Here is a 115,343-nt window from a genome sequence, read left to right as displayed (position 1 = left end):
TTTTGAATATCAACTGGACTTAGTTCAAGTGAACCCAAATAAACGCCGAGCTGTTGGTAGTGTTGAATTAAGGTTAATTAAAGATACAGAAGTTCTGGTTGTACCATTAGAAGATGCCAATTTTAATTTCGATGATTTTGAACGGTTGACTGGGCGCTGGACCATGCCTAAAGGTTTCACACCTCAGTTTATTGAAGTTCGTTTATCTGGTTCACCTACACCAGTGATTAAACGCTTTAGTTGGCAACGTGGTCAACCTGTTGATGTGAGTTCTGCTTTTGTATCAGAAATTTCTCAAGCTGAAGCAAATGCTCAATAAAATTTAGTAAGAACTGGATATGCGAAGATATAAACGTCAAATGAATTTAAGTGAAGTGAAAAATGCCTTTCATCAATCTGGATATGTCGATTGGCACTTAAATCCACGTTTAAGTGACTCGCAAGAGGATCATGATGGCGAAGTCATTGTTCAGACCGCACCACCTGAATTAAAAAAACCGCCACTATACGCTGTTGTTTTACTGAATGATGATTACACACCAATGGATTTTGTTATTGAGGTATTACAAAGTTATTTTGGAATGAATCTTGATCAAGCAAGTCAGGTGATGTTGACGGTTCATTATGAAGGCAAAGGTACTGCAGGCATTTACCCACGTGATATTGCAGAAACAAAAGCGAATCAAGTGAATAACTTTGCCCGATCTCAAGGCCATCCATTATTGTGTCAGATCGAACCTGAGCGAGGATAAAAACAAAGCGAAGCTTTGTTCCGAGCGCAAGACGAGCAACTATGTTGCGAGTAACAGCGTTAAGATGAAGAATCGATTAGACGAACAACCATGCTGGGAGTGAAGACGTTAAGAAAAGCAACGCACTTGCGTAATTTCATTCCACAGGTGCGAGACCTTGCATCATGGTTGGTTTATATGTAGTGAGTAATAGTGCTAAGAAAGCAAAGCTATCTTTTTTGTTGTGATTTAAGTGCTAAATCAACATATATTGTTTTGTGCTAAAAATATGAATCAATATACTGACTATCTTTATATTCAACCTATACATGATTTGTTAGGCTTTAACTAAGATCATAGCATATTAAAATTTTTCATAAGTTTAATACGGTTTCATAAATAAAGAACAGATTTGCTGTATTTTTGAGCGATTAGACGAGTCTTATTCTCTTTGTAATCGAAATTTTACAACAATACTTTGTTTTGAATCTTGACCAAGATACTCAAGTAATGCTAACTGTAGATTATGAAGTAAAGTGTTGTTGTAAAGGTATACTAGATAACGCTTTATAGCCTCAGACAAACCAAGTTAATACCAGCTTTATTCTAATATTATCTTTTAGATAAAGCACAAAATATAAGGGGGTTACATGCTCAGTCGTCAATTAGAAGTATCGTTACGTTTGGCTGTTAGCATGGCTCGTCAAAAGAGACATGAGTTTCTGACAGTTGAACACTTGTTGCTTGCTTTACTTGATAATGATTCAGCAGTCAATGCGTTAAAGGCATGCGGTGCTGATATCGTTACCTTGCGTAAAGAATTAGAGGAATATGTAGAGCAACATACCCCAAAACTTGGTGATAATAGTGAACAAGCACCTCATCCAACAGAGAGCTTTGATCGAATTTTACAACGTGCAATTTTCCATGTTCAATCGAGTGGTGGTGACCGTACGGTTGAAGGTGCAGATGTTCTAGTTGCAATGTATTCAGAACGAGATTCGTTCGCGGTTTATTTACTTAAACGTCATCAAATTAACCGTTTAACTTTGACACAATATTTATCTCATGGCACTCGTAAAGATGAGATTCAAGTTGAAGAAGAAGTTGAAGATATTGAAGGTGAAAGTGCAGCTTCAGCAAATGCTGGGCCACTTGAGCAATACACGCTTAACTTAAATATCGAAGCACAAAAGGGCAAAACTGATCCTTTAATTGGACGTGAAAAAGAAATTGAGCGTGCAGCACAAATTTTATGTCGACGTCGTAAAAATAATCCGTTGCTTGTCGGTGATCCGGGTGTAGGTAAAACCTCGATTGCGGAAGGCTTGGCGTGGTTGATTGTTAACGGCAAGGCACCGAAACCACTTTCGAATGCTGAAGTCTATAGTTTAGACATTGGTGCTCTGGTTGCAGGGACTAAATATCGTGGCGACTTTGAGAAGCGTTTAAAACAATTGTTGAATGCTTTGAAGAAGAATCCAAATGCGATCTTATTCATTGATGAAATTCATATGATTATTGGTGCAGGCTCAAGTATGGGTAGCACTATGGATGCATCGAACTTGATTAAACCTGCTTTGGCGAATGGTAGCTTACGTTGCATTGGTTCAACGACATTCCAAGAATATCGTCAAGTGTTTGAGAAAGACCATGCTTTATCACGTCGTTTCCAGAAAATTGATGTGAATGAACCAAGTATTGGTGAAACGATTGAAATTTTACGTGGCTTGAAAAGCAAGTTCGAAGATTTCCATCATGTTGAATACGATGATAAGGCTCTCGTCGCTGCTGTTGAGTTATCAGCTAAATTTATCAATGATCGTTTTTTACCAGATAAGGCGATTGATGTGATTGATGAGGCTGGTGCACAACGCCGTTTGAAAGCTGAAGTCGATGGTACAGCCATCTCTGTTGAAAATATCGAGGACATCGTTTCTAAGATTGCGCGTATTCCACCGAAAACAGTGTCTAAAGATGACAAGTCTGTACTTGAGAATCTAGAGCGTGATCTTAAACGTGTTGTATTTGGTCAAGATGAAGCGATTACAGCACTTGCATCAGCGATCAAATTATCTCGTGCAGGCTTGAAAGCACCAGATAAACCAGTGGGAAGTTTTGTCTTTGCAGGTCCAACAGGTGTGGGTAAAACCGAGGTTACGAAACAACTGGCGAAATTACTCGGTGTCGAGTTGGTTCGTTTTGATATGTCTGAATATATGGAGCGCCATGCGGTTTCTCGCTTGATTGGTGCACCTCCAGGCTATGTTGGATATGATCAAGGCGGTTTGTTAACAGATGCGATTCATAAAAATCCGCATTGTGTACTGTTGCTTGATGAAATTGAAAAAGCACATCCAGATGTATTCAACTTGTTGTTACAAGTCATGGATCATGGTGCTTTAACAGATAACAATGGCCGTAAGTCTGATTTTAGAAATGTGATCATTGTTCTTACGACCAATATCGGTGCAGAAAGTATTGTTCGCGCGAGTATTGGTTTCACTGAGCAAGATCACAGCGCAGATAACCAAGATGCAATGAAACGTGCATTCTCGCCTGAATTCCGTAACCGTTTGGATGGTGTGATTCAATTTAAAGCACTTCCAACCACAATTATCGATTCAGTTGTAGATAAATTCTTGACTGAGTTGCAAGCGCAACTTGATGAGAAACAAGTGGTACTTGATGTTGATCAAAGCGCTCGTGATTGGTTGTCAGCTAATGGTTATGACCGCCTGATGGGTGCTCGTCCAATGCAACGCCTGATTCAAGAGCATTTGAAAAAGCCGCTTGCAGAGATGATTTTATTTGGTGAGCTTGCAGAGCATGGCGGTAACGTTGCTGTTTCTGTAAAAACAGAAAATGGCAAAGACGTGGGTCTAAAATTGGAAGTATTCGAAGATCATATTAACCCGAGTGCTGAACCTGCTTAATGTTTGAACTTTCTTTCTCGATAACCCAAGTACTTAAAGTATTTGGGTTATTTTTCGTCACAGCAATTGCTGAAATCTTAGGTTGTTATTTTCCTTATTTAATTTTGAATCAAGGAAAGTCGCATTGGTTATGGGTTCCTACGGCTTTAAGCTTAGCAGTCTTTGTTTGGTTACTGACTTTGCATCCTGCGGCAACAGGTCGTATTTATGCAGCCTATGGTGGGATTTATATTTTTACTGCCCTGATCTGGTTGCGTTATGTTGATCAAGTGATGCTGACACGGTGGGACATTCTAGGTGGTTTTGTGGTTTTGTGTGGGGCGGGCTTAATTATTTTGCAGCCGCAAGGTGTGGTTCGTTAAACGGAAATCAGCATGGTGCGCATCGTTACCATGCTGATCTATAGCAACGAAAGCTTAACTTAATAAATAACTTTTATTGATTCCGCATTCTTTAACAAAATTTTCATCATGCGACACCAATATCACAGCGCCATGAAAAGAATCAATGGCTTGGGCGAGTAACTCACGCGATTCAATATCGAGATGGTTTTCTGGTTCATCCAAAAGTAAGAGCTCAACAGTCTGTTGTTTCAAGGCAAGTAAAGCAACTTTTAAACGTTCGCCACCACTTAAATTGCTTAAAGAGCTCAGCGCCTTATCTCTACGGATTTGTAGGTTTCCTAAACGTGTACGTGCTTGTTGCTCATTCAGATTTGGATCAATAGCACATAAATATTCAACAGCAGATATATTTTCATCGAGTAATGAAAGATTCTGATCCAGATAAATAGAACTTACTTTGCAATAAATTTCTCCTGCAAGCGGAGAAATTAAACCTTGAATGGTTTTCAGTAAAGTGGATTTACCTGTACCATTTGCACCGCTTAAATGTAATTTATCTCCCGCAGTCATCGCTAGATCAATAGGTTTAGTTTCGACATAAGCAAGTTTTAATTGCTGGCAACGTAGGATTTCTCCTGATTTACCAATGGTATGAGTAAACTCAAAAGATTGGGTTTTATGATGTTCAAGTTGGGTTTGCTTCTGCTGTAATTCATCTTTTGCATCTGAAAGTTGTTTAATCTGTTGTTTGCGTAGGTGAGAAAGAGATTGCTCGGACTGTTCTTTCTTAGCATCTAATAAGATGGGTGCTTGAGAGCCAGAAGCCCTTATTCTTTCACCTACTTTTTTACGCTTTTGCGCTTTCATTTGGCTTTGATGTTGCTGCTCCTTGAGTTGTTTCAGCTCACGTTTCTCTTGCGATACAGCGTGTGATAACGCTTCGACTTGTGCTTGATACTGTTGTTGATACAGTGCGTAGTTATTACCGTAATAATACATGCCAAACTGATTGAGCATAAAAATACCTTGTACATGCGCTAAAAGCTGTCGGTCATGGCTAATAATGAGCCCACCAGTAGGATGTTGAGCCATTTGATCGATTAACCATTGTCGTCCTTGGGCATCCAGATGATTGCTGGGTTCATCCAAAAGCAGATAATGATCTTTCAATAGGAATAAACGACAAAGGGCAAGTTTGGTTTTTTGACCCTCACTCAAATTTTGAGTTGGGGTATCTAGTGCTGTAGGTAAACCTGCACTTTCTAAAAGTTGCTGCCATTCTGTTGGTAAGTGCCAAAGATGTTCGACTAGATCGTAATCCGTAAATGATGCGATTCCTTGTTGAATACGTTGAAAGCATAGATATAAATCGCCAATATCGAGGGCTTGAGCAATGGTATTGGCTTGGACTCGCTGGAGTTGAGCCAGATGTTGATGTGGGCATTGCCAAGAGATTTGGCCTGAATAGGGCAGTTGTGATGCTGTTTGTTCTTGCAAAAGAGACATCAATAGCGATTTCCCTTGACCATTACGTCCGATCAGTCCTGTAAACTGATGTAAAGGAAGTTGGAAATTCAGATGGTCAAACAATTTCTGCTGGGCTAATTCGAGTGATAAGTGTGAAACAATACATGCCTGTTGAGTCATAAGAAACCTCATAAACAGGATATGCAAAATAGCAAGATCGAGATAAATTTTAGAATGACAATCGCTAAACGATAGATAAGTCTATTTTGCACATCAAAAAGAAAAAAGAACTTTGATGATGGAAATAGAACTTACTTCATTGGCGTAATCTCAATTGGTTTATTTTTCAACTATTCTATGGATGAAAACACGAAAGGTCAAATTTTACTATTTTGAAGTTTTGATTAAAAAAGATAAAAAGTGCTTGTCAAATGCTGAAATAGTGCGTAATTTAAGGGTTAGGAACAGTTTTTTAGATATTTGAAATAAACATGTTAAAGCATACTGTAAACACAAACGCATACTTTTATTTTTGGCAATATATGTAGTTGCCTGATGCGTTTCGGGCAGCAAAAAAGGGTTGCCCAACCAGTTAATACCTGATCGGCAACACCGATCAGGTTTTTTTATGCTTTAACAATCATGATTTTAGGAGAAATACCATGCATACATTCAATTATTCATATTTTAGCAAGATTTTTTGGTTTTACTTTGCAAAAAAATCAACATCACTTAGATCACACTTGCTCAAATAAATGATAGGACTGCGAAGAAGGTCAGTCCAAAGGAATTGAAAAATGAATGCTTTAAATACTGCTTTGACACAACCACAAACACATACAAAAGAATCAATGCTTAGCTTGCCATCACAACTCAAAGCACAGTATCCCTTGTCTGCAACTTTGACGCAGCAAATTTCAAAACATCGTCAAACGATTCAGAATATTTTATCTGGACATGATCATCGCTTAATGGTGATTACGGGTCCTTGCTCGATTCATGATCCTATCGCAGTGCTCGAATATGCTGATCGCCTCCAACAACTACAAGAACAAGTAAAAGATCAAATATTCTTGGTGATGCGTGCATATATTGAAAAACCACGTACTACTGTGGGCTGGAAAGGTTTCTTATATGATCCAAATTTAGATGGATCATCAGATTTACAACTCGGTCTAGAAAAGTCTCGCGCGCTATATTTACAACTCATCGAAAAAGGCTTGCCGATTGCCAGCGAAATTTTAAGCCCAATGGCAACAGGTTACTTTGAAGATTTACTGGCTTGGGGTGCAATAGGTGCGCGTACCAGTGAATCACAAATCCATCGTGAAATTTCTAGCCATATGCCGTACAGTATTGGCTTCAAAAATGGTACAGATGGTTCAATCCAAATTGCTTTGGATGCGATTCAGTCTGCACTGCATGGTCATCAATTCTTAGGTATGACCCAACAAGGCTTACCTGCAATTTTGCATAGCAATGGAAATCCTTTACCACATTTGATTTTACGTGGTTCAAATCATGGAACTAATTATGATTTGGCTTCGATCCAAGCTATGCACTTTAAACATAAGCATATGCCTGCGTTAGTAATTGATTGTAGTCATGGGAATAGCGGTAAAGATCCATTACAGCAGCCGAATGTTTTAAAGCAAATCATTGCAGAACGTACTGAGTCGAAAGTTCGTGGTGTGATGATTGAAAGTCATTTGGTTGATGGCAATCAAAAAATTTCTTGCGATATGACATATGGGCAATCAGTAACCGATGGTTGTTTAGGTTGGGATAAAACGGCGCAAGTGTTGTTGGATGTTGCTGAGCAGATGCGAAAGTAAAATTTATTTAAAAAAGCCAATCAGTGATGATTGGCTTTTTGCTATTCAGGCTTAACTATTCTACAGATTATAGATTAAGAAATTGGCTAATCTCTTGGGTAAATTTTCTTGGCTCAGTAATTAGAGGCGTATGTCCAGAACGTTCGAAATAAACAGTTTTTGCATTTGCTAAACTGTTGGCTACTATAGTTTGTCCTGTTTCTGAGTACAATGAAGATTCACGACCGATGAAGAAGGTAGTCGGGCAAGTGATATGGCTAATTGCTTCTCGATAATCTTCGTCATGATTTAAATAATTTTCAACATACCAAAGTAAGTAATCAAGACGTTGAATAGGCAATAAGTATTTTTGTAATAATGGACGATTTAAAGCAATTTTAAAAATTTTAGGACTATATGTATTGCTGCTTTGTAGCTCAATAAACGCTCCCCATAAACTGACTAGCTTAAAGCGTATTTCTTTGGGTAAATCTTCCAGTATTACAGCGTCTTTGTATTCCAATAATAAAGTCTGAATATCAAGGAGTAAGTTTTTAAATTGCGAATGTTTCTGACCAAATAACCCATATTGCCAAGTTTCATCGACCGAAATCTTGGGTGTTTGGTCGATATGTAAATAGGCTTTGAGCTTTGACCCTAAATCGCCATGTTTCATACCATGCATTGCAGTTGTTGCCCCCATGGAATAACCCATCAGGATAAATTGGTCTAATTTTAATTGTTTAATAAGTGCATCTATATCATTCCAATGACTCGAAATGGCGTCAGTATTTGGTATAGCACAATCTTTTGAACCACCAAAACCACGCCAATCTGGAATAATAAATTCGTATTTTTTGCGACTCGCAAATAAAAAAGGAAGCCATTGCCAACTTTGCATACCTAGTCCTGAGAGTACGAGTACAGGTTCACCTTCACCCACACGACGTACAAATAATTTTTCTTGGTCAGGCATGGTATAAAACGGCATTATTTTTCTCCAATTTCGTTTGTTTGTTCGAACTTTTTAAGCTGAGGAATCATTTGTTCTAACCATCTTATCCATTCGATTTCTTTAATGATACCGAGTTCCAGAATCATTTTATGAATAAATAAGACACGATTAGTAGGTTCATTATTCTTAAAGTCTTTATCATGGATTGTTTGATAAAGACTAAGTTTTTCTTTATGAAGCTCTAGATGCCGTTCAAGTTCAGGCAAAATATTATTGCCGCCAAGCTGTGCTTCTGCTCTTAATCTGACCATGAGGTCATCACGGAGTTGAGCAGGTTCGCTCTGTTGTTCAATCCATGAAGCCAGTTGTATTCTTCCAAGTTGTTCAACTTGATAAGTTTTTTTACGGCTATTGGCAGCTTGTTCTTCTAATGTAGAAATCCATCCTTTTTTCAGCATTCCATTGAGTTCGCGGTAAATTTGCTGATGAGTCGCGTTCCAAAAGAAGCCCATTGAACGGTCAAAACGACGAGCTAAATCAAAACCTGTACTTGGTTTCTCTAATAAGCTTGTCAATAAAACATGGGCAAGTGACATGATGATCCGTAATAAAAAATGACTCATCAGAATTATGCAATATGTTGCATAAAAATCAAATCTTGTTTATAACTTTATGCAACAAGTTGCATTAGCAAGCAGATTGCTAGCCAAAGGAGAAAACATGTCAGCTTATCCACATTTATTACAACCACTTGACTTGGGGTTTACCACATTAAAGAACCGTGTGCTTATGGGCTCTATGCATATTGGTTTAGAGGAAGCACCTCAAGGCTATGAACGTATGGCTGCATTTTATGCAGAACGTGCCAAAGGTGGTGTAAGTCTGATTGTAACTGGCGGTGTTTCTCCAAATGATGATGGTGTTGTATTTGCGCATGGTACAAAATTAGATACAGTCGAAGAAGCTGAAAAGCATAAAGTTGTTACTCAAGCTGTACATGAGGCTGGTGGAAAGATCGCAATGCAAATTTTGCATACAGGGCGTTATTCTTATCAAGCAAATAATGTTGCGCCATCAGCGATTCAAGCACCTATTAATCCGATTAAACCAAAAGCCCTCAGTTCAGCAGAAGTTCAGCAAACGATTGATGATTTTGCAAACTGTGCCAAGCTTGCACAATATGCAGGTTACGATGGCGTTGAAATCATGGGTTCAGAAGGTTACTTGATTAATGAATTCATTGCTGCTCGTACTAACCACCGTGATGATGAATGGGGCGGTAGTTATGAAAATCGTATCCGCTTTCCTATTGAAATCGTTAAACGTACTCGTGACTTAGTTGGCGAAAACTTTATTATTATTTATCGTTTATCGATGCTTGATTTAGTCGAAGGTGGTTCAAGTTTAGAAGAAGTTGTACAACTTGCTAAAGAAATTGAAAAAGCAGGTGCAACAATTATCAATACAGGGATTGGTTGGCACGAAGCACGTATTCCAACGATTGCAACGAAAGTACCACGTGCTGCATTTACATGGGTAACTGAAAAGCTAAAAGGCTCAGTTTCAATTCCTTTAATCACATCGAACCGTATCAATACACCTGAAATGGCTGAACATGTACTGGCTTCAGGTCATGCAGATATGATTTCGATGGCTCGCCCAATGTTGGCTGATGCCGATTTTGTATTGAAAGCGAGTGAAGGTCGTAGTGATGAAATTAATACGTGTATTGGTTGTAACCAAGCATGTTTAGATCATATTTTCTCAATGAAGATTGCAACATGCTTAGTCAATCCACGTGCATGTTATGAAACTGAGCTGATTTTTAAAGAAACAAATGCAATAAAAAATATTGCAGTAATTGGCGCAGGTCCAGCGGGTCTAAGTTTTGCAATGTATGCAGCGAGTCGTGGCCATAAAGTTAAAGTGTTTGATTCAAATAATCAGATTGGTGGTCAGTTTAATATCGCTAAGACTATTCCCGGTAAAGAAGAATTTTACGAAACTTTACGCTATTTCAAACGTCAGATTGAGTTACAGCCGAATATTGAGCTGGTACTCAATCATACAGTGACTTATGAAGAACTCAGCCAAGCTAATTATGATGAGATTGTTGTTGCAACAGGGGTAACACCGCGTCAATTACAATTTGAAGGTATTGATCATCCAAAAGTATTGAGCTACATCCAAGTATTAAAAGAGCGTGTTCCAGTCGGTAAGCGTGTTGCGATTATTGGTGCTGGTGGTATTGGCTTTGATACAGCGGAGTATTTAAGCCATGAAGGTGATAGTGGTAGTTTGAATCCTGAAAAATTCTATGCGGAGTGGGGTATTGATACGAGCTATGCCCATGTAGGTGGTTTAAAGCAACCTGAGCTAGAGAAATCTGAACGTGAGATTTACTTATTACAACGTAAAACAGCAGCTGTTGGTGCTGGATTAGGTAAAACGACTGGTTGGATTCATCGTACAGGCTTAAAACATCGCGATGTGAAAATGATTGCTGGTGCAAGTTACGACAAAGTGGATGATCAAGGTTTACATATTACCGTAAATGGTCAGACCACAGTTTTAGACGTTGATAATGTTGTGATTTGTGCTGGTCAAGAATCATATACAGCAATGTTCGATCAACTTAAAGCAGATGGTAAGAATGTTCACTTGATTGGTGGTGCGAAGGAAGCTGGTGAATTAGACGCTAAACGTGCGATTCGTCAAGGTGCTGAGTTAGCAGCAGTTCTATAAGTAAAAGATGAGACATTCTCTATGTTAAGAGAATGTCTCAAACTTCATTAGCTAAAATATAAGGAAATTACAATGACAATCGAAATAACCAAGCAAGCGCTAGAAAAATGGCATCAGATGATCAAAACAGGTGACCTTTCAAATTTAAATGATTTATTAGCTGACGATGTGGTATTTCGTTCACCTGTTGCTTTTAAGCCTTATGAAGGAAAACATGTAGTTTTCTTCATTTTAACGAATGTGATTCAGGTGTTTGAAAACTTTACTTATCACCGTGAGTTCTACACTGAAGATGGTGAAAATGTCGTGTTGGAGTTCAGTGCTAATGTAAGTGGAAAATCGCTTAAAGGTATTGATATGGTTCGTTTTAATGCGCAGGGGAAAATCATTGATTTTGAAGTGATGATTCGTCCAATGAGTGGTTTGGCAGCTTTAGCAGAAAAGATGGGTGCACGATTCGCACAATATCAGCCAAACGCATCTCAGTAAAATAGCCTAAGTAATATTGAGATCATTAATATGTGGTTAAAACTTTCAACTTTTGCATTATTACCTGTAATTGTAATACAGGGTGTGAATGTTCGTAAAAACACACCACGACTTTTAGAAGCGAGTGGTGATCGTGATGGTCTTATTGGACAAGGACAGCCACTCTCTTTACTAATTTTAGGCGATTCAGCAGCAGCTGGGGTTGGTGTTGAGACCCAGCAAGATGCTTTATCTGGTGCGATTATTTCAGAATTAAAAAAGGAATATTTGTTGCACTGGAAATTGCATGCAAAAACTGGTGATACAACAAAACAAGTTTATCAAGCGATCCAGCAATTAGAACCCAAAAAATATGATGTAGTCGTCACTTCAGTTGGTGTTAATGATGTGACTAAATTAATTTCTGCTAAAACTTGGATAAAACAACAAAAACAATTATTTACTCAAATACAAAATCATTTTCAGCCAAAATTGATTATTGTGTCTGGAGTCCCGCCAATGCAGCATTTTCCTGCATTACCCAATCCATTAGCATGGTTATTTGGGCAATATGCAGAACAAATGAATCAAACATTAAAACAGTGGTTAGCGCCACAGCCACAATTTAGATTTATTGAATACGATATTAAAAATTTTCAGGCGATGAATTTATCTATGGCAAGTGATGGCTTTCATCCAAGTAAAGAAATCTATGCTATGTGGGGGCAACAGGTCGCGACATTGGTGCGACAAACATTTACTCGTGGTTAGATAGAGGTTTTTATTGAATATGGGTATATCTGCTTTAGATAAAATTAAAGTTTTAGGCTCTGAGCTGCTTGATTCTGTACTTGGTGCCGAGCAACCCAAAATGTACTATGACCCGAAAGGGAAAATAAAAGACGTTTTGGAAAAATTACCTCAGTTAAAGAAAAAGTATCGCCCAACACCTTGGCTTAGTAATACTCATGTACATCTTTTATATTTTGATATCATTAGAAAAAAAACAATTAAGCTTGAATACGACCGCATTGACCAACTCATCATGCAAGATGGTGGCGTTACTGCAGTTGCGTGGTATGGTTATAATCTTCCGGCCGAAACGCCTACAATCGTAATTATGCATACGATTACAGGTACGCCAGAAAGTATGCGTGAACTTGTTAAAGACTTACATGCATATACGGGTTGGCGAATTGCACTTTGTTTACGCCGTGGACATGCAGGTTTACCTATGCCAGTACCTCGTATTTCTCTTTTTGGTTTGACTGACGATTTACGAGAGCAACTGAACCATATTCAAACTCTTTTCCCAAAATCAGATTTGTATGCAGTAGGTTCGTCAGCAGGAACAGGACTTTTAGTGCGTTATCTTGGCGAGCAAGGCCTCGACACACCATTTAAAGCAGCTTTTGCAATGTGTCCTGGCTATAACACTGAAATTGGCTTTAAAAATGTACATCCTTTTTATAGTAAAATGATGACTAAAAAATTATTCAAATACTTTATTTACCCTTATGAAAATACATGGAATCAGGTTGCTTCACTAAAAAAGGTATTAGCAACAACAAACTTAGAAGCCTTTGAGAAAGAATATTTCGAAATGGCAGGTTTTGAAGATTATCAAAGTTACTGTAAAGCAATTAATCCAATTTATGTATTGGAGAATATTAAAATTCCATTGATGGTGCTGAATGCAGAAGATGATCCTGTTTGTTCAATTAAAAATTTAGAGCCTTATAAAGAGGCTATTCAGCAAATGGAAAATATTGCTGTAGTTACAACAAAGAAAGGAAGCCACTGTGGTTTTTACGAAAGTTTAGAAGTGAAATCGTGGGCATCACGACTGATGGCAGACTTTTTTAAACACTACTCCTAATTTCTAGGCTATAAAAAAACCACGAGTCGCTTTACAACGACTCATGGCTTTTTTGAGAAGTTAAATAAATTAATTATTTAATGCAGGTGTTGCTGCTGCAATCGCTGCCGCAACTGCATCGTCTTCAGTTTGTGCTGGAGCGGGTTTGACTACTTTAGGTTGTTCAACTTTCGCTGGTTTCTGTTCAGTTTGCGCAGGTTTTGGTTGTTCAGCTTGTGCCGTTGTTGTCTCTTCTGCTGTTTGAGCTGGGCGAGTTTCACGACGAATTTCTGTAGTTGTATTTGGCGTTTCTTCTCTACTCATCTCAATCACTGGAGCTGGCGTTGCTGGTTTATCTACGCTTTCCAAAGGCTGAAATTCTTGGTTTTGTTGTGGTTGAGATGCTGCTTGAGTCGTTTGTGCTTCAGAAGTTTGTTCTGATTGTTCTTCATTTTTTGGCTCTTCTTTTTTGACACAAGCAGTAAGTAATAGACCAGTTGCAAGCGCAGCACAAATTAAAAGTTTTTTATTCGCCATTGTTAAAGCTACATATTGAATGAAAGATGCCAGTGATTATACCAGTAAAATTAAATGAAAAAATCCCTAGGATTTATTGAGTTTGTTGATATTTTATAAATGCTTGCATCAGCATATCTGTTGAAACTGCAACATGTTCAAAATCTTCGAGTGAATTTATTTCACATCCAAAGTTGTTTTTATAAATTAAACGTAATTTATGGATGAAATATCCACAAATCCCATAAATTTTTATCGAAAATGCTGATAGAATAGTCAGTTGTTTATAGTTCTTTGAATTGATGCGGTTTGACTTTGCTTTATAGGGGCAGAGTACAGTAAAATTGCCCAACATTGTAGGCCGATTTCGGCTCGATTGTACGAGAAACTCAATGACCCATTTTATTTTTGTCACTGGTGGTGTGGTTTCATCACTAGGTAAAGGTATTTCTGCTGCTTCTGTTGCTGCACTTTTGGAAGCTCGTGGCTTGAAAGTCACTATGGTAAAAATGGATCCATACATTAATGTAGATCCAGGTACCATGAGCCCATTTCAGCACGGTGAAGTTTTCGTCACAGAGGATGGTGCTGAAACTGACTTAGATTTGGGATATTACGAACGTTTCTTACTTCGTGCGAAAATGACCAAACTGAATAACTTTACCAGCGGTCGTGTCTATCAAGACGTTTTGAATAAAGAACGTCGTGGTGATTACTTAGGTGGTACGGTTCAAGTTATTCCACATATTACAGATAATATTAAAGAACGTGTACTTCGCGCAGGTGAAGGTTACGACGTTGCGATCGTTGAGATTGGTGGTACAGTTGGTGATATCGAATCACTTCCTTTTATGGAATCAGTACGCCAGTTGATGGTAGAGCTTGGTCATAAACGTACCATGTTGATGCACTTGACGTTATTGCCATATATCAAATCTGCTGCTGAACTTAAAACTAAGCCAACCCAACATTCAGTTAAAGAACTTCTTTCGATCGGTATTCAGCCAGATATCTTAATCTGCCGTACTGAATATGATGTTGACGTTGATACTAAACGTAAAATTGCATTGTTCACCAATGTTGAAGCGCGTGCCGTTGTCGTCTGTAAAGATGCAAAAACAATTTATCAAATTCCACGTACATTTTACGAACAAAATGTTGACGATTTAATTTGTGAACGTTTTGGTTACAGCGATCTTCCAGAAGCAAATCTTGAAGATTGGGATAATGTGGTAGAAGCATTATTGAACCCTGAATACACGGTTCGTGTTGCGATGGTTGGTAAATATGTTGAATTACCAGATGCTTATAAATCTGTAAATGAAGCACTTTTACATGCAGGTATTCAAAATCGTGTTAAAGTTCAGATTGACTACGTCAATGCTGAAGACCTTGAACAGCAAGATATGAGTATTTTGAGCACTGCTGATGCGATTTTAGTACCAGGTGGTTTCGGTGAGCGTGGTACTGAAGGCAAAATGAAAGCCATTCAATATGCACGTGAAAACAAGATTCCATTCCTTGGTATTTGTCTAGGTATGCAGTTGGCTGTAATTGAGTATGCACGCAATGTTGCAGGTATGCCTGAAGCGAGTTCAACTGAATTCAATCGCTCAACTAAGTATCCACTCATTGGTTTAATCACTGAATGGTTAGATGAACGTGGTGAATTACAACAACGCAGTCTTGAGTCAGATCTTGGCGGTACGATGCGTTTGGGTGCACAAAAGTCTGAATTGGTTGAGGGCACGAAAACACGTGCAGTCTATGGTAAAGCTGAAATTACAGAGCGTCACCGTCATCGCTATGAAATGAATGATCGTTTCATTCCTACACTTGAACAAGCGGGCATGAAAATTTCAGGTTATTCATCAGTACAACATTTAGTTGAAACTGTAGAAATTCCTGAACATCCTTGGTTTATTGCTGTACAATTCCACCCAGAATTTACAAGCTCGCCACGTGATGGTCATCCATTATTTGCTGGTTTCATTGAAGCTGCAAAAAAACAGCATCAAAAGTAAGTACTAAGTTTTAAATAAACTGGGAAAGTTTGAATGTCACAATTAAAACCACAAGAAGTTGTACGTTTAGGCGATATACAAATGGCAAATCATTTGCCATTTGTATTATTTGGCGGAATGAACGTATTAGAGTCAAAAGATTTAGCATTTGAAATTGCTGAAACTTATGTTGATATTTGCAAACGCTTAGATATTCCTTATGTATTTAAGGCAAGCTTTGATAAAGCAAACCGTTCAAGCCTGAACTCTTATCGAGGACCAGGTTTGGAAAAAGGGATTGAATGGCTTGCAGACATTAAAAAACATTTTAATGTGCCAATTATTACGGACGTTCATGAACCTTACCAAGCAGCGCCTGTTGCTGAAGTTGCGGACATTATCCAACTCCCAGCTTTCTTAAGTCGCCAGACGGATCTTGTTGAAGCAATGGCAAAAACTCAAGCCATTATCAATATCAAAAAAGCACAATTCTTAGCACCACACGAAATGCGCCATATTTTGCATAAATGTTTGGAAGCTGGAAACGATAAACTCATTCTTTGTGAACGTGGTTCAGCATTTGGCTATAACAACTTAGTTGTAGATATGCTTGGCTTCGACATCATGAAAGAAATGAACGTACCCGTATTCTTTGATGTAACGCATGCATTGCAAACGCCTGGTGGACGTGCTGACTCTGCTGGTGGTCGCCGTGCTCAAATCACGACTTTAGCGCGTGCAGGTATGGCAACAGGTTTAGCGGGTCTGTTCTTGGAAGCACATCCAGAACCTGAAATCGCAAAATGTGATGGACCGTGTGCTTTGCGTTTATCTCAGCTTGAGCCATTCTTGGCGCAATTAAAAGAATTGGATACTTTAGTTAAAGGATTCAAAAAGTTAGATACCCATTGATGTAATTGTTTACATCTTATTTTCATTCAACAGAGGAATTGTTCATGAGCCAAATCGTTGACATCCGCGCACGTGAAATTTTGGACTCTCGTGGTAACCCAACCATCGAAGCAGACGTTATTTTAGAATCTGGGGTTGTGGGTCGTGCATGTGCACCATCTGGTGCTTCGACTGGTTCTCGTGAAGCTTTAGAACTTCGTGATGGCGACAAAGCACGCTATTTAGGTAAAGGTGTTAAAAATGCGGTTAATAACGTAAACACTTTAATCCGTGATGCTTTAGTGGGTAAATCAGTATTTGAACAAAAAGACATCGATAACACGATGATCGAGCTTGATGGTACTGAAAACAAAGAAAAATTAGGTGCTAACGCAACTCTAGCTGTTTCTTTGGCTGCTGCTCGCGCTGCTGCTACTGAAAAGAAAATTCCTCTTTTCCAATACATCGCAGACTTGCGTGGTCAAACAACTTTGAGCATGCCTGTGCCAATGATGAACATCATTAATGGTGGTTCACATGCAGACAATAACGTTGATATTCAAGAGTTCATGATTGAGCCAGTTGGTTTCACTTCATTCTCTGAAGCATTACGTGCAGGTGCTGAAATCTTCCATTCTCTAAAATCAGTTTTAAACAAAAAAGGTTTAAACACTGCTGTAGGTGATGAAGGTGGTTTTGCTCCGAACTTGCGTTCAAATGAAGAAGCTATCACTGTTATTCTTGAAGCGATTGGTCAAACGGGTTACAAAGCGGGTTCTGACATTATGTTAGCACTTGACTGTGCATCTTCAGAATTTTACAAAAATGGTCAATATATTCTTGCAGGTGAAGGTAATAAAGCATTCACAAGCAACCAGTTCTCTGATTATTTAGCTGGTCTTGTAAACCAATATCCAATCATTTCAATTGAAGATGGTCTTGATGAGTCTGACTGGGAAGGTTGGAGTTACTTAACATCAATCCTTGGTGACAAAATCCAATTGGTTGGCGACGATTTATTCGTAACTAATCCTAAAATTTTACAACGTGGTATTAATGAGAAAGTCGGTAACTCGATTCTAATCAAATACAACCAGATTGGTACATTGACTGAAACTTTAGATGCAATCTATCTTGCGAAAGCGAATGGTTATAGCACTGTAATCTCACACCGTTCAGGTGAAACTGAAGATTCAACAATTGCTGACTTGGCAGTAGGTACAGCAGCTGGTCAAATCAAGACGGGTTCACTATGCCGTTCTGACCGTGTAGCGAAATATAACCAATTACTTCGTATTGAAGAATTAACGAAAGCAGTTTACCGCGGTAAAGCTGAATTCAAAGGTCTAAACTAAGGTCATTTATCTATGTTGAACACTTCTGATCATCGTTCTTTACAAAAGAGAGAAACTCTGCAAATTCATAATCATATAGAATTTACAGATAATCTTCTTTTAAGAAGGATGTAGGAGTTTTTCATGATAGAAATGTTTCGATCGACCTCGAGTAAATTGATTCTAGTGCTTGTCATCGCTTTGGTGACAAGTTTACAGTATCAATTCTGGCTAGGTGAGGGAGGGTATTTTCCTCATCAAGCCTTGACTCAACAGATTAAACAACAAGCAGAAGTAAATACGGAGCTTAAAGAGCGCAATCGTATTTTAGCAGCCGAAGTTTTCGACTTAAAAAATGGAACGGAAGCGATTGAAGAACATGCACGTTTGGATTTAGGTTTGGTTAAACCTAATGAAACTTTTGTGCAGATGAGCACAATTAGTACGCATTATAAACCGATTTATATTGATCCAAATGCAAAAATAGATGCAGCAACAAATGAAAACCCAGACTAAGCTGTGGGCGGTTGTTCCAGCCGCAGGTTCAGGCAGTCGTTTTTCAAAAACTGAATTAAAACAATATCAATATATTCAAAATCGCACTGTGCTTGAGCATACAGTTAATCGATTAAATGCACTAGATTTAGCTGGTTGTGTACTTGCAATCGGTGAGAATGATAATTTTGCTAGAACACTTTCTTTTGATCATAAAGAGAAATTACATTTTTGTTTAGGTGGAGTCGAACGAGTAAATTCTGTGCTCAATGCATTAATTTACTTATCTGATATCGCGGATGAAAATGATTGGGTATTGGTGCATGATGCAGCCCGTCCTTGCGTTACGCGCGCTAATTTAGAGCAATTGGTTAATTCTGCAATAAAACATAATCAAAGTGCAATTTTGGCTATTCCAGTACGTGATACTTTAAAACAAGTGCGTGTTGAACATCAGATTGAAAAAACTGTAAGTCGCGAGCTGTTGTGGCAAGCACAGACGCCACAGATCGCAAAATTAAAAATATTAAAAAATGCGCTTGAAACAGCATTGATAGATCATATGACGATTACTGATGAAGCAAGTGCATTAGAATACGCTGATTTTCCTGTACAAGTAGTACAAGGTCGTTCAGACAATATTAAAATTACTTATCCTGATGATTTAGAACTTGCACAGTTAATTCTTCAATCACAGATTTGTCTTTAATTTTAGATTTAAATAGCCTAAGTAAATTTTATTTTATACTTTTACATCATTCTGAATGACAATAAAATGATGATTTGTTAGATTAAAAAAACATAATTTATAATTGGTTAACAAATGAAAAAATTATTAATCTTAAGTCTTTTTGCTTTTTCTTTAGTAGGATGTGCATCTACACCATCAGAAACTTCAAACACTGTACAGGAAACGATACGTTATTCATCAAGTCCTTGTTTTGGTGCTTGTCCAATTTATTCGGTAGAAATCTCACCTTCTGGAACAGTGAATTTCAATGGTAAGCAATATACTAAAGTGACGGGTACTCAGACGTTAACAATAGATCCTTCGGTATATAAAAAATTACAACAGGAGTTGAAAACTTATCGTCCAGAAACAGGTGCAAACGTTAAAACAACTGGCTGCCAGCAAACAGCAACTGATCAACCGAGTGCATATTTTGTTTGGATTCGACCAGATGGAACAACAACGAAATTAAGTCACTATACTGGTTGTATTTCACCAGCAAATATAGAATTAAATAAACTGATTGATAAGCTTCCTAAATTGATTGGTATCGAAGATTTAGTACGCTAATGTCTACGAGGCTAAAATAGAAAATTTTGTTATTTATCTTAGCTCAAGTATAAGCAGAACCATGCGGAGAAGTCTTAAATGACAGCTTTTACAATCATGAAAATGAGTATGCAAGAAGAAGATTATCCTCCAAGTCTTGCTGTAGAAGCATTCCGCAATGCGTTCAAGCAAGCCAGTCTTCGACTGTGGTATTGTGAAAAATCATCTTTTCTTGGAACCATCGTTGAGATGGTGAAATTGGTATCATTAAAAATATATCAATACCTTATAAGACCCAAGAAAAACAAGCCTTTGTATGTTTTAATGCGACAAATATGGTGAAAAATCAGCATTTTTCTGAAATTTAAAAAGCAGAAAATTACGCAAGCTAAATTATATTGTAAATGATTTTTCTATTTGATTTGTTAAGTGAGCATTGGCTGAATTTGAATGGAAATTCTGTAACAATAAAGCGCTTTAATTATTATACTTAATAATATAATATAAAAATATATAATGTTTTTGCGGATCAATTATGTCTAGCATTATTTCTGCTTTAATCGGTGGTGGAATTTTAGGGCTTGCAGTCGTTGGCTATTTATATGTGAATGGTCGCATTACAGGTATTAGTGGATTACTGTCTCAATTATTACAACCCAAGCTATTGGTTCGAAGCTCGGCTATGTGGTTCTTATTGGGGTTACTGATCACGCCATTTATATACCAGATCTTTGTAACACCAGACATTGTTATTAAATCATCTCCAATTGGATTGATTATTGCTGGTTTATTGGTTGGTTTTGGTACTCGTTTGGGTTCAGGTTGTACAAGTGGGCATGGGATCTGCGGGATCAGCCGCCTATCTATACGCTCCATGATTGCTACAGTTACATTCATGTTAGCTGGAATAATAACTGTATATGTTATTCGTCATATCTTTGGAGCTGCGCTATGAAGAATGCACTTGCTTTTGTATTTGGTAGCTTGTTTGCGCTAGGCTTGCTGGTTTCAGGAATGTCTAATCCTGAAAAAGTTTTAGGTTTTCTTGATATTTTTGGACAATGGGATATAAGTTTAATGTTCGTCATGATGGGTGCAATCATTGTGGCAATTATTCCATTCCAAAAAGCGATTCGAAATCCGAAAACGATCTTTGGTGAGGAAATATCATTACCAATGAATACCCATATTGATAAAAAGTTAATTCTTGGTTCGAGTCTTTTTGGAGTGGGTTGGGGAATTGCTGGTATTTGCCCAGCACCAGCCATTACATTGATCGGATTAGGTTATTCTCAAGCTTGGTATTTTATTGGTGCAATGCTGTTAGGTATGTTTGTACATCGTTTGTGGGCCGAACGATAGGCATCAAGCGATTGGGATCGTATCATCAATTAAGTCACATGAAATAGATGTGGCTTGATTATATAAAATCAATATTTAATAAAATGTTAGTTAAATAAAGAGCTGTAGAATTAAGGTTAGATTAGAATAAAAACGTATTCCTGAATGTGCATTACAAAAACTATTTTGTCTTTTTAAGAATAGTCTTTGTCTTAAATTGGAAATTCACCATCTAAAGAATATTGAATCATAGTACCAACCAAAGATAAATTTGTGAGGTTGCTATATGAATGCTATTCATCAGATCGAAACTAATGTTCCAAAGTTTAAAGATAAAAAAAGAAAGTTATGGATGTTAGGTCTCGTTATTCCAAATATTGCAAATGCTGCGATGTTAGGCTATCAATTTGGGCCGAAGCGTACCAAGAAGTTTTTTGCAGCCGCAGGGCCAATTGCACTTCATGGTCTGATTCCACTTATTGATAAATTTCTAGGTGAAGACTCAGAGAACCCTCCTGAAGAGGCAATAGCTGAATTAGAAGCAGACTCTTATTATGCAAAAATTGTGAATCTTTATATCCCATTACAATATACTGCAAATATTTATGGCAACTATATTGCCAGTCGGGATTCGACACCACTCTCTGATCGTATTCTGATTGGAACAACACTGGGTTTAGTGAATGGCGTCGCAATTAATACCGCACATGAGTTAAGTCATAAATCTGGAAAGTTACAACACTATTTATCGCATTTGTGTTTAGCACCCACAGGTTACAATCACTTTCGCATTGAACATCCTTATGGGCATCATTTGCGTGTTGCAACACCAGAAGACCCAGCTTCATCACAATTTGGTGAGTCTTTTTGGAAGTTTTGGCCGAGAACAGTCAGTGGTAGTTTTAAATCGGCAATTGAAATTGAAACCAGACGGTTAGAGAGAAAGGGCCTATCTTTTTGGTCAATATACAATGAGCTGCTACAGGGCTGGGCAATGTCTGCCGCTTATCATGGGTTAATGCTCAAAGCGTTTGGCAAAAATATTATTCCGACCCAAATCACGCAATCACTTTATGGAATTACGCTATTTGAAGCGGTTAACTATATGGAGCATTATGGGTTAAAACGACAAAAGCTAGAAAATGGTCGTTATGAGAGAACCATGCCTGTCCATAGTTGGAACAATAACAGCTTATTCAGCAATATTTTGTTGTATCAATTACAGCGTCATTCAGATCACCATGCTTATCCAACACGTAGTTATCAAGCATTACGTCATTATGAAAATGTACCGCAATTGCCAGCAGGATACACAAGCTTATTTTTACAAGTGTTTATACCCTCATATTGGTTTAGTATTATGGATAAGCAGGTGATTAATTATTACCAAGGGGATATTGATAAGATTAATGTCTATGAGCCAGCGAAAGAAACTGTTCTGCAAAAATATAATCAATATTTTCAAGCTCAAGCAACTGAGGCGCTCTAAACATGAAAAAATATCAATGTATCGTATGTGGATGGATTTATGATCAATCTCTAGGTCTGCCAGAAGATGGCATCAATGCAGGCACTGCGTGGGAAGATATTCCTGAGAGTTGGACATGTCCAGACTGCGGGGTATCTAAAGCAGATTTTGAGATGGTTGAAATCTAAAGTAGAAAGAAGCGGCAAGAACAAAACCTTGCCGTTGATCTATAAAGAAATTACAAAAATGAATAATCAAATCCCATATATCCCAGCAAGATATTATTTCAAGATACTTGATATATTAGAATCGAGAAATATTACGACTGAAGAAATATTATCTGAAATAAATATTGATCTAAAAAAATACCTAAGCTCACCTGACATGAAAATGAACCAAGAACAGGTTGAAAAATTCATTTCATTTTGTCTAAAGTTTCCACGTAATTATGATTTAGCATTTGAATTAGGACATTCTTTAAAAGTGAGTTCGCATAGCTTAGTTGGCTATGCGATTCTAACTAGTGAAAACTTAGAGCAAGCACTGATTTATATTTCTAAATATTTTTCTTTGATTATCCCTAGTTTTAAACTTTCATATTTTTATCATACCGATCAATCAATGGAATTGATTTGTGAGCCTGTGATTCAAATAGATACTTTATCTCTAAACTTCCATCTTGAGGCGATTGCGGTCGCTTTGCATTGTACGATTCATGAGTTGGTTGAGAATAGGTTATTGCCATATCATATTTTTATGTCAATCAATGAGCCGTTACATGGCTATCGGTATGCACATCTAAGCAAAGTGAAATTTCACTTTAATACTTTGAAAAAACCAAGCCTTAGAGTGCAATTGAGTGAAAAACTGATTAAACAAAAGCTACGTCTAGCTGATGAAGGAACACGTAAAGCGATTGAACTAAAGTGTCAGGAACAAATATATGAGATTAAGAACAATATTGATTTGGTGGTTTGGCTCAAACAACTATTTTTAAACTCTTCTGAAATTCCGAGTCTAGAAGACTGTGCAAAATTATTGAATATTTCGAGTAAAACATTGCAACGGAATTTAAAAGAGAAGGAGACCTCATATCAGGAATTAAAAAACACGGTCATTATTGATAAAGCTAAACAGATGTTGATTTCTTCTAATAAAAGTATGATTGAAATAGCTGAGGAGTTGGGTTATGCATCTGCTTCTAATTTTTCTCGCTCATTTAAGTTTTTTGTTGGTATTGCACCAACGATTTATCAAAAAAATATCAAAACTTATAACTGAGAAGTCTATTTAAATTTTTCTATAAGGCTGTTTTTAAATGGTGCAATTTATATTGCACCATGTCTATATTGAAAATATCTGAGAAAAGAATACTCTTAATTTTTAGGTGGTATAAACGACATTGCACGTTCTGCTAAGGCGGTAATGGTTAAACTTGGGTTCACACCTAAATTTGCGCCTAGCATTGCACCATCAATGATGTACATATTTTTATAATTAAACACGCGATTTTGTGCATCGATCACACCTTCTTCAGCCGAAGTTGCCATAGCGCAGCCACCCATGCAATGTGCGGTAAAGGGAATATTAAATAGTATTTCAGTTTTGGTTGTCATAGGATGCCCATTAAACATTTTGGCAACTTTTTCAGTAAAGGCATTTGCCTGCGGAATATAAACAGGTAAGGGCTGACCGTGTGAAGACAATGTTTTGCTAAAAGGCCACCACCAGTTTCTTTTTAATCTCATTTGAATTGATGCATCAACCGTTTGCATGACTAAAAAAATAAGTGTCTGTTTTGCAAAACCAAAAGGATTATTCATTTTCAAGAAGATTAGCGGATGGCAGATCAATGCCCATAACCATAACAAAATGCGTGAAAAACCTGGTTTTCCACCGACGAGGTGAGTTGTAAGCAAACCCATTCCATCTGAACCTTGTTGATAGCGAGTTGCTTCGATATGAGTATTATGATCAAGATAAATGCTTGAACCGATTGCTACACCTTGACTCATATCGACATGCTGATCAAAGAAACGAACGCCTAAAATGGACTCAGCATTGGTTCTGACTTGCGTACCTAATTGCTTGGAAATGTTGGGTAAAGTTTTATTATCTTTGAGACGTAGCAACAATTCTTGTGTTCCAAGAGATGAAGCTGAAAAAATGACGTTTTTAACCTGCCAAACTCGCTTATTTCGATGTCCCCATTGAGTTGAATTAATCGTGGTCACAGTATAGCCATCACTTCCATCGACTTTATTGTTTAGAGGGCGAATATCAATGACCTTTGTTTCAGCAAAAACTTTCGCGCCTTGTTTTTCAGCAAAATATAAATAGTTTTTATCTAGGGTATTTTTAGCATTATGTTTACAGCCCGTCATACAACCGCCACAAGCAGTACAGGTTGCGCGATCTGGACCTTTTCCATCGAAATAAGGATCGGGATAGGTTTTACCGCCTTGTTCACCTTGAGGGGGGAAGAAGGTTGCAACTCGTGTTGGTCTAAAGGTATGCCCAACACCAACAGCATCTCCCATTTTCTTGAGCATATGATCAGCAGGTCCAAATATTTTATTGTCCGTTACCCCCAACATTCTTTCTGCTTCAGCAAAATATTGAGGCATATCTTCTTTTAAGTGTGGGATTTTCCCCCAAGTACCTTCACTCCATACACTATCAGGAGGAACTAATAATGTATTGGCATAGGTGATAGAGCCACCGCCGACAGCATTGCCACAGATAATTGCAACATGCCTAAAAATATGTAAATTAAAAAATCCAAAGAAATTTATAGCAGGGCGCCAGATCCATTTTGGGGTATTCCAATTGGTTTTAGGAAAATCTTTCGCTTCCCAGCGTTTTCCCATTTCCATCACTGCGACGGAATATCCTTTTTCTGAAAGTCGATGTGCTGAGACACTTCCTCCAAATCCTGAACCAATAATGAGATAGTCAAAGTCATAATCATCTTTAATCATTTGGAAAAACTCCTACATTTCAGCGATTTATAATCTATCTGTGAGTTTGAATAATGACCATTTTTAAAGACTTTTTTGAAAAATGGAGTCTTATTAAAAGTGAGATAGATGAATAAGCTGAAAATTTCCATTGAATGGTTTTAAAAGTTCATCCTGATTTATTATTTTGTTGTTTGCATAGCAGAAAAAGACAATCAATATTCATAAATCGACATAAAATATTTTAGTGAAATTCAAATAGCCTAAGCAAATTTGAGTAATTTTAAAAGAATTAAAAGCAACGAAAGAAAAACAAAAAATTCTACAATAAGAACAAGCTAAGCTAAAACTACATTTCATTTTAGAACTTGTTGAAAATAAGAATATTCAATGACCATCATTTAGCAATTAAAGTTAATATATTCTTTATCTTAATTTAAATAATATTAAATAAATATTTGAAATATATTGCTTATTTTTTTATTTTGTATAAGTCTTAATAAACGATTTTTTATTAATAAAAAATACTGAGGACTATTAAATTGGGATATTTAACTAAAGCATTAATTAAACAAGATATCGCAGGGGATTTAAAGGAAGAATGTAATGCACATTTGGATACTTTGATTGCTCTCGCAGATGCAAAAGCTGAATACTATGCCGAAAAGATAAAAAGTGATTTACTTTCAGCCGGTTATGGAAGTGATAAATCGTTTCCTATACATTGCATACAATCATTTACTTATCACACCAAGGCTTATAAGGCTGAAGATGAAAACTCTATTAGTAATGTCATCAAATACTCAATCAAGGGATTTGTTCATGAAAGTAAGACAGAAACGGTAACTACTATACTGTCGGAATATGTAAAAACCTTGTTTGGCTCATCGGGTCAAGCAGAACATAAAATTCAAAGATATTTTGTAATTTTGGAAGGCGTTTCAATTATTCGATTAGATTTTGTTGGTTGGTCTCGTGTAGTGAGCCAATCTTTAATAAAAACTAAATGCGAAAAGATAGGTACGTTTGTTCTCTATAGATCTATAGTTGATATGAGTAAAGTTTCGATAAATGACTTCATTTCTGTTTATCAAGAAACAATTAGGGCTGAGAATGAAGGTATTAGCACTAGAGAGATAATCCAAAAATGCCAAGAGTTGTACTATCTCTTTAAAACTTCAAACATACCTAGAAGTTTGTATGAGTCTGAGGTAGTTCCATCAAATGATGAAAATGAATCGTTAGAAACAACCAAAGGTTATGAAGATACTGAGGTTTTTAGGAAAAACCTAACATTACTCTAAATATGATCCTTACGATAGCATGGTAATCATTAAGTTGTGGAACAGATTACAGCACATTAAATTAATCTAAAGTTTATCAAAAGTTAAAATTTACAAAGATAAAATGCTTTATTTATTAGATAAAGCTATGATAGGTTAAATGTATCGAAACTATGATCAAGTTGAATTTAATGAATAGTTTGTTAAATAAAACAAATACGACCACCACAACCTCAAAAAAGGCTGTGTAGGATTTTTTATTAATTTGACTTAACTTAATAAGATAACCAAACCCAGTCAATAATGGCTGGGTTAATTTTTTCTCGGCTGATTATTGCATTTTTAAGAGAAAGAAAATGGATAAACAAAGTTTTAAATCAAAATCGGCTTTACTCGTAATTGATATGCAAAATGGGCTATTTAAGGGAAATGTGAATCCGCACACCGCTAAACTCATCCTTTCAAACATCAATAGGCTTATTGAACATCAGCGCTTAAATGAAATGCCTATTATATTTATTCGCCATGTTGGCGAGAGAGGTACAAGGTACACCTTTAGATCCAGAATGCATGAATACTCAATTAATTGATGATTTACAATTTGATCCAATTAAAGATTTAGTCATTGAGAAGAAGTACCCAAGTTGTTTTAAAAATACTTTTTTAAAAGAATTATTAGACAAACTGTTTGTTGATGAAGTCTTAATTACAGGAATGAAAACAGAGTATTGTATTGACACAACTGTTAGAATAGCCTCTGAGTATGGCTATAAAGTCGTTTTAGCCTCTGATGCACACATTACATTTGATTCAGCGATTTTAAATGCTGGGGAAATGATCAGCTATCATAACCAAATATTAAATAATGTGTTTGCTAAGGTGCAAACTTCAGAGGAATACATAACTTTAATTTGAACAAAAAATTAAATTGGGAAGCCCAGCCAATACAGTAGTTATTGGCGGTGCTTTTTACTTTGACCTATCAAAACTCAATCAAAGAAAAGATATTGAGAATATTTTGCGGAAATTTTGTGAAGATTGTTTTTTTGAGCATAAAAAGAGCTAAGCAAGAAACTTGAAAATTCTATAAAATAATGAAAAATTTGTACTCAATTTTAAAATTGGTTCTGTATATAAATGACTGATATAGAAATAGAAACTCACCCATTACAACCATTTTTACCACATAATGCCAAACTACTGATGTTAGGTAGTTTTCCACCACCTCAGAATCGATGGAAAATGGATTTTTACTATCCAAACTACCAAAATGATATGTGGCGTATATTTGGGCTCATTTTTTTCGAAGATAAAGATCACTTCTTGGATTTACCAAATAAGCGTTTTAAAGAACAACAAATTCGTGATTTTCTCACAGAGATTGGAGTAGCAATATTTGATACTGCTTATCAAGTGAAACGACTGCAAGGCAATGCTTCTGATAAATTTTTAGAAATTGTTACGGCAACTGATTTATCACAATTGCTTGGGCAAATTCCGATGTGTCATACGATTATGACCACAGGAGATAAAGCAACTGATACTTTGATGCAGCATTTTCCTGAACAAATAAACAAACCAATGATTGGGCAATCAGTAGAAGTGAATTATGCCAATTGTGAGCTGAATTTGTACCGCTTACCATCATCCTCACGAGCATATCCGTTGGCATTAGATAAAAAAGCGGATGCTTATAAACAATTTTTTCAAACTATTGGGTTGCTTTAAATATATAAAAAATAGGGGAATTACATGAATGATGTATCTAGTCCAATTGATTTAAGAAACTACGAAGATGCTTTGGAATGGCAAGAAACGGCGAATATAAAACGCCCATGGCGAAAAGATTTTTTTGATTATTATGTAGAGTTGATGAAAACTAATCGTTCTGATCCATGTCATATATTGGAATTAGGTTCTGGTCCAGGTTTTCTAGCTCAACATTTGTTGTCGCAATTAGATCATATCGAATATACGGCGTTTGATTTTTCTGAAGTGATGCATCAGCTCGCACAAGAAAAATTGAATAGCTCAGAACAATCACGAACAAAATATTTTGTTGGAAACTTTAAAGAACCTAATTGGCAAAATCCTTTAGATCGAAAATATGATTTTATTATCATCCATCAAGCTCTACATGAACTTCGACATAAACAATATGCAGCTAATTTTCATAAGATCATCAGAACGTTGTTGAATCCTAATGGCATCTATCTAGTTTGTGATCATTTGTGCGCGCCCCATGCAATGCAAAATAATCAACTCTATATGAATAAACAAGAGCACTTGGATGCGTTTAGTCAGGCATCTTTTCAAGAGATCAAGATGCCATTGGAAATAGAAGGGCTATGTTTATTCGAAATGAGTTTGAGTTAAATTAAATGCTCCATCATTTTTGGATATTTAATCCAGCGAAAGTCATTAATTTTGATGTCACGAACATGTGTAAACTCAGACCAGATAAGTTGACTTCCTTTTGTCCACTGTAATGGTTGAATACGGCGATCTATAGAAAATAGTTCTTCTCTATTTGCAGGGCGTAGGTCTCCGATCTCTACATATAAGCGTACACCAGGATAATCTGTGAAGCTACCTTGAATGAGTGAGCTTAACCAAAACCACTTACTGCTATTGATTGCTTGAATACATGCTTTTGAGTTTTGACCTAAATTAGTACTTAATTTTTCTGTGAAAGTATCAAAAAAGTAACCTGTTTGATCCGTATTTAAAAAAACTGTGCCGATAGGTGTAATTGAGGGCTGACCAAATTGATCGACTGTTGCAATCGAGGAATGTAGGGAAGCCTTTTGTGCTGCTTTGAATACTTGTTGGATGTTTTTCCAATCTTTTTCTGAAATCATCGTTTTATCCTTGTTATTGTTTATTCATATAATAATTAGCATATATAGACTTAAATAAAATAGTTTTTAGTTGTGAATAACTTGTCAATTTAGTCAATCAGAATAGATTGATCAATATATTACATCATCCATTCAATTGGAAAATAGGAAACAAACTTGGTACTGAATCTTTGAAAATTAGTACTTTCAGGATCACGGTAATGTTTTACGATTTCGCCATTTTGTTTATGTTCATACCAAACGATATTGCCATTTGAGTCAAGTTTAAGTTGATAAGCAACTTGAAGTAAGTGTTGATCAAGTAATGCAGTAATTTGATTTTGTAGTTGATCAGATTCAACCACTAAACCGACTTCAGTGTTTAAATAAGCTGATCTTGGATCAAAATTAAATGAACCAATAAAAACCTTACCATCTACATCAAAAAACTTGGCATGTAAACTCGAACGATTTTTACCTTTTACGGGGATCACACTACCTGTTGCGATTTCGTACCATGTTCGCTTTGTTCGTTCAATATTGGGTTTAAATTCGTAAAGCTGAACTCCATTTTGCAAGAGTGGTTTACGATATTTACTATAAAACGAATGAACGACAGCAACGTCATTTGCAACTAAACTATTTGTTAGTACACGAACTTTAATCCCATTGTTCGAAAGTTGGCTTAAATATTCTGTTCCACGTTGTGTCGGAACAAAATAAGCAGAAACCAGTTCCATATGCTGTTCGGGCTTACCTAAGATTTTGAGCATTTGAAATGAAATCAATTCTTGATCCTTTGCCTGACCTAAAATCTTATTGGGATGATCGGCAACAAAATGTGCCTTAGCCCATTGAATAGGATAATGTTGAAGGCGTTCTTTTAAAAAGTCTTGTGCAGATTCAAGTTTATTTTCTGTCCAAGTATTGCTCTGATCAAGTTGTTCAAATTTTTGTCTAAGTTGCTCAAGCTGTTCAGGTTGCCCAATACCGATCAATTGTGTGGTTGAATAACTTAAATCATTATCCCAAAATTCTTTAAAGCTTTGTTCTGCATGATCAACCGCGCTGCCATAGAATAAAATATCCATATCACTAAATTGAAAATAGTTACTGGCTTCAAAATACTCACTACTGATATTGCGTCCACCTGTAATGGCAATTGCATCATCGGCGATCAGCAGTTTATTGTGCATACGATGATTAATTTTGTTTAATCGGAATAGATAATCTATGACTCTAAGATGTCTAAATTTATAAGGATTAAAAATTCTAATTTCAAAGTTTGGATGCTGTGAGAGTGCTCTCAAAGTTTTATCTAGTTTGATGCCATTCTGATCATCAATGAGTAATCGAATTTTTACGCCTCTGTCGGCAGCATTCAGTAACTCATGCAACATGAGATTGCCAATCGCATCATCTTTCCAAATATAATATTGTAAATCAATCTGATATTTAGCATTTCGAATCAAGTGGATACGAGAAGCAATGCTGAGAAAAGCATCATCAAGCGCTAAAAAGGCAGTCAAACCCTGTTTAATATTGAGATCAGCTTGAGGATCATTCATCCACTTTGTTTTCACTGGCAAAGCATCGCTCCGTTTAGGATTTTGATTAGGCGGCAAAGCACAGGCACTTAAACTCAATACCATAACAATCGATATCGTTTTAAGGTAGTATAGATTCTTTATCATTTTTATCGTGAAATGTTGTCTACTTATGTAAAGATAGCACTACATCTACTTGAAGATGTTGAATATCAGCATAAAATCAGTTAACTGTTACACAAACATAAAACATGACTATAAGGATGAAGGTATGAAATCTCGTGCAGCCGTTGCTTTTGCCGCAGGTGAACCATTACAGATTGTAGAGCTTGATGTTGAACCACCAAAAGCTGGTGAAGTCCTGATTAAAATTACCCATACAGGTGTATGCCATACCGACGCATTTACTTTATCTGGTGATGATCCCGAAGGTGTTTTTCCAGCAGTTCTCGGACATGAAGGAGCTGGTATCGTAGTTCAAGTAGGTGAAGGTGTTACGAGTGTTGCCGTGGGTGATCATGTCATTCCACTTTATACCGCAGAGTGTAAAGAATGTTTATTTTGTAAATCAGGTAAAACCAATTTATGTGTTGCGGTTCGTGCAACTCAGGGTAAAGGCGTAATGCCAGATGGTACAACGCGCTTCTCTTATAATGGTCAACCAGTTTATCATTATATGGGTTGTTCAACTTTTAGTGAATATACCGTTGTTGCTGAAGTATCTTTAGCAAAAATCAATCCCGAAGCAAATCCTGAACAAGTCTGTTTGCTTGGTTGTGGTGTAACGACTGGTATTGGTGCAGTACATAACACTGCTAAAGTTCAAGAAGGCGATAGTGTTGCGGTATTTGGTTTGGGGGGGATTGGTCTTGCCGTTGTGCAAGGCGCACGCCAAGCTAAAGCTGGACGTATTATTGTGGTTGATACCAATCCTGAAAAATTTGAATTGGCAAAACAATTTGGTGCAACTGACTTTTTAAATCCAAAAGATTATGAGCAACCGATTCAGCAAGTAATTGTTGAAATGACAGGTTGGGGTGTTGATCATTCTTTTGAATGCATTGGAAATACTAATGTCATGCGCTCTGCACTAGAATGCGCACATCGCGGTTGGGGACAATCAGTGATTATTGGCGTTGCTGGTGCAGGACAGGAAATTTCAACTCGCCCATTCCAATTGGTGACAGGTCGTAAATGGATGGGAACTGCTTTTGGTGGGGTAAAAGGGCGTTCTCAATTACCAAAAATGGTTGAAGATGCAATGAACGGTGAAATCCAACTTGCGCCATTTGTGACCCATACCATGCCGTTAGAAGAAATTAATGACGCTTTTGATCTAATGCACGAAGGTAAGTCGATTCGTACAGTGATTCATTTTTAATTGTGAATGTTTCGATTTGATGATGTGTAGCGCATCATCAAATCTTTGAGTATAAGTTGATGTCCAAACCACGTTTAAAATTACATGTCCGAATCTTAGCTGAGGAGCAAATTGCTTTTGGTCCGGGTAAAGCTGAATTACTCGAAGCAATTCAACGTACAGGCTCAATTTCTCAAGCTGCAAAATCGATGAATATGAGTTATCGTCGTGCTTGGCAACTTGTAGATACCATGAATCAATGTTTTCATTCACAGCTTGTTGAAACACAAACTGGTGGTACGCACGGTGGCGGTGCATTAGTAACAGAGCTAGGGCAAATGGTATTAAAAAAATATAGAGCAATGGAACAACAAGCTATTCAAACTTTAGAATCAGAGTTTGAGGCGTTATCGAGCTATCTAAAAATAAAACAATAAATTATAAGAATAATTGATTAAATATGAATTTGAGCAACTTTTGATAAACAAAAAATGCTATTTGCTAAATCATGGAGCATTTGCATTAAAACAAAGCCTTTTAAGCACCAAGATGAAAATTAGAAAAAACAGTATATCTATAAAATAATATAAACATCTGATTTAAATATATAAAATAAATTGGCATGGATTCTGCATTTTAAAATTCAAACTTGTATACAAGATGGGATTCATAAAATGCATGAAATAAAAACTTTAGGTTGGACAATTTCAGAGTGGCAAACAGCTTATTCGAAAAATGAAATCCAACTCAATACTTTAAAAGATTTAGTTGCATTAATTGATCCTCAAGACAATGCATGGATTTCAATTGCGACGGTAGAACAGATTGAACAACAAATTCAAGTTCTCAATGAATTAAGCAAAGAAGCTGAAAGTTTAGAAAAACAATTTCCACTCTACGGTGTTCCATTTGCTGTAAAAGATAATATTGATGTTGCAGGGTTTGTAACTACTGCAGCTTGTAAAGCTTTAACGACAGTTGCAGTACAAGATGCTGAAACAGTACGTTTATTGAAGCAAGCGGGTGCAATCGTAATTGGCAAAACTAATCTTGATCAGTTTGCAACAGGTTTAGTGGGAACTCGCTCTCCATATGGTGCTGTTGCAAATACTTTTAATTCTGAATATATCAGCGGTGGATCAAGTTCCGGTTCAGCAAGCGTGGTTGCGCGTGGATTTGTCCCATTTGCATTAGGTACAGACACCGCAGGTTCAGGACGTGTGCCCGCAGCGTTTAACAATATTGTGGGGCTCAAACCAACCAAAGGGCGGTTTTCAAATCGTGGTTTATTGCCTGCATGTAAAAGTCTAGATTGTATTTCGATCTTTGCTTTAACCGTTGCAGATGCAGACTTGGTTGCAAATATTTTAGAAGCATATGATCCGTTGGATAGTTATTCACGTAAGCATCCAAAGAATGTTCCAGCGCATTTCTCTAGCAAATTAAAATTTGCCATTCCAGAAAAACTAAATTTCTTTGGTGATGAGCAATCAGAAAAAGTTTTTCAGCAAAATGTCCAACTACTTGAATCATTAAATGCTGAAATTACTAAAATTGATTTTGCAGATTTCGAGCAACTGGCAGCGCAACTATATCAAGGTTCATGGGTGGCAGAGCGTACCGCAGCCATTGAAGATTTACTTAAAAGCAATACTGAAGATTTTGATCCAACGGTATTCGAAATTATTAAAAACGGCGAAAAATATTTAGCGGTGGATGCTTACAATGCAGAATATTTAAAACAAGATTTAGCTCGAAAAATCCAACAAAGATTGGCTGATTTTGATGCCTTAATTGTTCCAACTGCACCTACAATTTATACCATTGAGCAGCTTGAACAAAATCCGATTGAATATAATGCTCGTTTGGGAACATATACAAATTTTACCAATTTAGCCGATCTCAGTGCGCTTGCTTTGCCAGCAGGGTTTAGAGCTGACCATTTACCATTTGGTATCACTTTAATTGCGCCAGCTTGGCACGATGCAGCATTAGTTCATTTTGGTAAAGCTTGGCAAAACTACCTTGCACTGAAATTGGGGGCATTGGATAAAAAGCTACCTTTAAGTTCTGCTGTGCCTATTTCGCAACATCATATTCGCGTTGCAGTCGTTGGTGCTCATCTAACTGGTATGCCGTTGAATTTTCAGCTTACCACACGTGATGCCGTGCATATCGAAACCACCAAAACCTCTAAAAATTATGCACTTTATGCATTGAACGGTACTGTTCCGCCGAAACCTGGTTTAGCACGGCAGCAAGATGGACAATGCATCATTGTAGAACTTTGGGATGTTCCAACCGCTCGATTTGGAGAGTTTGTTGCAGAGATTCCGACACCTTTAGGGATGGGCAATGTCGAGTTAGAAGATGGTCGCTGGGTGAAAGGTTTTATCTGTGAGCCTTATGGCATAGATGATGCAGAGAATATTAGTCATTTTAGTGGATGGAGAGCCTATATCCAGCATCGTAACAGCCAAGCAGCAAACACAGCGAATTAATTTGGGGAAATCATCATGTTTAAAACTGTACTTATTGCAAACCGTGGTGAAATTGCTGTTCGAGCGATTCGCACACTTAAAAAATTAGGTGTAACCAGTGTTGCTGTGTATTCGGATAGTGATCGTTATGCGCAACATGTTGAAGATGCTGATATTGCAATTGCATTCGATGGTTTAAAGCCAGCCGATACTTATTTGAGTATTGAAAAATTAATTCAGGCGGCCAAACAAACTGGCGCGGAGGCAATCTTTCCGGGATATGGCTTTCTTTCTGAAAGTGCTGATTTTGCTCGTGCTTGTGAAGAAAATAATATTGCCTTTATGGGGCCAACAGCAGAGCAAATTCTGGAATTTGGTTTAAAGCATCGTGCTCGTGAATTAGCCGCAGATGCCAATGTGCCGATGACTCCGGGAACAGGATTGCTGGATAGTCTAGAAGAAGCCCTTACGGAGGCAGATCGTATTGGTTATCCAATTATGCTGAAAAGTACCGCTGGCGGTGGTGGTATTGGTTTGACGCGTTGTGATACGCCACAAGCCTTGACCGATGCTTACGAAAGTGTAAAACGTTTGGGAGAACAGTTTTTCAAAGATGCAGGCGTATTTATTGAATGCTTTATTGATAAAGCGCGTCATGTTGAAGTACAAATTTTTGGTGATGGAAAAGGACAAGTCGTTGCCTTTGGTGAGCGTGATTGCTCTTTGCAACGTCGTAACCAAAAGGTGGTAGAGGAAACTCCAGCGGCAAACTTACCCGAGGCGACACGAAAAAAACTACATCAGGCAGCGGTCGAGTTAGGTCAATCTGTTAATTATCGAAGTGCGGGAACAGTTGAATTTATTTACGATGCCAATCGAGATGAGTTTTATTTTCTTGAAGTGAATACGCGTTTACAGGTTGAACATCCAGTCACTGAAATGGTGACAGGTCTAGACTTAATTGAATGTATGCTCAAAGTGGCTGCTGGTGACGAACTTGATTGGACATATCTCAGCAATATGCAGCCTAAAGGCGCAGCGATTGAGGTTCGTATTTATGCCGAAGACCCTGTGAAAAATTTCCAACCAAGTCCCGGTGTGCTGACAGAGGTTGCATTTCCAGAAGGTACACGTGTTGATACTTGGGTGAAAACGGGCACAGAGATTTCTCAATACTTCGACCCGATGATTGCTAAAATTATTGTACATGCTGATGATCGTGCTAGTGCTATTGAAAAATTAAAGAACGTGTTGGCTGAAACACGCTTGAACGGTATCAACACAAACTTAGATTACGCACGTGCCATTGTTTCAGATCAGCGCTTTGAATCTATGCAAATTTGGACAAGAATGTTGGATGATTTCAACTACACGCCAAACGTGATTGAAGTGCTTCAAGCAGGGACTTTAAGTTCAATTCAAGATTATCCGGGTCGTACAGGTTACTGGGATATTGGTGTACCGCCATCAGGTCCAATGGATGATTATGCATTTCAGCTTGCCAATCGTATTGTTGGAAATGATGTTAAAGCCGCAGGTTTTGAGTTTACCTTAGTTGGGCCGACTTTAAAGTTCCATACAGATACGATTATTGCTTTGGCGGGTGCAAGCTGTACTGCGTTGTTAGATGATCAGGAAATTGATTTTTGGAAACCTGTTGAAGTTAAAGCAGGACAAATTCTAAAAATCGGTCAAGTTCAATCAGGTTGCCGTACATATTTAGCAGTACGAAATGGTTTGGATGTTCCTGTTTATTTGGGCAGTCGTTCTACCTTTGCACTTGGTAATTTTGGTGGTCATGCAGGTCGTACCTTACGTGTCGGCGACATGATTAAAATGGTTGATCCAGCATTTGCGAGCGCAGAATTGCCACTTGCACATGACGAACCTCAAGCGTTGTCGGCTGAATTGATTCCTGAATATAATAGTGAATGGAATATTGCAGTGTTATATGGCCCGCACGGCGCACCAGATTTCTTTAAACCTGAATATGTAGAAGAGTTTTTTGCATCAGAGTGGACAGTTCACTTTAACTCAAATCGTTTAGGCGTGCGTTTATCAGGACCAACGCCAAGCTGGGCAAGAGAAAATGGTGGTGAGGCAGGTTTACATCCATCCAATGTACATGACTGTGAGTATGCGATCGGTGCAATTAACTTCACAGGCGATTTCCCTGTGATTCTGGCAAAAGATGGTCCAAGTTTAGGCGGTTTCGTTTGTCCTGTGACGATTGCCAAAGCAGAACTTTGGAAAGTGGGACAACTTAAAGCCGATGATAAAATTCGCTTTTATCCTATTAGTGTTGAACAAGCCAATGAACTTGAACGTCAGCAAATTGAAAATATCCAAAACTTCGCGGAAGCAAGTAAAGTTGTAGAAACGATCGAGCCAATACAAGAGGTTGTCAGTACGATTTTGGCACAACGTGAACCAACTGAATTGTCGCCAAAAACAGTGTATCGCCAAGCAGGTGATAGTTATATCCTCTTAGAATACGGCGAAAATGTTTTAGATTTAGCTTTACGTTTACGAGTGCATCAGCTGATTCAAATGATTCGTGATACAAAAATTGCAGGCGTATTGGAACTGTCACCGGGTGTTCGTTCACTACAGATTAAATACGATGGTTTAGTAATTCCACAATCACAATTGATTGATCAATTACTTCAACTCGAAGAAGAGATGGGCGATTTGAGCCAATTAAAAATCCCATCTCGTATCGTACATTTGCCGATGGCATTTGAAGACAGTGCCACTTTAGGCGCAGTTGAACGCTATCAAGAAAGTGTTTGCTCTAAAGCTCCGTGGCTACCAAATAACGTTGACTTTATCCAACGCATTAATGGTTTGGCAGATCGAAATGAAGTTAAAGATATTATTTTTGATGCAAACTATTTAATTCTTGGCTTGGGTGATGTGTATTTAACTGCACCTTGTGCTGTGCCAATTGATCCACGCCATCGTTTACTCAGTTCTAAATATAATCCAGCTCGTACCTTTACCGCTGAAGGAACTGTTGGAATTGGTGGTATGTACATGTGTATCTACGGCATGGATTCACCGGGCGGCTATCAATTAATTGGGCGTACACTACCAATTTGGAATAAGTTTAAGAAAAACAAACAATTTGGTGATAAGCAATGGTTTTTAAAATTCTTTGATCAAATCAAATATTTTGAAGTGACAGAAGAGGAATTGAATCAATGGCGTGCTGACTTTGAAAATGGTCGTGCGCAGATCAAGATTGAAGAAACAGAGTTCGATTATGCGGATTATGTACAATTCTTAAATGATGAAGCTGAAAGTATTGCTGAGTTTAGAGCTAAGCAACAACAAGCATTTACGACTGAGGTAGATCGCTGGAAAGAGGAGTTCGCGGCGCAACCCGAAGAACAGATTCAAGAAAATAACCATGCTGATTACAGTCATTTAGCATCATTAAATGCATCGATGACAGGTAATATCTGGAAAATTTTTGTTGAACATGGTCAAGAGGTTAAAAAAGGCGAAACTGTTGCTATTATTGAAGCAATGAAAATGGAACTTCCTGTTTATGCAGAAGAGAATGGCATTGTAAAAGCCATTATTTGTAGAGCAGGGCAAACCGTACATAGTGGTGAACCACTGGTTTATATGGAATAAGGCAAGGTTGCATGAAAGAAACCAAAATAAAAACAACAAAAAGCTCAGACAATTTGTCTGAGCTGGTTTACCAACGCATCAAGAATGATATCTTTGATTTCAAACTGATGCCAGGTGAACGTTTCACTGAATCTGAAGTTGCAAAAGCTTATAATGTAAGTCGCACCCCAATTCGACAAGCACTATATCGTTTACAACAAGAGGGTTATGTTGATGTGAGTTTTCGTAGCGGTTGGCAAATCCGACCGCTCAATTTTCGTTATTATGAAGAACTTTATGATGTGCGGATCGTATTAGAAAAAGATTCCATTCGTAAACTTTGCCAGATTGATCATCAAAACTCGGTTGAATTATCTGTTTTAAAAGATTTATGGCTGGTTGAACCTCATCAATACCTAAAAGACATTAAACAACTTTCACAACAAGATGAAGATTTCCATTGCGCTTTAGTTCGTGCCTCTGGAAATAATGAAATGGCGAGAATTCATCGTGATTTGAGTGAGCGAATTCGTATTATTCGTCGTTTAGACTTCTCTAAAGATTATCGTGTTGAAGCTACTTATCAGGAGCATCAGAAAATACTGGGTTATATTTTTAATCGTAAAGTAGATGAAGCCATTCAGGCAATTGAAGCACATATCATGCAAAGTCGTGATGAAGTAAAAAAGATTACTTTACAGATGTTAGATTCGAGTCAGTTTTATTAGGTTTTAAATAATAACCTTCTATAAGAGTCGGTAGATTTTTATAAATATATTTTTGAATACTTTGGTAGGGACTGTTGTCGGCTATTTGATGAATTAAACATTTAACAGGCCAGCTGCTGCACAATTTTCTAATATTTTAACTCAGCAATATCTAAGAAACCAAAACTATGAAATGGTTTATCAAACAATATTGGTACCTGAAGCACAATTCTTACAAACAAATCGTAAATTGAAAGTCTCACATGAAACTTTTATTTCACCCTAACAAGCTTATATACAATGGGAGTAGCAGCCCAAAGTTCAACTAAATATTTACTTGGTTTACGATCTTCATCAACAGTAGCAGATTGGACAAAAACAAATGCTTTGTTTAAGTTAGAAGGTGTGGGAAATCCATATTTTTATAATAAAACAGGGGCAATCAATATAGGCTTAGGTAGTCAAAATGGTGTAGCTATGACATATATTAATGTCGGATTATTGGTTCGAGACCTGTCCCAAGAATGCCAGAAATAAGGTTGAAATCACAATGATTAAAGAGTCTCAGTTAGTTGAGAGTGGTTATAAGTTAGTTTATAACCTTAAAGAGTATTTATTGGTGAATCAAGATTGGATTGATGGCGCACAAGAGACTACTCTTGATGAAAGTAGTACAGCAGGATTGAAAGGTAATTATGGGTTATTTGGCTCTGATGAATGGTGGGGAAATATCGAGAATGGAAATATTGAAACATATGTTGTTAGTGGCACTATAATAGGATTAAATGAAGAAAATCCCTTCATGGAAGCTAATAAAGTGACCACAATAAAATTAGATAATGAGGAGCGAGAAATATTTGGTGGAGTTGATTTTACAAATAAAGAAACAGAAATTAAGTATAGAGACCTATATAAGATTGGAAATAAAATAGTTGAGTTTTATATACTGGATAAGCTCAAAGAGGATGACACATGGAACGATATAGTTGAAGGAAGGTTTGGTATATTGCCTTTGGTTAATAAAATATATATTAAAGAATGTTAAACGAGTAAAGTAAGCATAAATTTTCAATTGGTTTAGGGTATACATTCAATGTTACATTAGCTGGGTTTCACAAAACTCTTTTTCCTATGTCTAATCCTGCATAAAACTAACATCTTTTTTGATTTTTCTATTTAATAATAAAGATCAAATTTACAATCATCAGATGAAACATGATGAATGATCAAATACTTATTTCACTTTTTCTAAAACTTGTTGCTAAAGAAGGCTTCTTTGTTACGGCGATAGATGGCATCACTTTGATGCGTGTAGATCACAACACACCACCATTAGCCGTATTGCAAGAACCGACCTTGGTTTTTGTTTTACAAGGCAGTAAACGTGGTTATATCGGAACTGAAACCTATGCATTTCAGCAAGGTGAATGCCTAATCGTCTCTGTGTCTATGCCATTTGATTGTGATACGGTTGCGAGTCCTGAATTGCCTATGATTGCTGTCAGCATGAAACTAGAGGCGGATACGGTAAATGAGTTGTTGGCAAAAACATATTTTGAAAATGAGCAATTTAAACCACTCACCACAGGCATGAGTGTAATTCAATATGATCAAACAATTTCAAATGTTTTAATACGACTATTAAAAACTTTAGGTTCAGAACAAGACAGCTTGATTTTAGGTGAACAAATCAAACGAGAATTATTGTACCGAGTGATTCAACATTCAGGTGCAGATACTTTAAAAGGATTAGTCGCTCAAGGCAATTTACGACCCATTTATAAAATTTGTGAATATATTCAACATCATTTTACAGAAAAAATAACAGTGGAAATGCTTGCTGAACAAGCCAATATGAGTATTTCGTCATTTCATAAGGCATTCAAACAAGTCACATTGCATTCACCTTTGCAGTACCTAAAAGTTACGCGGTTGCATAAGGCAAAACAAATGTTGCAAAACGAAAACCAAAGCGTTGCTCAAGCAGCTTATGCTGTTGGTTATCAAAGCTCATCTCAATTTAGTCGAGAGTTTAAAAAGCAGTTTGGTTTTTCTCCTAATCAGACTGAAGTAAATAGAGAAGGAATGAGTAAGTCATGAATCAAAATAGTAGAGAACAAATGAAATATATTGAAATTACTGAAGCTGGTGGTCCTGAAGTTCTAAAAGTTGTGCACGGTGACAAACCTGAGATTAAAGAAGATGAAGTATTGATTGAAGTCTATGCCACTGGGATCAATCGCCCTGATATTTTGCAACGACAAGGATTGTATCCGATGCCGAAAGGCGTAACGCAGATTCTAGGATTAGAAGTTGCTGGGATCATTTCACAAATTGGTTCAAAAGTAGAAAAATTTAAAGTCGGTGATAAAGTCTGCGCGCTGACCAATGGTGGAGGATATGCGGAATACTGTGCTGTCCCAGCAAATCAAACTTTAGCGATTCCAAAAAATATGAGCTTTGTTGAAGCAGCAGCTATTCCAGAAACTTATTTCACCGTATGGGCAAATCTATTTCAGATCGGACAATTGAAAAAGAACGAAACTGTTCTGATTCACGGAGGAGCGAGTGGAATTGGCTCTACAGCTTTGAGTTTATGTCATGCTATGGGGATTCAAACTTTTTCCACGGTGGGAAGTGATGAGAAAGCTGAAAAATTAAGCTCTATTTCGACAGTTATTAATTATAAGAAGCAAGATTTTGAACAAGAAATTTTGTCACTTACAGATCAGCAAGGGGTTGATGTGATCTTGGATATTATTGGTGCTGCTTATTTTAATCAAAATCTGAGATTGCTAAAAAGAGATGGGCGACTGGTAATTATTGGATTTATGGGCGGTCGAAAAGTGGATGGCTTTGATATTCAAGAACTCATGCTCAAACGCGCTGTGGTGACTGGCTCAACGATGCGTGCTCGAACCAATGATGAAAAAGCAAAAATTACCCAAGAACTGGAACAGTTTGTTTGGCCATTAATCGAAACAGATCAATGTAAACCAATTATTTATAAAACTTTTGCATTTGAAGAGGTTGCAGCAGCACACCAATGTCTGGAAAGCAGCGAACATATTGGAAAAGTGGTACTCGAAATTAAATCGTAATTTTGCCTGATCGTATTCATTCCATGCCTATTTATACATCAAGCTTGAGAATGATCACTTAGAAAAGCAATATGTAAATCAAACATATCCTACGAGGAATTTGAAGATGACAACAAATATAGATGATCGCAACCCAACCCCAGATTTAGCAGAAGATAATGCTTTTTTTCCATCACCTTATTCTTTAAGTCAGTATACAGCTCCTAAAACAGACTATGATGGAACAACGTATCCCAATCCCTATCAAGGTGATAAAAAGATTCTTATGATTGCTACGGATGAACGCTATATCCTGATGCAAAATGAGAAATTCTTTTCTACAGGAAATCATCCCGTAGAAATGTTGTTACCAATGTTTCATTTGGACAATGCTGGTTTTGCCTTTGATGTTGCAACACTTTCAGGGAATCCAGTTAAACTTGAAATGTGGGCAATGCCAAAAGAAGAGCAAGTGGTTTTGGATACTTATCATAAGTATGAAAAACAACTGAAATCTCCACTTAAATTGGCTGAGATTTTAGAGCAAGCTTTAAGTGCTGATTCACCATATGCTGGTATTTTTATTCCTGGTGGTCACGGTGTTTTGGCTAAAATCCCTGAAAGTAAAGAAGTTAAGGCTTTATTAAAATGGGCAGTAGATCATGACAAATATGTGATTACCTTATGTCATGGTCCAGCTTCTTTATTGGCAGCCGCAGTTGATGAAAATCCAAATGATTATATTTTTAAAGGCTATCAAGTCTGTGTTTTTCCAGATTCATTAGATAAAGGTGCCAATATTGATATTGGATATATGCCAGGACAATTGCCGTGGCTCGTCGGTGAAAATTTAGAAAAACTTGGCGTAGAAATCTTAAATAAAGGAATTACAGGGCAAGTACACCAAGATCGAAAACTGTTAACAGGCGATAGTCCATTAGCTTCTAATAATTTAGGTAAACTTGCCGCTGAAACTTTATTGGCTGATCCAAACCTTAACGCGTAATCTGTTTTATGAGTTTAAAGCCCAATTCAATATTGGGCTTTTTCTTTAGCAAATTTTAAAATTTGTAAGCTAGCTGACAAGTTCTAAATTTTGATTATGTTAAGAAAGTGGTAGTGGAAATGAGATGTTTAAGGATCATCGATGAAAATATGTGTTTATGGTGCAGGTAGTATTGGATGCTATCTTGGAGGTAGGTTGGTTGCTGCTGGCTATGACATAGATTTTATTGTTCGTCCTAAAATTCAACAGCAACTCCAAACATACGGTTTAACCGTTTCAGATTACAACGGATTCAAGCAAAGCATTGCTGCAAATCAATTACACATGACTATTGATCCGAATGAAGTTGCTCATGCAGATATTATCTTGGTTTGTGTAAAATCAGCATCTACTGAACAAGTTGCTTTTGAATTAAAAGATATTTTAAAGAAAAAGACCATTATTATCAGTTTTCAAAATGGCTTAAGCAATGTGGGGATTTTAAAACAAATTCTCACTGAGCACACTATCCTTGAAGGTATGGTACCTTTTAATGTGGCAGCTTTAGGAAATGGTGTATTTCATCAAGGAACGGATGGGGCTTTGTATGTCAAAAGCCATGCCCAATTAGATGAATTGGTGCGTGCATTTAAAAAAGCAAAGCTAGAAATTCAGCTAGAGCAGGATATGCAAGCTGTGCAATGGGCAAAATTATTATTGAATTTAAATAATTCAATTAATGCACTTTCACAGCTTCCATTAAAGCAACAATTATCTATTCGAGAATATCGTCAGTGTTTAGCACTTGCTCAATTAGAAGCTTTGAGTTTATTAAAAATCGCTAAAATTAAACCAGCAAAACTGACCCCAATTCCAGCACAATTTATTCCTAAAATTTTAAAGTTACCGAATGCTGTTTTTAAGATTATCAGTAAAAAAATGCTCGCTATCGATCCGCTTGCACGTTCTTCGATGGCAGATGATTTAATGGCTGGTAGAAAAACTGAGATCGATTGGATCAACGGCGAGATTGTGAATTTAGCGAAACATTTGAATCTTAATGCACCAATTAATCAAAAACTGATTCAATTGGTTAAACGAGCAGAACTACGATCTGAACCAAAAGCATGGTCTGGATTTGAACTGAAAGCTCGATTAGAGCAAGTCAGTAAAATTAGACCGCAAAAAAGCGTATAGTGATATACGCTTTTATTTTATAAAAATTAATATTTATTAATAATTTATATATTTTTATTTTTCAAATCGAGTAATCAACGTACCAAAAATAGTCGCGAAAATATACATAAAAATTGAGTATACAGCAGCAGGCATCGCGATGGTGGTACTTGCCATAACGGTAAGTGCTATCGTCATGGATAAAGTACTGTTATGAATCCCGATTTCAAATGCACAGGCACGTGCTTGATATGAATTAATACCAAGTATACGCGGAACGAAATAACCAACCATTAAGCTGATTGCACAGAATAATGCAGTTGCCAGACCAATTTGACCAATATAATCAACCAAATTGCTTCGCTCTTTAATGATTGCACCTAGAATAATAATCAGCAGAAAAACCACCGCAAAAATACGCACAGGACGATTTAGTTTTTCAGCAAGGTGAGGTGCATAGTGACGAATAAGCATGCCAATACATACAGGCACTAAAATAATTAAGAAAACCTGTAAAACTTTGGTGAATTGTAGACCAACTTGTTGACCTTCATTCATAAAATGTAAAATTGAAAAGTTGACAATAAAGGGAAGAAAGACCGCTGCGACAATTGCGTTGATAGCAGTTAAAGTAATATTGAGCGCAATATCGCCTTTATACAAATAACTAAATAAATTGGCAGTGGTACCGCCAGGTGATGCAGCTAATAACATCAAACCTACGGCTAAAAGTGGTGGTAATGCGAGTATCTTACAAATTAAGAATGCGATACCCACCAATAAAATGAGCTGACAGAATAAAGCGATCAAAACAGCTTTGGGATGTTTACTGACCCTTGCAAAGTCTTTAAGTGTTAATTCTAAGCCCATACCAGCCATAACAATTGCTAGAGCAATAGGTAAAAATATTGTGATCAATCCTGAATCCATGAACCGTTTTTCCTTTTGGTGATATTTTTTGAAATTTGATATTTTTGATGTACTATGTGCGCCTAAGTTAAATATCAAAAATCTAAGTAAACTTAGGTTAAATCGAATAACTTATAAAAAATAATTGTAATATTCCTATAAATTAAAGAATTACAACATATTTATTTGAATAATATTACTTCCTCCTTGCCACCCTACTTTAGGTAATTTATATGCACAAAACTGTCATCTAAACGACAATTTAAGTAATTAAAATCAAAAAGCAAAACTATAAAGATTCAATTTTTGCTCATAGTTACATTTTTATAACCGGTAAATATTACAAATTTCTAGTTATAAACATAGGAAAAATTCATGAAGAAAAAGAGTTCTAAATCAAATTTTTAAAATGTATTTAAATTTATTTTTCCATTAAATATCAAAACTATAGTTTATATTTTTTGAATTTTATATAGATATATAACTGTAAAAATAAAAGTATAGATCTTTACTTTTATAATATTTTTGAGGTAAATATGATTGACATAAAAACACTTGTTCACTGAAATCACGGTCAATGACATTTTATTACTCTAAGAATGATAATTTACGCCAATTTGATATTTATAGTGATTTGTTTAGTTGTTCTAAACAAAAGCTATAAAAATTACCCATATAGACTTGGGTTAAAATAAAAACCTTAAATTACAAGTACATGGATTTAAATATGGATGCCTTGGTTCAGGTGGAAACAGAAATTAATTTCCAAGAGCGTAAGAAAGTAACTTGGATTGTTTTTAGTTTACTCACGTTATGCCTATTGATAGGAATAATGTATTACTTATTTGTATTTCGGTTTTATCAATCAACTGATAATGCTTATGTGCAAGCCGATGTAACATGGGTAATGCCAAAAGTTTCAGGTGAAGTACTTGAATTAATGATTAGCGATAATCAAATGGTAAAGAAAGGGGAGCCTTTAGCCATTTTAGATCATCGTGATTATCAAGCGCGTTATGAGCAAGCACGTTCAGTTGTCAATTTAAAAGAAGCGGCATTAGCTGTTCAGCAACAAAATGAAAGGTCAGCACGTTCAACCATTACCGAAGCGACTAGTGGTGTGCTTGCAGCGGAAGCAGATTTATCTCGGTTAAAAAAGGACTTTTCTCGTTACCAAGATTTATTAAAAGATGGTGTTATCACGCGACAAAATTTTGAAGGTATTCAATCTCAGTATTTGGCAGCACAAGCTCAATTAACGAAGGCTCAGGCAACAGTTCATTCAGCAGAAGCACAACTAGGAAGTATGCAAGCAAGTAGGGCACAACTCTTAGCTGATATTCAAAGTGCTCATGCCTCGCTAAATCTTTATCAAATTGATTTAAATTCAGCAAAAGTTATAAGTCCTGTCTCTGGGAAAATAGGCAGTCTTTCGATTCAAAAAGGATCACGTGTTTCACCACAAACCCGTTTGATGGCGATTATTCCTGAAAATAGTTTATATGTTCAGGCGAATTTTAAAGAAACACAGATTGAAAAAATGCATATTGGTCAATCTGTTAAACTTAAAGTTGATGCTTACCCAAGTTTAACTTATACAGGAAAAATAGAGAGCTTTTCTCCAGCATCTGGTGCAACTTTTTCTTTGATGCCACCAGATAACGCAACAGGTAATTTTAATAAAGTTGTTCAACGTATACCTGTACGTATTTCTATAGATCCGACATCCCATGCAGAGCTGATAAAGCCCGGAATGTCTGTTAGTGCCACCGTGGACTTAAGAACATAATAATAAAGTCTTAAAGGTATAAAAAATGAATAAGCATAATGACGCTGAATGGAAATTTGCGCCAAAAGTCGCGTGGATCATTTTTGTCGCAATGATCTTTGGTAATTTCATGGCGATTCTTGACATTCAAATTGTTGCCAGCTCGTTGAATGAAGTACAGGCAGGAATGAGTGCGAGTCGTTATGAAGTGACATGGGTACAAACCGTTTATTTAATTGCAGAAATTATTGCGATTCCTATGTCCAGCATTGTCTCTCGCATTTTATCAACTCGTATTTATTACACACTCTGTGCAATTGGTTTCACCATTAGTTCGCTACTGTGTGCATTGGCTTGGAACTTAGAGAGCTTATTGGTTTTTAGAGCGATACAAGGTTTTATGGGCGGTGGCATGATTCCTACCTCAATGACTGCCTTATTTTTACTTTTTCCTGAAGTTAAACGTTCACTCCCATTGGTTGTATTTGGAATGGTGAGTACTTTGGGTCCTGCAATCGGTCCAACAATTGGGGGCTGGTTAACCAATAATTTTTCATGGCACTGGATGTTTCTGATTAATATCATCCCAGGGATTATTATTGCCACAATTATTTTTTCAGGTCCAAATATTGATAAACCGAATCATGCTTTGATTAAAACGATGGATTGGTTCGCTTTAATTGGTATGGCAATGTTTTTAGGTGGTTTGGAATATTTCCTTGATGAAGGTGCACGTCATGACTGGTTTGTGGATATGGGGGTTAGAATTGCATTTGTTGTATGTATCACAGGTGGTTTTATCTTCTTTTCACGCAGTTTTACACAACCAAAACCATTATTAGATTTAAGTGTATTTAGAAATAAAAACTTCACATTAAGCTCGATCATTACTTTTGTTATTGGAATGGCATTATACGGTTTAGGTTATATGATTCCTGTTTTTCTTGGGCAAGTAAGAGAAATGAATAGTAGCCAGATTGGTCATATTATGATGGTTACGGGTATTGTGATGTTTTTCTTTGCACCATTATTGGCATGGTTAATTCCAAATTTTGATACACGCAAAACAGTTTTTGTTGGAATGATTTTAGCTGGCTTTGGTGTTTGGTTAAATTCACATTTAAGTATTCAGAGTGATTACGACTTTATGTTTTGGCCACAGGTTTATCGTGGTATTGGCTTAATGATCTGCTTAATTGTTGTATCTCATTTAGCGATGAGTACATTACCAATTTCTAAAGTTGCAGATGCAAGTGGTATTTATAACCTTATGCGTAATATTGGTGGTGCAGTTGGATTAGCATTAATCAACTCATCACTTGATTGGCTAACTGCATTACATGTAACTCAGCTTAATCAATATATGTCACCGCAAAATTGGTTGTTTATAGAACGATTAGATCAACTTACCGCTAAATATCAAGATATTGGAGTAGATGCTCAGCAAATAGCATTGAGTGTTATTTATCGAGACATTCATTATCAAGCACTTACATCAAGTTTTAATGATTTATTACGCATCCTTGCAATGATTATGGTGATTACCGCATTTCTTACAATTTTTATGGACAGGGCAAAAAAAATGAATATATAGATGAATTAAGCTAGAGGGTAAAATCATTTTTTAATGATTTAAAAATAAAAAGGAACATATTCAGCATTTGATTCCTTAAAACAAAAATCTATATGAATTTTATATTTCTTAATGAGATAGAGATCTTCATATTCAAAATTTAATGGACTGACTTATGATTAATACAACGGCAAAAATTATTTCAATTTTGAATAATAAGGAAACAACTTATGGTCAATATATTGAAATGGAGAAAATTGATCTTGATAGACTAAAAGCGATGTACTCAATATATGAGCAATATTATGAGAACACTCAGTTTGAAATATTTGTAAATGATTTCAAAAAGAAAAGTGGTGCAATGCTGATTTTTAACTCTAAAACAGATGAAGTGGTTGGATTTTCTACAGTTGCTGTTCAACATTTTTATTTAAATGGTAAAGACTATACCGTTTTATTTAGTGGGGACACTGTAATTTTAAAAGAGTTTTGGGGAAATAGAACACTTCAGTCAACCATGTTGAAACTTATTATTAAACTCCGAGTTAAGTATCCATTCAATGAGTTTTACTGGTTGCTAATCTCGAAGGGTTATAAGACTTATTTATTATTGGCAAATAATTATTATGTTTATTATCCGCATGTTAATGGTGAAAATGAACATCTTTCTAATGTGATTGAGCATTATTGCGAAAACTTCTTTGGGGAGTATTACGATAAAGAGGTTGGATTATTAAACTTCGGCGATGATTATCAACCATTAAAAGGCGAAATCGCACCAATTACCGAAGAAATGAGAATAACTAATCCTAAAATTGACTTTTTTGAAAGAAAAAATCCAACTTGGACGACTGGTACAGAATTACCGTGCATCGGTCGATTAGGTTGGAAAGACTTGGCTCGTTTCCCTGCGAGATTTATTACAAAGCCTGTAAGTAAAGGTAAACATGAAGCCATCAGGACTAACCGTAAAATAAGCAAGAGTATCTCAAAATGAAATATACAGAATGGCTCACTACGGGATCTCACATTATTCTGAAGCGTTGGTGTAATTTGGCAGATCAACATTTTAGGAAAAATGCAATTGACTTAGAGACAGCTCAACGTCAAATATTGAACTCAATTTTGAAATCATCAAATCTTGCGCAAAAACAGAATATTTCAAGTTATGAGCAATTTATACAATATTTTTCTTCCTCACGTTATGCAGATTGGCGAGAGCAGATAAATCTATATCGTGAGCAAAAATTATCACTTTCAAGCAGTAAACTGATTCGTTTTCAACCGACCAGTGGTTCAAGCGAACAAATTAAATTTATTCCTTATACCCAATTATTTTTAGATGAACTTGATCATGCAATCGCACCATGGTTAGCGAGTATGTATCGTAAATGTCCGCATTTACAGGGTGGTACACACTATTGGTCGGTTTCGTGGTTACCTGAAAGTCAACGTGAAGTATTAAAAGATAAAAATCTCAATGATGACAGTGCTTTGTTAGGTATTGGGAAACGTATACTTTCTAAATTTACCCAAGCTGTTCCAAGTAATGTTGCTTTTGCTGCAAATGCTGATGATGCTTTATTTGCGACTTTATGCTATTTGGTCGCCAATCATAATTTAGCCATGATTTCTGTTTGGAGTCCAACATTTGCCTTGCAATTACTTGACCGTTTAGAAGCCATGCAAGATGAGATTGCTGAGGTTCTTGATAGTGGTTCATGGGGGGCACGCCAATCATATTTAGAACAAGTTAAAGCACCATTTAGTCCAAAAAGTGCGAAGCGTTTAATGAATGCTACACATGATCACCAAATTGATTTTGAAAAATTATGGCCGAAATTGAGCTTGTTATCGAGCTGGGACACTGCTGGATCAAAAGATTGGGCTGAAAAACTACAACAGCGATTGCCATTTGTTCAGTTTGAAGGTAAAGGGCTTTGGGCGACAGAAGGTGTGGTCACTATTCCATATAATGGTCAGTATCCGTTGGCATATCAAAGCCATTTCTATGAATTTGAATACTTAGCGGGCGAAAATGAAGGAAAAATCATTCCGTCTTGGGAACTCAAATTAGGTGATGTTGTTAGCCCAATTATTACTTCAGGTAATGGATTACTACGATATTGTTTAGACGATTGCTTATTAGTCACAGGTTTCTTAGAACAGCTGCCTTGCTTTGAATTTCAAGGTCGTCGTTTTGGCGTGGATTTAGTCGGCGAAAAGCTTGCCCCAGAGACTGCACAACAGTTGTTATCTCATCTAAATGATACTGAATCTAAAGCGATTTCTCTGCTTGCTATAGATACACAGCAGCTCACAAAACCATTTTATTGTGTATTGTTTGAAGGAGATATTCATCACTCAGTTGATCATGAATATATTGATAATATTTTGCGTCAAAACTTCCATTACGAATTAGCGCGTAATCTAGGTCAACTTGATCAACCACAAATTCGTAAGGCAGATAATGGCTGGGCTGCTTATAAAAAGTTGGTGATGTCTGATGGTTTAATTGAAGGAAATATCAAGCCAGAACCTTTAAAGAAAATTACTTTAAATAGTTTGGAACGGCTATGAATAAAGGAATAAATCAAATTAGACCAGAAAAAAGTATGTATCGATACTTAGTGTATTTAAGCCTGTGCTGTGCTGCCAGTTCAGTGAACGCGATGACTTTAGATGATGCATTTTCTGCTAGTTTAAGGCATGAAAGCCAATTAGAACTAAGTCGCTTAAGTGTCAATCAATCCACGGCAATGCTTAATCAAGCAACTCAACGAGATGGACTCAAAGTCAATCTCGTTGGGCAATTGGATTATGAAAAAATAGAAACTCCGACGATGGTTATGTTTCCAACAGAAGGAAATCGTAAAGGTCGTAGTTTGCAACTTCAAATGGATTATCCAGTTTATACTTCTGGTCGACACCGTTTAGGTGTTGAAGTTGCGAAGAATCAGCTTTCAGCACGTAATGAAGCGTTATCAGATCAACGATCAGAAACGATATTGAATACAGTGATGGTCTATACCGATGTACTCAAGAAAAAAGCGATTTTAGAGCTCCGAAAGAAAACCATGTCTAATTTGCAGCGTTCTTTGTATGAGTCTCAACGACGTTTTGATGTGGGCATGATCACACGTGCAGATTTGGCTCAAGTTTTGGCACAAGTCGCTCAGGGACAAGCAGATATTACTCAAGCACAATCCAACTTAACGATCAGTGAAGCGCAATTTTACCAAATCACAGGGGCAGCCCCTGATGGTTTGGTTGCAATCAATCAATTACCTAGCATTGCCAATAACGTCGATGAACTTTTATCAAAAACCAAAAATCATCCTGCTTTAATACAAGCCAAATTTGAAAAACAAGCGGCGGAAAAGCAATACGCTTTAACCAAAAGAGAACTTTGGCCGACAGTAATGCTCACCAGCAAATTAGGGGCTCAACATGAAGCAACCAATATCGGTTCTGAAAGTAATAATTATATGGTTGGTGTTCAGTTAAATGTACCGCTATATGATGATGGACTCAATAGAGCAAATATTAATAAAGCTCAAGTCGATATTGAGCTTGCTAATCAGAAAATCAAAAGTCTGGAATTAGATTTGAATCAGCGTATCCGGACGACTTACGCACAACTTCAAACCATTCGTCAAAATAAAGATGCACTGCAAAATGCAATTGACGCAGCTTCAATCGCATTTGTTTATACGCGTAAAGAATTTGAACTGGGTACAAAAACAACATTTGATTTACTCAATACTGAACAGAAGTTATTGGATGTCCAGACTCAAAAAACGGTCAATCAACAGGACGAAGTTGTATTTGTATATCAATTACTAGATCAAATAGGAAGTTTGAATGATTTAGTGTCAACACCACATCATCAACAGGTCAATAATTAATGAACATGGATTTAGTACAACATCGCGACAATACCTTAATTACGCGAGAAGCTACACTCGAGGATGATCAAGGTTTAAGACAGCTCATTGCTGTTCCAATGACAACCAGAGGCGTGCAGATTAGCTTTCAGCGTGAACCGAGCTATTTTAACGCTTCGGACATTCTGTATAGACATAAATTACATGTTGTCATCGAGGATATGGAACAGCAGAAAAAGGTGGCCTGTTATAGCAATGGTTATCGACCGTGTTATATCAATAGACAAATACAGAGTCTAAGATATGCCAGCGATCTACGTGTTGATCAAAACTATAGAGGGAAATCTTTGGTTAAGGCTTTAGGCGCTCATGTGAAAATCAGTATGTATGAACCTAATTTTAGCCAAATGATTATTTTCAATGATAATCATGCAGCTCGAGCAGCAATGCAAACAGCGAAAACAGGTATGCCTGATTATTATGATGAAGGCTTTATCGAAACTTTAACGTTGACACATTTAGGAAACAAAAGAAAAATCAAAGCTTTCTTAAAGCGCATCACTCAAAATCCAGATGAATATCAAAACATTCAGTCTTGTGTCGCGCATGTAGAACACATTTCGGCAATGAATAACTTTATTGCCGAAATGTCGAATCATTATAATTTTATTCCTGCTTATAACTTCGAAGAATTAGCACAAGGTCATTCATACTTTTCAGGAATTAAACTTTCAGATTTTATCTTGTATTTTCAAGATAAAAAGCTCGTTGGTATGTTTGGTTTATGGGATCAACATGGAATTAAGCAAACCAAAATTTTGCATTACAGTCCAGTAATTCGTGCACTGCGACCTATTTATAATTTTTGTACATCTGTTACGAAAAGTATGCCTCTACCAAAATTAGGTGACTCAGTGAAATATCATGTATTACACACGTTATTATGTCACCCAGAATCGCTTGTCTTACACCATCGTATGCTCAAAGATGCCTACAAACTATCAAGAAAAATAGGTATAGGTGTTGTAAGTTTTACCTTATCTCATAAAGACCCACGCTATCAACTGAACTCATTTTATAAAGGTGAACGCCTAACAGGAATGCATGGTTTTATTAGTTTTGCTGGGGACCCTCGTGTAAATTTTGACAATAATTTGATTCCATACTTGGAAGTAGGGCGGATTTAATTGTTCATAAATAGGCTAGAAAAACAGACAAAAGTTATCAATTACATAAAATACTTCTATAATAGCGCCCATTATGACTAGAGTCAGTTTTTTGTTCAGATGAATGAATGACTCTAGCTACTCTTTTTAAATCAATTTCTTATCCGCGATTCGGGTTATTGATCAATATTTGAAATTTTATGTGTCTGTGCTGACACATAAGAATATTTAGGTGCCAGCATGGAAATCAAGGTTAATTATCTCGACAATCTTCGACAAGAAGCCAAGTTCGATGATTTTACAGTTATCGCTGACCAACCCATTCGTTATAAAGGTGATGGTTCTGCACCGGGTCCATTTGACTACTTTTTAGCATCATCAGCATTATGTGCAGCTTACTTCGTTAAAGTATATTGTGCAGCTCGTGATATTCCGACAGATAATATTCGTTTGTCACAAAACAATATTGTTGATCCTGAAAACCGTTATAAACAAATTTTCAAAATTCAAGTTGAATTACCCGCTGATATTTCTGAAAAAGACCGTCAAGGCATCTTACGTTCGATTGATCGTTGTACCGTTAAAAAAGTAATTCAAACGGGTCCTGAATTTATCATTGAAGAAGTTGAAAGTATTGATGCGGATGCACAAGCACTGTTGATGCCAAGTCTGACATCAGAAAGCAGCACTTATATCGCAGGGAAAGATTTACCACTAGAAGAAACCATTACCAACATGTCTGGTATTTTGGCGAATCTAGGTATGAAAATCGAAATTGCATCTTGGCGTAATATTGTTCCAAATGTCTGGTCTTTGCATATCCGTGATGCACAATCACCAATGTGCTTTACCAATGGTAAAGGTTCTACCAAAGAAAGTGCTTTGGCATCAGCTTTAGGTGAGTTCATTGAACGCTTGAACTGTAACTTTTTCTATAATGATCAGTTCTGGGGTGAAGAAATTGCCAATGCAGAATTTGTACATTATCCAGACGAAAAGTGGTTCAAACCGGGCCAGAAAGGTAAATTACCAAAAGAAATTTTGGATGAATATTGCCTTGAAATTTACAACCCAGATAATGAATTACTGGGTACGCATTTATATGATACCAACTCAGGCAATACAGAGCGTGGTATTTGTTCATTGCCATTTGTGCGTCAGTCAGATCAGGAAGTTGTGTATTTCCCATCGAATCTGATTGAAAACTTGTACCTAAGTAATGGAATGAGTGCAGGTAATACTTTAGCTGAAGCACAAGTTCAATGTTTATCTGAGATTTTTGAGCGTGCTGTTAAACGTGAAATTTTAGAAGGTGAAATTGCTTTACCTGATGTACCTCAAGAAGTATTAGCAAAATACCCAAGTATTGTGGCGGGCATCCAAGGTTTAGAAGAACAAGGTTTTCCTGTTTTAGTGAAAGATGCATCTTTGGGCGGTGATTTCCCAGTGATGTGTGTGACACTGATGAACCCACGCACGGGAGGTGTATTTGCCTCATTTGGCGCACATCCAAGCTTTGAAATTGCGTTGGAACGTAGCCTAACCGAACTCTTACAAGGGCGTAGTTTTGAAGGTTTAAATGATCTTCCTCAACCAACCTTCCAAAGTGAAGCAGTCACTGAACCAAATAATTTTGTTGAACACTTTATTGACTCAAGTGGCTTAGTTTCATGGCGTTTCTTTAGTGCAAAATCAGACTATGACTTTGTCGAGTGGGATTTCACCAATGATGGTGAAAACTCAAATGAGGAAGAAGCGGCTGAATTGTTTAGCATTTTGGAAGAAATGGGCAAAGAAGTATATATGGCTGTCTATGAGCATTTAGGTGCAACAGCATGTCGTATCTTAGTTCCAAATTATTCTGAAATTTATTTGGTCGAAGATTTAATTTGGGATAACACCAATAAAGCTTTGGCATTCCGTGAAGACATTTTAAATCTTCATCGTTTGGATCAAGCTCAACTTGAAGCTTTGGTCGAGCGCTTAGAAGAATGTGAATTAGATGACTATACTGAAATCGCGACCTTAATTGGCATTGAATTTGATGACAATACCGTGTGGGGACAGTTGACTATTCTTGAGCTCAAACTATTGATCTATATTGCATTAGAGCAGTTTGAAGAAGCCAAAGAACTGGTTGAAACCTTCTTACAATACAACACCAATACCGTTGAACGTGGATTATTCTATCAATGCATGAACGTAGTACTTGAAGTATTACTCGATGATGAGATGGAATTAGAAGATTATGAAACGAATTTCCGTCGTATGTTTGGTAACGAACGTATGGATGCTGTTATTGGATCTGTAGAAGGAAATGTTCGTTTTTATGGTCTCACACCAACAAGTATGAAACTTGAAGGGCTTGATCGTCATTTACGTTTGATTGATAGCTATAAGAAATTGCATCAAGCGCGTGCAAAGACTGTCGGAGTAGCGGTGTAAATACAAGCTAAACGTTAAACCCTTAAAAAGTGCATGTTGATCATGCACTTTTTTATTGTAAAAATATTAAGACTTTGTAATTTAATAAGAAATTTTTCAAGAGAAAATAAAAGTTATCTTTAAATATATGTTAATTGTTTTAAAAAAGCATCGATTCATAAGTTAGATCGCCTTTTCAATTTTCATAATCCATAAAAATATGTGAATAAAGTGCCTAAAATGGGTTGACATTAAAGTTCACTTTAATCTTAAAGTAAAACCATACAAAATGAGGGCACAAGAAATGAATGTGTTTGAAAGACTGGTTTTCCCAAATGGTTCTCGTATTCCAAACCGCATTGCAAAAGCAGCAATGGAAGAAAATATGGCTGATCTAAACCATGCGCCATCAGAAGCATTAATGCGTTTATATCAAGCATGGGCAAATGGCGGTGTTGGTTTAATCATTACTGGAAATGTGATGGTAGATCGTCGTGCCATGACTGGACCAGGTGGTGTGGTATTAGAAGATGAAAAATATTTAGACACCTTTAAACGTTGGGCACAAATTGGGCGCTCTAAAGGTGCTCAAGTTTGGCTGCAAATCAATCATCCCGGTCGACAAATGCAATCGAATTTGGGACAACAAACTTGGGCACCATCAGCTGTTGCATTAGATCTAGGCAAAATGTCTAATCGCTTCAATCTTCCGATTGAAATGACACAGGAGATGATTGAGGAAGTCATTCAACGTTTTGCCAATACCGCTCGTTTAGGTGAAAAAGCAGGATTTAATGGTGTGGAAATCCACGCTGCACATGGTTATTTACTTAGTCAGTTTTTATCACCACTGAGCAATAAACGCCAAGATCAATGGGGTGGCTCACTAGAAAATCGTGCTCGCATTTTGATTGAAATCGTAAAAGCAGTTAGGGCAGTCGTGTCAGAAAAATTTACGGTAGCCGTAAAATTGAATTCTGCTGATTTCCAGCGTGGTGGCTTCAGTGCAGAAGATGCTCAAGAAGTGGTGAAAATGTTGAACGAACTACCTGTAGATTTGGTTGAGCTTTCAGGTGGAAGTTATGAAGCACCTGCAATGCAAGGTCAAGCTAGAGATGGACGAACCTTAGCACGAGAAGCCTATTTTTTAGAGTTTGCCCAAGAGATTCGTAAAGTCGCGAAAATGCCAGTGATGGTAACAGGTGGAATTCGTCGTAAACAGATTGCAGAACAAGTGATTGAAAGTGGTGTCGATATGGTTGGAATAGCTACCGCTTTGGCAATCGATCCTAATTTACCAAACCAATGGAAACAAGGTCAAAATATTGCACCAGAGCTAAGACCTATTACTTGGGAAAATAAAACATTGGCTTCTCTAGCCAATATGGCGACAGTAAAATTCCAGTTGCGTAAACTAAGTTTAGGTAAAAAAACCAATTCCAAAGTTTCACCTCTATGGGCATTGATTTTACAGCAAGCTGCGATGGCACGTCGTACTCGCCAATATAAAAACAATATGCGTAATTATGTTGCGTATCAATAACAGAGATTTCATATGACAAATACGAATAATTTAAATTGGATGATATACGGCGCGAATGGTTATACGGGTGAGCTAATTGCCCGAGAGGCTGTGCGACAAGGGCTAAAACCTATCTTGGCAGGACGTAATCAAACGAAAGTCACTGAATTAGCTCAGGAACTTGGTCTTGAATTTCGTGCCTTTGGGCTAGATGAGGTTACTCAGATCAGCAAACAGTTAGAAGGTCTGCATCTAGTTATGCATTGTGCAGGGCCTTTCTCATCAACGTCAAAGCCGATGATGCAAGCATGTATTAATGCTGGTGCGCACTATTTAGATATTACAGGTGAGATTTCTGTTTTTGAACTGGCACAGTCTTTAGATGCTCAAGCACAGCAAGCAAATATTGTGCTCTGTCCAGGTGTTGGGTTTGACGTTATTCCAACAGATTGTGTCGCAGCTGCACTGAAAGAGGCCTTACCAGATGCAACTCATTTGGCATTGGGTTTTGATTCTAAAACAGGGCTTTCGCCCGGAACTGCAAAAACCAGTACCGAGGGTATGGCTGATGGTGGAAAAATCCGTAAAAATGGAAAAATTATTACAGTACCTTTAGCACACCATGTTCGCCAGATTGATTTTGGTGATGGTCAAAAGAGTGCAATGAGTGTACCTTGGGGCGATGTGGCTACGGCATTTTATACGACAGGAATTGCTAATATCGAGGTGTTTGTACCTGCATCCCCAAAAGTAATTTTTGGTGCAAAAATGTTGAATAGCTTGCGCCCGTTATTAAAACTTCAAGTCATGCAAAAAATGATGAAATCTATAATTGGAAAATCAGTTGTTGGGCCTAATGCGGAGCTACGTGCCAAGCTCCCAACCTATGTATGGGGTGAGGCTAGAAATGCTCAAGGACAGATCAAAACAGCACGAATTCAAACTGAAAATGCTTATAGCTTAACGGTGAATGGTGCGCTGACGGTAGTTCGTTATTTACTTGAACAAAAAGTGAAAGGTGGAACATATACGCCAGCCAAATTAATGGGTTATCAACTCGTAACGCAAATCAAAGGTTCAGGTGCATTGATTATTACTTAAATGAAGTTATTTAATTTTCTCGCCAGAAACATATACTAAATATGTTTCTGGCTTTTTTATAAAATTTTTAAGATTAATTTAAAATATGAAATCATAGGGATGTTTATATAAATTTTGTTTTTAGATAATTTTTTTATTTAGTAATTGGATTTAATTTAGTCTAACTAAGATTGAAATAATAGAGGGATAATTCTTAAAGTTTAAGATAAATATTTATGATTAATATAAAAGACATTCTCATCGGAGAATGTCTTTCGTGAAGGATTTATTTTTTAGTTTTATCTTTTGTTTTATCTAAAGATGGCATCGGAATAGGCATATTCAATGCCAATTGTGCATCTTTGACGACATCTAAACGTAGTACTTTGTTTGCACCTAGCTCATCTAGTAATTTGCTCAGAGGACCACCACTACGAACTAGCTCGACATTTTTAGGAAATAACTTTTGACCAAAAGCCAATGTATTTGATTGCACAGAAGTTTGATGCCATTGACCATCGACTTGATTAAACATCGTCTTGGTTTCGATGCGTGATTGAGGTTTGACGTTCTTAATAGTTGGTATTGGTGCAGTTAAACTGAGATCAGGTTTTCCGTCCGTATTATAGATATGAGCTTGAACCTGTTGATGATCAATTTTCATGTCTATTGGCGTCAACCATTTCGGCAACTGATACCCATACACACCACGCACACGTGCAATCTCTGTATCCACGGGTAAGGCAAGTACATAACCATAATAATTATGCTTTCTCATTGAGCTTAATAATTCAGTCGAATGAAAGTAATGAGCGTTTGGTTGGCGAACAACGATCGCAATAGAAACCTCGTCATAAGGATCAACATCGCCAACCGCATATGAGAAGAAAGTCAGCGAAACTAAACCATAGCCTGGGAATGGTTGTAAAGGCTCAAGTGGGGATGGTAGTTTTGCTTTTAATTTATTTATAGGTGCCAACATGAGGAGTTGTACATTACTGGTACGGTAATAAAAATTTGGAGACCAAACTTTTCCCACTCGTGTTTCAACTAGTTTTTTAGGAATAGTTCTAAAGTAATCAATATTTCCCGCAGCTGGGTCTTTTGCAACCTCGTCTAAGTTAGGATTCATCCGAAAACGATCATAATAACCACCTTTAGGCACATTGACTTTATATGGGCCAAATTCGACGACTGTAGTGGGTTGCGTATTATTGCTCATTGTTTTTGCTACCGTACTAGGGGTTAAATTATTTTCTGCTGCTTGAGTAGAAATACCTAAAAATAGGCTGATTGATATTGCAGTAATAGAACGATTTAAATGAGTAAGATTAAACATGATCATATGACTCCTATAGATCTCACTGAAATGCTAAGATTAAAGTAAGGTTTAAGGTCAAGCTTATTTTTAATAAAAATGAGAAAATTAAAATTAAAAACTTTAAAAATAAAAATATTGGAGACAACTAATCACAAAAACCAGATTTCGTGAATCTGGTTTTTAAATATCAATATGAAAACTTAATTTAAACTTTTTAATTTTTTCACGACTGCTTCAGCAATAGCTTTACTCGATTGAGGATTTTGTCCAGTAATAATTCGATCATCTGTAATGACATAAGAACTAAAGGGGAGAAAAGCACGTTTATATTTTGCACCACGATCAATCAATCCATTTTGTAAAGAAAAAGGGACTTGGGATTTGATTCCTGAAAGTGTTTCTTCAATATTGGCGAAACCTGTTACTGTTTTCCCTGCAATCAGAGGTTTGCCTTTTTCATCTTTTAATGGCAATAATCCACCAACCCCATGACAAACAGCAGAAACAACTCCACCTTGTTGATAAATCTTTTCACTAATATTTTTCAGCTCTTTATTATTTGGAAAGTCCCACATTGTGCCATGACCACCCGTATAATAAATCGCCTTATAATTTTTCGGCTCAATTGTATTTGGTGCCAATGTTGTTTTCAGACGTTGCATAAATTGAGGATCGGCTAAGTGGGCTTTAGCACTACGATCTAAGTAAATAGATTTTAAACTACGTTCATCCAATGGAACACCACCACCTTGTGGACTGACAAAATCCATGTCATAGCCAGCAGCTTCGGCAACATCATAAAAATGGGTGAGTTCTGTGAGCCATAATCCTGTTTTATCTGTTCGAGTTGGATAAGTCGCATGATTAGTCATGACCACTAGAATTTTTCCATTTTGTTTTGTCTGGTGAAGTTGATATGCTGTTTCAGATGGATATGCATAATTACTTGCAAAAACAACTGTAAAAATAGGAATTAACCCTTTGCGAATATTCCAAGCTTTGAACATGACAGGTTCCTCATGAATTACCTGAGTCCAATGCTATGCTTAAAGTGAGGTTTAAGGTCAAGCTGTTTGTGCATCAAATCATCGTAGCTTTCTAAAGTGTAGAATAAGTTCAAAAATATCAAGTGCTATGCTGATGATCTTGACAGCTTTGAATAATCTATTTGATACTTTACGCCACGATAAAATAACAATGAGATCTAAGGGTTGGCTAAACCATTACATCGAAGAATGATTCCAGAAACCTATGTTCATTTACTATTTGAATATCTGGAAGCACAAGGACATGATCCAGAAAAAGTATTAGGTGAGCCTTGGCCTATTCCTGACGAAAATGGTCTCGGTGGCGTTGCAATTGAACATTGGGAAAACTTATTACAAATTGCAAAAGCTTATTTAAATGATCCATTGATTGGCTTGCATGTGGGACAAACGATTACTGCGAGACATCTTGGAATCATTGGCGCGGTACTTTCCACTTGTAATAATTTTTTTACAGCCGTACAGCGTTTTGAACGTTATCAGAGGCTTATTTTTGATGTTATGCCTGCAAATATTCAACTACTTGCTGACTGTGTAGAGTTAACTTGGGATGTTAGTGAACATCAAGAAGGTGGTTTAGTCGACGAGACTGGTCGAACGGTGATGGTGCAGTTTGCTCGAAGCTTAATTCGCGGTAAAGAAAGTTTACAAGCGGTTCATTTTATTCATGAACAACCCGCAGATATTAGAGCTTATGAAGAATACTTTGGTTGTCCTGTTCTTTTCGAACAGCAGGTTCCATTAATTCGATTCGGGTTAGAAATGTTAAGTTTACCTTTAAAAAGCCCTGATACAGCTTTGATGGCTATACTTGATAAACATGCTGATCAACAGCTAGCACGTCTACCACAAGTCGAAGAAATTATAGAACAAGTTCGTAAGCAGATTGCTTATTTACTGCATCTAGGTGAGCCAGAGATTGATCAGCTTGCTGAAAGATTACATTTGTCACGTCGAACATTACAAAGGCGACTAATTGAAGTTGGCACAAATTTTCGCAAAGAATTAAATCTAGTGCGTTATGAATTAGCAAAATCTTATTTAATCGATCCTAGATTGCAAATTATAGATATTGCTCTGTTACTCGGATACTCTGAACATAGTGCGTTTACCCGAGCATATAAAGAATGGTCGGGTAAAACACCACAGCAAGAAAGGGAATCTTTCAATATAAATTCAATGAATTGATCTGATTTTAATCCTGCTTTTCTGCCAGCCACATTGTTTGTTTGAGTTGTTTTTGATTGAATCCGATCAGCTCAATAATGTTACGAAACAATCCCGGAGCTTTGGCAACAAATTTATTAGTTTTGGGTACAATCACAATATCTTTACGCTTCTCAATACCTTCAACCAGTTCTGAGACCACGGTTTCAATGGCTACATATTTCCAAATCCCTGTATTGCCTTTCCATACTGCTTTACCCGCTGGATCTGATTGCACAGCATCCATCATCGGTGTTTGAAAGAAAGTAGGGTGGATACTTCCAACACCAATATTTAAATGTTTAAGTTCCAAACGCAGACTATCACATAATGCCCAAACACCCGCTTTACTTGAGGTGTAATGCGTGTTTAAAGGGGAGTGTACAAATGCCGCCAAGGACGAAATTGCCAATAAATAGCCTTGAGTTTCTTTTACATAAGGCAGTGCAGAACGAAATGTACGAAATACACCTGTTAGATTAATATCAATTGTTAGCTCAAATGTTTCAGGTGCCATATGTTCTAATGATGCAGGACGCCCAATACCTGCATTGGCAATGACGACATCAATTTTGCCAAAATGCTTTGCCGCACTTGCCATCGCATTTTCCAAACTTTCTAAAGAGCAAACATCTGCTTGCCATCCCATTGCGTTACTACTTCCACCTAAGTCATTTGCTTGCTGCGTAACTTTATTTAAATCTAAATCTAGTAACGCTAACTTAGCACCTTTATCGCGTAATTCCTGTGCTGTTGCTTGACCTAAGCCACCTGTTGAACCAGTAATGACGACAACTTTATCTTTTAATTGATATTTATTCATGATTTTTACTCGATTAGATAGCAACTGTTCGTTTTAGAAAATTAATTTGATCATTCACTACATGCTCAAATGCGTCACCGATATAAATTTCGAAATGACCATAGTGATAGCGTTTAATTTCTTTTTGAGGGGTTTGATTGGCATAACGCAAAGTTGCTTTTGAAGGTGCAACACTGTCGGTTTCACAAACACAATATAATACAGGGGCTTTTATTTTCTTAGATTGACGTCCGGGATAGTAACGAATGATGTCAAAGGCAAAGCGGGCTGCGACATAATTTTTATAATCAGGATCATATTTAGTTAATTCGAGTGAACCTGAATGTGCATCTGCTGCATTCATGAGTGCCGTATTACCAGGTGTTGCGGATAAAGGCACCATAACAGGTTCATTTCCCAGTACAGCACCTATGCGATCACGCAATGCCAAAGTCGTGAGTTTTAACGAAGTCACTGGATCCATGACTAGACTTGACGAAAGTCCATCTGTGAATGGGCATTGAGAAATGACCGCACGGATATGTGCATCTTGGGCAGCAGTAGCTAAAACATGTCCTCCAGAAAAGGATGAACCCCACAAAATAATTTTTGAATGATCTATTCCTGATAATTGACGTGCATAAGCTATCGCAGCTTTCCAGTCTTCAAGTTGGCGGTTAATGTCTAAAAGTTGTCTTGGTTGACCTTCACTGTCCCCAAAATGCCGATAATCAAAAACAAGGCAGGCATATCCTGCTGCTACAAAACGTTCGGCAAAAGCAGTTAGACGCATTTTTCGAGTGCCACCAAGCCCATGAGCCATGATGATAATTGGGGATGGGGATTTCTGCTCTGGACGATATAAATATGCACTGCATTTCAAATCACCAGAATTGAAGTAAATATCGCTTGGCTGTGATCTTTCACTATTTTTGCTGCTCATCGCTATTTCCTAATGATGGGGCGTAGCGCTATTTTTGAGCAAAGTTAATGTATGATCTTGATGGAAACCGCCATATCACTTGATATTTTACGCCAATTTATTTAACTGCTTTATAACTAAACTTAATAACGTATTAATTCTTATCATTTTCATAATATAGATTGAGTAATCGCTTGGCATTTTCTGCACAAGTAATTTCATCTGGTTTATTGTTGATTGCAAAAATCATCATTTTTAGGTTTTGCTTACTTGTTGCTAGTTTTTGTTCTAATTCCTCAATGTCTTTAATTTTACTTTCTAGAATGCTTATAAGTGTATCGTGGTCCCAATTTGCCGCATTTGATGGCAAAAATGCTTTAATTTCTGTAAGTGAAAAACCAACTTGTTGAGCTTGCTGAATTAAAAAAAGCTGTTTGAGGTCATCATCACTATACTCTCGATAACCATTCGCTTTACGTTTTGCTTTAGGCAACAGTTTGATTTGTTCATAATAACGAATCGTCGGTGTAGTTAAACCGCTCTGTTTTGATAATTCGCTAATATTCATTTTACTGATTTCCTCTTGACATTGAAGTTAACTTTAGACTTATAGTGATGCAAAAGCAAGATTAAAAAATAATGCTAAAGCAGAGGTAAAATATGTCAAAACGTATATTGCACGTTGTCACTAATGTTGCTCAATATGAAGGAATTGATCAGCCTACAGGTCTATGGTTAGGTGAGCTGACCCATGCATATGATGAGTTTGAAAAACAAAATTATATTCAAGATATTGTTAGCCCTCTGGGAGGTAAGTCTCCAATTGAGCCAAAATCATTAGGACTTTTCGTTGCTGATCAATCCGTTTTGAAAAGAAAAAATGATCAAACATTTATGCAACTACTCGAAAATACTAAAAAACCATCTGAAATCAATTGGGAAGACTATGATGTAATTTATTACACGGGTGGGCACGGCGTGATGTGGGATTTTTTAAATAATGCCGAACTTCAAGAAATGACCAGAAACATTTATGAAAAAGGTGGCATAGTTTCTAGTGTCTGTCATGGTTACTGTGGGCTATTGAATGTTCGTCTTTCAGATGGACAATATCTGATAAAAGATAAAAAAATAACTGGTTTTGCATGGAGCGAAGAGATATTTGCGGGTGTCGCAAAAAAAGTACCTTACAATGCTGAACAGGTAGCGAAACAACATGGGGCAATTTACTCTAAAAAATTTATTCCTTTTGCGCCGTATGTGGTTCAGGATGGTAATTTGATTACTGGTCAAAATCCATTTTCTGCTCGTCAAACAGCCCAAATGATTATTGAAAACTTATTAAAGCAGTAAATGTTCAAAGCGAGATTTTAAAAGCGATTTTGATCAAAAGCTCCGTTTATGCCTAAAGCATTCGGAGCTTTTAAAAATATTAGATAGATGGTGGAAAACATACTTGTTCAATTATTGAAAATTGTGAATACTCATGCCCGAAAAATTCAGGCTATAAGATTATTTCTTGGGGTTAGGCAACTACTGTGAAAACATATCCATTTACATTTTCTCGTTTACACAAGGCATTACTGGCAGTCGGTTCATTTTCGTACCTAGGGTTAAGTTCAGTATTGGTACATGCTGAAGATGAAAATAAAGTATCCAGATTAGAAACAATCACAGTAAAAGCCCAAGCAGCAGAAAATGTATATTTTCAACCCAAGGTAAATCTGTCTGGTTTCACACAACAAAATCTCGCTGAGATTCCTGCATCTATTCATACTGTAACGGCTGAGCGAATTGCCGACCAACATGCAAAAACCGTAACGGATGTTGTAAAAAATGATGCTTCTGTGGGTGATGGTTACGCCCCAATTGGTTATTACTCGAATTTCATCATGCGCGGTTTTGCCTTAAACCTCGGTTCGAGCTATTTGCTGAATGGTAACTTGCTGCGCGGTGAGCAAAATGTCGCGCTTGAAAACAAAGAACAAGTGGAGATTTTGAAAGGTATCAGTGCTATTCAAAGTGGAATGTCGACACCAGCGGGTGTCGTTAATTATGTAAGCAAACGTCCTAAAGACATCCGTTCAATGACCATTGATGCAGATAGTCATGGTGGTAATGTTATCGCAGCTGACTTTGGCGGATTTTTAGGAACTGAGCAGCTGTTTGGTTATCGAATGAATTTGGCGCATGAGGAGATTCATCCGCACGTAGAACATGCCAACGGTAAACGCTTATTTGGTTCTTTAGCATTAGACTGGAATATATCAGATCGTTCAAAATTAGAATTTGATATTGAATCACAGCGTCAACGTCAGCGTTCAGTACCAGGTTATCAATTACTTGATGGTAAAACCGTACCAACTGGTGTGGAGTGGGATCGTTTACTTGGCTATCAAAGTTGGAGCCAACCTGTCATCAGTCAAAGTCTAAATACGGGCTTAAAATATAATTACCAAATCAATAAAGATTGGTCAGCAAATCTAATAGTTTCTCAAAGCCGTGTTGTGGTGGATGATTATTCAGCATTTGCCTATACTTTTGACCAAAATGGCAATTATGATATTTATGACTTCCGCAGTCCTGATGACAGTTATCTAACTAATCAATTTAAAACAGGATTAAATGGTCAATTTAGTACAGGATCATGGCAACATAAGTTGAGTTTAGAATTATCACAAACTTATAAACGACACGCACAATATGATGCGATTAACCAAGCTGTCGGTACAGGAAATATTTATACTGACACTGTGAATTATGATCCGTCTGGCGCAACTTTAGGCAACCATTACAAATCTTTGAACAGTCAGCAAACTGCATTCAATTTACTTGATCAGATTGACTTCAATAATACTTGGTCTGCTGTAGTAGGCGGTAAATTATTGCATTTGAATGAAAGTGCTTATGATGCATCTGGTAATAATATCCGAGATACCAACTTTAATCGCTTTTTACCCCAATTTGCTGTGATGTATCAGCCTTGGGAAAAGACTCATGTCTATGCTTCTTATGCCAAAGGATTAAGTGACGGCGGACAAGCGCCGTGGTTTGCAAACAATCCTTTTGTGACATTAGTACCTAAACATTCAGCGCAATATGAATTGGGATTTAAGCAGCAGTGGCAAGATTTACTTTTTTCAGCTGCATTATTTGATTTAAAACAAGATAATCAATATACCAATACTTCAAATGATTTCGTAAAAGATGGTGAACAACATAACCTTGGTTTGGAACTTGGTCTGCAAGGACGTCTTGTTCAGAATTTAGATGTGACATCGACTTTAGCACTTACACGTTCGCGTTTAAAAGACATACAGTCATCTGAATATCAAGATCATCAAACTCAAAATGTACCTCGAGTACGTTTAGCGAATAATATTTCATATCAAGTCCCTCAAGTTGAAGGATTACGTTTACTTGCTGGTATACAATACAGTAGCAGTAAATATGCGAATAAATCAGCTACAGTAAAAGTGCCGAGCTATACCTTATTTAACGTGGGTTCAGCCTATAACTTCCGTGCTTATGGCTATGAAAACACACTGAGATTCAATCTTGATAACGTGTCAAATAAAAAATACTGGCGAGATGTAGGAAGCTTCTTCGGCGATGATTATTTATTTTTAGGCACACCGCGTACTGCAAAATTTTCATGGACTGTGAATTTTTAAATAAGAATTCAATAATATGTAAAGATCATCTATTTACCTTGCTCCTCTGAATAGTTGATCTTTACACTAAAATAAAACTAAACAATCAAGCTACACATCATTAAAAAAATAGTAATGCTAGAATGACTCTATAAAAATCATGTATCAATTCATTTATCATCTAAAAAGGCTAATTAAATATGAATAAAATTCTACTTAGCGTATGTCTTGCTGTAAGCACTTTTTATACGATGAATTCAGCCTATGCAATAGATGCAAAATATAGAGCGAAGTTAGAACGTTCAGGTTGTACCCAAGTATCTGAGCTACAAGGTTGTGATGTTAATAAATCTAAAGCTGAGAATAGCAAAGCAGGATTTGGAACTTATAAAACAATTATTTCAAATACTTACGCAGGTAAATGGATCGCAAAAAACTCAAACACCGAACAAACAGTATCGAATATTCGTGTTGATAATAAAGAAAATGTTTGGGTGAATGAACAAAAAGTTAAATCGAAGCGAAGTGATGGAGGATTAATTTTCAAAAAGGGCTTTATAAGCTATAAATTAGAAGGTGATCCAACGCAACAAGATAAAAGCTATTGGACTGATTCAGATGCTAAAACATCAGGCCCAATTGTTAGGAAGTAATTATTTTCCATCAGAAGATCTAATTTAATGGGCTGCTGATTCTATTTTAGCAGCTCATTTATCTATAAAAACTTGCAGGATTCAAAGTTTCATTTTTCCGACTACATGAAAATAGTGGGAGGAGAATATGGAATGATGACTATTTTTTGATTTTTTATCCAAATATTACAGCTCCAAAAATAGATTTATGTTTTGGGTGGCTTAATCATTTTATAGTTTTTGGACATTACGCTTTCATTTCCATTTTTCTTCGAAATATAAATTTAAAAATATAAATCAATATTTTTCATTAGCTTATGTTTAAGCTACTTGTTCTAATTGCAAAATAAAATCTAATAATTTTTCATTCAGATTTTCTAATCATGATAGCGCATCTTATCAACATGAATTTTACTCATCTTGGAGTTAGATTAAATCATTTTTATTCATGTGATGATTCGAGTATAAATTACAACATAAAGAAGTTTACGGTTTATCGCAAAAATTAGGATACCAATCATCATGAGTAAAGAGTTTGCATGTTCAATTAAACGCATTCGTTTTGATGAAAACTATCAACCAGCGGATAGCACACGTCTAACGACTAATTTTGCCAACTTAGCACGTGGTGAAAGTCGAGAGCAGAATCTTCGTAATACGCTTCGAATGATTAATAATCGTTTCAATGCTTTAGCACAAACTGATAATCCGAATGGTGACCGTTATTCACTTGAAATTGATATTATTTCTGCAGATTTAGATATTGAAGGTAATGGCAAAACTTTTCCGATCATTGAAATGTTGAAAAGCACCATTACCGATCACCATACCAATCAACGTATTGAAGGCATGATTGGCAATAGTTTCTCGTCTTATGTACGTGATTATGATTTTAGTGTGGTACTTAAAGAACATAATAAAGAGAACTCAACTTCGTATGCACCAGAAGGTTTCGGTGATTTACACGGTAAGCTTTATCAATATTTAGTAAATTCAGATACTTTTAAGGCTGAGTTTAATCAACAACCTGTCATTTGTTTAAGTGTTTCAACAGCGAGGACTTATCAGCGTACTGTTAATGAGCATCCCGTTTTAGGTGTTGAATATAAGCAAGATCAATATTCACGTACTGATGAATATTTCCATAAAATGGGCTTACAGGTTCGCTTCTTTATGCCGAAAGGAAGTGTTGCACCTTTAGCATTCTATTTTGCGGGTGATTTATTACGTGATTACACCGATTTTGAACTGATTAGCGCAATTAGTACGATGGAAACTTTCCAAAAGATCTATCGTCCTGAAATTTACAACGCAAATTCTTCAGCAGCACAAGTGTATCAAGCAAGTTTAGAGTACCCAGATTACTCATTAACACGAATTGTTTACGACCGTGTAGAGCGTGGTCAATTGGCAGTAAAACAAGGTAAATGGACGGAAGAAAACTTTATCAAGCCTTATCAAAACATCCTTGAACAATGGGCTGCCAATTACACTGTAGACAGTAACGCTGCTTAATTTACCTGAAATAGAGATAGAAGATTTAAAATGGCAATTTTATTACCAACATCAACGGCTGGCAGCTTACCGAAACCTTCATGGCTTGCAGAACCTGAAAAACTTTGGTCACCTTGGAAATTAGAAGGTGATGCATTAATCGAAGCGAAGCAAGATGCTCTGCGTTTATCTCTACAAGAACAGATCCATGCGGGAATTGATATTGTGAGCGATGGTGAGCAAACTCGCCAACATTTTGTCACCACATTTATCGAGCATCTTGATGGCGTGGATTTTGAGAAGCGTGAAACAGTTCGTATCCGTAATCGTTATGATGCAAGTGTTCCATCTGTAGTTGGTGCAGTCTCTCGCCAAAAGCCAGTTTTCGTGGAAGATGCCAAGTTTTTACGTAGCCAAACAACACAACCAATCAAATGGGCGCTTCCAGGTCCAATGACCATGATTGACACGTTATATGATGGTCACTATAAAAGCCGTGAAAAATTGGCTTGGGAATTTGCCAAGATTCTTAATCAAGAAGCGCTTGAATTGGAGGCTGCGGGTGTCGACATTATTCAATTTGATGAACCTGCATTTAATGTTTTCTTTGATGAAGTAAATGATTGGGGTGTTGCAACTTTAGAAAGAGCGCTTGAAGGCCTTAAATGTGAAACAGCCGTCCATATCTGCTATGGCTATGGCATCAAAGCCAATACCGATTGGAAAAAGACGTTGGGTTCAGAGTGGCGTCAATATGAAGAAGCTTTCCCTAAGCTTCAAAAGTCTAAAATAGATATCGTTTCACTTGAATGCCAAAACTCTCGTGTACCAATGGATCTAATCGAACTAATCCGCGGTAAAAAAGTCATGGTTGGTGCGATTGATGTTGCAACCAATAATATTGAAACAGCGGATGAGGTTGCGGATACGCTACGCAAAGCGCTTCAATTTGTCGATGCTGATAAACTTTACCCATCTACCAACTGTGGAATGGCGCCTTTATCTCGTCAAGTAGCACGCGGTAAACTGAATGCCTTGAGTGCAGGTGCAGAAATTATCCGAAAGGAGCTCTCCGTTTAGTATTTAGCAATTAGGAAATATCGAATGGGCTACTTATTAATTTAGTTAGTAGCCCATTCAGTTTGAAGTAATTTAGATGTGCAAATGTGACGCGACTGTGTTAGGGCTTAATCTAAAGAAAAGCTACAGTTCAATTTAGGAATCAGATGATGATTGAAGCAACTGACTTTAGAAATGCGATGTCTTTACTGACAAGTGCAGTGAATGTGGTGACTACAGCGGGAGCATCTGGTCGTCATGGATTTACCGCATCTGCTGTATGTAGCGTTACGGATACACCTCCGACATTATTAGTGTGTATGAATACAGCATCTAGGTCACATGCACATTTTATTGAAAATGAAACTTTAACTGTGAATGTTCTAGGCGCGCAACATCAGCATATTTCCAATGTGTTTTCTTCTAAGTTGACATCTGAAGAGCGGTTTAAACATGGAACTTGGACTAAATTAAAAACAGGTGCACCTGTTTTAGAGGATGCTCTTGTCAGTTTTGATTGTCAGATTGAACAAATTCAGGAAGTAGGAACACATACTATTTTTATTTGCCGTACAGTTGCTATTCAACAAGGTCAGCATGAACATAGTCTGGTGTATTTTAATCGTACTTATCACCAAGTGGGTGAGACTGAAGTTGCTTAAATCAACATTCGCTATTTATCTAATATTAACCTTCAATCAAGTAAGTATGTCGTGGAATTAATCATTTTTTTAGCTATAGGCGCCTTAGCGGGATTTGCTGCTGGGCTTTTTGGTGTAGGTGGTGGGCTAATCATTGTACCGCTTTTATATGTTGTCTTTACACAGATGGGCTATGATCCTGAAGTTGTGATGCATCTTGCTTTGGGTACGTCATTAGCCACGATTATTGTGACGTCTATCAGCTCATTAATGGCGCATAATAAAAATGGTGCAGTAATTTGGCCTGTATTCAAAAATCTGACTCCGGGTTTAGTAATTGGGTCATTTTTTGGTGCGGGTATTGCGGGATTACTATCAAGGGAACACTTACAACTGATTATTGGTGTTTTTGTGATTTGGGTTGCATATCAAATGTTTATGGGAGCCAAAAAAGTAATAGATCAGAATAAAGTGCTTCCATCAGCAACTAAACAGGTATTCGCAGGTACAGGAATAGGCGTAGCATCAGCAATTTTTGGTATCGGTGGAGGTAGCTTAACCGTACCTTATTTAAATCATCATGGTGTAGTCATGCAAAAAGCAGTTGGAACATCTGCTGCATGTGGCTTACCTATCGCAATCGCAGGTGCGCTAGGCTTTATGTTATTTGGTATGAAAGAACAAATAAATGTTCCGAACAGCATAGGTTTTGTTCATATTTATGCATTTCTTGGTATCAGTGCGATGAGCTTTTTTACCGCAAAGCTAGGTGCTAAAGTGGCACATGCTTTATCACCGCAAATGTTAAAAAAATGCTTTGCTGTACTACTGTTGTTTGTCGGATGTTTTTTCCTGTTTAAAGGATTAATTTAATCGATCTTAACAGGCTTGATAAAATGATAAAGCTCACATTATGCGGGCTTTTTATTCATTTAAAGGCTGCTCTTTAAAAAGTTGAATAATCCATTCAATAAATACTTTTTGCCTAGGTGAAACCAATGTCTTGGATGCATAAAGCAAAGAAACAGGAAGAGAAGGCACTGGGTAATCTGTTAAAACTTCACAAAGTTCACCTTGCTCAAGTTCTAAATGATGACCATATCTTGGAACTTGAATAAGTCCGAAGTGATGTTTAGCAGCTGCAGAATAAGTATTAGCTCCATTGACTTGGATCATCGTGGGTAAATTATATAATTCAGTTTTTTGCTTATCTATAAACTCAAGAGGTATTGTTTTCTGCCGAGCTGTTGAGTAAAAACCCACCATAAAATGCCCATTTAGATCGTTTAGCTTGTTAGGGACACCATATTTTTTTAAATAATCTGGGCTTGCCAAAGTAACTTGTTGAATATCACCAAGGTGTCTGACGATAAGATCACTGTCATTGAGTTGACCAATACGAATAACACAATCAATTCCTTCTTTAATGACATCAACATAACGGTCACTTTCTGTCAGTTGTAATTGAATTTGTGGAAATTCACTCAGAAACTGATGCAGTTTAGGCATAATAAAATGTGCAGCAAAGATACCATGCACTTCTATTTTTAAAGTCCCTTGTGGTTTTGCATTCAGAAAATCATGATCAGATTCATTGATATAGCTCAAAATAAACTTACAACGTTCATAATAAATCTGTCCTTCATCAGTGGTTTTAACCTGACGAGTAGTCCGAAATAACAAACGTGTATTCAATTGTAGTTCTAATTGTTTAATAGCATCAGTCAATGTTGAACGAGGCAGACTCAATATGTGCGCAGCTTTGGTAAAGCTTTGTTGTTCAACGACATGAATAAAAGCAGACATTGCATTTAATTTATCCATCGCACCTCACTCATTTGTTCGTATTATTCGGATAAATATGTCAGATTTTAAGACATTATCCGACTTTGACTGAACAGTATCATAGAACCCATGAGAAGTTAAATTTCATTTTATGAGGTGAGATATGAGTCAGAAAAAAGTTATTTTAATTACGGGTGCTTCAAGAGGTATCGGTGCCTTTACTGCAACCTTATTAGCTCAACAAGGTCATAAAATTATTATTAATTATGCCCATAATGATCTAGAAGCAAATGCTGTTTTATCAAAGATTCAAGCACTTGGAGGGACTGCATCTTTATTTAAAGCGAATATAGGCGATTCAAATCAAGTCATCCAACTGTTTGATTACGCTATCCTGACCTACGGTCAGTTAGATATCGTGATTAATAATGCAGGCATCATGCGCTTTAATAAAATTGAAGATGTTGATGATGAAACGATTGATCAGATACTAGCAATTAATCTTAAAGGTTCTTTATATATGATGCGTGAAGCTGCTAAACGATTAGCAAATGGTGGGAAAATTATTAACTTATCTAGTAGTGTTATTGGTATGAAACTTCAAGGCTACGGTGTGTATACTGCGTCAAAGGCTGCAATTGAATCATTAACTGCTATTTTAGCCAAGGAGCTTAGAGGTAGAAATATTACCGTTAATTCAATCGCACCTGGACCGACTGCAACAGAACTTTTTCTAGAAGGTAAAAGTGATGACTTGATCAAAAGATTAAGCAACGCTGCACCTTTAGAACGTTTAGGTACTGTAGAAGATATTGCTGCCGTTGTAGATTTCGCTGTAAATGACGCAAGTAATTGGATAAATGCGCAAGTACTCCGTGTGAATGGCGGCATTATTTAAAATTAAAGTCATTATAAAAATCTAACCGAAGTCGTCTGTTTCGGTTAGATATAAAGATCAATGATTTAGTCTGTGTGAGCGGATAAGGTCGCCATATCAATCACGAAACGATAGCGGACATCGGAACGTTCTAAACGTTCAAATGCTTGATTAATTTGATCCATCCGAATCATTTCACAGTCCGGCAAGATATTTTGACGGGCGCAGAAATTTAACATTTCCTGTGTTTCGGCAATACCGCCAATCATTGAGCCCGCTATTCGACGACGCCCCATAATGGCAGGAACAGTGAAAAGTTCATCCAGTTGTCCTAACTGCCCAACCACAACAAAGGTGCCATCAATATCCAGTAAGGGAATATAAGGATTAATATCGTGCTTGACTGGAACAGTATCAATAATCACATCAAAAGCATTGAGTGCCTGTTGCATAGCTTCTGAATCAGCGGTATCAAGAAAACGATCTGCACCCAGTTGTAAAGCATCAGCTTGTTTCTGTTTTGATCGGCTCAGAACCGTTACCTCTGCACCTAAACCAACTGCCAGTTTAACCGCCATATGTCCTAAGCCACCCAAACCCACCACGCCAACACGTGTTCCTGGTCCTACATTCCAAGTTCGTAATGGGGAATAAGTGGTAATTCCTGCACAGAGCAAGGGTGCAACACGTGATAAATCCAAGCGATCAGGCACATGCAAAACAAAGTGTTCTTTCACCACGATATGTTTGGCATAACCACCAGCAGTATTTTCACCGGTCATACGATCCTGCCCATTATAGGTTTCGGTCAAGATTTCACGGCACATATGTTCTTCACCTTTATGACATTGATCACAATGCATACAGCTATCCACAAATGTTCCTACAGCGACATGATCGCCTATCTTAAACTTGTTTACATCCTTGCCGATCGCAATTACTTTACCGACAATCTCATGACCAGGCACTAAAGGGAAAACCGTACGTCCCCAATCATTCTTTGCCATGTGCAGATCGGAATGGCAAACACCTGAATAGAGAATTTCAATATTCACATCATCATGACGTAATTCACGGCGCTCTAAAGTGTAAGGAACCAGAGTGGAGCCTTGTTCCAAAGCCGCATATGCATAAGTTTTCATGAGAGAGTATCCATTATAAGTTGAGGATAAACAGGATCTTTTAAGTCGAATAGATTGTTTTCATTGACGATGCCAACCACTTGATCGCTTTGATAAAGCTGATAGGCGTATTCAGCCAATTGTTCAGCTGAAATAAACACTTCAGGGCTAAATAAAGTTTCACCATCGATTCCACCTTGAGATGAGGCTTGATCAACAAATTCAGTACGAGTTGCAGCAGGTGCCAAAACCTTGACCCGCATTTTTTTATTTTGTGATTGCATCGCTAGTGCCAGACCTTCGGTGAAGGAAGCCACATAGAATTTTGTGGCGCAATAGGTCACGGCAATATCAATTTGTACATAGCCACCAATCGAAGCCGTGTTGATTAAGGTTGCTTCTCGATCTGCATAATCTTTGACGTAGAGTAAAGATAAGTCTGTGAGGGCTTTAATATTTAGGTCGATCATGTTATTGGCTTTTTCCAGATTAACCTCCCAAGGGAAGCCATAATCACCAAAGCCCGCATTGTTGATCATCACATCAATTTGCAATGTTCTTAGCTTTTCATAAAGCTGTCGTGCATTGCCAAGGACTGCCAAATCACAGCTTTCCACATGAACACTGACTTGATATGTCGTTTCAATGTCCTGCTTTATTTGTTCTAAAGTACTCGCTCGACGGGCAACCAGAATCAGGTTAAAGCCTTCAGCAGCGAATTTATAACTCAAGGCCTTGCCAATACCTGAACTTGCACCTGTAATAAGGACAGTTTTCATATCATCTCTAAGTTTTCAATATTTAATAAAAGAAGCATGAATACGCGCTATTCATCGTATTCACGCGAAAGGATTAAAGATGTTTTTGAAAGAAGGGAATAACCACATCTAAAGCTTTTGCGACAGGTTCAGGTTGGTCATAAAGTTCATAATGACTAGCACCTTCAACTACAAAGATATTTTTATCTTTAGCGGCGGCTTTGTTATACAGTTCAAAACCATCTTTATATGAGCCAAAAGCACCAACACGATCACCTACGACAATCTGTAAGGGTTGAGTGAGTAAGTGTTCAGCCAAATGGAAGGCATCAAAACCAACAGCGGCAGCCAAACCTGAAAAACGTAACTGGTTGGTTGAACCTGCTGCCTGACCCCGTGGTGTCTTGTAGTAGTCAATGGCTTCTTGGATATCAATGTCCTGAATGCCGGCTTGTTCACGCTCTGCCTGCGAGTTTGGAATATATTGGGTGATAAATGCTTCTGCTCCACGTGCTTCAGCTGTACGTTGAGCTGCAATTGCTTCAAGAGTATTGATTGCTGCATTTGGACTGAGATCACCTTCACGCATCAGACGACCATAGTTTGCAGCGACGATGGTTGCCACAGCTTTAAAGCGGCGTTCGGTCATGGCTGCATTTACCGCATAGCCCCCCCCACCACAAACACCGAGGACGCCAATGCGGTTTTCATCGACATAATTTAAAGTTGTGAGATAATCGGCGGCACAACGAAAATCTTCAACACGGGTTGCAGGGTCTTCAAGGAAACGGGGTTCTCCGCCGCTGGCACCTTGATAAGATGCATCAAAGGCAAGAGTTACAAAGCCTGCCGCAGTTAATTTTTCAGCATAAATTGCACCTGCTGTTTGTTCTTTACAGCTGCTGATGGGGTGTGCACATACAATCGCAGCATATTTCTGATTTTCATCAAAGCCTTCTGGAAAACGGATCGTTGCTGATACGTCGATGCTTTTATTTTTGAAGGTTACATTTTTCATCGTTTAAGCTCCACATAGAGGGAATCAGTTGATGAAATAAATGTACCATTGCTGATTTATCTTGATTAGAGGGTTATTTTTGATTGCTTTAATAAGTAAGACTTATGAATAAACACAACATAATACTGCTTTTATTCTCATCAGACCATTCTAAAATTTAGCCACAAAAAAGCTTCCTGACCTTAGGGCAGGAAGCTTGATATAACAAATGAATGGCTAAATTGCAGTATACCCCCCATCAACCAAGAGTTCGGTTGCTGTGACATAAGAGGCTTCATCACTGGCAAGAAACAGCACGGCAAAGGCAATTTCTTCTGAAGTCCCTGCACGACCAACAGGGATGGCTGTACGTAAATGTTGCATTGCTTCTTCATCTTCAGTGAAATGGGTTGCCATAGGAGTAGCAATCAATCCTGGCAAAACCGTATTGACACGAATATTCATTTTCGCCAAATCGACTGCTGCTGATTTACTTAACATGCGTGATGCACCCTTCGAAGCTGCATACCCTGGATTCACATCAGGAAAAGCAATCACTGCTGCTGCAGAACCAATATTGACAATCGAACCACCGCCCACTTGTTGCATAAATGGAATCACGGTTTTAATGCCTAAGAATTGACTGTTTAAATTGACATCCATCACAGCCAACACATCTTGAATATCGGTATCAGTCCATCCACCACGTGGTCCTGGTGTACCTGCATTATTCACCAAGATATCAATTTTTCCGAATGTCGAAATGGTATGTGCTGCCACTTCTTGCCATTGCACTTCATTGGTGACATCTAGAATGGCGTATGTTGCTTTTAGGCCTTGCTGGTTCAGTTCATCTGACAAGTCTTTGATCGCTTGTTCACGCTGCTGGCTGGCGGTAATCACCACACTCGCACCTTGCTGAGCAAATAAACGGGCAGTGACAGCGCCCATTCCAGTACCACTACCAGCACCTGTGATGATGGCCACTTTATCATTTAAACGATTCATCTGATGCTCTCCTTATTGACCTGATAAAGATTGCTGAAAGAAAGGTACAATTTTTTCTACAGCTTCATTTACAGCATCTGGACGATCATATAGATCAAAATGATTTGCAGCTGTAATCACAAAAAGTTCTTTTTGAGGTGCCGCTGCGGTTTTGATCAGTTGTTGACTGTGCCATGCCGAACCTGCCTCACTTCCCACAACCATAAGTAAGGGTTGAGTCAGGTAGCGATCTGCAAAATGAAAGGCATCGTAACTCATCAATACTGCTGTTGACGTTGTGGTGCCTTGACTTGGCGCATTTGGATGTTGGGCGCGAGTGGTACGGTAATAATCATAGGCTTCACGCATTTCGGGATCGTCAACACCTTCGAGGCTTTCAGGTGACCAAGGTGACAGAGCCATTGCTGCACCTTGTGCCTCTGCCGTCAACTGTTGTGCAATTGAATCTAAAATGGTGGTTTGTTCAGAAGCAGTTGCCTGATTGTCTCCATACCAACCTTGACGATACAGATCACCTATATTTACTGCACTGACACCAACTACCGCTTTGATACGATGATCAATAATGGCAGCATGAATGACATACCCACCCGCACCACAGATGCCTAAAATACCAATGCGATTTTCATCTACATAAGCCAAGCTGTCTAAATAATCGATGGCAGCACGAAAGTCTTCAACACGTTGATATGGATTTTCGAGTTGACGGGTTTTTCCTCCGCTTTCACCTTGATAGGCAGCATCAAAAGTCAGTGCAATAAATCCTTGCTCCGCAAGTTTTTGTGCATAGATATGCGCCGTTTGTTCTTTCACTCCACCGACAGGATGACCACAAATGACGGCGGCATATTGTTGTGTTTCATTAAAATCATGGGGGGAGATAAAGATGTGCTGCAATTTGGATATTCTGCTGATTGAAATGGATTTTTTTCATTTGATTAACTCCAATGAGATGTAAGGCTTAAAGCTGGATTTCGACAAACTCAGCATCGTCAAATGCGGTTTCAATGCCTTTTTGGCGCCATGAATCAATGTCTTGGGTTCGTGTTGCAAGGGTTTGATCCCAGATTGAAAAAGCATCCTGACCCAACATTAGACGGGTAGGTGGTGTTGCACTTTCAACGACTTCAAGCATGCGTTGCGCAGCTTTGGCAGGATCACCAAGTTGTTTACCCGATGAACCTTCCAAATATTGCTCAAATGGTTCTACGACAGCTCGATAGGCCTGAATGTGCTGAGCTGGACGCATATTGACATCGCCTGCAAACTCAGTACGGAATGCACCTGGTTCAACCAAAGTGACATGAATCCCCAGTGATTTGACTTCCAGTGCAAGCGATTCAGTCCAGCCTTCAATGGCAAACTTGGCAGCACAATAGGGACCTGCTGCATTCATGGCCACTAGCCCAGCGATACTGCTCAGGGTCAAGATATGACCTGATGCTTGCTGACGCATCTGCGGTAACACAGCACGAGTCATTTCAGCGGCGGCAAAGAAATTCAACTCCATTTGCTCGCGTAGTTGTTGCAGACTAAATTCTTCACATGCGCCCACTACACCACGCCCAGCAATATTCGCAAGCACATCAATACGTCCGAAATGCTGAATGGCTTGATCAATCACTTGGCTTCGTGCAGAAGCATCGGTAACATCAAGTGCAACTGCTAACACTTGATCTTCATGGCCATATGCAATTTGTTGTAAGCGATCTAGACGTCGCGCCGTGATCACAGCCAAATCACCCTGAGCAATAACCGCTTGTGCAAGTGCCTGACCTAAACCAGAAGATGCACCTGTGATTAACCAGACTTTTTTCATTGCTTTATTCTCTTGTTCATTTGATAAAAACAATGTTAGCAAGGGTGATTTATAATGATAATCCGTTATAATTAGATAGGACTTATACTGAATACTTATAAATAATGAAAGAAAATTTAAATGATCTACAGGTCTTTCTCATTGTCGCACAAGAGCGCAGTTTTACCCGAGCGGCTGCAAAACTAGGCACCTCCCAATCTGCCATTAGCCAGACCATGCGTAATCTAGAAGAGCGAATAGGTATTAAACTCCTTTCGCGGACTACCCGAAGTGTGTCACCAACCGAAGCAGGGGAATATCTGCTCAATTTGGTTCAGCCTGCGATTGAAGATATTGAACATGGGCTACATCAGATTAGCGCCTTGCGAGAAAACCCTGCTGGTACCTTACGTATTAATGCTGATGAATACGCCATTCAAAGTGTGCTATGGGCAGCTGTAGAAAAAATTATAAAAAAATACCCTGATATTACGGTAGAGATGACCTCTGATTATGGTTTGACCGATATTGTCGATGGACGTTTTGATGCAGGCATCCGTCGAGGTGGATTGGTTTCCAAAGACATGATTGCAGTAAAAATCAGCCATGGAATTGCAATGCTGGCCGTGGCAACACCTGATTATTTAAATCAAAAGGGTCGACCTACGCATCCCAAAGACTTGATTGAACATGATTGTATTAATTTACGTTTACCTACACATGGAGCCATGTTTCGTTGGCAATTTACTAAAGGAAGCAAAACTCAAAGCGTGAAAGTAGAATCCAAAATTACATTCACCACCATTACCCCGATGTTACAGGCGGTGAAAAGCGGTGTTGGTATTTCATATCTACCGATTGATATGGTACAACCCTATATAGAGAGTGGTGAACTGGAAGAAGTGCTGAAAGACTGGCGACACACTTATGAACCTTTTTATTTGTATTATCCGCATCGACGTGAACAGGCACCGTTGCTAAATATATTAATTACAGCGTTGAAAGAGAATTTTGATAATAAAAGTGCCTTATTTTAGTTGTTACTAAAACACTTTTATTTATTAATATTCAACAAATCAAAAGTAGTCTATATTCGCCTTCATTTTCAATAGGTGCTCTATGAACACAAGGTAAAACGTTCTGCGTCGGGTGATCAACTGCTAGACGCCAAAGATGTCCTAAACCTAAATTTAAAGGTCTTGCATCAGGGAGCGGCTGGTAATGTAAATCGAAGAAATAATCTTGTAGAAAACTTTCAAATTCTGATTCTGGCCCGTTATGTAATTCCTTAAGTTTCTCTCTAATTTCGGGAATCAAAATTTTTTGCTTAACTTGATCACTTGGCAGAATTTCACTTACCGCTCCATGATAAGTACATAAAAAAGTATCTGTCGGAATAGGCGAGCGATCAACATGAAATGAATACACATCAGTTGAAATAAAATTTAACTCATCATCACGTTCGTAATTTTGAATTAAGTTCAGGGTAGGTGAAGCTCCGAAATCACTTAATAGCTGCATATCTTTTAAGATGATTTCTCTTGCTAAATGACCTTGTTCGGAAAGTTGCAAAGCCAATAGATCATCAACCGAAACCTCAGTAATATTTTCCTTTAGTTCAAGCTGTTTTACGATTTCTTGAAAATCTCCATTCAGGTTTCTATACCAACAAATCGCATTTCTATCTCCTTGAAAATTAGAACTAACAAGTTCGGAGAAACTAGAAACCACGCTAATTTGCTTGTGGTCAGAAAATGTATTCTTCATAAATAGAAGTTTATCAAAAAGAAAATATGTTTAATGATACACAGTTCGATCACGTTAACAACGATAGGTGGAATAGTATTTTCCAAATATTTATCTTTTCATGCCTTCTAACAATGAAATAAAGAGTTTTGAATAGATACTGAGAATGATACTTTCCACAGCTTATTGTGAGCAAATTTATGCTCAAAAATTCATATAAAAAAGAATTTTGCGCAAATATATTCACAAATATAAAAAAATAGAGTATTTTTGAGAAAATAATTGCTCATTTATTTCAATGAAAAAATTAACAATACAGTCGTTACTTGATCAAAGTTGGTTTGATATTGCTGAACTTACGCTATTAGAACCGAAACTAGGTTCAGCAAGTGCTAGTGAATTAGCTTACGAGTTAGAATACGCAATCCACAATTTGGATAAAAGAGATGAGCATGCCTGTAGTTTATCACTACCTGTACAAATACTTATAAAACATGAATCTAAGTCATGGTTTGGTTTTTTAGATGATATTGTTCCATCTGGTGCTGCGCGCCGTTATTGGGTGAATTTTCTAGGTCTACAAAGACTAACTCATGCAGAGCAAGATAGTATTTTATTAGAAAAAGGTGGCATCGCACCCGTAGGCAATTTAAGAATTAAAGAAGCTCTTCCAGCAATCAATCCTGACTCAACGCTACATCTACGTTATTTTAGTCAAATTGATGTTGCTGATCGAAATGTAGATTTTCTTGAATATGCACAGCAAATGGGGGCAATTAGTGGTGGTGCAACGGGAGCAGGTGGTGAAGCTCCAAAATTACTAATTCGTGCTACCAAAGATCAAAATATTTGGATTGATACTTATCAACAAAACTTTGATCAACCTGATCAACACTATCTAGTTAAATTTCCTCGGAATAATCGTGCTGAGATAGACTGTAATATTCTCAGAGCAGAATACTATTATTATCAAGAACTAAAAGAATTAGGTTTCAATACCATTGAAACAACAGAAATGAAGCTAATTGAAGGTGAAAAATATCCATCTTTATGGCTGCCAAGGTTTGATGTCGAATGGCACAATCAACAATGGCATCGTCATGGGCTTGAATCCATCTATTCAATATTAAATAAAGCTTCAGGTAGTCATCTCAATCACTTTGAAGTGATTGAAAATCTATGTAAGTTACTTATATCTATTGATTCCGAATTTGATTCGACACAATTCATTTGTGAATGGTTACAAAGAGACTTATTGAATATTATTTTTGGTAATTCTGATAATCATGGGCGGAATACTTCATTTCTAAAAAAATCTGGAAAAATTTCGCTTGCTCCAATTTATGATTTCGCTCCAATGAAAGCTGATCCAGAGGTTGTTACACGGTCAACAACTTGGGGAAGTCCTTATGAGGAAGGAGGAGAATATCGATGGGATCAAATTACCCAAAAACTAGAACATTTATGCGATCCAAATTTATCTCTAACGACATTAAAATCTTTGGCAAGTCATCTTGTTGGATTAAAACAAAGATTAATTGATAAAGGTGTGCCAAAGCAGATTATAGAGATACCAGCGCTTTCATTCGACTACGTTGAGGCTAAATTAGAAAGATGGGAACTATTATGAATATAAAAAATCAGACTCAAGATCGCCAACAAATCCTGATAGATCTATATATGCAATACTTATTGAATGAAATAACATTAGGGCAATTATTGGCGTATTTACGAAAAAACATTCTGAGTATGTCTCAGGAACAATATGCAAATTTAGTCGGTATAAGTCGCAGGACATTAACTGATATTGAGCAAGACAAAGGAAAACTCACTCAATCTGTTTTAGACAAGGTCTTTAAACCACTTGGATTGAAAGCAGGACTTGTACCAACTCATGAGCACATTGTGAGAAAGATTATTAAACCATCAGAATGAGATCAATGGCAAAGTTTAAGTCTATGTAACAAAGCTGTGTAGCCTAGATTAAAATGCTAGGGCTAGGGTTTTGATAGCTAAGATTTCTGTTTGGCTTTTTGGCGTAAGACATACAAATATAAGCTTTCTACTTTTTCACGTGCCCATGGTGTGGTACGCAAGAATCGCAATGATGATTTAACACTTGGATCTATGCAAAAACATCTAATTTCAATTTTACGGCTTAAGCCTTCAAAGCCACCGTAGTAATCCAATAATTCATCCAAAATATCAGCAAGTTTTTTGCCATGTAAAGGGTCATTGGAGGCGTTCATAATAGATCAACAATATTTGGGGAGACCATTATTATAACCTGAGCGAGTTAAAATAGGTCAGCATCACAAGGTTTATGCAATCATGGCTTTGATGCATAAGCCTTTCGCGTAGCAGTCTGATTTCTGTATAACTTATATTATGTTACTTGGAATACTCAGCAACGTGAATTATGATCGTAGAGATTCACGTTGCTGAGCTGTGGCAACAAACAGGTTGTGTAGGCCACAGTCTTGGATATTCTATTTAACATAAAATGAAGTTATGCGACTTCAGAATGACTAAAGTTCTAATATTATGACTATTGAATATGAAGACTTCATGGGGATTAGAGACTCCTATCCAGATGATATGCTTTTTTATCACTACTGTTCTCCTGATACTTTTTTATCAATTTGTAATGGTAAAAAATTAAGATTTTCTGATTTATTCTGTATGAATGATCACATGGAAAATTATTGGGGATATGAAATCTGGATCGAAGCTGTTAATGAGTTATTAGATAATAAAGAAATTGAAGAAAAATTTATTGATGAAATAGATAAAATCATAAATGAGGCAAGTTTAGGATTTTTAAAATTAGCTTGCTGTTTGTCTAGAGATGGTGATGTATTAAGCCAATGGCGGGCTTATGCAAATGATGCGTCAGGATATAGCATAGGTTTTTTGGCTAATGAACTACGAAAAATGCCAATTCGAATTATTCCTGTCTGTTATGACAAAAATCAACAAAAAGATATAGTTAAGAGTTTTGTTAGAGCTATTTATGAAGTTGAAAAAGATAATAAAACAGAAGATAAAGAAGACTTTCAGCGTACTTGTAAAGAGTTTGCAGTTAGCCTTTCAAGTTTTAAAAATCCAGCATTTAAAGAAGAATTAGAGATTCGATTGATGCACATAGCTGTATTGGACTTATCTGATATAGACAACCCAGAGTATAAATTTGGTGGGGGTATGGCTAATGGTGCAGAATGTCGAGATTATCAACTTCACTATCGCATGAATAAAAGTGTGCCAACAGCTTTTATGGATATTGATTTTTATTATGATAACAACCCTATTAAAGAGGTCATTTTAGGACCTAAGAATGAATCATTGCTTAGTGGTGTATTTATGGCAATGAATTCTTTAGGTTTAAAAAATGTTAAAGTCAAAAAATCGGAAGCATCTTATCGTTGAAAAAAAGAGTCCACGTTATCTAATGGTGGACTCTTGTCTCATTTTGAGATTTTACCTTAGTTGATAACAACAATAATTTCACCTGATGCCGACACTTCTGTAGCTTCTATCGCTTGATCTAAAATACGATGTACTAGCTCACTATCTTTTACTGGTTCTAGTCCACGCCTGTAAATAAAGGGTTTCAGCCTGTTCAAAATTTTAAATATGATCAATAAATATGCAATATAAACGTTCAATTGGTGCTAGCAGCAAGATGCTGAATCGACCAGTGAACAAATTAATGACATTAAGCTGTAGCAACATGCAATGTTGTGTAGGCTACAGTCTCAGATATTATATTTAACATAATATACATTATACGCAATTATCTAACGTTAGTTAGATAGTCTATTTTCTTTATTTTGGCATTCTATAGTTACTTGGCGTCATATTTGTCCACTTTTTAAAAGCACGTGAAAAATGTGAAATATCGGCATAGCCTAAAAGATTTGAAATCTCTTGAATGGATAACTTATTTTCTTTTAAAAGAGCTTTTGCTTTTTCCTGACGGCTTTCACTAAGTAAGATTTGAAATGTTGTTTTTTCATTTGTAAGTTGGCGTTGTAAAGTTCTATTAGTTAAACCAAAATGCTTAGCGATTTGGTTCAACGACAAAAATTGCTGTAATTCTGCATCGTATAATAACTCACGAACGGATGAACTTATTGAGTTTAAGTTAGGACTTATTTTTTTTGATAGCTTTGATACATCATATTCACATTGACGCTTGGTTAAGCGAAAAACCAATGGATCAGCAGTTTTTAAAGGCAAATTTAGAAGTTGTTTATTAAATATTAAACGATCTTCATCAGCACCAAAATTAACTCTATATCCATCAGAATTATCAATATTTCTAAATATATCTTGACTATTTCCCTGCAATTCAATTTGAATATCTAAGTTTTGTTGAGCTAGATTCTCTAAAATATGAGTAAAACCTAAAACTAAAAAAATAATAGCATGATGATTAAATTTAAAATTATTTAAAGGTTGATCAAAATTCAAGTATGCCATTTCTTGTTCAATATAAAGTTTTGGCTGAAAAGCTGCACAATGTAAGCCAATAAATTGCTCAAGAACACCTATTGCCGCCCCCAAGTTTTCTGATGCAGCAGCAGTTACACCCACATGACCATAACAAGATGCTTTCATTTCTCTTGCTACATAAATGCTAATTGCGGGTTCATTTGTAAGTCGAGCAGATTTTTCAAGTAAATTATTGAAGATGTTGAAATCTACATACCAAAATGGAGCATCTAGTTTTTTTAAAGTTATATCTGTATCTATTAGAAGTTGTTGCGGGCTAACGTTCCAATTTTTGATTGTTTCAATTAACAGATTAACATATGTTCCGGGTAATTCAGGATTCATTTTATTCCGCAAAATACTATTGATGGCGTGTAATGGTAAAAACTGGCGGTTCATGAACTATGTCATGTTTAAATTTTAAGGCATAGTAATTTTTATAAAAAGTTATTTCCAAGGTCATTGCCAATGAATATTTTGATCGTCCACGCGCATCCAGAAAGCCAATCATTTACTAGCTCATTAAAAAATACAGCAAAACAACTCTTAGAAAAAAATGGACATTTTGTTGAAATTTCAGATTTGTATAAAATGAATTTTAACCCTGTTGCATCAAAACATGACTTTGAAAATTTAAATGAACATGAATATTTTAATTATGCATTGGAGCAGCGGAATGCTTTTAAACAAAATACACTTTCACCAGACATTCAAGTTGAAATTGAAAAGGTTCAACGCGCTGACTTAGTGCTTTTTACTTTTCCTTTATACTGGACATCAGTACCTGCTATTTTAAAAGGCTGGATTGACCGCGTTTTTGTCTCAGGACTTTTTTATGGTGGTAAACGTTTTTACAACCATGGTGGAATGGTTGGGAAAAAAGCAATGTTGTGCCTCACATTAGGCGGTCGAGATCATATGTTTGGTGAAGGTTCAATACACGGATCAATAGAACAATATTTATCATCTATTCATCGTGGATCTTTAGCCTATACAGGTTTTGAGGTACTCCCTCCTTTTATTGCCTATCATGTCCCATATATCACCGATGAAGAACGAGAAAAAATTCTTACTCGTTTTGAAGAATACATAGTTAATCTAGACAACTTAACGCCACTGGAGTTCCCTAAATTAGAGAATTTCGACGATAAAATGAATCTACTTTAAAAAATTAAATAAAAACTGCTACTTAGCACCCCAACTAGGTAGCAGTTTATTCGGTATTTTTAATTATTATTTTGTAACTTGTAACACTCATCTAAAGCTAGCTCATAATAAGCCAAGCCTTCTTTCGCTGCTAAAAAAGCTTTTCTCTGAGAAACCGGATCTTTGTCACATAATCTCTTAATTAGCTCCATCGCTTCATAAGGATGTAAATCATCATAGTGTGCATGAGCTCTTAACCATGCCAATGATCTTTTATTAATACTTACTTCTGGAGTTTCTGTATAAGCTTGTATTCCTTTATAAACATGAATGGTCCAATCCCCTGTCGCCCACTCTATTGCTAAATTTGTTGCAGCAATACTTTCCGCTAAACTTCCCCTAAAATTTACATCCCATAAAAAATGATTGACCGCATTCATTGCTACTGGTGGTCTAACTTCATTCAACATTTCAGTCGTTATGCCAAAACCCTTCGCCCAATCTTGATACCAATGTAAATGTCTTTCTTCAACTTTGATATTTTGAATTAACCAATCTCTAGTCTCAGTTACACCATCTAAAGAAAAAGCCGTCGCTTTAGCTAAAGCACCTGCCATATATGATGGAAAATGAGCAACCAAAGGATAAAAATTTAATAATGCTGACCTAAAGCATTCTAAATTTAGGCTACCGCTTGCCATATCTAAAAATAAAGGGTGTTTGCTTACTCGCTCTTTTGCAGGAACAAGTTCATCCCAAAATTGTTGTGCCCATTCTGAGTGAGGTGTTATTTCTAGTTTTGTTCCATATTGCTTCATAACAGTCATTTCGATCCATCCTATTTCGTATGACTTATTTCAATCATTTTCCACGATTGCTGCTTATTTTTATAGCTAGATTGTATCCTAATACAGTCAATATACAATGATTGTTATTTAATTTGTAACATTTTTTTATCTGTTCAGCATTTTATTAAGTTTAATCATTATATTAGTTGGTAATACATTCATATTACACCCGAAAAATATAGAATACTGGCAATAAAAGCTGATTATCATAAAAAATTATTAATTTTATATAATCCAATACACATTTTATTTAATTCAGTGTAACGTAGTTAACAATCCCTATTTACATTTATAAGAACATTGGGGGCGATGAGAGATAAGATGAAGTTAAAAGCATCCAATTTACTGGGGCAAGAACAGATTGACTTGTTAATTTCTCGCGGACTAAATTTAGTTTGGTTTCCTAAAGAATTAGAAGTCATTTATAAAGATCAGTATAAAAATGAAGCTGCACATGAATTCCGTTACCGTGCACCAATCATTCTATGCCTCTATTTATATTTAAGTTTTGGTACTTATCAAGTTCTACCTACAGAACTACGCACTGCATGGGTCGCGTATTATGGTTGGGTGGGCATGATAATTGTTTTTGCATGGTTACTTGCTTTCATTCCATCGATGAATAGATGGTTTGATTACTATGTTTGCTTAGGCTCTACAGGTGCCGTCGCTCTTACTTTCACGTTAATTAATGTATTGGAACACGGTCAGAATAACGTTCTTTTTCATGCCGCAATGATGTATGCCGTGGTCATTATATATGGCTTTGTTGGTATGCGATTTTATACAGCGATGTTTGCTGGTTGGTGTGGTGGTTTAATTGGTATTGCCATTAGTGTTTGGCTTAATGGATCAATTGATTGGACTTACTTAAATCGGACTTATACTTTTAGTAGCTTTCTAGGAATGGCTTTAGCTTATGCAATAGATCGACAACATAGAGAGAATTATCTACAAAACTGTATGATCGAACTAAATCGATTAGAGCTTATGCGTCAGGCACAGCAACTTTCAATTTTATCTCAACAAGATGCTTTGACTGGTTTAGCAAACCGTAGATACCTCGATGAAGTGCTTGAAAATGAGTGGAAACGCTCAATCCGTCATGAAGTTCCTATCACAATCATGATGATCGATATCGATTGCTTTAAATTATACAATGATACATTAGGACATATTCAGGGAGATCAATGTCTTAGACGAATTGCCATTTTGCTGGGTTCAATCTCATCGCGAAGTGGAGATCTTGCTGCACGTTATGGCGGTGAAGAGTTCTTGCTTTTATTTTCCATGACGGATAAAGATCAAGCACTTATACAAGTTCAACGTTTAATGGAATTGGTACGAAATATAGGGATTGCACATCCTCGAAGCAATGTTTCTAAATATGTAACGATAAGTGTTGGTGTTGCGACAACAACCCCTCATCTTAATGACAGCCTATCAGAGTTTATCTCTCAGGCAGATCATGCTTTGTATGTAGCAAAAAGTAATGGTAGAAATCAATATCATGTTGCAACGAGTGAAAATGTAATTTCTGAGACTTTATAAGATTAATTTTAATATTATTTTGTATTGTAAAAAACATACTTGCGTTCAAGTGTCGCAAGTATGTTAAAAATCAAAATTATGGTTCAATTGGTTGGAATGGAGCTACAACATCAGCATTTTGAGCACGATGTCTTAAAAAATGATCCATTAGAACGATTGCTAACATTGCTTCAGCAATAGGTGTAGCACGTACGCCAACACAAGGATCATGGCGACCTTTGGTTAACACATCCGTGTTTTCTCGATCAATTGTAATGGTTTTACCAGGAGTGGTAATACTTGCGGTTGGTTTTAAAGCAATCGCGACACGAATAGTTTGACCGCTTGAAATACCACCAAGTATTCCGCCAGCATGATTTGCAAGGAAACCATCTGTGGTTAGTTCATCACGAGTTTCGTGACCAAACTGCCCAGCAACTGCAAAACCATCCCCAATCTCAACACCTTTAACCGCATTAATACTCATCATAGCGTGAGCAATATCTGCATCGAGACGATCAAATACAGGTTCACCCCAACCGACTGGTATTTTTTCAGCAATAATTTCGAGTTTTGCACCACAACTAGTGCCTTGCTCACGTAATGCTGTGACTAATTGCTCGAAGCGAGGAACTGCATCAACATCACCACAGAAAAAAGGATTATTTGGCACTTCAGCCCAATCTAACTTTTCTGCAATTTCATTCCCGATCTGTGTTACATGCCCACGAATATCAATACCAAATTTTTCTGCCAAATACTTTTTAGCAATCGCACCTGCCGCAACACGCATTGCTGTCTCACGTGCGCTTGAGCGACCGCCACCACGATAATCACGGAAACCATATTTTTGAGTATAGGTATAATCAGCATGACCAGGACGGAATGTTTGAGCAATATTACCGTAGTCTTTGGATTTTTGATCTGTATTACGAATCAGTAAACCAATCGATGTACCCGTAGTTTTTCCTTCAAAAACACCAGAAATAATTTCAACTTGATCAGGCTCTTTACGTTGCGTTGCAAACTTAGAGGTACCCGGCTTACGGCGATCCAAATCTTTTTGCAAGTCTGCTTCGCAAAGTTCAAGTCCTGGTGGTACGCCATCTACAATTGCCATCAAGCCAGCACCATGTGATTCACCACATGTCGTCACACGGAATAACTGACCAATACTATTTCCTGCCATTTTCTAACCTATCTTTTATTCATCGAAACTGTGGTGCATCTCTTCAAGCATTAATTCATAGATATTCCCTAAAATATCGTCATCACATTGCTGACGATAACTCAGGACAATATATTCAATCAGACTTTTATGATCTGAAAGTAAATAAAGACTATGAATCAATGACTCCGCGGCATCAGGATCAAACTCTCCATATCCAAGATTTACAAAGAGTTGATCAAATTGCTGACAAATTTCTTGCTTAAAAACTTCCGAATTAATTGCATCAATTCCACTCTGATCCCATTTGTTTTTTAATTCAATGAAACCATTTTTAAACTGCTGAATTTTAGTTTGATCTAAGTCAGGTTTAGCTGCTAATAGAATTGCTGCAATTGGCATCTTGTACGACTCTAGCTATGTTCAACAGATTGTTGAAAGAGGTCTTTATAGCGACGGCATTGTTCCGCAGTTAAGGCAAAAATACCTGAACCACCTTTTTGGAATGTAAGCCAATGGAAATCAACAGTATTAAAGTTTTGACGCATCGCCCATTCTGAATTACCGACTTCGATGACGATTAAACCATCTTCTGTCAAATAGTCAGCAGCTTGCGCTAACATTTTACGAACCAAATCCAAACCATCTTGACCAGCAGCAAGTGCAAGTTCTGGCTCGTGTAAGAATTCTTCTGGTAAATCTGCCATATCCTCTGCGTCTACATATGGAGGATTACTTACGATTAAATCATATTGATTTTCAGCAGGAATTTTTGAGAATAAATCAGATTCAAGTAATGCAACTTGATATTGCTTATCATGATGTTCGGCATTAATTGATGCAACTTCCAAAGCCTCTTTGGAAATATCTGTTGCATCGACTTCAGAATCAGGGAATGCATAAGCCAAAGCGATTGCAATACAGCCAGAACCCGTACACATGTCTAAAATACGTTGCGGCGTTTTCGGATTCGTATTTTCTGGTAAATTATTCAATGCTTCGAGCATTTGACCATTTTCATTTAAACAATATGGTGCAAATCGTTGTTCAATCAATTCAGCAATTGGCGAACGCGGAATGAGTACACGTTCATCTACATAATAAGGTTTATTACAGAAATATGCCAAATTTAATAAATATGAGGTTGGAATACGATCATTGATGCGACGTTCTAATAGACTTAAAAATTCTGCTTTCTCAGTTGGTAGTAATTTTGCATCTAATATTTCTGCATCAGCTTTCCATTCTAGAGAAAGTGTTTGCAAAACAAGTGCGGAACTTTCTGCAAAATAATCTTCAGTACCTTGACCTAAGTGTGCATCATATTGACGAAGTGCGGTTACACCAAAACGAATAAAATCTCGAATGGTTACTAAGTTTTCAGCCGCTTCTTGTAAATGTTCAGGGCTGATTGTAGGTCGCTCCACTTAGGCGTCTCCAAAAGTGCTAATTGCAAAAACGCTTTATTCTAACGGGATTAGCGTCTATTTAACAGAAAAAAAACCGCCTCTATTCAGAAGCGGTCATTATTTTGATATTTCAATATCTACGAGTCAGAGTCCTAATTTATCAGCAACATAATCAGCATCTTTATCACCACGACCAGATAAATTTACGACGATCTTGATATTTTTATCCATTTTAGGCGCTTCGCGTAATGCCCAAGCAACTGCATGAGAACTTTCTAAAGCAGGTACAATTCCCTCTACACGTGAAAGTGTCATAAATGCATCTAGACATTCTTGGTCAGTAGCAGTTTCATACTGAACACGACCAAGTTCTTTCAGATAACTATGTTGAGGTCCTACACCAGGATAATCCAACCCAGAAGCAATCGAATGTACAGGAAGTGGCTCACCATTTTCATCCTCAAGTACGTAACACGCCATCCCATGAATTTGACCGGGTTTGCCTAAAGTTAACGTTGCCGAATGCTTATCTGTATCTAAACCATGACCTGCGGGTTCAACACCCACTAATTTAACTTCTGGTGTATTTAAAAATGCGGTAAAAGCACCAATTGCATTTGATCCACCACCAACACAAGCCACAACATAGTCAGGATTTTTTCCGAAGCGTTCATTGGTTTGAACTTTAATTTCATTACCAATAATTGACTGGAAGTCACGTACCATTTTAGGAAATGGATGAGGACCAACCACAGAGCCAATCGCGTAAATATAGTTTTTAGGATCTTTTAAATATTCTTCAAAAGCGCTATCGACAGCATCTTTTAAAGTTGCTGTACCCTGAGTAACAGAAACCAATTTTGCACCAAGAATTTTCATCTTAACGACATTGGGATGTTCTTTTTCAATATCGACTTGCCCCATGTGAATTTCACATGGGATACCAACCAATGCACAAGCTGTGGCTAAAGCGACACCATGTTGCCCTGCGCCCGTTTCGGCAATTACTTTACTTTTGCCCATATATTTAGCGAGTAAAGCCTCACCTAAACAGTGGTTAATCTTATGCGCACCAGTATGGTTTAAGTCTTCACGTTTCAGGTAAATTTGTGCGCCACCAAGTTGATCTGATAAGCGTTTTGCATGAAATAATGGGCTTGGGCGGCCCACATAGTTTTTAAATAAGTCGTTCAGTTCATCTTGAAACTCAGACGTATGACGAATTGCTTCGTAAGCCTCATTAATTTCATCCATTGCTTCTTTTAAATGAGGAGGAATAAATTGACCACCAAAATTACCAAAGAAACCCGCTTCATTCGGTAAAGCAATCCCATTAATTTGATGTTCCATGATTCCTCCTGTTTTTATAAAGTATTCATATGAATTTTTAACGTGACAAATAACGCGTCATATCTTCAATGCCTTTTAATGTCATTGGGTACATATGATTTTCAAAAATTTCTTTGATCCAGTTAATGGTCTGAGTGTAATGCCAGTAACCTTCCATTTCAGGGTTCAACCAAGCAGTTTTGTCAAAATGCTGACGTAAACGTCTAAGCCATACTTCGCCCGACTCATCATTCATGTATTCAACTGAACCACCTGCCGACTTGAGTTCGTATGGTGCCATACTGGCATCACCGACAACAATTACACGATAGTCGCGACCGTAAGTATGGAATAAATCCCATGTATTCATACGAGTTGAACTACGACGGTGGTTATCTTTCCAAACATAATCATAGAGACAATTATGGAAATAGAAATATTCTAAGGTTTTGAACTCCGACTTCGCCGCACTAAATAATTTTTCACACTCAGCGATATAGGCATCCATTGAACCACCAACGTCAAATAACATCAGTACTTTAATGCGGTTACGCCGTTCAGGAACCAATTGCACATCCAAAATGCCCTGCTTTGCGGTTTCACGAATAGTCCCATCAACATCAAGCTCTTCAGCCGCTCCTTGACGTGCAAACTTACGTAATCGGCGTAATGCAATCTGCATCTGACGTGTTCCCAAAACTTGATCATCATCAAGATTTTGGTATTTACGCTGCTCCCATACTTTTACAGCTGAGCGTTTACGTCCTGGCCCACCGATACGAACGCCTTCAGGATGATCGCCAAAAGCACCAAAAGGTGAAGTTCCGCCAGTGCCAACCATTCGATTGCCACCCTGATGCTTTTTATGTTGTTCACGTAAACGTTCTTCCAACATTTTCATCAGTTCTTCCAAAGAACCTGCTTTTTGTAGCTCAGCACGTTGCTCTGGTGTCAGATGTTTTTCTAACAGTTCAAGGTCAAACCAGTCTTTAGGTAACTTGTGAACTTGTTTAAGTAACTCATCTAAATCAAAAGTTTCAATGCCATCAAAATAATCTTTCATGGCACGATCGAATTTATCAAAGAAACGTTCATCTTTGACTAAAACTGTTTTAGCCAACTGATAAAATTCTTCCTGATCTGCAAATACCAGACCTGATGCAACCGCTTGGTTGAGATCAATCAACTCACGAGTTGTAACAGGTACACCATATTTACGTAAGGTGTAAAACAATCGCACAAACATGTGATTACACTCTTAGCGGCGTGACATAAAAGCTAAACGTTCAAGTAATTGTACATCTTGTTCATTTTTAATCAGCGCACCATACAATGGCGGGATTGCTTTAGATTTATCATGATTGCGCAATACGTCTTCAGGCATATCATCTGCCATGAGCAAGCTTAACCAGTCAATTAACTCTGACGTTGATGGTGGTTTTTTTAAATTCGTGACTTCACGTAATTTAAAGAATATTTGCAATGCTTCACTGACCAAAGTATTCGAAATATTTGGGAAATGTACTGCAATGATTTCACGCATCGTTGCTTCATCAGGAAATTCAATATAATGAAAGAAGCAGCGACGCAAGAATGCATCTGGTAATTCTTTTTCATTATTCGAAGTAATAATCACAATCGGGCGTTGTGTTGCGGTAATGGTTTCACCAGTCTCGTAAACATAAAACGACATTTTGTCGAGTTCATGCAGTAAGTCATTCGGGAACTCAATATCTGCTTTGTCAATTTCATCAATCAACAATACACAACGTTCTTCACTCGTAAATGCTTCCCACAATTTACCCGGTTTAATATAGTTTTTAATGTCATAAACACGGTCATCACCTAACTGGCTATCACGCAAGCGAGAAACTGCGTCATATTCATACAAACCTTGCTGAGCTTTGGTTGTTGATTTGATATGCCAAGTAATTAATTTTAGACCTAAACTTTCTGCAACTTGTTCTGCAAGTAATGTTTTACCTGTACCTGGCTCACCTTTCACCAATAATGGTTTTTGTAAAGCACGCGCGGCTTTTACCGCAAGTTTCAGGCTGTCAGTTGCAATATATTGATCTGTACCAGTGAAGTGTTGTGTATCAGCAGACATTTGAAAACCTTATTTTTCTTTAACTTTATGTGAATATCTAAACCGAACGTGCAAGTTTATTTGCACTGTATTTTGACCAGCAGAAGCCGATCAATAATCCTGTACCAATGACAAATAGAATCAAAGATAAATTTGACCAGATTAAAACATGCTCTTTTGTGAGCACACCAAAAATCAAACCAAAAATAGCAGGTGCTAATTCTGAATTGGGGCCTTCAGAAATTGTTGGTGTAGCAAGGATTGCAAAAACGATAATCCAAAGAATTCCTCCTATTGGATTAGGCATACGTGACATCAAACGATACCAACACCATAATGCAATCATTGCACCTGTAACATACACAATAATCGCAACATTCTCTTCAGGGAATTGATCCAGTACAGATAGAATGTGAGACCACATTGCAGTTATAGTTTCAAGCACCACGCAAACCCTCTGGTTCTACCGCATTTGGATTAATAAGCCCTTCTGGCGGCATTTGAATAAAAAAGCCTTTGGTCTGTAATGAGTCTAAGACATGCAATACGTTTACACGTGCAAGTTTCCGTTCACCATGAAGTTCCAAATGCATTACAAAAGTAGCTTTTCCAAAAGCTTGTAAGACACTCTCAGGAACAGACTCAAATGGATTTTCTGATTCCTGATCTGCAGAATAATTTGGACGAGCAATATACATATACATTTCGTCTTTTTTGCTTGATCTATAAATATCGCAGTGCATGTTTACTCACAACTCTTATCAATCTTAGAGACTATTGGTCATTTAGATTCCAACAGACTTTAAACAGCATACATGAAAAAAAAACTAGGTACATTAACGAATGTTAACGCAACAGTCGTATTTCACAGCTGAACTATTTTACCTATTTAGAATTATTCTTCACTGGTCTTGCCATTCTTAATGGCCATTCATCTTCAGGCGGTAAAAATTTTAATAAATCCAATATGGTTTTGCCATGTTCACGTACAACGTTTGGACGAATATCTTTAACTTGTGCAAGTTGGAAATTATTACGTGGATTTTTTTCCACTAAATCTAGCATTGTTGTATTTTTGAGGACAAAACTACGCGGTTGATTCATGGCTTTGGTAATTTGTTCACGCCAAATACTGAGCTGCTGTAATTGCATTAACTCACGACGTGAATGACGATAATTACCAATATCGGTATATAGCTCTGTCAATGGAGTTTCTATCGCAATTTCTTTCGTTAAATTCTGACAATCTTCCAAAACATATTGATAAAGCCCTTTACGCTGTAAATCATGTTTTAATGTATCAGCGAGCTTTGTTAAATATAAGACATCATTTGCGGCATAATTAATTTGCTCTTGACTTAAAGGGCGTGCCAACCAATCTGAGCGAGTTTGATCTTTATCAATATCAATATTTAGGCATGTTTTTAATGCATTTTGATAGCTTACCTGAAGCCCATGACCAAGAAATGCCATTGCGATCTGCGTATCAAATACATTTTTTAATGGTTTTTGATCTGCATAATGATAAATTAAATCAATATCTTCGCCACAAGCATGAAAGATATTCTGCTGTGCAGTAAAAACTTTCTGCCAAAACTGCTCTAAATCAAGTGCTGCTCCATCTAGTAGAGCAATTTGACCATTACAATTAATCTGGCATACTCCAAGTTTTGGATATAAGGTATCAACCTTAATGAACTCAGTATCAAGTGCGTAGGTAGAACATTGTTCCATTTGAGTGAGGAGAACAGCAAGGTCTTTTTGCTGTTGAATGAACTGAAACATATTTACTCAAGTAAAATAATAAAAAACACTAGCAATACAACTGTAAAATTACAGTTTTTGCTGAAACGAAACTAAATTAAATCTACAAAGAATAATTTAATCACTATTCCACATGAAAAACATGAAATTACTCCTATTCCATTCACCAAAAACGAAAATCCTTTTCGTTTGCTCATAGTGCCATAAATTAAAACAAATATACCTAAAATAATGTTAGACAAAATGTAAAAGTGAATTATTTGTTTAAATTAATAGCATGAATTTACAATAAATATAAAACTATTTCATCTTCATACGATTGTGTACTGCTTGGCTTAATGTATGACTATCAACATACTCTAATTCGCCACCTTGTGGTACGCCTTGTGCGATCCTTGTCATGTGAATTGGCAAATGTTTCGTTGCCTCAACTAAGTAATGTGCTGTCGCTTGACCTTCCACGGTGGCGTTAGTTGCTAAAATCACTTCTTGAATCTGTCCTTGGCTTAATCGTTGAATCAAATATGGAATACCAATTTCTTCAGGACCTATTCCATCCAATGGAGACAAATGACCACCAAGTACATGATATTTGCCTCTAAAGCTTCCACTTTGTTCGATTGCCATGACATCAGCTGGAGATTCAACCACACAAAGCAATTGCTCATCTCTTTCTACAGACGCACAAATATCACAAATTTCATTTTCAGTTAATGAATGACAAATATGGCATTCGTGAATATAGCTCGAAGCCTCATGTAACGCATAAGATAATGCAAAAGCACCTTCACGATTTTTCATTAACAAATGCAATGCCATCCGCTGTGCAGATTTTGGACCAACGCTTGGTAAAATACGCAATGCTTGAACTAGCTGTTCAAATCGTTCACTAAACACAGATCAACTCTATTATTTATAAAAAAGATTCTCTAAGCCTCACAAAAAGACTTAGAGACTTTTGGCTTAGAATAAACCAGATAAACCCGGTGGTAAGCCCATACCTGAATTTGCACCTTGAAGCTTTTCTTCTGAAATAGCTTCGGCTTGACGTGCTGCATCATTCATCGCAGCAGCAATCAGATCTTCAATCATATCAGCTTCATCTTGTAATAAGTCTGGGCTAATTTCGATACGCTTAACGACATTACGGCAAGTCATAGTTACTTTAACCAAACCACCGCCAGCTTCAGCATGAACTTCAGTATTAGCAAGCTCTTCTTTGGCTTTTTTAAGATTTGATTCCATATCTTTTTGCATGCGCTGAGCTTGCTGCATGAGCATATTAATGTTCATAAGTTTCTCTCGTTAAATTAAATCTAAACCGCGTGATAAGTCGCGAATAATATCATTAATATCTTCTAAACCAACAGAGACACGAATTAAGCCTTCTTCAATTCCTGCAGCCTGTTTGGCTTCAGCCGACATTCTACCATGTGAGGTCGTTGCTGGATGTGTAATTGTTGACTTAACATCGCCTAAATTACTGGTAATCGATAAGAAGCGCGTATTATCAATAACCGTCCACGCACCTTCACGTTCGCCTCTTACGACAAAAGATACAACACCGCCAAAACCTTTTTGCTGTTTTTTGGCTAATTCATGTCCAGGATGATCTGTTAAACCAGCGTAATACACTTTTTCAACCTTTTCATGTTGGTGTAACCACTCCGCAAGTATTTGTGCATTTTCACAATGCGCTTTCATACGAATACTCAGAGTTTCTAAACCTTTCAAGAAAATCCATGCATTAAATGGGCTCATTGAATTACCCAACGTACGGATCACACCATTAACTTCTTCAAGTAAATCGTTTTTGCCAACAACTGCACCACCTAATGCACGCCCCTGACCATCAATATATTTTGTTGCTGAATAAAGCACTAAATCAGCACCGAACTTGATAGGTTGTTGCAATACTGGTGTACAAAAACAGTTATCTACAGCAAATAATGCGCCATTGGCATGAGCAATATCTGCAATTGCTTGCATATCACCAACCTGTGCTAAAGGATTAGAGGGTGTTTCAATAAAGAGAATACGTGTATTTGGACGAATCGCTTGTTTCCAGCCTTCAAGATCATCTAAATCGACAAAAGTCACTTCTACAGCAAATTTAGCAACATATTTTTCAAATAAAGCAATGATTGAACCGAATACTGCGCGAGAACAAATCACATGATCGCCAGCTTTTAAATATGCCATACACATAGCATGTACAGCCGCCATACCAGAACTTGTCGCAACTGCACGCTCTGCGCCATCTAATATTGCTAAACGTTTTTCAAAGGCTTGCACTGTTGGATTGGTATAACGTGAGTATGTATTTCCTGCGATTTGCCCAGAAAATTTTGCGGCAGCATCTGCGGCGCTTTCGCAAACAAAAGAAGATGTTAAAAAGATAGGTTCACTATGTTCCCCTTCAAAGGTACGATCATGCCCTGTGCGAATAGCCAGTGTTTCAAGTTGGTATTCTAAATCATCGCTTGGATTCATCGTTTTGTATGCCTTATGATCAGGTGTTTAAATATGCCAACATTTTGAGCGCCTAATGTATTTAAGGTCAAGGCGTAAGATGAAATTATCGCTTAGACTTCGTGCAATCTTGACTCATGATGAGACTTTCAAAGATGAAATCACTTGTAGAACAGCAAAAAATAAATTTTAAACATCTGGCTATGCGTGTCTTCGATGCAGATAGGCTTGTATTGTCACAATCGACACCTTATCAAGTGATTGCTGAATTTAAACAAACTCGTGTTCGTTTTTATGCTTCTGAAAACAAACGTTACAAAGAGCCATTGGTATTTACAGCTCCTCTTGCCATCAACATGGATATTTATGATCTATATCCATACCGCTCTTTGATTAAACATTTTCAAGAAAGTGGGTTTGATGTTTATCTAATTGACTGGGGTAAGTTGACTTACAAGAACTACCAAGTGAATTTCTTATCTTTTATCGATAAATTTATGCCACGTTGTATTGAAGCTATCCAAAAACATTCTAAATCTGAAAAAATCTCTTTGCATGGTTGGAGTATGGCTGGAATTTTTGTCACACTTTACACCGCTCGACACAAGCCAAATGCGGTTAAAAATTTAATTGTTTTAGGCAGTCCGATTGATAGTTATGCATCGGGTTATATCGGAAAATTATATAAAACACTGGCATATATTACGACTCGTAACCCAACCATCAAAGATTATGTCTATAACCGTTTACCTAAGTTGATGATTCATTCACCTGGTTTTTTAAACTCATTAGGTTTTAAATTGTTAGATCCTAAGGGCTGGATTGATGGCAATATTCAATTGCTCAAAAATCTTGATAACCTCAAACTGGTACAAGAAGATGCAACACTCAGCCATTTCTTAAATAATATGATTGATTACCCTGGGGGGATCAACCAAGACATGTTGTTTAATGTTTGGATGCAAAATCCATTAAAAAATGGTGCAATCACATTAAAGAATAAAACCATTGAGCTTAAAAACATTGAATGTTCATTGTTAGTTGGTGCAGGTAAAAGCGATCAACTTGTTACTTCTGAGGCAGCTTTTCCTTTAACACAGTTGACAAATAGTCAAGATGTCACGTTTACTTTGATACCTGGCGGGCACTTAGGTTTAATGTCTAGTCAAAACAGTTCAATTGAGTTCTGGCCAACACTGACAACTTGGTTATCAGAACGCTCAACTCCAATAAAAAGGTAAACTATGACTCAATCTGTTGCATTCATCGGTTTAGGTGCTATGGGCTATCGCATGGCTGCGCATTTACCCAAGTATTTCGAAAAAGTTTACGTTTGGAATCGTAACTTTGATAAAGCTAAGCAACATGCAACAGAATTTGGCACTTTAGCGGTTGAACTAGCTGAAGCTGTTCAAGCAGATGTTATCTTTTCTTGCTTGCCGACCAGTGATGACGTTGAAACATTAATTGATGGTGTAAACATTAAATCAGGTGCAATCTGGATCGATTGTACTAGTGGTGTTCCTGAGGCGGCGCGCCGTCTAGCAGAACAATTAAAAATACAAAATATCGATTTTCTCGATGCACCTGTTAGCGGACAAACCATTGGTGCAGAAAATGCAACACTTACGTTTATGGTTGGTGGAGATGTTAGTGCTTTTGAACGTGCTTATCCTGCGATGGCAGCAGTTGGAAAGCTCATTCAACACGTAGGTGAGTCGGGTGCAGGATTTGCCGTTAAAGCAATTAATAACATGTTACTGGCAGTCAATTTATGGTCGGTTGCAGAGGGATTTAGTACACTCAAAGCGCATGGTGTAAACCTAGATGCAGCTTTGAACTGTATTAATGCTTCTAGTGGCAAAAGCATGGTCACAGAAACTATATTTCCACAACGCGTTCTCAGCCGTGAATTCCCTGTAACTTTTGCATTGCCTTTGCTCGCAAAAGACACTGGTATTGCGTTGAATTTAGTGCATGAGGCAAAACTTCCAGCACCTATCCTCGCCTTAACCCAGAGTTTGATTCAAGCAGCAAACCTTACTGCAGAACCCAATAGCGACTTTTCTTCTGCTGTCAAAATGTATGAAGAATGGACCAAGATTACACTTAAATAATCAATAGCCGAAAATCTATGATTTTTAATAATTAAATCAAACGCTATTATTAATAATATCTAAAATAAAATATAAATTAAAAATCACTTTATTTATAATAAAGTGATTTTTATTAATTTAAAAACAAATTTCCATCAAGATAATGGGATTATTTCGCCTTGAGCTGGAGCAGTATCAGAACCTTTACCAGCAGTACCTTTATCTGCTAAAAACCTAAATTCAGCTGTTCCCTTTTCAGTTGAAATTGTACCACCAATTGTATATAACTGTAGGTCTCCACTGACTGAATAATCATTATGACGATTATCAACTTTAAAATCTAATTCAACATGAGATTGGCTTTTTGCTATTTCAAACATCTTTTCGATAATAGTTGAAATCTGACTATCACTTAAACCACTCTCTTGCATCTTTTTATAAGTCTTATCGTATGATGCAGATGCTCCAGCACTCCAAAATGACCAAATACTTAAATTAGCACTTGCATGAGTCTTTTCAAACTCTTCAATTTTAGTCTTTGTTGAAGCATTTACCATGCTTAAAACCATCTCATTTAGTTTTCTTACATCTTCTGATGTAATTGCCATAACACTGATTTTTGCTTTTATTGTACCTTTAGAATGAGCTGGTATCGTATAACTTAATCCTGTAAAGGAACCAGTTCCTTGAGCTTTCACACTAAAACCTGTTGAACTCGATGGATTATCTGAAGCAGTTAATGATAATGTTGAGCCTTCAGGGAATTGAATTGATATTTGTGATTCAGTTAACATTTTTTAATTATCCATATTATAATTAGGAGAAAGAAGTATAAATATTAATATGAAAAATAAAATACTTGAAATTTGGTATTTTACAATAAAATTAATTTAATCAACCTTAATAATTAAAAATCAATAATAAAATCAAAGTTAAATCAAAAATATATAAAATATAATTAGAGTTAATAATTTAAATTTGTATTTATTGTTAAAAAATTACGATTTGTTTAGAACAACTCACTAAATAAAATTATCTAATTTTTATCATTAAATCTAAAAATATAGAGTTTTTTGTCCCCAAACAACATGGTGATCTGTATTGCTGAATGCTAAAAATTGTTTAATCAACTTAATTAGTAACTATATATTGGGTAATGTGTATGATCATGGAAAATCATCAAATTAAAGCTAGAAAAGTGCATTTCGATTTTTCTGAATCATCAGTCTGTTGGATGCCTAATGACCCTTTATGTTCACACATCGCTAACGGTATAAATATGCTTCTTCCTGTGGGTGAATTTTGGTTTTGCAGAGTGTTTAACAAAGCCCTACCATATATTAAAGATCCGAAATTAAAAGATGATGTGACTGGATTTATTCGTCAAGAAGCTGCTCATGCCCGCGCACATGAAAAAGTACAAGACTTTCTTAAAGAAAATGGTTATGACATTCAAGATTCATTAAATCGTGCCCACCTAATTTTCAACGTTTTGTTAGGTGATAAACCTTTAGGTATTCCTTTTATAAAAGGTGAAAAACTTGATGAATATTGGTTGTTGTTCCGTGTAGGTGTAATTGCCGCCATTGAGCACTTTACAGGTACAATTGGACAGTGGACACTTGAAAGTAAATCTTGGGATAAAGCGGATCCTGCGATGAGTGATTTATTCCGTTGGCATCTTGCAGAAGAAGTTGAGCATCGTTGCGTAGCTTACGACCTATTTGAACATTTATTATCAAATAAACTTGGTTTTTATGTCTCACGCCAAGTCATTATGTTAGCGATTTTCCCGCTCTTTATTTATTTTCTAGCAGACTTTGCTCGTAATCTTGGAAAACAAGATCTAGATCATCAAGATATGCAGAAGTTGATGCGTCGAGGATTTTTTACTTTTATTCGGAAATTTGAAGAAACTGCAACGAAAACAGATCATCTACCTACCATAAAATACTTATTTAAAGCCGCTTTACGTTGGGTATCACCACACTTTAATCCTATTCATGAAGGGAATACAGAACAAGCCTTAGCCTATATAGCACACTCCCCAGCAGTAAATTTTTTTGAAAATGTAGCACAGCAAAAATCATTCAAAGTTTCTACATTTAGTTGACACAAAACGATGATATAGCGCCACTCCTCGGAGTGGTTTTTATTTATTTTAAATTTCAATAAGTTTGATAATTATAAGCTATACAATTTCTATATCATATTTTCTAAACTTATCGTTATATCTTCAAAAATTTGAATGCGAACTCACAACAACATCATTTTATGAATGAATTATGGATAAAAATTACACTCCAATAATACAGTTTCATTGAAATTTCATTGATAAACCGTATATTAGTAGTTGAACTTAAGTCAAATCGTGAAAATAGACATATTTTCTTAATTTATTTGAGTTCATGCCTTTTAACTAGAGGAATACCTCATGAATAAGTTTGCGGTTGCAGTTTTTGCTGGATTGGTAAGCCTTACAGGTTTTAACCTTCAAGCAGCTACACCAGAACAAGAATGTAAAAAGTTGCAAGATGACTATAACCTCATCTATGCATCTAAAGGATTTTGTTTTAAAGATGCAGATGCCAAGGCTAAATATGGTAATGAAAACTGCCATACAACAAAGCCTAAGTTTTCTGACAGAGAGCAACAACGCTTAGATGAAATTAAAGAGCGTCAAAAAGAATTAAATTGCAAATAAAAGCCTTATTTTTAAGTCTTAGCAGTTTATTTTCTATTTTTGTCTGAAAAGCAAAACTTCTCATCTCATTATATTAAAGGACTAATCATGGCGTACGATGACCAAAATATTTTTGCAAGAATCTTAAAAGGCGAACTACCTGCAATCAAAATCTATGAAGATGATCAGGTCCTCGCTTTTATGGATATTATGCCTCAAGCAGATGGTCATGCTTTAGTTATTCCTAAAACACCTGCTGTTACTTTGATGGATTTACCTGCTGATGCAGCAGCCTATACGATTCAAATTGTTCAAAAGATAGCTAAAGCAATTGAAACCGCTTTAGATGCTAAAGGGATCGTACTAATGCAACTTTCAGGAGTTGCTGCTGGGCAAACAGTTCCACATGTGCACTTCCATTTGATTCCTAGCTCAGTTCATGAACTTGGTCGTCATGCAGCACAAATGGGTGATCAGGAAAAGATTAAAGCCTTTGCTGAAAAGATTAAAGCAGTGCTGTAAGCAAAAAATTATCTAAATGATGGGGCTTTTCGCCCCATTTTTATTTATTAAATATATAAAAATCAATAACAAATATAATTATTACTAAATATGAATCGTCATCAAACTGTCATTTTTCTTTCACTTATCTGTCACAAAGTTTGCCGATACTGCATACAAGTCAGTGAGCTGTGTAACTTTATGTACACAAGCAAGCTTATAACAGTAACTAAGGCAACTGCCATTTACAAAAAGTGTTCTGGAGAAATCTCAATGAAAAAATTGCTTCTTGCTGCTACTGTAGCAACTTTAGCCATGAATGCAGCGCAAGCAGCACCAACATTGTATGGTAAGCTCAGTGTGACTTTGGAAAATATTGACAACAACGGCTTTAAAGATGAAAGCGTAACAAAAGTAAATTCAAACGCTTCACGTTTGGGTGTGAAAGGTGAAGAAAAATTGACTGATAACTTATCAGCAGTTTATTTAGCCGAATGGGAAATTGGGGCAGATGGCGATGGTGATGCTTTTAAAAACCGTAACCGTTTTGTCGGTATTAAATCTGCTGGTGTTGCAACATTAAAAGTTGGTCAACACGATTCTTACTTCAAAACTGCAGCTAATAATAACCAAGATATTTTTAACGATCACAATGAACTTGACATGACAGCAGTTTTAGCTGGTGAAGATCGCTTAAAGAATGTTATTGGTTTTGAGACTGATAAGAAATTACTTGGTGGTTTAGCATTTAACATCATGTTCCAGCAAGGTGAAAATGCAGCAACATCTGCAACTACAAAAACATCTACAACTTCAACAGCTGGCGTTACTAAAGAAACAACTGTAGTTACAAACTATGGTTTAAAAGATGCGCGTGATGGTTTTGGTGATGGTGTTTCAGCATCTTTAACGTATGAAAATAAAGATGTCGGTTTAGCTGCGGCAGTTGCTGCAAACCGTGCTGTAGCAACTAAATTTAGTGCACATAACTTAACTGGCGTTTATGCTGATGCCGTTCGTGTTACAGGCTCTTTAGACTTTACCCCAATTGGTGTTGATGGTTTGGTATTTGGCGCATTATGGCAAACAGCTAAGCCTACAGATGATGTTGTGGCTGTCATCACAACGACTAAAGAAACTGGGAAACCAGACACAGTCACTAATAATTCATTTAAAGGCTTAAAAGAAAATGCTTTTGGTGTAACGGCTGCATATATCATCCCTTCTACACCAGTAAAGTTAAAAGCAGAATATATCTCTGCTAAAACAGAAGCTGATGGGCGTGATGATCGTAAACAAGATCTTTATGGTTTAGGTGCAGATTACCAGATGAATAAACAAGCTCGTTTCTACGGTGTTGTTGCTCAACAAAAAATTGACTGGCAGAAAGACAACAACAAGAAAACTGTTATTGGTTTAGGTATGGAATATAACTTCTAATCAGAAGTTTATTTCAAATGTTAAATAAAAGGGCGTTTCGCCCTTTTATTTTTATATACTTATCTTTTTAAAAAACCACTCACCAAATTCAATATTTGTTGAATATCTTGATTTGCTTCTTGGGGATTGGTATTACTTCCTTGCGGAGTCAAAGAATCAATCACTTGAGGTAGTACAGAAGCAATCGCACTATAAATTTCTTGCTTTGGCGCTTGTGCTTGTTGAGCAACCTGTTCGATATCTTGATCATCAAACAAGCTTTGAATATTTTGGGTTGGAACATCTTGAGCATTTGCTTGTTGAGGATCGACCCAACTCTTTACCTGATTGGATAAACCTGTACTTTTTAGTTTATCTAATGCCCCTTGTAAGCCCCCCTGTTTTTGAATCCATGCAAGAATTAAAGGCAAAACGGCGATTAACAATGTTTGTGCTGTGTTACCACCTGCTGCATTACTGTGTGTTGAAGTATTACCACCACCTAATTGACCCAGTACAGAACCCAAAATTCCGCCTAGACCACCTTGTTGCTGGTTTTGGGTATTTTGTTGCTGTTGTCCACCAAGCTGTCCCAATACCGAACCTAAAATTCCGCCTAAACCACCACCCTGACCTGATTGTTGCTGACCGCCTAAAGCCTGTTTCGCTAAAATCTCTACGATATTTGTCAAATCTGTCATGGTTTTTATATTCCAGTTAGAATTATTTATTCGAAAAGCATACGCTGATTTTCAGTATGAAAACAAAGTTAAAGTGTTAAAATTTGCAAGAACATTTCATCAGCTTATTATTATTTTATAACTGCGGCTTAATCAGAGCCGCAGTAAAGTCTAAGAAATCACCAACGAAATTTATTCCAATTTTCTGGATTTGCCCAAAATTTAGAGTTAAACCAATCAGGAACATGTTTATAAGTTAAAATATTGAATTGCCATAGAGCAAAATCACTATCATGAGTAGTTTTATCAATAAGTTGAGTAAAACCTAGTGAACGTAATAGCTTTTCATCATTTCGTTTACTAACAACAACAATCCTTTTTGCCATTAAGTCGCGTAACTTCACTAAAAGCTGTGCTTTATGTGTTTCAGTGATGTTTTGCATTTGCTCTGTATCAAATAATACAAAACCTAAATCATAACGTTGTGTAAATGGCAGATTTAAAAAGTCAGTTACGTTAAAATGATGCCATTGAATTTCAGCATTTTGATCAATTTGCTGACCGATACAAAGTGCAGTATGAATGGGCTGTTCTTTAGATAAATCGTCTAGCATAGAAGTGATGACATTTTGTTCAGCCATAACTGCAACCCTTGATTGAGAAAGATGAGAGTTTATTGATGGAACTACAAGGCATTTGTCACAAAATGCACGCAGCGCTCAAAACGCATAGTGTAACTGATCAACCAACCAGCAAGGCAAATGTTGAATATAAATTTATATTAGATCGTTCAGAAACTGATCTACCCTTCGTACTAGGTCAAGAATTAGAAATTGAATGGACTGGAAATATTTTTTGTACTTCGTGTGGTGCAAAGACTCCAAAATCATATTCACAAGGTCACTGTTTCAAGTGCTTCAAGACCAAAGCTGAATGTGATCTTTGTATTATGAAACCTGAGACTTGCCATTATCATCTTGGAACTTGTCGTGAAGATGAATTTGCACATAAGGTTTGTTTCCAACCTCATATTGTATATTTAGCTAATTCAAGCGCACTAAAAATTGGAATTACTCGTATCGTTAATATGCCAACTCGATGGTTAGATCAAGGTGCAACCCAAGCTTTACCCATTTTAAAAGTTGGTTCACGCCGCTTATCTGGTCATTTAGAAACTTTATTTGGTACACAAATTGCCGATAAGACGGATTGGCGTAAGCTCCTTAAAGGTGAAGCTGAACCATTGAATTTAATTGAGCAACGTGACCAGATTTTGGAAGAATTTGCACCAAAAATTCAAACGATTCGAGATGAGTTTAGCCAAAACTTAGAATTCAATGAAGAACTTGAATTTTTAGAACATGAATTGCCTAAAGAATTTATTTACCCAGTTGAACAATATCCAGAAAAAATTAAGTCCTTAAATTTGGATAAAACACCCAAAATTCGTGGTGTTTTACATGGCATTAAAGGGCAATATTTATTACTCGATATTGGTGTCATCAATATTCGTAAATACACAGGCTATGAAATGATTTTAAGAACGTAAATGATAAGGTGGCATTTGAAATGTCACCTTTTTTAACTTAATTTGTTTTTAAACAATTCAGAATTGCATCAACAGGATTTTCAGTATCTCCTGAGATTAATTGTTTGTGCATGCTTAGATGTTGCATCATCTGAATATGTGCTGTTTCATTATCCATTAATTTTTCAATTTCAGAAGCAAGGTGTTCTGGTGTTGCATCAGCTTGAATTAATTCTTGGATGACTTTTTTACCTGCAATGATATTAGGTAAAGAGTAGTATGGAATCTTAACGAGAAACTTAGCAATCATATAAGTTAACCAATGTAACTTATAAAAAGTCACCATTGGGCGATGTAATAACATTGCTTCAAGCGTCGCAGTTCCCGATGCTAGTGCGACAATATCACTCGCATTCATGACCATACGACCTATTTTAGATTCAGCATCGGTATTTTCTAAAATATAAATTTTTGATTTTAAAGTGACATCTAAATTTTGAATACCATGTTCAATTTGTTGTTTTCGAGCATCATTAATTGCTGGAATCAGAAACTCTAGTTCAGGATATTTCTTATGTAGTATTTCCGCAGCCCCAATTAACAAAGGCAATAGTCTGTCAATTTCACCTCTTCGACTTCCTGGTAATAAAGCAACGTGCATTTCATGTGCAGATAAGCCAAGCTGATGCTTTGCTTCTACAATTGGATTTTTTAAAGGTAATTGTTTGGCTAGTGGATGCCCAACAAAAGCTGCTGGAACATCGTAATTTTCATAAAATGTTTTTTCAAATGGGAATAAACACAACACTAAATCTATACTACGTTTAATACCATGTACCCGCCCTTGACGCCATGCCCAAACAGATGGACTTACGTATTGAACTGTTTTAATTGGTAAATTCTTTTCTTTTATTGTTTTAGAAAGACGTAAATTGAAATCAGGTGCATCAATTCCAATAAAAATATCCACTGGATGTTCAGTCCAACGTTCAACTAGACCATCACGTACAGCAAATAACTTCTTTATATCTTTCAAAACCTCCACAATGCCCATGACTGATAAAATTTCCATTGGATAATAACTATGGAAACCCTCAGCAATCATTTGTGGACCACCAATACCTTCAAATTCAGCATCAATTCCTTGTTCGCGAAAACTGCGCATGAGTTTCACTCCTAGAGTATCTCCAGAAACTTCTCCCACCACGATACCAATTTTTAGTTTTTGCTTTAACAAGACCAATGCCTCACTGAAATATTTGAATGATTCTAACAAAATGATTTTACATCGAATCATAATAAGCTATCCAAATTGTTCAAGATTGGTGAATATAATGTTTGATCTAAAATTCCATTTATTACTTTAAAAATTATCTTGATTAACGATAGTTAAATGATTGCGAGTTTATTTTCAGTTTATTTATATTAACAATAATCATTTTCATTTGATATTTATTCTCCTATTGGCTAGCTAAAAATCATTTATGGCAAAATCAACATCACTTACGCTCATCTATCGCCTAAGTATTTTTTACCGCTTTACCTTTAGCTTTATTGTTGGTTACGTCTGCATGATGTATTTGAGCTTATGTCTGACTGCATTATTTCTTCATTCATTCGCTAAAGCTGAAGCCATTTATTTGGCTGCCTTTGTTTCTATAATTTTTTATTTACTATTCATCATTGTTAGTTTCTGCACGAATTCTTTGTTAAAACTCACTTGGATTAGCTTAATTTTGGCAGGTACTTTATTCGGCTTATCTGTAGGTTTAAGTTAATAATGCAAAACAAAAGTGTACGCCAATCTATGGCATGGCTACATGCATGGACAGGTTTAATTTTTGGATGGCTTTTATTTGCCATTTTTCTGATGGGAACGAGTGCCTATTATCGTCATCAGATTAACTTATGGATGCAGCCACAACTATCGCAGTATCAAATTAATCAAGTAACGGCTATTCAAACAGCAACAGAATATTTAGAAAAAAATGCAGTTGATGCTAAATCTTGGTATGTCAAACTTGCGAACAAAGAAGAACCTGTCAATAAAATTTATTGGGAAAAAAGCATAGGTGGCTATGAAAGCCGAGACTTGGATGCAAATACTGGTCAAGAACTTAAACTTTCTGCAACACAAGGTGGTGACTTTTTTTATAATTTCCACTTTCAGCTGTACGGATTACCTGTCCTTATTGGACGCCTAATCGTTTGTATCGCAACTTTTATTATGTTGGTTGCATTGGTTTCGGGCATTATTACCCATAAAAAAATATTTACGGATTTCTTTACGTTGAGAACTTTTAAATCACAACGCTCTTGGCTCGATTTTCATAATGTTTGCTCTGTACTTGCTCTTCCCTTTTTCTTGACGATTACTTTTACTGGTTTAGCTATTTTCTTTTACTTATATTTACCGTGGGGTATGAAACAATTATATCCTGAAAAGCCATTTCAATATTTCACGGAGATCAGAACGATCTCGCAAACAACCAATATCGATTCTCCCCCAACCCAAACAGATATGCAGCCAATCACTGTATTATTAGATAAATTACCACAGCAATGGGAAAATGAAGAATTAGCAACGATTGAGGTTAAAAATCCAAATACCAATCAAGCAAAAATCACTTTTAAACAATTAGAAGATCATTCCATTACCTTAAATCAGACACAAATTACCTTAGATGGTACTGGAGAAATTTTAGGTAACACGAGAAATAATAGTGCAGTAGCAACCTTAAATGCAGGTGTTTATGGTCTACATATGGCTACATTTGCGCAACCACTACTACGATTTGCTTTCTTTTGTTCAGGAATACTAGGTTGTTTGATGATTGCGTCAGGACTACTACTATGGAGTCTGAAGCGCCAAATCCAAAATAAATCTGAGAAGTTTCATCTTGGTTTTTATTTAGTGGATCGTTTGAATGTTGCAACGTTTATTGGCTTACCAATCGCCATGCTAGGTTATCTTTTTTCAAATAGATTGATACATATTACTGAAACCACCCCAAATTATGAAATTTATACTTTTTTTAGTGTGTGGATGCTGAGCTTGATTGTAGCCCTACTCACCCTTAAACAATATTTATGGAAATCGCAAGTTTTATTCTTCGGTTTGATTGCAGTTGTTTTACCAATATATAACTTTGTATATCTCATCAATCATCGATTAATTTCGGACCTTTCAAGTTATTGGTTATTTCTGCGTGTTGATTTATTCCTGCTCATTTGCGCCGTATTCGCTATTTTTATTTTTAGACATATTCAACCTATTCAGGACAAGTCCATACAGAAAATTAAAACAAAGTTAGCGCAAAATAAGGTGAAGGCATGATTTTTTTGAGTCTAATTTTGATACTGATTGGGATGACCTTCTTATATAAATGTAGTTCTAAGCAAATCAGCAAAACGAAGCAACTATATCTCATTCGCTATAAAACTCTCTTCAAAATTTTTGCTTACCTCTGCTTTTTAATTGCGGGAAGCCTACTCTGTCTTGAATATGGAAACGCTATAGGATTTGTAAGTTGGTGGCTATTTGCGACACCAATTACATTTCTACTTGTGTTATGGGTTAATCAATTAAAACCTAACAAAAATAAAGTTTTAACAAAGTAGAAAATTTTTAAATCACTTTACTTTTCAATTAATTGTTTTACATCACTTTGATCAAGCTAAGATTTACTCGACGAACACATAGGGGAAAATTAATGAAACATGGCTGTGTAATTCAGTCAATTTTTATACCTTAATCGACATTCTTTAGCTTTTTTTTGCATAAGTAAATCACTATTCATCACAACGAGTTATCTAAAAAAAGCATAAGATATGCTGGTTTTTGCATATTTAGGCATATTGATTATGTTTGGTCCTGTTGAATTTATTCTAGCTGGGGTGTTGGTTGGTTTCTGTGTGGGAATCACTGGTGTTGGTGGCGGCTCATTAATGACCCCTATTTTGATTAGTTTATTCAAAATTGAACCTCATATTGCAATCGGTACAGACCTGTTATATGCCTCTATTTCTAAATTTTGCGGTTCAATGGTCCATGCTAAAAAACTAAATATTGTATGGCCAATTGTACTTTGGCTTGCACTTGGAAGTATTCCTGCATCTTTTGCAACATCTTGGGTTTTAGAACATTATTTAAGCCAATCAACGCATTATAAAGCTGTGCTGACTATGGTCTTAGGCTTTATGTTGACCTTGACAGGTATCTCGATTGTATTTCGTAGCCAAATTGAAAAGTTCTTTGATCGTTTCCGTAATCGTGAACAAGCAAATATGGAAAGTGAGCAACATGCCCTCCAGCATAAACGCTTATATATCGCAATCATGGGCATGGTTTTAGGTATTTTCGTTACCCTGTCTTCTGTAGGTGCTGGTGCTTTCGGGATTATGGCGCTCGTAATTATGTTTCCTAACTTACCGATGATTCGTATTATTGGTTCAGATGTCGTACATGCTGTCCTATTAACAGCTGTTGCTGGTTTGAGTCATATGTCTTCTGGTAATGTCGACTTTCATTTATTAATGTGGTTACTTGTTGGTTCTATTCCTGCAATCATTGTCGGAACTTTAATTAGTTCACGTATGCCAGAAAGACTTATTCGTAGAATCTTAGGTATTACATTATTTGCCCTTGGTGTTAACTTTATGGTTAATCCAGTTAAGGCAAAACCTAAACCAGTTGAAACCCATAAAGTTGCTGTTGTTCAACAAACAAGCCATTCATCTAGTATGGTTTAATTCTGAAAAAGCCGATTGTTTTCCGCAATTTTTGCGAATCGATAGTTAATCAATCGGCTTTTCATGCTATATTCGTAGACAAAATAACCTCTTCTTTCGATTGAATTTGTGACAGCAATGAATACTCTACAGTCAAATCCAGTTTCTCAGCCAGATATCGACGACGTTAATATTAAAAGCATTCAAACCTTAATTACCCCTGCGGAACTGAAAGCTGATCTTCCTTTATCTGAAGCTGCATCTCAAACTGTGTTACAAGGACGTGCAACTGTACGTAATATTTTAGACGGCAATGACAAACGTTTGTTTGTTGTGATTGGACCTTGTTCAATCCATGATGTTAAAGCTGCAAATGAATATGCTGATCGCTTAAAAGAATTAAGTGAAAAAGTAAAAGATACTTTATACCTTGTGATGCGCGTATATTTTGAAAAACCACGTACAACAGTCGGTTGGAAAGGTTTAATCAACGATCCAGATATGAATGACTCTTTCAATATTGAAAAAGGTTTACATATTGGTCGTGGTCTTTTACTTGAATTAAATGAAAAAGGTTTGCCATGTGCGACTGAAGCGCTTGATCCAAACTCACCACAATATTATCAAGATTTGATTTCTTGGTCTGCGATCGGCGCACGTACTACAGAAAGCCAAACACACCGTGAGATGTCTTCAGGCTTATCATCTCCTGTTGGTTTTAAAAACGGTACAGATGGTGGTTTAACGGTTGCAACCAATGCAATGCAATCGGTTAAGCACGGGCATAGCTTCCTCGGCTTAAATGAAAATGGTCAGGTTGCAATTATCAATACCAATGGTAATCCTTATGCACACGTTGTTTTACGTGGTGGTAATGGTAAACCAAACTATGATGCTTCATCAGTTGCTGATGCAGAGGCTGCTTTAGCTAAAGCAAAAGTAAGTAACAAAATCATGATTGATACCAGTCATGCGAACTCAAATAAAGACCCATACTTACAACCATTGGTTCTCAAAAACATCACAGAGCAAATTCTTGATGGTAATAAATCAATCGTAGGTATCATGGTTGAAAGTCACCTTAAAGGCGGTCGTCAGGATATTCCTGAAAACCTATGTGATCTGGTATATGGTCAATCTGTGACTGATGGTTGTATCGATTGGGATACAACAGAAAAAGCATTATTGGAAATGCATGAAGCATTAAAAGATGTTTTGCCAAATCGTTAATCTTTAAGTAGATTCAAAAACAGGCTCTCATGAGCCTGTTTTTATTTTTAAATTTTCCATTAAAGTTTCATGACTCACTAGATCTAAAACTACTTTTTCAATATTCGCCCTATTTACGTTTGGGATTACAATTAAATTTTGTTCTATAAAATATTGACTGGAATGCAAATCATCATTTATGGTTTGCATCAGACGAACAGGGTCGTAGAAAACTAATTCATAATTCTTATTTCTATACGTTAATAGGGGTCGTCTCAGGAAACGGAAAATATAGCACGCTAAGGATTTTCACTCCGACTTCTTTTAACGATATCCAACACGGTATTTTTGCTTAGATTGACCAGCCG

The 115,343-nt window shown here is 36.9% G+C and carries 110 protein-coding genes and 3 pseudogenes (1 of these 113 running past the window's edge); 73 read left to right on the top strand and 40 right to left on the bottom strand.

What is annotated here, in order from left to right; genetic code table 11:
- From IEV17_RS00560 to IEV17_RS00540, 5 genes and pseudogenes are all read left to right on the top strand, one after another.
- Window positions 1-319: the final stretch of a DUF6776 family protein gene (locus IEV17_RS00560; RefSeq protein ID WP_004662280.1), read on the top strand. It extends 431 nt beyond the left edge of the window; 319 of the gene's 750 nt are visible here — the last part of the coding sequence; its start codon lies beyond the left edge, outside the window; its stop codon occupies window positions 317-319.
- Window positions 320-338: 19 nt separating this feature from the next.
- On the top strand, window positions 339-752 hold the full coding sequence (gene clpS, locus IEV17_RS00555) for an ATP-dependent Clp protease adapter ClpS (RefSeq protein WP_004662278.1): 414 nt from the start codon (window positions 339-341) through the stop codon (window positions 750-752).
- A 429-nt stretch (window positions 753-1,181) separates the two neighbouring features.
- Window positions 1,182-1,268: pseudogene (locus IEV17_RS00550) on the top strand (ATP-dependent Clp protease adapter ClpS); the annotation flags it as partial.
- Window positions 1,269-1,381: 113 nt separating this feature from the next.
- Complete coding sequence (clpA, locus tag IEV17_RS00545; protein WP_004662276.1) at window positions 1,382-3,667, top strand: ATP-dependent Clp protease ATP-binding subunit ClpA; 2,286 nt, start codon at window positions 1,382-1,384, stop codon at window positions 3,665-3,667.
- Window positions 3,667-4,029: a YnfA family protein gene (locus IEV17_RS00540; protein WP_004662273.1), complete on the top strand. Its 363-nt coding sequence runs from the start codon at window positions 3,667-3,669 to the stop codon at window positions 4,027-4,029. Before clpA ends, IEV17_RS00540 begins: the two co-directional genes overlap by 1 nt.
- A 54-nt stretch (window positions 4,030-4,083) precedes the next feature.
- On the opposite strand, the gene IEV17_RS00535 is transcribed toward IEV17_RS00540, so the two are convergent.
- A complete protein-coding gene (locus IEV17_RS00535; RefSeq protein WP_004662272.1) occupies window positions 4,084-5,658 on the bottom strand; it encodes an ATP-binding cassette domain-containing protein in 1,575 nt (524 codons plus the stop codon).
- Window positions 5,659-6,275: 617 nt separating this feature from the next.
- Between IEV17_RS00535 and IEV17_RS00530 the strand changes: the two genes are divergently transcribed.
- Window positions 6,276-7,313, top strand: coding sequence for a 3-deoxy-7-phosphoheptulonate synthase (locus IEV17_RS00530; protein ID WP_004662269.1), 1,038 nt, complete (start codon window positions 6,276-6,278; stop codon window positions 7,311-7,313).
- A 67-nt stretch (window positions 7,314-7,380) separates the two neighbouring features.
- Here the strand turns inward: IEV17_RS00530 and IEV17_RS00525 are convergent, their stop codons facing one another.
- Together IEV17_RS00525 and IEV17_RS00520 are read right to left on the bottom strand one after the other, a co-directional pair.
- A complete protein-coding gene (locus IEV17_RS00525) occupies window positions 7,381-8,283 on the bottom strand; it encodes an alpha/beta fold hydrolase (protein ID WP_004662267.1) in 903 nt (300 codons plus the stop codon).
- A complete protein-coding gene (locus tag IEV17_RS00520) occupies window positions 8,283-8,843 on the bottom strand; it encodes a PadR family transcriptional regulator (RefSeq protein WP_004662266.1) in 561 nt (186 codons plus the stop codon). Before IEV17_RS00520 ends, IEV17_RS00525 begins: the two co-directional genes overlap by 1 nt.
- A 124-nt stretch (window positions 8,844-8,967) precedes the next feature.
- Between IEV17_RS00520 and IEV17_RS00515 the strand changes: the two genes are divergently transcribed.
- The 4 genes from IEV17_RS00515 to IEV17_RS00500 all read left to right on the top strand — a co-directional run bounded on the left by IEV17_RS00515 (window position 8,968) and on the right by IEV17_RS00500 (window position 13,339).
- A complete protein-coding gene (locus IEV17_RS00515) occupies window positions 8,968-10,992 on the top strand; it encodes an NADPH-dependent 2,4-dienoyl-CoA reductase (protein ID WP_004662263.1) in 2,025 nt (674 codons plus the stop codon).
- Window positions 10,993-11,064: 72 nt separating this feature from the next.
- Complete coding sequence (locus IEV17_RS00510; protein ID WP_004662261.1) at window positions 11,065-11,481, top strand: nuclear transport factor 2 family protein; 417 nt, start codon at window positions 11,065-11,067, stop codon at window positions 11,479-11,481.
- Window positions 11,482-11,511: 30 nt separating this feature from the next.
- Window positions 11,512-12,231: an SGNH/GDSL hydrolase family protein gene (locus IEV17_RS00505; protein ID WP_004662258.1), complete on the top strand. Its 720-nt coding sequence runs from the start codon at window positions 11,512-11,514 to the stop codon at window positions 12,229-12,231.
- Window positions 12,232-12,250: 19 nt separating this feature from the next.
- On the top strand, window positions 12,251-13,339 hold the full coding sequence (locus IEV17_RS00500) for a YheT family hydrolase (protein ID WP_004662256.1): 1,089 nt from the start codon (window positions 12,251-12,253) through the stop codon (window positions 13,337-13,339).
- Window positions 13,340-13,408: 69 nt separating this feature from the next.
- Here the strand turns inward: IEV17_RS00500 and IEV17_RS00495 are convergent, their stop codons facing one another.
- A complete protein-coding gene (locus tag IEV17_RS00495; protein WP_004662254.1) occupies window positions 13,409-13,855 on the bottom strand; it encodes a hypothetical protein in 447 nt (148 codons plus the stop codon).
- Window positions 13,856-14,226: 371 nt separating this feature from the next.
- On the opposite strand from IEV17_RS00495, the gene pyrG reads away from it, so the two are divergent.
- The 12 genes from pyrG to IEV17_RS00435 all read left to right on the top strand — a co-directional run bounded on the left by pyrG (window position 14,227) and on the right by IEV17_RS00435 (window position 23,926).
- On the top strand, window positions 14,227-15,858 hold the full coding sequence (pyrG, locus tag IEV17_RS00490; protein ID WP_004662252.1) for a CTP synthase: 1,632 nt from the start codon (window positions 14,227-14,229) through the stop codon (window positions 15,856-15,858).
- Between the two features lie 33 nt (window positions 15,859-15,891).
- Complete coding sequence (gene kdsA, locus IEV17_RS00485; RefSeq protein ID WP_004653722.1) at window positions 15,892-16,749, top strand: 3-deoxy-8-phosphooctulonate synthase; 858 nt, start codon at window positions 15,892-15,894, stop codon at window positions 16,747-16,749.
- 44 nt (window positions 16,750-16,793) lie between these two features.
- Complete coding sequence (gene eno, locus IEV17_RS00480) at window positions 16,794-18,083, top strand: phosphopyruvate hydratase (protein WP_004662250.1); 1,290 nt, start codon at window positions 16,794-16,796, stop codon at window positions 18,081-18,083.
- 123 nt (window positions 18,084-18,206) lie between these two features.
- Window positions 18,207-18,578, top strand: a complete 372-nt coding sequence (gene ftsB, locus IEV17_RS00475) for a cell division protein FtsB (protein ID WP_004662248.1) — start codon at window positions 18,207-18,209, stop codon at window positions 18,576-18,578.
- Complete coding sequence (gene ispD / locus IEV17_RS00470) at window positions 18,562-19,266, top strand: 2-C-methyl-D-erythritol 4-phosphate cytidylyltransferase (protein ID WP_004662246.1); 705 nt, start codon at window positions 18,562-18,564, stop codon at window positions 19,264-19,266. The genes ftsB and ispD overlap by 17 nt, the downstream gene beginning before the upstream one ends.
- A 114-nt stretch (window positions 19,267-19,380) precedes the next feature.
- Window positions 19,381-19,857 (top strand): DUF6438 domain-containing protein, encoded by a 477-nt coding sequence (locus tag IEV17_RS00465; protein WP_004662244.1) that lies wholly within the window; start codon window positions 19,381-19,383, stop codon window positions 19,855-19,857.
- 78 nt (window positions 19,858-19,935) lie between these two features.
- The gene (locus IEV17_RS00460; RefSeq protein WP_004662242.1) at window positions 19,936-20,178 is read left to right on the top strand and encodes a hypothetical protein; all 243 of its coding nucleotides are present in this window, start codon (window positions 19,936-19,938) and stop codon (window positions 20,176-20,178) included.
- A 193-nt stretch (window positions 20,179-20,371) separates the two neighbouring features.
- A complete protein-coding gene (locus IEV17_RS00455; protein WP_004662240.1) occupies window positions 20,372-20,791 on the top strand; it encodes a YeeE/YedE family protein in 420 nt (139 codons plus the stop codon).
- Window positions 20,788-21,198, top strand: a complete 411-nt coding sequence (locus IEV17_RS00450) for a DUF6691 family protein (protein ID WP_004662238.1) — start codon at window positions 20,788-20,790, stop codon at window positions 21,196-21,198. Before IEV17_RS00455 ends, IEV17_RS00450 begins: the two co-directional genes overlap by 4 nt.
- A 265-nt stretch (window positions 21,199-21,463) precedes the next feature.
- Complete coding sequence (locus IEV17_RS00445) at window positions 21,464-22,666, top strand: alkane 1-monooxygenase (RefSeq protein ID WP_004662237.1); 1,203 nt, start codon at window positions 21,464-21,466, stop codon at window positions 22,664-22,666.
- Between the two features lie 2 nt (window positions 22,667-22,668).
- Window positions 22,669-22,833, top strand: coding sequence for a rubredoxin (locus IEV17_RS00440; RefSeq protein WP_004662235.1), 165 nt, complete (start codon window positions 22,669-22,671; stop codon window positions 22,831-22,833).
- Complete coding sequence (locus IEV17_RS00435) at window positions 22,823-23,926, top strand: AraC family transcriptional regulator (RefSeq protein WP_227554442.1); 1,104 nt, start codon at window positions 22,823-22,825, stop codon at window positions 23,924-23,926. Before IEV17_RS00440 ends, IEV17_RS00435 begins: the two co-directional genes overlap by 11 nt.
- Before the next feature lie 95 nt (window positions 23,927-24,021).
- Here the strand turns inward: IEV17_RS00435 and choxAB are convergent, their stop codons facing one another.
- Window positions 24,022-25,626 (bottom strand): cholesterol oxidase, encoded by a 1,605-nt coding sequence (gene choxAB / locus IEV17_RS00430; RefSeq protein WP_004662231.1) that lies wholly within the window; start codon window positions 25,624-25,626, stop codon window positions 24,022-24,024.
- Window positions 25,627-26,147: 521 nt separating this feature from the next.
- On the opposite strand from choxAB, the gene IEV17_RS00425 reads away from it, so the two are divergent.
- The 4 genes and pseudogenes from IEV17_RS00425 to IEV17_RS00410 all read left to right on the top strand — a co-directional run bounded on the left by IEV17_RS00425 (window position 26,148) and on the right by IEV17_RS00410 (window position 29,264).
- A complete protein-coding gene (locus tag IEV17_RS00425; protein ID WP_004662229.1) occupies window positions 26,148-26,909 on the top strand; it encodes a hypothetical protein in 762 nt (253 codons plus the stop codon).
- A 335-nt stretch (window positions 26,910-27,244) separates the two neighbouring features.
- Window positions 27,245-27,803, top strand: a pseudogene (locus IEV17_RS00420) (cysteine hydrolase family protein).
- Between the two features lie 222 nt (window positions 27,804-28,025).
- Window positions 28,026-28,616 carry a uracil-DNA glycosylase family protein gene (locus tag IEV17_RS00415; RefSeq protein ID WP_004662224.1) on the top strand — a complete coding sequence of 197 codons (591 nt, stop codon included), beginning with the start codon at window positions 28,026-28,028 and terminating at the stop codon, window positions 28,614-28,616.
- 24 nt (window positions 28,617-28,640) lie between these two features.
- The gene (locus IEV17_RS00410) at window positions 28,641-29,264 is read left to right on the top strand and encodes a class I SAM-dependent methyltransferase (protein ID WP_004662223.1); all 624 of its coding nucleotides are present in this window, start codon (window positions 28,641-28,643) and stop codon (window positions 29,262-29,264) included.
- Here the strand turns inward: IEV17_RS00410 and IEV17_RS00405 are convergent.
- A complete protein-coding gene (locus tag IEV17_RS00405; protein ID WP_004662221.1) occupies window positions 29,261-29,749 on the bottom strand; it encodes a hypothetical protein in 489 nt (162 codons plus the stop codon). The genes IEV17_RS00410 and IEV17_RS00405 overlap by 4 nt on opposite strands.
- A gap of 119 nt (window positions 29,750-29,868) precedes the next feature.
- Window positions 29,869-31,380 carry a phospholipase D family protein gene (locus IEV17_RS00400; RefSeq protein WP_004662220.1) on the bottom strand — a complete coding sequence of 504 codons (1,512 nt, stop codon included), beginning with the start codon at window positions 31,378-31,380 and terminating at the stop codon, window positions 29,869-29,871.
- A gap of 166 nt (window positions 31,381-31,546) precedes the next feature.
- Between IEV17_RS00400 and IEV17_RS00395 the strand changes: the two genes are divergently transcribed.
- From IEV17_RS00395 to IEV17_RS00345, 11 genes are all read left to right on the top strand, one after another.
- Window positions 31,547-32,656: an S-(hydroxymethyl)glutathione dehydrogenase/class III alcohol dehydrogenase gene (locus IEV17_RS00395; RefSeq protein WP_004662218.1), complete on the top strand. Its 1,110-nt coding sequence runs from the start codon at window positions 31,547-31,549 to the stop codon at window positions 32,654-32,656.
- Between the two features lie 59 nt (window positions 32,657-32,715).
- Window positions 32,716-33,072: a winged helix-turn-helix domain-containing protein gene (locus IEV17_RS00390; protein ID WP_004662216.1), complete on the top strand. Its 357-nt coding sequence runs from the start codon at window positions 32,716-32,718 to the stop codon at window positions 33,070-33,072.
- Between the two features lie 237 nt (window positions 33,073-33,309).
- Complete coding sequence (atzF, locus tag IEV17_RS00385; protein WP_004662214.1) at window positions 33,310-35,136, top strand: allophanate hydrolase; 1,827 nt, start codon at window positions 33,310-33,312, stop codon at window positions 35,134-35,136.
- Between the two features lie 15 nt (window positions 35,137-35,151).
- The gene (uca, locus tag IEV17_RS00380; protein ID WP_004662212.1) at window positions 35,152-38,757 is read left to right on the top strand and encodes an urea carboxylase; all 3,606 of its coding nucleotides are present in this window, start codon (window positions 35,152-35,154) and stop codon (window positions 38,755-38,757) included.
- A gap of 11 nt (window positions 38,758-38,768) precedes the next feature.
- The gene (locus IEV17_RS00375) at window positions 38,769-39,464 is read left to right on the top strand and encodes a GntR family transcriptional regulator (protein WP_004662211.1); all 696 of its coding nucleotides are present in this window, start codon (window positions 38,769-38,771) and stop codon (window positions 39,462-39,464) included.
- Window positions 39,465-39,743: 279 nt separating this feature from the next.
- A complete protein-coding gene (locus tag IEV17_RS00370) occupies window positions 39,744-39,980 on the top strand; it encodes a hypothetical protein (protein WP_004662209.1) in 237 nt (78 codons plus the stop codon).
- Window positions 39,981-39,993: 13 nt separating this feature from the next.
- Window positions 39,994-40,488: an immunity protein RhsI2 family protein gene (locus IEV17_RS00365; RefSeq protein WP_004662207.1), complete on the top strand. Its 495-nt coding sequence runs from the start codon at window positions 39,994-39,996 to the stop codon at window positions 40,486-40,488.
- Window positions 40,489-40,658: 170 nt separating this feature from the next.
- A complete protein-coding gene (locus IEV17_RS00360) occupies window positions 40,659-41,543 on the top strand; it encodes an AraC family transcriptional regulator (RefSeq protein ID WP_004662205.1) in 885 nt (294 codons plus the stop codon).
- On the top strand, window positions 41,540-42,544 hold the full coding sequence (locus IEV17_RS00355; RefSeq protein WP_004662203.1) for an NAD(P)H-quinone oxidoreductase: 1,005 nt from the start codon (window positions 41,540-41,542) through the stop codon (window positions 42,542-42,544). The genes IEV17_RS00360 and IEV17_RS00355 overlap by 4 nt, the downstream gene beginning before the upstream one ends.
- 106 nt (window positions 42,545-42,650) lie before the next feature.
- Window positions 42,651-43,529, top strand: a complete 879-nt coding sequence (gene hchA, locus IEV17_RS00350; RefSeq protein ID WP_004662201.1) for a glyoxalase III HchA — start codon at window positions 42,651-42,653, stop codon at window positions 43,527-43,529.
- Between the two features lie 141 nt (window positions 43,530-43,670).
- A complete protein-coding gene (locus tag IEV17_RS00345; RefSeq protein ID WP_004662199.1) occupies window positions 43,671-44,705 on the top strand; it encodes a 2-dehydropantoate 2-reductase in 1,035 nt (344 codons plus the stop codon).
- A gap of 54 nt (window positions 44,706-44,759) precedes the next feature.
- Here the strand turns inward: IEV17_RS00345 and IEV17_RS00340 are convergent, their stop codons facing one another.
- The gene (locus IEV17_RS00340; RefSeq protein WP_004662198.1) at window positions 44,760-45,614 is read right to left on the bottom strand and encodes a bile acid:sodium symporter family protein; all 855 of its coding nucleotides are present in this window, start codon (window positions 45,612-45,614) and stop codon (window positions 44,760-44,762) included.
- A 706-nt stretch (window positions 45,615-46,320) separates the two neighbouring features.
- Here IEV17_RS00340 and IEV17_RS00335 point away from each other — a divergent pair.
- The 9 genes from IEV17_RS00335 (at window position 46,321) to IEV17_RS00295 (ending at window position 59,034) form a co-directional block, all read left to right on the top strand.
- Window positions 46,321-47,382: an HlyD family secretion protein gene (locus tag IEV17_RS00335; protein ID WP_004662196.1), complete on the top strand. Its 1,062-nt coding sequence runs from the start codon at window positions 46,321-46,323 to the stop codon at window positions 47,380-47,382.
- A gap of 25 nt (window positions 47,383-47,407) precedes the next feature.
- Window positions 47,408-48,955: a DHA2 family efflux MFS transporter permease subunit gene (locus IEV17_RS00330; RefSeq protein WP_004662194.1), complete on the top strand. Its 1,548-nt coding sequence runs from the start codon at window positions 47,408-47,410 to the stop codon at window positions 48,953-48,955.
- Window positions 48,956-49,142: 187 nt separating this feature from the next.
- The gene (locus IEV17_RS00325; protein WP_171062441.1) at window positions 49,143-49,931 is read left to right on the top strand and encodes a hypothetical protein; all 789 of its coding nucleotides are present in this window, start codon (window positions 49,143-49,145) and stop codon (window positions 49,929-49,931) included.
- The gene (locus tag IEV17_RS00320) at window positions 49,928-51,514 is read left to right on the top strand and encodes a GH3 family acyl-acid amido synthetase (RefSeq protein WP_004662190.1); all 1,587 of its coding nucleotides are present in this window, start codon (window positions 49,928-49,930) and stop codon (window positions 51,512-51,514) included. The genes IEV17_RS00325 and IEV17_RS00320 overlap by 4 nt, the downstream gene beginning before the upstream one ends.
- Window positions 51,515-51,549: 35 nt before the next feature.
- Window positions 51,550-52,842: a TolC family protein gene (locus IEV17_RS00315; protein WP_227554452.1), complete on the top strand. Its 1,293-nt coding sequence runs from the start codon at window positions 51,550-51,552 to the stop codon at window positions 52,840-52,842.
- On the top strand, window positions 52,842-54,008 hold the full coding sequence (locus IEV17_RS00310; RefSeq protein WP_004662186.1) for a hypothetical protein: 1,167 nt from the start codon (window positions 52,842-52,844) through the stop codon (window positions 54,006-54,008). The genes IEV17_RS00315 and IEV17_RS00310 overlap by 1 nt, the downstream gene beginning before the upstream one ends.
- 219 nt (window positions 54,009-54,227) lie before the next feature.
- Entirely contained in the window at window positions 54,228-56,432 is a 2,205-nt protein-coding gene (locus tag IEV17_RS00305; protein ID WP_004662184.1) for an OsmC domain/YcaO domain-containing protein, read from the top strand.
- 283 nt (window positions 56,433-56,715) lie between these two features.
- Window positions 56,716-57,954, top strand: a complete 1,239-nt coding sequence (locus IEV17_RS00300) for an NADH:flavin oxidoreductase/NADH oxidase family protein (RefSeq protein ID WP_004662182.1) — start codon at window positions 56,716-56,718, stop codon at window positions 57,952-57,954.
- Window positions 57,955-57,966: 12 nt separating this feature from the next.
- A complete protein-coding gene (locus tag IEV17_RS00295) occupies window positions 57,967-59,034 on the top strand; it encodes a saccharopine dehydrogenase family protein (protein WP_004662180.1) in 1,068 nt (355 codons plus the stop codon).
- Window positions 59,035-59,299: 265 nt separating this feature from the next.
- Here IEV17_RS00295 and IEV17_RS00290 read toward each other — a convergent pair whose 3' ends face one another.
- Entirely contained in the window at window positions 59,300-60,352 is a 1,053-nt protein-coding gene (locus tag IEV17_RS00290; RefSeq protein WP_004662178.1) for an acetoacetate decarboxylase family protein, read from the bottom strand.
- Between the two features lie 182 nt (window positions 60,353-60,534).
- Entirely contained in the window at window positions 60,535-61,341 is an 807-nt protein-coding gene (locus IEV17_RS00285; protein ID WP_004662176.1) for a type 1 glutamine amidotransferase domain-containing protein, read from the bottom strand.
- A gap of 228 nt (window positions 61,342-61,569) precedes the next feature.
- Between IEV17_RS00285 and IEV17_RS00280 the strand changes: the two genes are divergently transcribed.
- Window positions 61,570-62,568: an AraC family transcriptional regulator gene (locus IEV17_RS00280; RefSeq protein WP_034601388.1), complete on the top strand. Its 999-nt coding sequence runs from the start codon at window positions 61,570-61,572 to the stop codon at window positions 62,566-62,568.
- Window positions 62,569-62,575: 7 nt separating this feature from the next.
- Here the strand turns inward: IEV17_RS00280 and IEV17_RS00275 are convergent, their stop codons facing one another.
- The 3 genes from IEV17_RS00275 to IEV17_RS00265 all read right to left on the bottom strand — a co-directional run bounded on the left by IEV17_RS00275 (window position 62,576) and on the right by IEV17_RS00265 (window position 64,878).
- Entirely contained in the window at window positions 62,576-63,409 is an 834-nt protein-coding gene (locus tag IEV17_RS00275; RefSeq protein WP_004662172.1) for an SDR family NAD(P)-dependent oxidoreductase, read from the bottom strand.
- 13 nt (window positions 63,410-63,422) lie between these two features.
- Window positions 63,423-64,331: an alpha/beta hydrolase gene (locus IEV17_RS00270; RefSeq protein ID WP_004662170.1), complete on the bottom strand. Its 909-nt coding sequence runs from the start codon at window positions 64,329-64,331 to the stop codon at window positions 63,423-63,425.
- A 133-nt stretch (window positions 64,332-64,464) separates the two neighbouring features.
- The gene (locus IEV17_RS00265; protein ID WP_004662168.1) at window positions 64,465-64,878 is read right to left on the bottom strand and encodes a MerR family transcriptional regulator; all 414 of its coding nucleotides are present in this window, start codon (window positions 64,876-64,878) and stop codon (window positions 64,465-64,467) included.
- A gap of 92 nt (window positions 64,879-64,970) precedes the next feature.
- Here IEV17_RS00265 and IEV17_RS00260 point away from each other — a divergent pair, with 92 nt between their 5' ends.
- The 7 genes from IEV17_RS00260 to IEV17_RS00230 all read left to right on the top strand — a co-directional run bounded on the left by IEV17_RS00260 (window position 64,971) and on the right by IEV17_RS00230 (window position 72,662).
- Window positions 64,971-65,663, top strand: a complete 693-nt coding sequence (locus tag IEV17_RS00260) for a type 1 glutamine amidotransferase domain-containing protein (RefSeq protein ID WP_004662166.1) — start codon at window positions 64,971-64,973, stop codon at window positions 65,661-65,663.
- Window positions 65,664-65,848: 185 nt separating this feature from the next.
- Window positions 65,849-67,984 carry a TonB-dependent siderophore receptor gene (locus IEV17_RS00255; protein WP_004662165.1) on the top strand — a complete coding sequence of 712 codons (2,136 nt, stop codon included), beginning with the start codon at window positions 65,849-65,851 and terminating at the stop codon, window positions 67,982-67,984.
- 179 nt (window positions 67,985-68,163) lie between these two features.
- Entirely contained in the window at window positions 68,164-68,616 is a 453-nt protein-coding gene (locus IEV17_RS00250; RefSeq protein WP_004662163.1) for a hypothetical protein, read from the top strand.
- 501 nt (window positions 68,617-69,117) lie between these two features.
- The gene (locus IEV17_RS00245; protein WP_004662161.1) at window positions 69,118-70,110 is read left to right on the top strand and encodes a DUF1852 domain-containing protein; all 993 of its coding nucleotides are present in this window, start codon (window positions 69,118-69,120) and stop codon (window positions 70,108-70,110) included.
- Between the two features lie 30 nt (window positions 70,111-70,140).
- Window positions 70,141-71,169, top strand: coding sequence for a methionine synthase (locus tag IEV17_RS00240; RefSeq protein ID WP_004662159.1), 1,029 nt, complete (start codon window positions 70,141-70,143; stop codon window positions 71,167-71,169).
- A 149-nt stretch (window positions 71,170-71,318) separates the two neighbouring features.
- A complete protein-coding gene (locus IEV17_RS00235) occupies window positions 71,319-71,810 on the top strand; it encodes a flavin reductase (RefSeq protein ID WP_004662156.1) in 492 nt (163 codons plus the stop codon).
- 51 nt (window positions 71,811-71,861) lie between these two features.
- Window positions 71,862-72,662 carry a sulfite exporter TauE/SafE family protein gene (locus tag IEV17_RS00230; RefSeq protein WP_004662155.1) on the top strand — a complete coding sequence of 267 codons (801 nt, stop codon included), beginning with the start codon at window positions 71,862-71,864 and terminating at the stop codon, window positions 72,660-72,662.
- Window positions 72,663-72,713: 51 nt separating this feature from the next.
- Here IEV17_RS00230 and IEV17_RS00225 read toward each other — a convergent pair whose 3' ends face one another.
- Window positions 72,714-73,613, bottom strand: coding sequence for a LysR family transcriptional regulator (locus tag IEV17_RS00225; RefSeq protein ID WP_004662152.1), 900 nt, complete (start codon window positions 73,611-73,613; stop codon window positions 72,714-72,716).
- Window positions 73,614-73,737: 124 nt separating this feature from the next.
- Between IEV17_RS00225 and IEV17_RS00220 the strand changes: the two genes are divergently transcribed.
- A complete protein-coding gene (locus IEV17_RS00220; RefSeq protein ID WP_004662151.1) occupies window positions 73,738-74,472 on the top strand; it encodes an SDR family oxidoreductase in 735 nt (244 codons plus the stop codon).
- A 65-nt stretch (window positions 74,473-74,537) separates the two neighbouring features.
- On the opposite strand, the gene IEV17_RS00215 is transcribed toward IEV17_RS00220, so the two are convergent.
- The 6 genes from IEV17_RS00215 to IEV17_RS00190 all read right to left on the bottom strand — a co-directional run bounded on the left by IEV17_RS00215 (window position 74,538) and on the right by IEV17_RS00190 (window position 80,154).
- Window positions 74,538-75,593 (bottom strand): NAD(P)-dependent alcohol dehydrogenase, encoded by a 1,056-nt coding sequence (locus IEV17_RS00215; protein ID WP_004662148.1) that lies wholly within the window; start codon window positions 75,591-75,593, stop codon window positions 74,538-74,540.
- Window positions 75,590-76,351: an SDR family NAD(P)-dependent oxidoreductase gene (locus tag IEV17_RS00210; RefSeq protein ID WP_004662147.1), complete on the bottom strand. Its 762-nt coding sequence runs from the start codon at window positions 76,349-76,351 to the stop codon at window positions 75,590-75,592. Before IEV17_RS00210 ends, IEV17_RS00215 begins: the two co-directional genes overlap by 4 nt.
- Window positions 76,352-76,424: 73 nt before the next feature.
- The gene (locus IEV17_RS00205; protein WP_004662145.1) at window positions 76,425-77,348 is read right to left on the bottom strand and encodes an alpha/beta hydrolase; all 924 of its coding nucleotides are present in this window, start codon (window positions 77,346-77,348) and stop codon (window positions 76,425-76,427) included.
- Between the two features lie 216 nt (window positions 77,349-77,564).
- Window positions 77,565-78,335 (bottom strand): SDR family NAD(P)-dependent oxidoreductase, encoded by a 771-nt coding sequence (locus tag IEV17_RS00200; protein WP_004662143.1) that lies wholly within the window; start codon window positions 78,333-78,335, stop codon window positions 77,565-77,567.
- Between the two features lie 12 nt (window positions 78,336-78,347).
- On the bottom strand, window positions 78,348-79,232 hold the full coding sequence (locus IEV17_RS00195; protein ID WP_004662142.1) for an alpha/beta hydrolase: 885 nt from the start codon (window positions 79,230-79,232) through the stop codon (window positions 78,348-78,350).
- Between the two features lie 64 nt (window positions 79,233-79,296).
- A complete protein-coding gene (locus IEV17_RS00190) occupies window positions 79,297-80,154 on the bottom strand; it encodes an oxidoreductase (RefSeq protein ID WP_004662140.1) in 858 nt (285 codons plus the stop codon).
- Window positions 80,155-80,258: 104 nt separating this feature from the next.
- Between IEV17_RS00190 and IEV17_RS00185 the strand changes: the two genes are divergently transcribed.
- Entirely contained in the window at window positions 80,259-81,170 is a 912-nt protein-coding gene (locus IEV17_RS00185) for a LysR family transcriptional regulator (RefSeq protein ID WP_004662139.1), read from the top strand.
- 31 nt (window positions 81,171-81,201) lie between these two features.
- Here IEV17_RS00185 and IEV17_RS00180 read toward each other — a convergent pair whose 3' ends face one another.
- A complete protein-coding gene (locus IEV17_RS00180; RefSeq protein WP_004662136.1) occupies window positions 81,202-81,900 on the bottom strand; it encodes a DUF1826 domain-containing protein in 699 nt (232 codons plus the stop codon).
- Window positions 81,901-82,177: 277 nt separating this feature from the next.
- On the opposite strand from IEV17_RS00180, the gene IEV17_RS00175 reads away from it, so the two are divergent.
- Window positions 82,178-83,509, top strand: coding sequence for a type II toxin-antitoxin system HipA family toxin (locus tag IEV17_RS00175; protein ID WP_004662135.1), 1,332 nt, complete (start codon window positions 82,178-82,180; stop codon window positions 83,507-83,509).
- A complete protein-coding gene (locus IEV17_RS00170; RefSeq protein ID WP_004662133.1) occupies window positions 83,506-83,814 on the top strand; it encodes a helix-turn-helix domain-containing protein in 309 nt (102 codons plus the stop codon). Before IEV17_RS00175 ends, IEV17_RS00170 begins: the two co-directional genes overlap by 4 nt.
- 77 nt (window positions 83,815-83,891) lie before the next feature.
- Here IEV17_RS00170 and IEV17_RS00165 read toward each other — a convergent pair whose 3' ends face one another.
- Complete coding sequence (locus IEV17_RS00165; protein WP_003651786.1) at window positions 83,892-84,128, bottom strand: VF530 family protein; 237 nt, start codon at window positions 84,126-84,128, stop codon at window positions 83,892-83,894.
- 295 nt (window positions 84,129-84,423) lie between these two features.
- Between IEV17_RS00165 and IEV17_RS00160 the strand changes: the two genes are divergently transcribed.
- Window positions 84,424-85,305, top strand: coding sequence for a DUF2971 domain-containing protein (locus IEV17_RS00160; protein WP_004662129.1), 882 nt, complete (start codon window positions 84,424-84,426; stop codon window positions 85,303-85,305).
- Window positions 85,306-85,704: 399 nt separating this feature from the next.
- On the opposite strand, the gene IEV17_RS00155 is transcribed toward IEV17_RS00160, so the two are convergent.
- On the bottom strand, window positions 85,705-86,718 hold the full coding sequence (locus tag IEV17_RS00155) for an AraC family transcriptional regulator (RefSeq protein ID WP_004662128.1): 1,014 nt from the start codon (window positions 86,716-86,718) through the stop codon (window positions 85,705-85,707).
- A 123-nt stretch (window positions 86,719-86,841) separates the two neighbouring features.
- On the opposite strand from IEV17_RS00155, the gene IEV17_RS00150 reads away from it, so the two are divergent.
- Window positions 86,842-87,540 carry an NAD(P)H-dependent oxidoreductase gene (locus tag IEV17_RS00150; protein ID WP_004662126.1) on the top strand — a complete coding sequence of 233 codons (699 nt, stop codon included), beginning with the start codon at window positions 86,842-86,844 and terminating at the stop codon, window positions 87,538-87,540.
- A 59-nt stretch (window positions 87,541-87,599) separates the two neighbouring features.
- Here the strand turns inward: IEV17_RS00150 and IEV17_RS00145 are convergent, their stop codons facing one another.
- Complete coding sequence (locus tag IEV17_RS00145; protein WP_004662125.1) at window positions 87,600-88,346, bottom strand: iron-containing redox enzyme family protein; 747 nt, start codon at window positions 88,344-88,346, stop codon at window positions 87,600-87,602.
- Between the two features lie 342 nt (window positions 88,347-88,688).
- Here IEV17_RS00145 and IEV17_RS00140 point away from each other — a divergent pair, with 342 nt between their 5' ends.
- The gene (locus IEV17_RS00140; RefSeq protein ID WP_004662122.1) at window positions 88,689-89,918 is read left to right on the top strand and encodes a GGDEF domain-containing protein; all 1,230 of its coding nucleotides are present in this window, start codon (window positions 88,689-88,691) and stop codon (window positions 89,916-89,918) included.
- A 76-nt stretch (window positions 89,919-89,994) separates the two neighbouring features.
- On the opposite strand, the gene aroC is transcribed toward IEV17_RS00140, so the two are convergent.
- The 12 genes and pseudogenes from aroC to IEV17_RS00080 all read right to left on the bottom strand — a co-directional run bounded on the left by aroC (window position 89,995) and on the right by IEV17_RS00080 (window position 100,149).
- Window positions 89,995-91,086, bottom strand: coding sequence for a chorismate synthase (aroC, locus tag IEV17_RS00135; RefSeq protein ID WP_004662121.1), 1,092 nt, complete (start codon window positions 91,084-91,086; stop codon window positions 89,995-89,997).
- Window positions 91,087-91,101: 15 nt separating this feature from the next.
- Window positions 91,102-91,467: a hypothetical protein gene (locus IEV17_RS00130; RefSeq protein WP_004662118.1), complete on the bottom strand. Its 366-nt coding sequence runs from the start codon at window positions 91,465-91,467 to the stop codon at window positions 91,102-91,104.
- Between the two features lie 11 nt (window positions 91,468-91,478).
- Window positions 91,479-92,492, bottom strand: a complete 1,014-nt coding sequence (gene prmB / locus IEV17_RS00125; RefSeq protein ID WP_004662116.1) for a 50S ribosomal protein L3 N(5)-glutamine methyltransferase — start codon at window positions 92,490-92,492, stop codon at window positions 91,479-91,481.
- Window positions 92,493-92,618: 126 nt separating this feature from the next.
- Window positions 92,619-93,824, bottom strand: a complete 1,206-nt coding sequence (trpB, locus tag IEV17_RS00120) for a tryptophan synthase subunit beta (protein WP_004662114.1) — start codon at window positions 93,822-93,824, stop codon at window positions 92,619-92,621.
- 37 nt (window positions 93,825-93,861) lie between these two features.
- Window positions 93,862-95,049, bottom strand: coding sequence for a vWA domain-containing protein (locus IEV17_RS00115; protein ID WP_004662112.1), 1,188 nt, complete (start codon window positions 95,047-95,049; stop codon window positions 93,862-93,864).
- Between the two features lie 12 nt (window positions 95,050-95,061).
- Window positions 95,062-95,913 carry an AAA family ATPase gene (locus tag IEV17_RS00110; RefSeq protein WP_004662110.1) on the bottom strand — a complete coding sequence of 284 codons (852 nt, stop codon included), beginning with the start codon at window positions 95,911-95,913 and terminating at the stop codon, window positions 95,062-95,064.
- Between the two features lie 37 nt (window positions 95,914-95,950).
- Window positions 95,951-96,337 (bottom strand): hypothetical protein, encoded by a 387-nt coding sequence (locus tag IEV17_RS00105; RefSeq protein WP_034601375.1) that lies wholly within the window; start codon window positions 96,335-96,337, stop codon window positions 95,951-95,953.
- Window positions 96,330-96,635: a YcgL domain-containing protein gene (locus IEV17_RS00100; protein WP_004662107.1), complete on the bottom strand. Its 306-nt coding sequence runs from the start codon at window positions 96,633-96,635 to the stop codon at window positions 96,330-96,332. The genes IEV17_RS00105 and IEV17_RS00100 overlap by 8 nt, the downstream gene beginning before the upstream one ends.
- A 145-nt stretch (window positions 96,636-96,780) precedes the next feature.
- Window positions 96,781-97,677, bottom strand: a pseudogene (locus IEV17_RS00095) (ribonuclease D); the annotation flags it as partial.
- A 279-nt stretch (window positions 97,678-97,956) separates the two neighbouring features.
- A complete protein-coding gene (gene recR, locus IEV17_RS00090) occupies window positions 97,957-98,553 on the bottom strand; it encodes a recombination mediator RecR (protein WP_004662105.1) in 597 nt (198 codons plus the stop codon).
- Window positions 98,554-98,619: 66 nt separating this feature from the next.
- Window positions 98,620-98,949 (bottom strand): YbaB/EbfC family nucleoid-associated protein, encoded by a 330-nt coding sequence (locus IEV17_RS00085; protein WP_004662103.1) that lies wholly within the window; start codon window positions 98,947-98,949, stop codon window positions 98,620-98,622.
- A 12-nt stretch (window positions 98,950-98,961) separates the two neighbouring features.
- A complete protein-coding gene (locus IEV17_RS00080; protein WP_004662102.1) occupies window positions 98,962-100,149 on the bottom strand; it encodes an O-succinylhomoserine sulfhydrylase in 1,188 nt (395 codons plus the stop codon).
- Between the two features lie 134 nt (window positions 100,150-100,283).
- Here IEV17_RS00080 and IEV17_RS00075 point away from each other — a divergent pair, with 134 nt between their 5' ends.
- A complete protein-coding gene (locus tag IEV17_RS00075; RefSeq protein WP_004662100.1) occupies window positions 100,284-101,369 on the top strand; it encodes an alpha/beta fold hydrolase in 1,086 nt (361 codons plus the stop codon).
- A 3-nt stretch (window positions 101,370-101,372) separates the two neighbouring features.
- A complete protein-coding gene (locus IEV17_RS00070) occupies window positions 101,373-102,245 on the top strand; it encodes an NAD(P)-dependent oxidoreductase (protein ID WP_004662099.1) in 873 nt (290 codons plus the stop codon).
- A gap of 134 nt (window positions 102,246-102,379) precedes the next feature.
- Here the strand turns inward: IEV17_RS00070 and IEV17_RS00065 are convergent, their stop codons facing one another.
- On the bottom strand, window positions 102,380-103,018 hold the full coding sequence (locus IEV17_RS00065; RefSeq protein WP_004662098.1) for a hypothetical protein: 639 nt from the start codon (window positions 103,016-103,018) through the stop codon (window positions 102,380-102,382).
- A gap of 368 nt (window positions 103,019-103,386) precedes the next feature.
- Here IEV17_RS00065 and IEV17_RS00060 point away from each other — a divergent pair, with 368 nt between their 5' ends.
- From IEV17_RS00060 to IEV17_RS00045, 4 genes are all read left to right on the top strand, one after another.
- Window positions 103,387-104,337, top strand: a complete 951-nt coding sequence (locus IEV17_RS00060; protein ID WP_034601368.1) for a metal-dependent hydrolase — start codon at window positions 103,387-103,389, stop codon at window positions 104,335-104,337.
- 321 nt (window positions 104,338-104,658) lie between these two features.
- Window positions 104,659-104,928: a YARHG domain-containing protein gene (locus IEV17_RS00055; protein ID WP_004662096.1), complete on the top strand. Its 270-nt coding sequence runs from the start codon at window positions 104,659-104,661 to the stop codon at window positions 104,926-104,928.
- A gap of 87 nt (window positions 104,929-105,015) precedes the next feature.
- Window positions 105,016-105,429 carry an HIT family protein gene (locus IEV17_RS00050; RefSeq protein ID WP_004662095.1) on the top strand — a complete coding sequence of 138 codons (414 nt, stop codon included), beginning with the start codon at window positions 105,016-105,018 and terminating at the stop codon, window positions 105,427-105,429.
- 252 nt (window positions 105,430-105,681) lie between these two features.
- Window positions 105,682-106,848, top strand: coding sequence for a porin (locus IEV17_RS00045; RefSeq protein WP_004662092.1), 1,167 nt, complete (start codon window positions 105,682-105,684; stop codon window positions 106,846-106,848).
- 59 nt (window positions 106,849-106,907) lie between these two features.
- Here IEV17_RS00045 and IEV17_RS00040 read toward each other — a convergent pair whose 3' ends face one another.
- Window positions 106,908-107,528, bottom strand: a complete 621-nt coding sequence (locus tag IEV17_RS00040) for a YidB family protein (protein ID WP_004662089.1) — start codon at window positions 107,526-107,528, stop codon at window positions 106,908-106,910.
- 158 nt (window positions 107,529-107,686) lie between these two features.
- The gene (locus IEV17_RS00035) at window positions 107,687-108,148 is read right to left on the bottom strand and encodes a DUF6231 family protein (RefSeq protein WP_004662088.1); all 462 of its coding nucleotides are present in this window, start codon (window positions 108,146-108,148) and stop codon (window positions 107,687-107,689) included.
- Between the two features lie 38 nt (window positions 108,149-108,186).
- On the opposite strand from IEV17_RS00035, the gene IEV17_RS00030 reads away from it, so the two are divergent.
- The gene (locus tag IEV17_RS00030) at window positions 108,187-109,056 is read left to right on the top strand and encodes a DUF2797 domain-containing protein (RefSeq protein WP_004662087.1); all 870 of its coding nucleotides are present in this window, start codon (window positions 108,187-108,189) and stop codon (window positions 109,054-109,056) included.
- 37 nt (window positions 109,057-109,093) lie between these two features.
- Here the strand turns inward: IEV17_RS00030 and lpxB are convergent, their stop codons facing one another.
- Window positions 109,094-110,272 (bottom strand): lipid-A-disaccharide synthase, encoded by a 1,179-nt coding sequence (lpxB, locus tag IEV17_RS00025; RefSeq protein ID WP_171062411.1) that lies wholly within the window; start codon window positions 110,270-110,272, stop codon window positions 109,094-109,096.
- Between the two features lie 247 nt (window positions 110,273-110,519).
- On the opposite strand from lpxB, the gene IEV17_RS00020 reads away from it, so the two are divergent.
- From IEV17_RS00020 to IEV17_RS00005, 5 genes are all read left to right on the top strand, one after another.
- Window positions 110,520-110,813, top strand: a complete 294-nt coding sequence (locus IEV17_RS00020) for a hypothetical protein (RefSeq protein ID WP_034601364.1) — start codon at window positions 110,520-110,522, stop codon at window positions 110,811-110,813.
- A gap of 2 nt (window positions 110,814-110,815) precedes the next feature.
- Window positions 110,816-112,372 (top strand): PepSY-associated TM helix domain-containing protein, encoded by a 1,557-nt coding sequence (locus tag IEV17_RS00015; protein WP_004662085.1) that lies wholly within the window; start codon window positions 110,816-110,818, stop codon window positions 112,370-112,372.
- A complete protein-coding gene (locus IEV17_RS17080; RefSeq protein WP_004662084.1) occupies window positions 112,369-112,656 on the top strand; it encodes a hypothetical protein in 288 nt (95 codons plus the stop codon). Before IEV17_RS00015 ends, IEV17_RS17080 begins: the two co-directional genes overlap by 4 nt.
- 243 nt (window positions 112,657-112,899) lie before the next feature.
- The gene (locus IEV17_RS00010) at window positions 112,900-113,787 is read left to right on the top strand and encodes a sulfite exporter TauE/SafE family protein (protein ID WP_004662082.1); all 888 of its coding nucleotides are present in this window, start codon (window positions 112,900-112,902) and stop codon (window positions 113,785-113,787) included.
- Between the two features lie 117 nt (window positions 113,788-113,904).
- Window positions 113,905-114,996 (top strand): 3-deoxy-7-phosphoheptulonate synthase, encoded by a 1,092-nt coding sequence (locus tag IEV17_RS00005; protein ID WP_004662080.1) that lies wholly within the window; start codon window positions 113,905-113,907, stop codon window positions 114,994-114,996.
- Window positions 114,997-115,343: the final 347 nt, after the last annotated feature.

The organism is Acinetobacter modestus (genome assembly GCF_014636095.1).
In the GTDB taxonomy this organism is placed as follows: Bacteria; Pseudomonadota; Gammaproteobacteria; order Pseudomonadales; family Moraxellaceae; genus Acinetobacter; species Acinetobacter modestus.
This window is presented reverse-complemented; position numbering and strand designations above follow the sequence as displayed.

What these genes read in the sequence shown, in the direction of transcription:
- IEV17_RS00465 (WP_004662244.1), top strand. Translation starts at nt 19,381, where the DNA reads ATGAAAAAATTATTAATCTTAAGTCTTTTTGCTTTTTCTTTAGTAGGA.
- IEV17_RS00220 (WP_004662151.1), top strand. Translation starts at nt 73,738, where the DNA reads ATGAGTCAGAAAAAAGTTATTTTAATTACGGGTGCTTCAAGAGGTATC.
- IEV17_RS00500 (WP_004662256.1), top strand. Translation starts at nt 12,251, where the DNA reads ATGGGTATATCTGCTTTAGATAAAATTAAAGTTTTAGGCTCTGAGCTG.
- IEV17_RS00370 (WP_004662209.1), top strand. Translation starts at nt 39,744, where the DNA reads ATGGGAGTAGCAGCCCAAAGTTCAACTAAATATTTACTTGGTTTACGA.
- IEV17_RS00240 (WP_004662159.1), top strand. Translation starts at nt 70,141, where the DNA reads ATGGCAATTTTATTACCAACATCAACGGCTGGCAGCTTACCGAAACCT.
- aroC (WP_004662121.1), bottom strand. Translation starts at nt 91,086, where the DNA reads ATGGCAGGAAATAGTATTGGTCAGTTATTCCGTGTGACGACATGTGGT.
- IEV17_RS00160 (WP_004662129.1), top strand. Translation starts at nt 84,424, where the DNA reads ATGACTATTGAATATGAAGACTTCATGGGGATTAGAGACTCCTATCCA.
- IEV17_RS00065 (WP_004662098.1), bottom strand. Translation starts at nt 103,018, where the DNA reads ATGTTAACTGAATCACAAATATCAATTCAATTCCCTGAAGGCTCAACA.
- IEV17_RS00075 (WP_004662100.1), top strand. Translation starts at nt 100,284, where the DNA reads ATGAAATCACTTGTAGAACAGCAAAAAATAAATTTTAAACATCTGGCT.
- IEV17_RS17080 (WP_004662084.1), top strand. Translation starts at nt 112,369, where the DNA reads ATGATTTTTTTGAGTCTAATTTTGATACTGATTGGGATGACCTTCTTA.
- IEV17_RS00530 (WP_004662269.1), top strand. Translation starts at nt 6,276, where the DNA reads ATGAATGCTTTAAATACTGCTTTGACACAACCACAAACACATACAAAA.
- IEV17_RS00340 (WP_004662198.1), bottom strand. Translation starts at nt 45,614, where the DNA reads ATGGATTCAGGATTGATCACAATATTTTTACCTATTGCTCTAGCAATT.
- IEV17_RS00150 (WP_004662126.1), top strand. Translation starts at nt 86,842, where the DNA reads ATGAATATTTTGATCGTCCACGCGCATCCAGAAAGCCAATCATTTACT.
- choxAB (WP_004662231.1), bottom strand. Translation starts at nt 25,626, where the DNA reads ATGATTAAAGATGATTATGACTTTGACTATCTCATTATTGGTTCAGGA.
- IEV17_RS00460 (WP_004662242.1), top strand. Translation starts at nt 19,936, where the DNA reads ATGACAGCTTTTACAATCATGAAAATGAGTATGCAAGAAGAAGATTAT.
- IEV17_RS00355 (WP_004662203.1), top strand. Translation starts at nt 41,540, where the DNA reads ATGAATCAAAATAGTAGAGAACAAATGAAATATATTGAAATTACTGAA.
- IEV17_RS00285 (WP_004662176.1), bottom strand. Translation starts at nt 61,341, where the DNA reads ATGTTCAAAGCTTGGAATATTCGCAAAGGGTTAATTCCTATTTTTACA.
- IEV17_RS00235 (WP_004662156.1), top strand. Translation starts at nt 71,319, where the DNA reads ATGATTGAAGCAACTGACTTTAGAAATGCGATGTCTTTACTGACAAGT.
- ispD (WP_004662246.1), top strand. Translation starts at nt 18,562, where the DNA reads ATGAAAACCCAGACTAAGCTGTGGGCGGTTGTTCCAGCCGCAGGTTCA.
- IEV17_RS00440 (WP_004662235.1), top strand. Translation starts at nt 22,669, where the DNA reads ATGAAAAAATATCAATGTATCGTATGTGGATGGATTTATGATCAATCT.
- IEV17_RS00200 (WP_004662143.1), bottom strand. Translation starts at nt 78,335, where the DNA reads ATGAATCGTTTAAATGATAAAGTGGCCATCATCACAGGTGCTGGTAGT.
- clpS (WP_004662278.1), top strand. Translation starts at nt 339, where the DNA reads ATGCGAAGATATAAACGTCAAATGAATTTAAGTGAAGTGAAAAATGCC.
- IEV17_RS00010 (WP_004662082.1), top strand. Translation starts at nt 112,900, where the DNA reads ATGTTTGGTCCTGTTGAATTTATTCTAGCTGGGGTGTTGGTTGGTTTC.
- IEV17_RS00525 (WP_004662267.1), bottom strand. Translation starts at nt 8,283, where the DNA reads ATGCCGTTTTATACCATGCCTGACCAAGAAAAATTATTTGTACGTCGT.
- IEV17_RS00395 (WP_004662218.1), top strand. Translation starts at nt 31,547, where the DNA reads ATGAAATCTCGTGCAGCCGTTGCTTTTGCCGCAGGTGAACCATTACAG.
- IEV17_RS00375 (WP_004662211.1), top strand. Translation starts at nt 38,769, where the DNA reads ATGAAAGAAACCAAAATAAAAACAACAAAAAGCTCAGACAATTTGTCT.
- IEV17_RS00060 (WP_034601368.1), top strand. Translation starts at nt 103,387, where the DNA reads ATGATCATGGAAAATCATCAAATTAAAGCTAGAAAAGTGCATTTCGAT.
- IEV17_RS00300 (WP_004662182.1), top strand. Translation starts at nt 56,716, where the DNA reads ATGAATGTGTTTGAAAGACTGGTTTTCCCAAATGGTTCTCGTATTCCA.
- IEV17_RS00445 (WP_004662237.1), top strand. Translation starts at nt 21,464, where the DNA reads ATGAATGCTATTCATCAGATCGAAACTAATGTTCCAAAGTTTAAAGAT.
- IEV17_RS00085 (WP_004662103.1), bottom strand. Translation starts at nt 98,949, where the DNA reads ATGAACATTAATATGCTCATGCAGCAAGCTCAGCGCATGCAAAAAGAT.
- IEV17_RS00015 (WP_004662085.1), top strand. Translation starts at nt 110,816, where the DNA reads ATGCAAAACAAAAGTGTACGCCAATCTATGGCATGGCTACATGCATGG.
- IEV17_RS00510 (WP_004662261.1), top strand. Translation starts at nt 11,065, where the DNA reads ATGACAATCGAAATAACCAAGCAAGCGCTAGAAAAATGGCATCAGATG.
- IEV17_RS00030 (WP_004662087.1), top strand. Translation starts at nt 108,187, where the DNA reads ATGGAACTACAAGGCATTTGTCACAAAATGCACGCAGCGCTCAAAACG.
- IEV17_RS00280 (WP_034601388.1), top strand. Translation starts at nt 61,570, where the DNA reads ATGATTCCAGAAACCTATGTTCATTTACTATTTGAATATCTGGAAGCA.
- IEV17_RS00210 (WP_004662147.1), bottom strand. Translation starts at nt 76,351, where the DNA reads ATGAAAACTGTCCTTATTACAGGTGCAAGTTCAGGTATTGGCAAGGCC.
- IEV17_RS00320 (WP_004662190.1), top strand. Translation starts at nt 49,928, where the DNA reads ATGAAATATACAGAATGGCTCACTACGGGATCTCACATTATTCTGAAG.
- uca (WP_004662212.1), top strand. Translation starts at nt 35,152, where the DNA reads ATGTTTAAAACTGTACTTATTGCAAACCGTGGTGAAATTGCTGTTCGA.
- IEV17_RS00165 (WP_003651786.1), bottom strand. Translation starts at nt 84,128, where the DNA reads ATGAACGCCTCCAATGACCCTTTACATGGCAAAAAACTTGCTGATATT.
- IEV17_RS00310 (WP_004662186.1), top strand. Translation starts at nt 52,842, where the DNA reads ATGAACATGGATTTAGTACAACATCGCGACAATACCTTAATTACGCGA.
- IEV17_RS00345 (WP_004662199.1), top strand. Translation starts at nt 43,671, where the DNA reads ATGAAAATATGTGTTTATGGTGCAGGTAGTATTGGATGCTATCTTGGA.
- IEV17_RS00020 (WP_034601364.1), top strand. Translation starts at nt 110,520, where the DNA reads ATGGCAAAATCAACATCACTTACGCTCATCTATCGCCTAAGTATTTTT.
- IEV17_RS00390 (WP_004662216.1), top strand. Translation starts at nt 32,716, where the DNA reads ATGTCCAAACCACGTTTAAAATTACATGTCCGAATCTTAGCTGAGGAG.
- IEV17_RS00330 (WP_004662194.1), top strand. Translation starts at nt 47,408, where the DNA reads ATGAATAAGCATAATGACGCTGAATGGAAATTTGCGCCAAAAGTCGCG.
- IEV17_RS00205 (WP_004662145.1), bottom strand. Translation starts at nt 77,348, where the DNA reads ATGAAAAATGTAACCTTCAAAAATAAAAGCATCGACGTATCAGCAACG.
- IEV17_RS00265 (WP_004662168.1), bottom strand. Translation starts at nt 64,878, where the DNA reads ATGAATATTAGCGAATTATCAAAACAGAGCGGTTTAACTACACCGACG.
- trpB (WP_004662114.1), bottom strand. Translation starts at nt 93,824, where the DNA reads ATGGAACATCAAATTAATGGGATTGCTTTACCGAATGAAGCGGGTTTC.
- IEV17_RS00170 (WP_004662133.1), top strand. Translation starts at nt 83,506, where the DNA reads ATGAATATAAAAAATCAGACTCAAGATCGCCAACAAATCCTGATAGAT.
- atzF (WP_004662214.1), top strand. Translation starts at nt 33,310, where the DNA reads ATGCATGAAATAAAAACTTTAGGTTGGACAATTTCAGAGTGGCAAACA.
- IEV17_RS00540 (WP_004662273.1), top strand. Translation starts at nt 3,667, where the DNA reads ATGTTTGAACTTTCTTTCTCGATAACCCAAGTACTTAAAGTATTTGGG.
- IEV17_RS00295 (WP_004662180.1), top strand. Translation starts at nt 57,967, where the DNA reads ATGACAAATACGAATAATTTAAATTGGATGATATACGGCGCGAATGGT.
- IEV17_RS00270 (WP_004662170.1), bottom strand. Translation starts at nt 64,331, where the DNA reads ATGAGCAGCAAAAATAGTGAAAGATCACAGCCAAGCGATATTTACTTC.
- IEV17_RS00225 (WP_004662152.1), bottom strand. Translation starts at nt 73,613, where the DNA reads ATGGATAAATTAAATGCAATGTCTGCTTTTATTCATGTCGTTGAACAA.
- IEV17_RS00275 (WP_004662172.1), bottom strand. Translation starts at nt 63,409, where the DNA reads ATGAATAAATATCAATTAAAAGATAAAGTTGTCGTCATTACTGGTTCA.
- IEV17_RS00415 (WP_004662224.1), top strand. Translation starts at nt 28,026, where the DNA reads ATGACTGATATAGAAATAGAAACTCACCCATTACAACCATTTTTACCA.
- IEV17_RS00520 (WP_004662266.1), bottom strand. Translation starts at nt 8,843, where the DNA reads ATGTCACTTGCCCATGTTTTATTGACAAGCTTATTAGAGAAACCAAGT.
- clpA (WP_004662276.1), top strand. Translation starts at nt 1,382, where the DNA reads ATGCTCAGTCGTCAATTAGAAGTATCGTTACGTTTGGCTGTTAGCATG.
- IEV17_RS00365 (WP_004662207.1), top strand. Translation starts at nt 39,994, where the DNA reads ATGATTAAAGAGTCTCAGTTAGTTGAGAGTGGTTATAAGTTAGTTTAT.
- IEV17_RS00360 (WP_004662205.1), top strand. Translation starts at nt 40,659, where the DNA reads ATGATGAATGATCAAATACTTATTTCACTTTTTCTAAAACTTGTTGCT.
- IEV17_RS00130 (WP_004662118.1), bottom strand. Translation starts at nt 91,467, where the DNA reads ATGCCAATTGCAGCAATTCTATTAGCAGCTAAACCTGACTTAGATCAA.
- IEV17_RS00100 (WP_004662107.1), bottom strand. Translation starts at nt 96,635, where the DNA reads ATGCACTGCGATATTTATAGATCAAGCAAAAAAGACGAAATGTATATG.
- pyrG (WP_004662252.1), top strand. Translation starts at nt 14,227, where the DNA reads ATGACCCATTTTATTTTTGTCACTGGTGGTGTGGTTTCATCACTAGGT.
- IEV17_RS00035 (WP_004662088.1), bottom strand. Translation starts at nt 108,148, where the DNA reads ATGGCTGAACAAAATGTCATCACTTCTATGCTAGACGATTTATCTAAA.
- IEV17_RS00505 (WP_004662258.1), top strand. Translation starts at nt 11,512, where the DNA reads ATGTGGTTAAAACTTTCAACTTTTGCATTATTACCTGTAATTGTAATA.
- IEV17_RS00535 (WP_004662272.1), bottom strand. Translation starts at nt 5,658, where the DNA reads ATGACTCAACAGGCATGTATTGTTTCACACTTATCACTCGAATTAGCC.
- kdsA (WP_004653722.1), top strand. Translation starts at nt 15,892, where the DNA reads ATGTCACAATTAAAACCACAAGAAGTTGTACGTTTAGGCGATATACAA.
- IEV17_RS00185 (WP_004662139.1), top strand. Translation starts at nt 80,259, where the DNA reads ATGAAAGAAAATTTAAATGATCTACAGGTCTTTCTCATTGTCGCACAA.
- IEV17_RS00145 (WP_004662125.1), bottom strand. Translation starts at nt 88,346, where the DNA reads ATGACTGTTATGAAGCAATATGGAACAAAACTAGAAATAACACCTCAC.
- IEV17_RS00190 (WP_004662140.1), bottom strand. Translation starts at nt 80,154, where the DNA reads ATGAAAAAAGTCTGGTTAATCACAGGTGCATCTTCTGGTTTAGGTCAG.
- IEV17_RS00155 (WP_004662128.1), bottom strand. Translation starts at nt 86,718, where the DNA reads ATGAATCCTGAATTACCCGGAACATATGTTAATCTGTTAATTGAAACA.
- IEV17_RS00405 (WP_004662221.1), bottom strand. Translation starts at nt 29,749, where the DNA reads ATGATTTCAGAAAAAGATTGGAAAAACATCCAACAAGTATTCAAAGCA.
- IEV17_RS00180 (WP_004662136.1), bottom strand. Translation starts at nt 81,900, where the DNA reads ATGAAGAATACATTTTCTGACCACAAGCAAATTAGCGTGGTTTCTAGT.
- IEV17_RS00115 (WP_004662112.1), bottom strand. Translation starts at nt 95,049, where the DNA reads ATGTTTGTGCGATTGTTTTACACCTTACGTAAATATGGTGTACCTGTT.
- IEV17_RS00215 (WP_004662148.1), bottom strand. Translation starts at nt 75,593, where the DNA reads ATGAAAACTTATGCATATGCGGCTTTGGAACAAGGCTCCACTCTGGTT.
- IEV17_RS00040 (WP_004662089.1), bottom strand. Translation starts at nt 107,528, where the DNA reads ATGACAGATTTGACAAATATCGTAGAGATTTTAGCGAAACAGGCTTTA.
- IEV17_RS00070 (WP_004662099.1), top strand. Translation starts at nt 101,373, where the DNA reads ATGACTCAATCTGTTGCATTCATCGGTTTAGGTGCTATGGGCTATCGC.
- eno (WP_004662250.1), top strand. Translation starts at nt 16,794, where the DNA reads ATGAGCCAAATCGTTGACATCCGCGCACGTGAAATTTTGGACTCTCGT.
- ftsB (WP_004662248.1), top strand. Translation starts at nt 18,207, where the DNA reads ATGATAGAAATGTTTCGATCGACCTCGAGTAAATTGATTCTAGTGCTT.
- IEV17_RS00410 (WP_004662223.1), top strand. Translation starts at nt 28,641, where the DNA reads ATGAATGATGTATCTAGTCCAATTGATTTAAGAAACTACGAAGATGCT.
- IEV17_RS00055 (WP_004662096.1), top strand. Translation starts at nt 104,659, where the DNA reads ATGAATAAGTTTGCGGTTGCAGTTTTTGCTGGATTGGTAAGCCTTACA.
- IEV17_RS00290 (WP_004662178.1), bottom strand. Translation starts at nt 60,352, where the DNA reads ATGTTTAATCTTACTCATTTAAATCGTTCTATTACTGCAATATCAATC.
- IEV17_RS00005 (WP_004662080.1), top strand. Translation starts at nt 113,905, where the DNA reads ATGAATACTCTACAGTCAAATCCAGTTTCTCAGCCAGATATCGACGAC.
- IEV17_RS00260 (WP_004662166.1), top strand. Translation starts at nt 64,971, where the DNA reads ATGTCAAAACGTATATTGCACGTTGTCACTAATGTTGCTCAATATGAA.
- IEV17_RS00315 (WP_227554452.1), top strand. Translation starts at nt 51,550, where the DNA reads ATGTATCGATACTTAGTGTATTTAAGCCTGTGCTGTGCTGCCAGTTCA.
- IEV17_RS00250 (WP_004662163.1), top strand. Translation starts at nt 68,164, where the DNA reads ATGAATAAAATTCTACTTAGCGTATGTCTTGCTGTAAGCACTTTTTAT.
- hchA (WP_004662201.1), top strand. Translation starts at nt 42,651, where the DNA reads ATGACAACAAATATAGATGATCGCAACCCAACCCCAGATTTAGCAGAA.
- IEV17_RS00305 (WP_004662184.1), top strand. Translation starts at nt 54,228, where the DNA reads ATGGAAATCAAGGTTAATTATCTCGACAATCTTCGACAAGAAGCCAAG.
- IEV17_RS00050 (WP_004662095.1), top strand. Translation starts at nt 105,016, where the DNA reads ATGGCGTACGATGACCAAAATATTTTTGCAAGAATCTTAAAAGGCGAA.
- IEV17_RS00400 (WP_004662220.1), bottom strand. Translation starts at nt 31,380, where the DNA reads ATGGTATTGAGTTTAAGTGCCTGTGCTTTGCCGCCTAATCAAAATCCT.
- IEV17_RS00110 (WP_004662110.1), bottom strand. Translation starts at nt 95,913, where the DNA reads ATGTCTGCTGATACACAACACTTCACTGGTACAGATCAATATATTGCA.
- IEV17_RS00450 (WP_004662238.1), top strand. Translation starts at nt 20,788, where the DNA reads ATGAAGAATGCACTTGCTTTTGTATTTGGTAGCTTGTTTGCGCTAGGC.
- IEV17_RS00080 (WP_004662102.1), bottom strand. Translation starts at nt 100,149, where the DNA reads ATGAATCCAAGCGATGATTTAGAATACCAACTTGAAACACTGGCTATT.
- IEV17_RS00045 (WP_004662092.1), top strand. Translation starts at nt 105,682, where the DNA reads ATGAAAAAATTGCTTCTTGCTGCTACTGTAGCAACTTTAGCCATGAAT.
- IEV17_RS00495 (WP_004662254.1), bottom strand. Translation starts at nt 13,855, where the DNA reads ATGGCGAATAAAAAACTTTTAATTTGTGCTGCGCTTGCAACTGGTCTA.
- IEV17_RS00455 (WP_004662240.1), top strand. Translation starts at nt 20,372, where the DNA reads ATGTCTAGCATTATTTCTGCTTTAATCGGTGGTGGAATTTTAGGGCTT.
- IEV17_RS00335 (WP_004662196.1), top strand. Translation starts at nt 46,321, where the DNA reads ATGGATGCCTTGGTTCAGGTGGAAACAGAAATTAATTTCCAAGAGCGT.
- IEV17_RS00140 (WP_004662122.1), top strand. Translation starts at nt 88,689, where the DNA reads ATGAAGTTAAAAGCATCCAATTTACTGGGGCAAGAACAGATTGACTTG.
- IEV17_RS00175 (WP_004662135.1), top strand. Translation starts at nt 82,178, where the DNA reads ATGAAAAAATTAACAATACAGTCGTTACTTGATCAAAGTTGGTTTGAT.
- IEV17_RS00245 (WP_004662161.1), top strand. Translation starts at nt 69,118, where the DNA reads ATGAGTAAAGAGTTTGCATGTTCAATTAAACGCATTCGTTTTGATGAA.
- IEV17_RS00515 (WP_004662263.1), top strand. Translation starts at nt 8,968, where the DNA reads ATGTCAGCTTATCCACATTTATTACAACCACTTGACTTGGGGTTTACC.